The sequence below is a fragment of the Bifidobacterium sp. ESL1118 genome, from assembly GCF_058505595.1.
Map to the genome: position 1 here is coordinate 575,204 of NZ_CP196371.1, position 115,343 is coordinate 690,546.

A 115,343-nucleotide genomic window follows, 5' to 3' on the forward strand; every position below is an offset into this window, starting at 1 on the left:
ATGGTCCTAACTGCTAGTCTGGTCGTATGAGCATTACTGTCACGACTTCGAATCTCAACGGGATACGTGCTGCCAAGCGCAAAGGTCTTTTGGATTGGGCAGCTGAAAAGACTCCTGACATCTGGTGTATGCAGGAAGTTCGCGCCCCCCAGGAAGAGATTGACCCTATTTTTCTTCAAATCGGCGAATGCTATGAGAGTTCAGGCAAACTCACACAGGCGCAGGACCTGGAGAAAACCGATGAGGTCTGCCGTATCAAAGGACGGGCCGGTGTTGGTTTGGTCTCTGCGTTATCTGTGGAAGGCAGACGTTACGGGCTCCTTGACTTGGGTGATGATGTGGACTCCGGTCGGTGGATTGAGAACGATATCACAGCGCCGAATGGCACGAAACTGACGGTGGCGAGTGTCTACGTGCATGCAGGCAACACAGATGACCCCAACAAAATGGCGCAGAAGTACCGATTCCTCGATGAGATGCTGGTGCGCATGGCCCAGCTGAACGAAGAGGCGGCGAGTGAGGGCGGGCGTCAGACATTGCTGTGCGGCGACATGAACATTGCCCATACCCCACTTGACATCAAGAACGCCAAGGCCAATGAAACGCATTCGGGCTTCCTGCCACAGGAACGTGCATATGTGGACCGATGGCTGGCAGAAGGCAAGGATGGCTTGGGGTATGTGGATGTGCTACGAACATTGGCAGGAGATGTGCAAGGGCCTTACACCTGGTGGAGTCAGCGTGGCCGAGCTTTTGACAACAACGTTGGTTGGAGAATAGATTATCAGCTTGCGACACCTGAGTTGGCGTCGAAGGCAACCGGTTTTGAAATCGATCGTGCGCCAAGTTACGACACACGTTGGTCGGATCATGCCCCGCTGAGTGTGGTCTACGACATCTGAGATGGTGTCGGGTTTTTCGATTGCTGCACATGTTGAGATTGTGCGTCCATGAACGATGCAGATTGAGCTCTGTCAAATAGCCTCTCAGTGCTAAGCTTGGCTGAGCAAAAGTCGTTTTTGTGACGATTGGTTTTACGGTGACAAGACACTGTGACGAAACGAGGGACAATGGGATTGTTTGGCTTCGGTAAGAACAAGCATCGTGATTCGACGGTGGTTGACGATGATGAAACCGATGAGGACGTCAGGGACAACGTCGAAGAGCCGACTGGTGATGCCAACAGAAATGACGATGATACCGACGTTGCCAATGATGTCGAAGATGACGAAGATGACGACGACGAGCCCTTGTATCCAGAGGAACCCACCGAAGAATATGAAGGCCGCGGTGAAGAATGGGGCCCTTGGGACATCAGTGAGGAGAATGCGCCTGACTATAGTGAGTATCTCGATCTGGGCGCCTACTATCTTCCATTCCTACAAGGTATAGAGCTACGTATCAAGGCCAATCGTGCCAGTCAGGAAGTACTCGGCTGCACCATCACCTACGGTGCTTCGAGTCTTGAGATTGAGGCGTTGGCCGCACCGAAGACGATTGGGCTATGGGACGAGGTGCGTGCCGACTTATTGGACTCCAACAAGAAGGCCACTGAGAATCCCGGCATCTTCGGCACAGAGGTGTCGCTTCCCGTAACGATCAAGGGGGGCAAGAAATTCATCACACGTATCGTTGGTGTCGACGGTCCGCGTTGGATGCTGCGTGGCATCTTCTCCGGTCCGTCTGCCAGCAAGCCCAATAGCCCAGAGACCAAGGCGTTGAATCAGTTCTTTGCCGACATTGTGGTGGATCGAGGCCAGGAGCCCCTTGCTCCGCGCGATCTTGTGCCAATGCACGCCCCTGTCACCCCTGGAGAGCGTCGTAAGGCCGAAGAAGATGCTGAAACGAATGGCAACGAGATTCCAAAGCGCATCGACGGACCGTTCACGCATGGTCAGGAGGTCAACGTGCAAACTACAATCTCGCGCGGCCCCATGTTCTCCGAGGTCCGTTAGTTTTATGAATAATGTACCCAGTATGGCGTGTTTAATGATCTGACGCGTGCATATTGGCCGGAAAATGTAGAGAATTCGTCTGGAACGTGCCCACTTCCGTTAAGATGACGCATAGGTGGGTACATGACGGTCGAAATACGAGCTGTGTCGGAGGTTGGTGTCATGACAGACGATTCGGATACTACCCCGAAATCTGGTGATGCTTCAACGCCGAAGACTGGTTCGTCCAACGGGCGGCGTACCGGTATTGCTGCGCTCGCAGATGCAGGCAATGGTGCTGATTTCTCCGTTATCGATGCCATAGGCGGCCCGCGTGGCGTGGTGGAGTCTATGTTGCCGGGCTTTGTATTTGTGGTGCTCTTTGTGGTCACGAGTGACCTTAAGCTCACTGTCATTGTATCGGCAGTGTTTGCGTTGCTTCAGGTTGTGGTGAGGCTGTTGCAACGTCAGTCCGTGCTGGGTGCCTTAAGCGGTCTCATCGCCGTGGCCATCTGCCTGGTTTGGGCTTGGAAAAGCAACGAAGCACGGAATTACTACTCATTCGGCTTCATCACCAACATCATCTATGCCGCGCTGCTGCTGATTTCGCTCGGCTTGCGTGTGCCTGGAGTGGGCCTGCTGGTTGAGTTCATCAGGTCATTACCCACGTCCCGGCTGCGTGACTGGCTTGCCGATTGGCGAGGAGACAAGAAGCTATATACCGCCTATCGTAATGTGACTTGGCTCTGGGTGGCGTTGTTCCTCTTGCGTTTGACGGTGCAGGTGCCGCTGTATTACACGAACCATGTCACTGCCTTGGGTACGGCCCGGCTGCTCATGGGCATTCCGTTCTGGGCCCTTGCCATTTGGATTTCCTACCTTGCCATTGCCACACCGTTGTGCCACCATCCCAAGTTTGTTTCAGACATTGATGAGGACGGTAGCGATTGCGGTACGGATTCAGGCGTTGATGGCGGTGCCGAGGCCTATTCCAACATGGCCGGCGGCGAAGGTGACGACAAATGTGTGGCAAAAGCTGACGGTGGCGTTCGCTAAACTGGAAGCCATTGTTGCAATGCCGGTTATGCCGGTGAGAAAGGCATGGCTGTTTGAAGGCCGAGTGAAGATGAACCAGGTGAGCGTTGCGTTGCGGTGGCCTTCGGCATCGCAGATATGTGACGACGTGTCAGGCACAGTATGAATGGGAGCGGTATGCAGGCGGAAGTGACGATTGAGCGGTATGCGGATCAGGGGCGTTGCGTGGCCCATATCGATGGGCGCGTGGTGTTCGTGCGGTTCGCATTGCCAGGCGAGCGTGTGATGGTTGAGCTGGACGAACCACATGAACGTGAAGATAGATTTTGGACCGGGGAGGTCATAGAGGTTCTTGAGGCCAGCGAAGACCGTGTGCAACCGGCTTGGCCGCTTGCCGGCCCGTTGAGCGTAGGCGGCGGGGTCGGTGGCGCCGATTTGGTGCATGTTTCGCTGCCCGGTCAGATACGTTGGAAATCTGCGGTCATCACCGATCAGATGCACCGTATGGGTCATCTCGACATTCCTGAGGTAAAGGTGGTTCGTCTCAATGAGGATGAAGAGGAGCAAGGCCTGCACTGGCGCACTCGCATTGAGCTAGTGGCCGATGAGAACGGTCATGTTTCGATGCGTCGTCGCGGCTCGCACAAACGAGTTCGACTGACCACCATGCCCCTTGCCTCACGTGCCCTCTTGGCGGTCGCCGCGGAACATAACCTCTGGGACTTCCAATACGAGCCGGGCACACAGATTCGTGTGGCTGTTCCTGAGCCTCGTGATGTGCACACGTCAAGGCTCACTGCCAAGGCGTTGGTCGATGAGGTGGGTGGCAATTATGCCATTGAGGTCGATGGGCATGTGCGCAGCGGTGAGAAACGGCTCAAGGAAGCCGTGGATGTGGATGGTAAACGCTATCCATTCACGGTCGATGCTTCCGGTTTTTGGCAGGTGCACCGTTCGGCGCCGGCCACGCTGGTCAAATACGTGCTGCGTGAGGTCAGCGAGGCGCTTTCCGGCGTACAATCCGCCACCATTTGGGACTTGTTTTGTGGCTCGGGTCTGTTCACATTGTCGTTGGCACAGACGTTCTCGCATGCCAATGTCTTCGGCATTGAGGGAAGCCATACTGCAGTGCGCAGTGCGGAGCGCAATCTGCATGTGGCCAAGGCCGACAATGCACAGGTGGTACAGGGTGATGTGGCACATGCTTTACGTAACGTGCCTTCTCGAGTATCCAAACCAGACGTGGTATTGCTTGACCCTCCTCGTGCCGGCGCCAAGTCGGCAGTCTGCCATCAGATTGCGGATGCCGGTGCCCATACGATTGTCTATGTTGCTTGTGACCCCACGAGTCTTGCTCGAGACACTGCCACGTTGGTCTCGTTAGGTTACTTGCTTAAGGATGTCCAGGCGTTCGACATCTATCCCATGACGCATCACGTGGAAACGGTGGCTACGTTTGTGAAGAACCCGAGGTAGGAGAATGAATAGGCCCGCGGTTCGTTCTCACATTGTGGCGTTGTTGGTGGCAATCTGTTGTTGTGCGGCGTTGCTGTTGGTCGGTGGGTGCACGCCGAAGAACGCTGCAGTTGGGAACACGCGCACGACGCAGACGAATGTGACCCATGATGGAGTCGATCTTGCAGACATCACCGTCGGGGTGCTGAGTGCGGGTGATGCTTCTTTGGATCGGCGGGTTCTTGCCAGCTGTCAGAATGCTGGGCTCAAAGCGGTGTATGCGTCAAAGGCATCCGAGGAAAGTGTGGCCCAAAGCGCTGTAACCAATATGACTGGATTGACACAACGTGTGGTCAGTATTGTCGTAATTCCAGGTCTTGACGCTGCATTTGATTCAGGCCAATCAGCAGACGCCAAATCTTGGGCGACTTCGCTTGAAACGGCCCGCGCCGCTGGCACGCCTGTGGCGTTGGTCAATCCTGCCAGCCAGCTTCCCGGGCAGACGCTATTCGCGGCCTCCCTGCAAATCGTCAGTACTCCAACAGGGAACAGCAGATCACTGTCAGCGGCGTTGTCGCTGATCATCAACGACAATCCGCACCCGAGCGCCATGAACGTCGTGTTGGATTCAGGGGATGGCAAACCATAGACGATGTCTTTGGCTGCCTTGCCCCACAGCGTGGCTCTGCGAGGTTTCGGTTGCACTGTATGTCATTACGTCGGAGGCATTGACTGGGCGAATGTTGGAACGAGCGTACATTAGAATGTTCTGTATTGTGGTTCAGCGGGTATGTTTTATGGGTATGTAAAAGGGGATTGGTATGAGCGAACAGGTGCAACCTGTTAACAGATTGTCGACTGACCGGGCGGATTGCATGCAAACGAATGTGCCCACCTTTCCGATGGTTGGCGAGAGCGGGCTCACAGCAGCCGAAGTGATGGAGCAGCAAAGTGCGGGGCATACGAATGCCGTGAAAACCGAGACTTCGCGCTCGCTCTGGCAAATCGTGCGTGAGAATGTGTTCACGTTGTTCAATGCTATTATTTTAGGTGCCATGGTGCTTGTGCTCTTTGCCGGTGAATGGAAGGATGCGGTGTTCGGCCTGGTCATCATCATCAATACCGGCATCGGCATTTTCACTGAAGTCAAAGCCAAGCACACCCTCGATAAGCTTTCGATTCTGGTCAAGTCTGAATCGGTGGTGCGCCGAGAAGGCAAGAATGAGGAAATCGATCATGATCAGATCGTCCTTGGGGATTTGCTTTGGGTGCGTTCCGGTGAGCAGGTACCAGCTGACGGCGAGGTGATTCATACATGGGGCCTGGAGTTGGATGAGTCCATGCTCACGGGGGAGTCTCGAACTGTTCGCAAAAAAGAGGGGCAAAGCGTCTATTCCGGATCCACCGCGGTTTCGGGCATGGCATTGGTGCGTGTCACAGCGGTCGGCGAGCAGGGGTATGCCGCCAAGCTCACAGCGGAAGCCAAGGTGTATAAAAAAACGGTTTCGGACTTGAACCAGGGCATCAACACCATTTTGAAGGTGATGACGGTACTGGTCATTCCATTATGCATATTATTGGTCTTTTCCCAAATGAGAGTGGCCGGCGGTTGGAATCAGGCAATCGCCACAGGCGCTTGGCGCGATGCCACGGTCTCTTCGGTCTCCGGTGTGGTCGGCATGATTCCGGAGGGATTGGTGTTGCTGACTTCGCTGAACTTCGCCGTCGCAGCCATGCGGTTGGCTCGGCACAACACACTCGTTCAGGAGATGGAGTCGGTGGAGACCTTGGCTCGTGTGGACTCGCTGAATCTCGATAAAACCGGCACCATCACCGATGGCGGCATCGTCTTCGACCGCTTGGAGCTGCTTGGTGGGCCGGCGCAAATCTCCCAGTCAGCGATTGGCAAATCGACGCAGGGTGCGCAAGGGGCGAGTAGTCACACTGCTGTCAGCGAGCAGGATGCGGCCCAGGCGCTTTTCGACTTGGCGAATGAGGAGAATCCCAACGCAACAGGCAAAGCTGTGCTTACAGCACTCGGCGAGCAGGGGTACGCCGCTGGTGGTGTTTGGCAACGGATTCCGTTCTCGTCGGCACGCAAATGGAGCGCCATTGTGATGGACAATGCATCAGCGCGAACACAACCTTCAGATTTGCCTGCTTCTGTGGTTTGGTACATGGGCGCCCCAGAGGTCATTCTTTCCGCACTTTCAGAAGGGAGTGGCTCTGAGGGGAGTGAAACAGCTTCTAACACGGCGGCTGCGGCTGCAGCTGGCATTCCCACCGTATGTCGTTCCCGTGTCGATGCGGCACTTGCTCAAGCCAATGCATACGCCGAGCAAGGCTACCGTGTACTGTTGCTGGCTAAGGTTTGTGGGGTGCGGCCAGAGGGTTTTGCTGACAATCCGGTGTTGTCTGCCGATGCAGAGCCTGTTGCCTTGGTGCTATGTTCGGAGCACATTCGTGACGATGCTCAAAAGACGCTGGCTTGGTTCCGTGAGCAAGATGTTCGTTGCCGTATTATTTCAGGCGACAATCCCGCCACGGTAGGTGCCATAGCAGCCAAGGTCAAGCTCACCGGCGATCGAGAACCGGTGGCGATGGACGCACGAAAGCTTCCGAGTGATATTGCTCAGTTGGCTACAGTGCTTGAGAACGTGGATGTGCTTGGCCGTGTGCTGCCCGAACAGAAGAAGGCCATCGTTCAGGCCCTGCATCTAGGCAATCATGTGGTTGCCATGACCGGTGACGGTGTGAATGATGCGCTGGCGCTCAAAGAGGCGGACCTCGGCATAGCGATGGGCAATGCGGCTCCCGCCGCGAAGGCCGTGGCCCAAGTGGTGCTGGTGGACTCCAAGTTCTCTCATCTGCCCGATGTCGTAGCCCGGGGCAGACAGGTCATGGCCAATATGGAACGTGTGGCGAGCCTCTTCCTTGTCAAGACGGTCTACTCAGCGTTGATTTCGCTCGGCGTGGTCCTTTCATTCGTGCCATATCCGTATTTGCCGCGCCACATTACGTATATCGGCGCACTCACCATCGGCATTCCTGCCTTCATCCTTGCGCTCGCTCCGAATACTCGTCGGTACAAGCCCGGCTTCCTGGGTAGGGTGGTTCGCTTCGCACTGCCGGGTGGCATCTCCATCGCGAGTTCTGTGTTGTTGACTGTGTGGATTTTGCCTTCTGCATTCGGATTGAATCTTAAGCAGCCAGATCAGCTGTTGATGTTGCGTCAGCTTTGCGCCACGGTGATTTTTGCCTTGGGTGTGCTTGTACTGGCACGTGTGGCTCGGCCACTCAATTCCTGGAGAGGCATCTTAGTGGTCGTTTTCGCCGTGGCTGGGGTCATCGGTATGTGCATTCCATTCGTTGCCAGGTTCTTCGCTCTTTCCCTACCGAAGACCACCCAAGAATGGATTGTGCTCGCTTTGGTGCTGGCTTGTGCCGCGGTCATTTATATCACGGTCCTTGGCATCGAGCGATTGATTGTCCATATGAGAAAATCACCGCGTGCTGCCAAGTAGTGGCATCAGATAGCGGATTATAAACAACGCAAACAGCCCCCGCATCCAAACGTAGAGAATGCGAATGGATGCGGGGGCTGTATTGTTTCTGTTGTCTGTGTTTCAGTTGTCGTTACTGCCGAACAGCTGAAGCAGATACAGGAACATGTTCACGAAGTCCAAGTACAGGTTGAAGGCGCTGATGATTGAAATCTTGTCCATCAGAGCCACGTCGCCGGTTGACTGCACTTGGGCGAACATCCGCCGGGTCTGTTGGGCGTCGTACATGGTCAGCCCCGCGAAAATAGCCAAACCGATTCCGGCCGTAATCATGAGCACGGTGTTGCTCGGAGCCACAAACATGAGGATGATTTCACCGACAATGAGCACGAGCAGCGCGGCCAGCAGTATTGGACCGGCCTTGAGCATGTCCTTTTTGGTGGTCAGAGAAAGCATCGTGAGCACGAAGAAAAGTCCGACGCTCATCAACAGCGCCACGCCGATGGTCATGGGGCTGTATGCATAGAAGATGGACCCGAGTGTGAATCCGGTCAGCGCCGCGTATCCGTAGAACAGCGCACGGGCGGTGCCGCTGCTGATCTTCATCAGCCGTGCGCTCATGTAGATGGCAATACCGATTTGTATGACCGCGAGCACAATCCAGCCGATGGTTCCTGTAGCCATGGTGAAGGCTGCGTAAAGACCGGTCACGTCGCCTATAAGTGCCACCGCTGCAGTCAGCAGCAGGCCTAATGTCATCTCGCCGTAGGCCTTGGTGATGGAGGTGTTGCGCGCCTTCTCATAGGAATATCGGACCTGCCCGTTCACGGTCGTGGTGGGGCCGCCTTGGCTGTACTGCGGCCCCCCGAATTGTTGTTGACCGTAACTTTGCTGGTAGTATGGGCCTTGGCCCTGGGCATACTGCCCTTGCCGAGGTTGCGCGTAGGGCTCACCGAATTGCTGTGGTTCGGGGCTCTGCTGACCGTCATACGGCGTGTTCCCGTTCTGTGGCTCATTGTTGTAAGTCATGCTATGCTCCTTGGTTGTGCCGAGCGCCGTCTTACGCCATATTGTTCATGTGGCAAGTTGCTGGCCCTCAAGCGTTACTATGGAAACAGTGTAGCGGGAGATTCTGAGAAATGTCAGAGAACTTGCTTAAAGCATGGTGCTTCCAGACATCAACGATAGGTAAAAGAGGGCAATATGACTTCAGCGGTGCCTCAGATCAAGTTGAATAACGGCATTGAGATTCCCCAGCTTGGGCTCGGTGTGTTTCAAACGCCCGACGGTGAGGTCACGGCGAATGCCGTGGACGTGGCGCTACGCTGCGGCTATAGACACATTGATACGGCCAAAGTCTATGACAATGAGCCCTCGGTCGGTGAGGGCATAAGGCGTTCCGGTGTGCCTCGGCACGACATTTTCGTCACCACCAAGCTTTGGAACGACGACATTCGTGCCGGCAGGGCGAAAGAAGCGTTCTACGAAAGCCTTGACCGCTTGGGAACCGACTATGTTGATCTCTACCTCATCCACTGGCCCGCGCAGGGTTGGCAGAAGGCTTGGGAGGATATGAGCGAGCTCTACGCCGAGCGCAGGGTCCGTGCCATCGGAGTCTCCAATTTCCAGCAGCATCATCTTGACGAGCTGGCGAAGATTGATGGGCTGGAAACGCCAGCGGCAGATCAAATTGAGTCTTCGCCCCAGTTTGCCAACCAGAAGCTTGTCGACGATGTGCATTCCCGAGGTATCGTTGCGGAGGCGTGGAGTCCGTTGGGCGGCACGGGCGGCTCGTTGCTGGCGAACCCTGTGCTCGGAGTCATCGCCCGTGAAGTCGGCAAGTCACCGGCGCAGGTGGTCATCCGTTGGCACATCCAGCGTGGTGTGGTCGTCATCCCCAAATCGACTCACGCCGAGCGCATCCGTCAGAACTTCGATGTCTTCGACTTCGAGCTCACCGATGAGCAGATGCGGTGTGTTTCAGCGCTTGAAACAGGCGTGCGAGTCGGTTCCGACCCCGATAACTTCGATTTCTAGAGCAATGTTGCGAAGAATCGGCATGGATTTGTGCGAAGGCGAATTGCGATCGAGGCGAGATCCGTCAACGTGAGGTGGATGTCCTTTCTTTGCCATTCTTGGGAAGCGGCACATCGCCCTCACGCGGTGCCCCGTTGATATCGCGGTGGATGTTCTGCATCTGGGTTTCGATGTTTTGCAGGCTTCTTGCGCAATCGAGCAGGGTTTGGGAGTGTTCCGCAAACCTGTCGTCCGGTAGGTCGGTTTTGTAGCGCAGGGCATGCTCAAGGCTAGCCCAGTAATCCATGGCGATGGTTCTAAATTGCACCTCCACGGGTGTGTAATGCTCCCCGTTGGAAAGGAACACGGGTACGGCGTAGATGACGTGCAGGCTGCGATAGCCATTCTGCTTCGGGTTCTTGATATAGTCCTTGATGCGAAGAACCTGGATGTCCGACTGACTTGAAAGATAGTTGGCCACGGAGTAGACGTCATCGCGATAGTTGCAGATGACGCGAATGCCGGCGATGTCGAAGAGGTTGTCCTTGATGGACTGGAGGCTCATCTCCAAACCGCGGCGCTTAAGCTTGCCGATGATGGAATCAACCGACTTGAGCCTGCGCTCCATATGGTGGATGGGGTCGTGTGCAAAGTGCACGTCGAACTCCGAGTCCAAAATCTCGAGTTTGGTGCTGATTTCGTACATCGCGCCCTCATAGACCTGCATCATGTCGATGAAATCGCCGATTTGCGATGGCTCGAAGGTGGACGATGGCTTGTTTTCCAGAGCTACTTTGCTGAGGCGGCTTTCGATTTCAGAAGTATTGATGTGTTCATGTCTGTCAAGTATCACGATGTCCAAGCATAGCTCAGTGGTACGTCAGCGGCAATGGAGTGGGTGTAACGAAGCAGAGCGACGCCCTCTGTGCAATCGGTTCGATAAACGAATCGGTAGCTGCGGGCAAGGGTCTGCGTGTTCAACGGCATAGCTCTACGAACGGTGCTGGGCTCTTCGATAGAACCCCGGGCATCGCGGTTTCTTGCGCGTCAGCTACCATGCGGGTATGAAGCAAAATGGAGTGGAAACGTCCGAAACGTCGAGAGCATCCGCAAGGTCGACCTCGCCTGTGGTGCCGGATTCGTCGAGCTGCGCCAACACGCCGGTTGTGGTATCTATTGTGGGGCCCACGGCTTCAGGCAAAACAGGTCTGGGAATCGCCTTGGCCCAGCTTTTTGTGGCATCTGGCGATAATGCTGAAATCGTGAATGCGGATGCCTACCAAATGTACCGTGGCATGAATATCGGCACTGCGAAGGCCACGCCAGAAGAGCGGGAGGCTGTCGCGCACCATCTCATCGACATCATCGACCCTGATGAGTCAATGACTGCGGCTAGGTTCCAGACTCTGGCGCGAAGAGCAATCGTACAGTTGAAGCACCAAGGCATACGGCCGATTTTGGTGGGTGGATCGGGTCTCTATGCCCGGGCGGCCATCGACGATATTTCGTTTCCTGGCACCGATGCCACCATCCGCGCCGAACTTGAGAGGCGTTGTCGACAAGAAGGTGCCGGAGCCCTCTTTGATGAGCTGAAACGCAAGGATCCCAAGGCTGCCGTCCACATGGATCCTCGTAATTCCAGACGCACCATCCGTGCTCTGGAAGTCATCGAGCTCACGGGTCGCCCATATTCTGCCACGTTGCCCCGGTATCGGTACATCATGCCTGCTGTGCAAATAGGTTTGGACTTGCCTCGTGAGGAACTTGACCGGCGCATTGACGAACGTACCAAATCCATGCGTGAACAAGGTTTTGTGGATGAGGTTCGTCGCCTGCGTCCGTGTCTTGGGGCCACTGCCTCCCGGGCGCTCGGCTATAGCCAGATCTGTAGTGCTCTCGACGGCGAGATGACACAGGACGAGGCGTTTGCGGACATTGCGCAGAAAACCAAACGTTTGGCGCGCAAACAGATGGGCTGGTTCGGTAGGGACCCACGTATCCATTGGCTTGACGCATTGGCTCCCGACTTGTTGCGTCAAGCGGCGAACATCGTTGCTCGTGCAGACGCAGGTGAGTTCCGTCACTCGGATGCCGTGACTGATGCCAATGGCGCCCACACTGTCCACCATCTGGGTAGCATCTCCGACTGACTGGTTATGTCGGTTTCGTCTCGCTGAATTTCCTCGGTCGGTCGAAACGGACGATTATATTGCTGTTTTCGTCTGTTTTAGTCGATTCGTTTTCTTTAATCGGCCTAAAGAGGCATGTCAGCGTTTTCGAGATGCTGATTCCGCTCCGGTCACGTTGCGCAGACTGGGCCATGCAGTAGAATTACCTGCAGTATGGCACGTAAAGCATCTTCAAAACCTAGGAATTCCGCAGGCTCCCGGACAAGGGGTAGCGCTCCTGACGGCGAACATACGACGATTATGCCATCGGCTGAACCGTGGTGGAAACGGGCTCTGCTTGCTGTTCCTCGTGGCTTGGGCAACTTGGTGCGCACATTGTTCGGTGTGGGGGACTATGACCCAGATTCCCGTAATGACGGCTGGTGCTTTATTCTGCTCATATTCGCTGTGCTGTTCTGTGCTTCGGAATGGTTCCGCGTCAGCGGTTTTCTCGGGCAGTGGCTCCATGCACTTGCCTCCAGCCTGCTCGGCGTGATGAGTCTGGTGCTCCCGGCGCTCCTGGTGGTCCTCATGGTGCAACTCTTCCGAAACTCCGGCAAAGGTTCGGGTAACTCCCGTGCGGTCGGCGGTTGGCTCTTATTGCTGTGGTCTATATGCTCCATTATCGACATCGCGGTGGCATCCTCGGAGCACGGATTCAATCTCGCCACGCTTCAGGCTGCAGGAGGCCTGGTGGGGTTCATAGTTGGCTCCCCTTTGGCGTGGGGGCTTTCCAAGACGTTTGCCATTGTCATTTTCGTGGTTGTGGCGCTGTTCGCGGTGTTTCTTCTCATCGCGAGTCTGCACATTCAGGATGTGGTCGATTGGTTCAACGAGAAGTTCAGTAAAAAAACAGGTAATGCTCCCGAAGCCACCCAGTCCGCCAATGCCGAGGACGATCAATTCCCCACAGAGGTCAACATTGGCGATGCCACATTGAATTTTGCCCCCGGCGTTCCCTCTCACAATGAATCCGATGGCGTTGATTCGACCACGGTCATGCCTGCCGCTGATGGTACGCAGATTCTGGAGTCTGCGGATTCGGCTGTGGGCGGGCAGACGGCAGATGATGCGGGTAAACCCAAGCAGGGCTTGTTCAAACGATTGTTTGGGCATCTCTGGAAAGCCAAGGTTGATGACGAAGACGCCTCACTTGACCGATACGCCGGGGATGAGCCGTTCGACAAAGCCGCTAACATGGCTAGTCCCAATACCTTACCTTCCGATGTACAGGGGGTCGCGGATCTTCAGGGGAGCTCCGTGCTTGGTTCACCATTGTCTAGTGGACAGATGCTCGTTGATCCTGTCACCGGAGCTATCAGTCAGGATGCTGTCGGTCAGGGTACCGTCAATACAGGTGCAGTCATAGGTACGCCGGAAGCACCCGCTGGCGTTCAGAGCCTTCCAGAATCCTCCGACGCCGGCGTTCGGACGCAAGGTGTCTCGACGAATGGTGCAGGTGCAAACACTGCTGCCCCTTCAATCGACCCTTGGTCGTCAATCGATCATGATGGTTCGCTTGATGCAGCTGCGCTCGCCAGTGCGGCAGCAATGTCTGCAAAATCCGGCTCCACTGGTTCCGTCAGCTCCGGTGGTGCGGGGGGTAGTGAAGACACACAAGAAGAGGGTGAATATCATCTTCCTTCGTTGGATCTGCTCGTCCGTGGAAAGCCTCACGCCGCCCGCACCCAGGCCAACGACAATGTCATACGCTCTCTGACTTCCACATTCGCGCAGTTCCATGTGGATGCCAAGGTGGTCGGTTTCCTACGCGGTCCGTCCGTCACCCAGTACGAGGTGGAGCTAGGCCCTGGTGTCAAGGTGGAGAAGATCACCAATCTCCAGCGCAACATCGCCTACGCCGTGGCCAGCTCCGACGTGCGCATCCTCTCGCCGATTCCCGGCAAGTCCGCCATCGGCATCGAGATTCCGAACGTGGATCGTGAGATTGTCCACCTAGGTGACGTGCTACGAAGCGACAAGGCGCAGAACGATTCGAACCCTATGCTCGCCGGCGTGGGCAAGGACGTGGAGGGTCACTTCGTCACCGCCGACCTCACCAAGATGCCGCATCTTCTGGTTGCAGGCGCCACCGGTTCCGGCAAGTCCAGCTTCATCAATTCCATGCTGGTCTCCATCATCATGCGTGCCACCCCCGAGCAGGTGCGCCTGATCATGGTCGATCCCAAGCGTGTGGAACTTTCGGCCTACGCCGGCATTCCGCATTTGCTCACTCCCATCATCACCGATCCGAAGAAGGCCGCGCAGGCCTTGGAATGGGTGGTCAAAGAGATGGATGCCCGTTACGATGACCTGCAATACTTCGGCTTCCGCCACATCAAGGATTTCAACAAGGCCGTGCGCGCCGGCAAGGTGCACGCGCCCGCGGGGAGCAAACGCAAGGTGGCACCGTATCCCTACATCCTCGTGGTAGTCGACGAGATGGCCGACCTCATGATGCTGGCCAAGAACGACGTGGAAAGCTCCATCCAGCGCATCACCCAGCTGGCTCGCGCCGCAGGCGTGCACTTGGTGCTGGCCACCCAGCGTCCTTCGGTGGATGTCATCACCGGCCTCATCAAGGCCAACATTCCCTCGCGCCTGGCTTTTGCCACGTCCTCGGCCACGGATTCCCGCGTCATCCTCGACACCACCGGCGCCGAGACGCTCATCGGCCAGGGCGACGCGCTCTTCCTGCCGATGGGCTCTGCCAAACCGGTGCGTGTGCAGGGCTCCTGGGTGGGCGAGTCGGAGATTCGCAAGGCGGTGGAGTTCGCCCGCAGTCAGCGCAAGCCAAAGTACCGTGAGGACATCGAGGAGATGGCCAAGAAGGCGGATGAGCAGGAGGCCCATCCCGAGGAGGAGATCGGCGACGATATGGACACGCTGCTCCAGGCAGCCGAGCTCGTCATCACCTCACAATTCGGCTCCACGTCCATGCTTCAGCGCAAGCTGCGCATCGGCTTCGCCAAGGCGGGTCGCATGATGGATCTGCTCGAATCACGTGGCGTGGTGGGCCCATCGGAGGGTTCCAAAGCCCGTGAGGTGTTGGTCAAGCCCGATGAGCTGCAGGAAACGCTAGATTTCATCCAAGGCAAGACGAGTTCACTGCCATCGAATGGTCATGAAGCCTAGATTATGGATTACCCAGCGAGATTGCCGTATTCGGTATCGGTTTCCGGAATCAAGTGGGTCGATGATTGTTTCCTGATCGTTATTTTTGTACCAATCGGTTGGGCAGGTATTGCAGTTGCGATACAGTGTAGCGTATGAAACAACGAGATGAACATCATTCCTTGTTGGAGGGTTGGAACAGCCCCCCGAATTTGGTGACATACACACGTATTCTCTTGGTCCTGATTTTTATAGGCCTCGACATCTCTGCGGGATCGTGGGGATGCAAGAATGTGTGGATGCGTTTCGCAGCTGCCGTGTTGTTCATCGTTGCCGCTTCCACAGACAAACTCGATGGTTGGATGGCTCGTAAATACAACCAGGTTACTGAGCTTGGAAAGCTTATGGACCCGATAGCCGACAAGCTGCTCATCTGTTCCACGCTTGTGGTGGCATCCGCGTTGCATGAGCTGAGTTGGTGGGTTACCGCACTGTTTTTGATTCGCGAGATTGGCATTACAATCATGCGTTTCTTCATCATCGACAATGGCGGCAAGGTAATTGCTGCGTCCAAGGCAGGTAAATACAAGACGTTTACCCAATGCGTTGGCTTGGGAATGCTGCTTATGCCGCTTTGGGCCATATCTGCAGATTCCAGGATTCCAGGTGTGCTGCCAAATTTGGGTGTTGGAATGCCGTTGTGGTTGTCCATCTACTATTGGGCCACGTATGCTGTTATCGCTCTTGCGTTGATACTGTGCCTGTATTCCGGATATATCTATGTCACCAGTGCGATGGGTTTCAACAACGAGAAGAAACAGTAGGCTGGCAGAGACTCCCAATGTGGTTTTGCTGTTGACCTAGGGGAAGGCGGAAGCGTATGGGTTATGCGAATATTCTGGAAAGTCAGCAATCCCGAGATGAATTGGCCGCGTCTATTCTTCAGTGGGCCGCTGAGCGTGATCTTAAAATCGCTCTTTCTGAGTCTCTTACCGGTGGACTGCTGTCGGATGCATTCGTGCGTATTCCCGGCGCTTCCAATGTTTTTCTAGGATCGGCCGTCACATATGATATTCATGCCAAATCCTCTGTTCTGAACGTGGATTCCGATTTGCTCGAGCTTGAAGGTGCTGTGCATTCTCAGGTTGCCAGGCAGATGGCTGAGGGCGCTGCCTTGCTGTATAATCAGCCGAGTTACCATGGCCGTATTATGGGGCTCTCCACTACAGGCGTGGCAGGCCCGGGGCCCAGTGAGGGCAAACCCGCTGGTCTGGTTTATGTAGGTGTTGCCTTGCCTGAGCATGTATTCGTAGGCAGTGCCATGGAGCGTTTCACGCCGTTGAATCAGCGGTATTCCAATGCGGCTTGTGGTGCTCCCGATGCAAACTCCGATTCGAGTCTTGCTGAGGGTTCTGCCTTGGAAGGGGCGAATGATTACCGGTGGGGCAGTGAGGCGTTTGAATTCCGATTCTCCGGTTCACGAGACGCTGTGCGCGGATTGACGGTTCAGTCGGTTTTACGAACAGTGATGAGTCTCACACACTCTCTGACGGAATAATTCTGGCTTTCAGCTATTGATATAAATGAGTGCACAAGCAAATAGGGATGTGGGGTGAATAGGTATGGAACATACAATGACACGTACGCGTGAACACACTGAAGAGGAGATTCGTCAGCAGGCAGGTATGGGTTTGGTTGCCGGGATGACTCGGCAAAGCCCGGCGAGGACTTCCGAATTAACGCCTGCGCAGCGCAAGGCTGTGATGTTTGCACAGCAGCAGGTGATTAAGGCCCGTGAGGCAAAGAGGGCAAAAGACAAGCGCCAGGCTGCGCTCAACAAGATGTGGGAGCAGGAGGATGTCGAGCAGCCAAGACAGCGCGCCGTCGCTTCGGTTCGTAAAGGGGAAACAGAGGAGACGCACACTGTTTCGTTGCGTGGAGCCATAGGACATGTGCTACGCGACTTGCGTACAAACAGTCATAAGACATTGCGTGAAGTCAGTGAAAAGGCCGGTGTTTCTCTGGGTTACCTTTCTGAAGTGGAACGTGGGCAGAAGGAGGCTAGCTCCGAATTGCTGGCTTCCATTTCGGAATCACTTGGTTTGAGCACCTCTCAGATGCTCCGTATGGTTGCGGACTATCTTGATTCCGTGGCCGCGTGACATGGTTTTGATCAGGATGCTCAAGACGAGGCCGTCGATGGATTTCCATCGGTGGCCTTTCCTTGTGTGTGAAGGCTTCATATTGCAGATGTTGATATTGTGGCGCAGACAAACGAGTGTGCCGCAATTCCATCATTGAGGCTGCATCGATTGATGCTTCTGCGGCGCAGCAAAGAGCCTGCGCCACGATTCCATCGCCTGTCTTGGTCTAGATGAAGGTTCTGTGGCGCAACAGAGGTACGTGGAATGATGATGGCGGGAGATTCGCGGGGTGTCGATGACTGAACGGGAATTCTGGGAACTTTTGGACGAGGTGCTTGGACGTACCTATGGCCGCAGTGTGGCTCGTGATCTAGCAATGCCAAGGCTTGCAAACATGTGTGTGGTGGATGCGCTCGATGCCGGCGAGGAGCCGCGCGTGGTGTGGAACGTGCTCTGTGATCAGTTGCAGATTCCCGATTCCAAGCGCTGGGGAAAGAATCACGTTGCGCCGCCTATGCCTGCAAAGTAGTGGATTCTTCCAGTTTTATGATTTTGCATGACCTGCGTCTGGTTCTATATCGCTGACTTTTGTCGAGGTTTTTAGGATGACCGAACGTTTTAAAATGCTTCGACATGTTCGTTATCTCGGCACGCCGTGCATTCGAACAAATGTTCGTATTAGGTCTTATGATGATATATATTGTAACGGTATGGGAATGTTTGGCTTGGCTATAGACTTAGCGTTCCTCAGGCGTGTTGGAACGGCGAGCGTTCGACCACATCATCTCGCCAGAGTTACGCCGTATGGTTGTGGGCCAGTACCGTGGAGACATAGGTGATTTCGGATTTAAGGAGAACGTATGGCACAGTCAAAGACCACTAAGGGGCCGGTGCAGAACCTGAAAACCAATAATGAGACGCCAGGCACCATTGACCCGCGGCGCCAGGCCGCTCTTGATACTGCACTTAAGCAGGTGGAGAAGAACTTTGGCAAGGGATCAGCCATGAGGCTTGGAGACAAGCCGGCGCAAGATGTTGAGGTCATACCCACAGGTTCCTTGGCACTTGATCTTGCACTGGGTATTGGCGGCCTGCCACGTGGCAGAATCGTTGAGATTTTCGGTCCGGAGTCTTCCGGTAAGACAACATTGGCCCTGCATGCTGTTGCAGAAGCTCAGAAGGCTGGCGGGGTAGCTGCCTACATTGATGCCGAGCATGCGCTTGATCCTGTATATGCCAAGCATCTTGGTGTCGATACGGATTCCCTAATCATCTCCCAGCCCGACAATGGTGAGCAGGCATTGGAAATTGCGGATATGTTGGTGCGCTCTGGCGCACTCGACATTATCGTCATCGATTCGGTGGCGGCGCTGGTGCCGAAGGCCGAAATTGAAGGCGAGATGGGAGATAGCCATGTCGGTCTGCAGGCCAGGCTGATGAGTCAGGCGCTGCGCAAAATGACCGGTGCCCTTGCCCAGTCTGGCACCACCGCCATTTTCATCAACCAGCTGCGTGAGAAGATTGGTGTGTTCTTTGGTAGCCCCGAGACCACAACAGGAGGCAAGGCCCTCAAATTCTATGCCTCGGTGCGTCTTGATATTCGTAAGATTCAGACCATCAAGAATGGTGACGAAGCTGTGGGCAATCGCACGAAGGTCAAGGTTGTGAAGAACAAGATGGCCCCGCCCTTCAAGTTTGCCGAGTTCGACATCCTGTACGGAGAGGGCATATCCAAGGAGGGGTCCATTCTCGATATGGCGCTGCAATGTGATGTGGTCAAGAAGTCGGGTTCATGGTTCACTTATGAGGGTGATCAGTTGGGTCAAGGGCGCGAGAATGTTCGCGCGTTTCTTAAAGATAACCCTGCCATCAGTGAGGAGATTGAACATAAGGTCAAGGTCAAATTTGGTGTGGAACCAGATGACAGCGAGCCTACTGAAAGTGAGGAAGGCGAAGCCGACGGGCAAGTGGCTGCTTCGAAATCTTCGGCAGACGATGCTGGTGCTGACGCCAATCAGTCATGATTGATGCCAAGGCGTTTCTGCAACGGCGATCGTCACGTGGGGATGATGGTTTGGGAGTGCAGCTGGAGCATCGGGAATCCCTCGGGAACTCCGATGCTGCGACTGAGTCCAACCGAGAATTTAGTGGCGATTCAGCGCATGATATCGCTAACGCATTGCAGGGAACTGTGGATTCTATTGAGTCGGGTGCCGCTGGATCTGCTGCTCAATCGAGACAACTCGAGCATCTTGACGATGGGCGAAATCGTTCGCATTCCGTCAGGCCGGATGATGTCGATGCGCATGTGCATTCCAAACAACACCATCGTTCACACAGGTTGGCACCGACGCATGCGGTGCCCGTTTCCAGTCCGTATACGAGTGGGTTCGGCGGGAGTCTGAGCGATGAGGATGTCGGATGGACCTCTGTGTCAGGTGGAAACGGCAAAGGACAGCATAGAGGCGGTCGTACTTGGGGTAGAGGCGGCGCTGGTCGCAGAAGACGGAGGCATCGTTCTGGCGGTCCTGTGTTGCGAGTGCCCGATGACCCTGATGATTTCGATGCATGCCGTGAAGCAGCACTGAGTTTGCTGGATGCAGCGGCAAAATCATCCTTGGGGCTGAGAAAACGGTTGATTGCCAAAGGGTACGGTGAGGCGGTATCCATGAAAGTCGCAGATCGACTGGTTGAACTGCATCTGATTGACGACGAGGCATACGCACAATCGTTGATCCGTTCTTGTCTATCGCGTCAGCTTGGAGCTCGTGGCACACTTCAGGAGATGCATCGTAAGGATGCTGATGAGAGCATTTCCAAAGACCTCCTGCGGCAAGCCGAAGAACAGGGCCTGTTCGAGGATGCGGCTTGGGAACTAGGGCGTAAGGTGGCATCCAAGACGCAAGGACTTGACCCGGAGGTGCGTAGACGCCGTTTCTGGAGTGCTGGTGGAAGGAAAGGCCACAGTCCGGAAACTTTGCGAGCGGTGGCGCATGAGTTGTTTGACATGTCTTCGTGATTGGCTCGAATGGAACGCTAATTCATCCTTCTGGAGGATTTTCTGATTTTCATATTGCCGCTACTGTTGTGTATTGCATTTTCCTACAAGGTATTTTATGGATGCAGAAAGCGATGATTCGAATATGACCGAAGGAACCACTTCTTCATTACCATTAACTTCTTCTGTTCAAACTGTGGCGGCAACCTCCAATGCTTCCGTAGTTGTGCCGAATGCACCAAACTCAGCATCAAATATGCAGGCTTCGAAGAACCAACCGGAGGAACACAGCCTCATTCCGGGTTTCGGTCTAAGCACATTTGCCATCAAAATGATCGGCATCGTGCTCATGGTTGTGGACCATGTGCATCAGATGTTCAATCCGTTTGGCGCGCCGGCGTGGCTCGATTGGTTTGGCAGGCCAGTTGCTACATTGTTCTTCTTCGTCAGTGTCGTCGGTTTTTCCCATACCCACAGCAAACGCACATATACTTGGCGGCTTTACGTCTGCATGGTGCTGATGTCGTTGCTTATGGACGGCCTGCAGCGCGTTGTGCCTATGGACAAAGTACAGTTGACTAACAACATCTTCCGCGACCTGTTCATCGGTGCCGTGTTTATGGCTGCAGTGGATCAGTTCCAGGCCAGTGCCCACAGCGAGAGGGCCAAACATATTGGGTTGGGTGTGCTGCTGTTTGTCCTGCCATTTGTGCTTTCCCTGATTCCCGCTGTGTTGAGTGGCCAAGTCGTTTCCGGCGCGGTTCCTGGTTGGGTGCTTTCAGTCGTCTTGGCTTTTACGCCTGGTATTCTTTATGCGGAGAACACGTTGATGGTGTTGCTGATTCCCGTCATGTATGTCTTGCGAAACAACCGTTGGTTGCAATGCGCAGCAATTGCAGTGTGTGCGGTTATTTATGCGGTCATGGGCATGACGCAGTGGATTATGATATTCGCCATTATCCCGATTCTTCTCTATAACGGGAAGAAGGGCCATGGGGATAAGTACTTCTTCTACATCTTCTACCCGGCTCACATCGTTGTTCTCTACCTCATCGCCGCTGCCTTGTAGGCTTGGGCTGTCGCAGGATTGTCTGGAAATCGGTTTCGTCGCTGGCAGTATACCTAAATACCTAAGTAGCATATTGTATTGTGGAACTATCGTTGAACATTGAGAAACGGAGTGATTGTGGCAGGAAGCAGCAATACAGTCAACAGCACTGATATATCGGTGAAGGTGGACGGTCCGACCGGACTGCGTACGGCCTACAGTGGGTTTGTCCTGCCAGCCACGGGTTTTGGGACTTACATGCTGGGTGGCAACGATGGTGTAGATACCGTCATTTCGGCCATGAATGTGGGGTATCGGCTGATTGACAGCGCCTACAACTATGAGAATGAAGGAATTGTGGGCAAGGCTGTGCGTACCTCCGGCGTGCCGCGTGAAGAGGCAATCGTCACGTCAAAGCTGCCCGGTCGTCATCAGGGCTATGCCCAGGCTCGTGTGGCCATTGAGGAGAGTGTGGCCCGTATGGGACTGGATTACATCGACCTCTATCTCATTCATTGGCCAAACCCGTCGCAGGGCCAGTATGTGGAGGCTTGGCAGGCATTGGTCGATGCACGCAAGGACGGAATGGTGCATCATATCGGCGTATCCAACTTCCTACCAGGGCACATCGAACGCATCTGGCGCGCCACTGGCGTGATGCCGGAGGTCAATCAGATTGAGCGCCATCCGTATTACCAGCGTAAGAAACAGATGGAGTATGACAATGCCCACGGCATCATCACCGAGGCTTGGAGTCCGCTGGGCAGAGCGGGAGAGATGCTCAAAGACCCCACCATCACTGCAATAGCAGGCAAGTATGGTGTGAGCCCGGTGGAGGTGATTCTACGCTGGCATGAGCAGACTGGCGATGTGGCCATCCCGAAGTCCTCCAATAAAACGCGGCAGGAAGCCAATCTCAATGTCGATTCGTTTGCCCTTGACAGTGATGACGTGCGCAGCCTCGCTGCCCTCGACAATCCGCAGGGTAGTGTGTGGGGGTTCGATTCCCGTTTCCACGAAGAGGCGTGAGTCTTTACCGGGTCAAAGCCGTCCAAGTGACCTTGTCACCTTGCCGTAGGGCGGGTAGGCTAGCCTCAGCGTATCGGGGTGTTCGGGTTTCCATGTTATCGGCCTGATATGGCTGAAGCACAGGAAACCTGCCTTACCATGGTAAGCTCCCATGCCCGAGGCTCCGATGCCTCCAAAAGGCAGACGGCTGGAAAGCAGATGTCCGAGCGGAAGGTTGAAGCCGAGCGTCCCAGACTGTGTCCGCTGTTCAAACAGTTGGCGTACTTTGCGGTTTCGGCTGAACACATACAATGCCAGTGGGCGAGGTCTGCTATTGATGAAATTGATGGCGGCTGCGACGTTGGGCACGGTCACTATCGGTAGTATCGGGCCAAAGATCTCCTCTTGCATCACCGGCGAATCTGGGTCGGGGTTCATAATGACGGTCGGGGGTATGTAGAGTTTGGACCTATCACACCCTTGCGCCTGCCTTGGCGTTGTTATTTGGTATTGAGCATCCGCTTGTTCGGTTTGTGTTGTTTGTTCGGTTTGTGCGCCGCCGCCATCTTCCAGCAAATTGGTGAGTCTGTCGAATTGACGTTCGTTGATGATGCGCCCGTAGCTTGATGATTTCTCTGGATTGTCGCCGAAGAACCGCCGAGTCTCCTCATGGACAAGCTCGCCAAGCCGATCGGCCACACTCGGTGTGGCGAGCACGTAGTCCGGTGCCACGCAGGTCTGCCCGGCGTTGCTGAATCTGCCCCATGCGATGCGTCCTGCGGCCACCTTGAGGTCGGCGCTTGAGTCCACAAACACCGGGGACTTGCCGCCTAGCTCGAGTGTTACGGGTGTCAGATGCTCCGCCGCCGCCCTCATGACGATTTTTCCGACCCGTTCGCCGCCTGTATAAAAGATGTGGTCAAAATGCTGCTCCAACAGGTTGGTGGTTTCATCCGCTCCGCCTTCAATCACGTAGACAGCACGGTTGTCGAGGTATTTGCCGATGAGCGTATGTAATAGCCCGCTTGTGTGAGGCGAGAGTTCCGAAGGTTTCAGGCACACGCAGCAGCCGGCTGCTATGGCATCGACCATGGGTTCCAGGCTCAGCAGGATCGGGTAGTTCCAAGGTGAGATAATCAGCGTCACACCCACAGGCTGTGCTACAGTCCAGCTTGTAGACGGTTGCATGAGCAGCGGCATTATCTTCGGCTTGAATGCAGCCCACTGCCTGATGCGAGGCAGCACGAATTTGATTTCGTCGAGTACCAGCTTGATTTCCATGAGTGATGTTTCGGCGGCCGGTTTACCTAAGTCAAGCCGGACGGCCTGTTCTATCTCGCCGCGCTGTTCTTCCAACATACGTCTCATCCGTTGCAGTTGTTGCTTTCTCCAAGCCAAGGGTAACGTATGACCGTTTGAAAAGGTGTCGTTTAGCGATGCTGCTACGCATTCCTTCTTTTCGTTGTTGGAATTATTCATAGCCGCAACATTACTCTGATTTGCCTGTTTAAATTTGAATTTGATAATTCCCGTATGCGAGAAGGGTGTGAGACGAGATAGGTATATAAGCTTCGTCGTATACTAATAATGTTTTATACAATTATATGTTGTGTGTTTTGCTTCAGATAAGCATATGTCGGAAGGTCTGGTAGTGTGATGGCAGATGCAACAGGGAACGGCGGGCAGCCGAATGGGATTCAGGATACCGAGCCGACACAGGAATTTAGTCGCATGGTTGATTCAGGCCCGAGTGTGAATAACGGCAACGCTATGAATCAGAATTACGATGCTTCTGATGCGCCTAGGCGACGCATGATTGTCTCTAAGTGGGTCGCCGTGGCGGCCTGTGTGCTGCTGTTGCTGTGGTATGCACTCGATATGACGGGCCTCACCATGGGCGGCAAGAAGATCGTGGTTTCGGCGTTCGCCTCGGTGGGTGGTGAGCCGATCGACGGCCTGTTCATGCTGGTCTACCTGGCGGTGTTGGTGTTCTTCATCGTCAATAGTCGTGTGGGCTCGTGGTTCCTTGGTGTCTACTTGCTGTGTTGGGTGTTTATACAGTGGCGTCTGTATTTCGCACCGGTGTCCAGGATTCGGGGGTATAACAGCTTCTTCTCCGGCACCTATCGCATTGCCGATGCCTCGAACTATTACATGGTCAAGGACTTCTACCACATAGTGCTGGATCTGTTGATTGCGCTCGCGCTGGTCTGCCTCCTCATATATTGTGCCTCCGGTCGCAGAATCGAAGCCAGGCGCTGGGCTGAGGAGAAGCGCATCAAAGAAGAGCAGGAAGCCTACGAGGAATGGGCTCAGGAGCACTCCAATTACAATGCGAGCAACAGGGCGGCTGGTCGGCCGAACAATGTATACGTCTCCGGTCCTGGCATGGGCGTTCCTTCTTCCCGCTGAGGCCCTGGCTGAAAGCTTATCGATACCGCGTGGTTTGTCCGGCTTCGCGGTATAATTATTATATGTATGTGCCAATGGCATGTCTTATGTAATAGACGTGGGCATTGGGATATCCCGGAACTCAGTGAAAGTGCTGCAGTAATGCGGTAGCGGAGGGCGAAGGGCCATCGGGCCGGTGGACTGGGCTGCTTTACCGATTCGTCGGAGGGGCTGCACGGTTGCGGCTTCACCAATTAAGGATTCAAATCAACGAATCGGAGAAATAGGTTGCCTACAATAGAACAACTGGTCCGCAAAGGACGTAAGACCAAGGTCAAGAAGTCGAAGACCCTGGCAATGAAGGGAAGCCCGCTGCGTCGTGGCGTGTGCACCCGTGTTTATACCACCACCCCGAAGAAGCCGAATTCGGCTCTGCGTAAGGTCGCTCGTGTGCGCCTGAGCTCGGGCATCGAAGTCACCGCCTACATCCCTGGCGAAGGTCACAACCTGCAGGAGCACTCCATTGTGCTCGTGCGTGGTGGCCGTGTCAAGGATCTGCCTGGTGTGCGTTACCACATCGTGCGCGGTGCGCTCGATACCCAGGGTGTCAAGGATCGTAAGCAGGGTCGTTCCCTGTACGGAGCAAAGAAGGCCAAGTAAGCATGTCACGTAAAGGACCATCCAAAAAACGTCAGTTGCTTCCCGATCCGATCTACGGTTCACTCGTCGTCACGCAGCTGATCAACAAGATTCTACTCGATGGCAAGAAGTCCATCGCAGAAGGCATCGTCTACTCCGCCCTTGACATCGTCAAGGAGAAGACGGATCAGGAGCCGGTGAGCGTGTTGAAGCGCGCCCTGGACAACATTCGCCCGAGCCTTGAGGTGCGTAGCCGTCGAGTCGGCGGCGCCACCTATCAGGTGCCGGTCGAGGTCAAGCCGAACCGTGCGAATGCGCTGAGCCTTCGCTGGCTCACGGACTTCTCCCGCAAGCGTCGTGAGAAAACCATGGCCGAGAGGCTCGCCAATGAGATTCTCGATGCCTCCAACGGCCTTGGCGCTTCCGTCAAGCGTCGTGAGGATACCCACAAGATGGCTGAGGCCAACAAGGCCTTCGCCCATTACCGCTGGTAATCGCAAGTATCGTATACAAGGGAAGCGTAAGGAACATTTATGGCACTTGATGTGCTCAGCGACCTCAACGAGGTCCGTAACATCGGTATCATGGCTCACATTGATGCCGGCAAGACAACGGTGACGGAGCGAATTCTCTACTACACCGGCAAGAACTACAAGATCGGCGAGACCCACGACGGCGCCTCCACCATGGACTTCATGGCTCAGGAGCAGGAGCGCGGTATCACCATTCAGTCCGCGGCAACCACTTGCTTCTGGAACCGCCAGACCCATGACCCGGAGCAGAAGTTCCAGGTCAACATCATCGACACCCCCGGCCACGTGGACTTCACGGCCGAGGTGGAGCGTTCGCTGCGCGTGCTCGATGGCGCAGTCGCGGTCTTTGATGGCAAGGAAGGCGTGGAGCCTCAGTCCGAGACAGTGTGGCGCCAAGCCGACAAGTACGGCGTGCCCCGCATCTGCTTCATCAACAAGATGGATAAGCTTGGCGCAGACTTCTACTACTCCGTCGATACCATCAAGAAGAAGCTCGGAGCCACTCCGTTGGTCGTGCAGTTGCCCATCGGCGCTGAGAACGACTTCCTCGGTGTGGTCGATTTGATTCGTATGAAAGCCTACGTCTGGAAGGACGTCTCCGGTGACCTTGGTGCCCACTACGACACCGTCGACATCCCTGACGACTTGAAGGACAAGGCTGTTGAATACCGTGCCACGCTCGTCGATCAGGCGGCTGAGGCCAACGACGATCTCACGGAGAAGTACCTCGAGTCCGGCGAATTGACTGACGATGAAATTCGCGCTGGCATCCGTCAGCTCACCATCGAGCGCAGGGCCTACCCGGTGCTCTGTGGCTCGGCGTTCAAGGACAAGGGCATTCAGCCCATGCTCGATGCCGTGGTGGATTACCTTCCGAGCCCCGAGGACGTGCCGGCCATCGTCGGTTTTGACCCCGCTGACGAGTCCAAGGAAATCGATCGTAAGCCTGTGATGAGCGATCCGTTCGCCGCGCTGGTCTTCAAGATCTCCACCCACCCGTTCTATGGCAAGCTCGTGTTCGTGCGTGTCTACTCCGGTTCGGTTAAGCCCGGCGACACGGTGCTCGACTCCACCAAGGACAAGAAGGAACGCATCGGTAAGATCTTCCAGATGCATGCCGACAAGGAGAACCCGGTTGACGCTGCAGAGGCCGGCAACATCTACACGCTCGTCGGTTTGAAGAACGTATCCACCGGCGACACGCTCTGCGATGAGAAAGCCCCGATCTCCTTGGAGTCCATGACGTTCCCGGATCCTGTGATCCAGGTGGCCGTGGAGCCCAAGACCAAGGCCGACCAGGAGAAGATGAGCCTGGCGCTTGCCAAGCTCGCCGACGAGGACCCGACCTTCCAGGTCACCACAGACCAGGAGAGCGGCCAGACGCTGATTGCCGGCATGGGCGAGCTTCAGCTCGACATCATCGTCGACCGTATGCGCCGCGAGTTCAAGGTGGAGTGCAACGTGGGCAACCCGCAGGTGGCCTACCGCGAGACCATTCGCAAGCCCGTCATGAACCAGGAATACACCCACAAGAAGCAGACGGGTGGTTCCGGCCAGTTCGCGAAGGTGCTCATGAACTTTGAGCCCCTCAACACCGAAGAGGGCGAGAACTACGAGTTCGAGAACGAGGTCACCGGCGGTCACATCGGCAAGGAATTCATTCCTTCGATCGATCAAGGTGTGCAGGAGGCCATGGAGTCGGGCATTTTGGCCGGCTTCCCTGTCGTGGGCGTCAAGGCCACCGTCACCGATGGTCAGACACACGATGTGGATTCTTCCGAGCTTGCGTTCAAGATTGCCGGTTCGATGTGCTTCAAGACCGCTGCCCCCAAGGCCAATCCGGTCATTCTGGAGCCCATCATGGCCGTCGAAATCCACACTCCTGAGGAGTATATGGGCGACGTCATGGGAGACATCAACTCCAGACGTGGCAACATCCAGGAGATGCGCGACGCCGCAGGTGTCAAAGTCATCGACGCCAAGGTACCGTTGAGCGAGATGTTCGGCTATATCGGCGAGCTGCGCAGCAAGACGCAGGGCCGTGGCTCCTTCTCCATGCAGATGGATTCATACGCCGAGGTGCCCAAGAGCATTTCGGACGATATCATCAAGGCTCAGCGCGGCGAATAACAACGTAGCCATGCGTGTGCCGTGTCCCCAGTCTACGCTAGACTTTTCTAGCGCTGACTGGGTTCGGGCACTGTGTGGCGAGTAACCCAGAAACCCAGTAAACTGGTGCCAACCAGGCTGAAAGCAGAGGTTGGCCCGAAACGTCCAGGAGGACAACAAATGGCAAAGGAAAAGTACGAGCGGACTAAGCCGCACGTTAACATCGGCACCATCGGCCACGTCGATCACGGTAAGACAACCCTGACCGCGGCCATCTCCAAGGTGCTGCACGAAGAGTATCCCGATCTCAACCCGGAGTATGACTTCGATCAGATCGACGCCGCACCTGAAGAGAAGCAGCGCGGCATCACCATCAACATCGCCCACATCGAGTATCAGACCGCAAAGCGTCACTATGCTCACGTGGACTGCCCCGGCCACGCCGACTTCGTGAAGAACATGATCACCGGTGCAGCTCAGATGGATGGTGCAATCCTCGTGGTTGCCGCCACCGATGGCCCAATGGCCCAGACCCGTGAGCACGTTCTGCTCGCCCGTCAGGTAGGCGTGCCGAAGATTCTCGTCGCGCTCAACAAGTGCGATATGGTCGACGATGAAGAGCTCATCGAGCTCGTCGAAGAGGAAGTCCGCGACTTGCTCGAGGAGAACGGTTTCGACCGCGATTGCCCCGTCATCCGCACCTCCGCTTACGGCGCACTGCACGACGATGCCCCGGACCACGACAAGTGGGTCCAGACCATCAAGGACCTCATGGATGCCGTCGACGACTACATCCCGACCCCGGTTCACGACCTTGACAAGCCGTTCCTGATGCCTATCGAGGATGTCTTCACCATCTCCGGTCGTGGCACCGTGGTGACCGGCCGTGTCGAGCGTGGTAAGCTCCCGGTCAACACCAACGTTGAGATCGTCGGCATCCGTCCGACCCAGAGCACCACCGTCACTTCCATCGAGACCTTCCACAAGCAGATGGATGAGGCTCAGGCAGGTGACAACACCGGTCTGTTGCTCCGCGGCATCAACCGCGACGATGTGGAGCGTGGCCAGGTTCTGGCCAAGCCAGGCACTGTGACTCCTCACACCAAGTTCGAGGGCGAAGTCTACGTGCTGACCAAGGACGAGGGCGGCCGTCATTCGCCGTTCTTCTCAAACTATCGTCCGCAGTTCTACTTCCGCACCACCGACGTCACCGGCGTCATCACGTTGCCGGAAGGCGTCGAGATGGTTCAGCCCGGAGATCATGCCACCTTCACCGTTGAGCTTATTCAGCCCATCGCCATGGAGCAGGGCCTCACCTTCGCAGTTCGCGAAGGCGGCCACACCGTCGGTTCAGGCCGTGTCACCAAGATCATCGAATAGTTAGCGCTATTCGCTAAAACGGTGATGCCGCTTAAGGCTAACTGTTGAGGGAGCCGATTCCTTGTGGAGTCGGCTCCCTTTTTGTATACGGTTCTTCCTCTTGTGCTACCTATTGCGGCATATGGTGACGCTTTGGTAGTGCGTGAGGCTTCTCTATGCTTCATGGCATAATAGACAAGGCTTTTATCGGACATCGCTGCAGATTGCAGTATTTTCAAAGACATATAAGGGTGAGTAAATTTGGCACAAACTACTAATGATATTAAGAACGGTTCCGTATTGAACTTGGATGGCCAACTGTGGCAGGTCACCAAATTCCAGCATGTCAAGCCTGGCAAGGGGCCGGCTTTCGTGCGTACCACCATCAAGAACGTGCTTACCGGCAAGATTGTCGATAAGACGTTCAACGCCGGCATGAAGATGGAGTTCGAGACGGTCGACAACCGTAACCTCCAATATTCCTATGAGGATGGGGAAAGCTACGTGTTCATGGATATGACCACGTATGATCAGATCAACATTCCAAAGGATCTGGTCGGAGATCAAGCCAAGTACTTGCTTGAGGGCACCGATTGCATCGTTAGCTTCCATGATGGCACCCCGCTGAGTGTGGAGCTGCCAGCGTCCGTCATTCTCAAAGTAACTTCCACTGAGCCTGGGGTGCAGGGGAATCGAGCCAATGCTGGCACTAAGCCTGCCACTGTGGAGACCGGAGCCGAGATTCAGGTGCCACTCTTCGTGGGTGAAGGCGAGAGAGTCAAAGTCGACACCCGTGATGGATCCTACCTTGGCCGTGAAAATAACTGATATTTGCAGACGAAACTGTGCAGCTGCGCTCAAACCGGGAGTTTGCAGATTAGCTGTGCAGACAAAATGAGGCTGTGTTCGAGGTTCTCAGCAATCTGAGAACCTCTTGGTTTCTTGACATCCTGATACGTTTCCATGGGGAAGTTGACTGGATGAGTGGAACTGTTGAAATCGGCAATTCGGTGAGAGGTATGTAACACCGAAAATGTCGAAACAATGATTGGGTTAGAGGATTGATATGGCACGTTCTACTGCACGGAAACGGGCGTTAAACACCTTATATGAGGCTGATGAAAAAAGTCAGGACATTCCCTCATTGCTTGAGGAACGCATTGCCCAGCCTGGCGCTCAGACACCGTTGCCAGAGTACTCGATTGTCTTGGTCCGCGGTGTGGCCGATCACGAGGAAGACATCGACAGCGTTCTTGGCAAGTACTCCACTAAATGGACCATCCGCCGAATGGCTGTGGTGGATCGCAACATTCTGCGTATTGCCGCGTGGGAGATTCTCTTCAACGACGAAGTCCCAGACAAAGTGGCAATAGACGAGGCTTTAGGCCTGGCCAAGGCACTGAGCGACGATGAGTCCCCGTCGTTCATCCATGGTCTGTTGAGCGCCATCTGCAGCAACAAGGAAGCTGCTCTGGCTCAAATCAAAGAAGCTGAGGAGGAACGCAAGGAGCAGGCTCGGCGGGAGGCTGCTCTGCATGCCCCCACAGCGCCAGGGTTTCTTACTTCCGGCGGCATCTCAGGCCACGGTGACGGTGTGCCGATGCAGTGGGATGAGTCCGCCGAGGGCATCGAATCGACTGAGTCGAATATTTCCCATGAGTCGGGTACCGGTAGCGCGCCTAAGACAGTCGATGAAGCTCAGACTGCCAATGGGCCCCAGACGGTCGATCCTACAGGATTGATTGAGCCTACCGCAACTGCTGAACCCAAGGAACCTGTAGATACACAGACTGTTGAATCAACCGTTGAATCCACTGATGAGGCAACTGTTGAATCCACTCAGTCCGAGGGATCCGGATCGACTGAGCGTAAAGCCGTCGAGCATGAAGCCGTCGAACATGCAGAGGCAAATGAAACTGTGGCGACCGCCGAAGGCTCAGGTGCAGATACTTCCGCTTCCCCTGGAACTGACTGATTTCTTTTCGTGGTTTCATATCGCCGCTGTATGCCAATTCGCGTTTGAAGGCGCAGCAGAAAGACCGTGCCCGTTTACTTACCAATTTCGAGTTTTCCGTGCTATTCGACTTTGAGGCATCGTTATGTTGGTTTTGGGGATTCGCCCTCATCCAGCCATGCCGCTATACTTTCGTAGAATATCCGCTGCAAAAAGGGGTACAGGTGAATCTCAATGACACCAAAGCCAATGCAGTCGGTAGCCATTTCCAAAATACAGTGAATCCAGCCGTTCTTGTGCTTGAGGACGGGGAAGTGTATGAGGGCGATGCCTACGGCGCATTGGGGCAAACAACAGGAGAAATCGTTTTTACAACAGGTATGACGGGGTATCAGGAAACGCTGACCGACCCCAGTTATGACCGTCAGATTGTTGTTCAGACGTTTCCACACATCGGCAATACCGGTGTCAACGACGAGGACGATGAATCGCAGAAAATATGGGTGTCGGGCTACGTGGTCCGCGAACCCAGTCCCTGTGTCAGCTCTTGGCGGACCAGACGTCCGTTGGAACAACGATTAATAGATCAGGGAATCGTCGGTATTTCAGGAATCGATACACGTCGTCTCGTACGGCATTTGCGAACAGCAGGTGCCATGCGGGCCGGCGTTTTTTCTGGTTCGGCACTGCTGAACAGCGGCCAAAACGCGGTTGCGCAAGAGTTACAGTCTCAACCTCAGTCTGGTCAGCGCAAGGTGGTATCGGAGCTGCTTCAAATCGTGCGAAGTGCTGCGACGATGACAGGTTCCCACTTGACCGGTGAGGTGAGCACTGACGAAACCTACACCGTAGAGCCTTGCGGTGCGTGGGAGGGCCAAGAGCCTCGTTGCACGGTTGCAGCACTCGACCTTGGCCTCAAATCCATGACACCTCATCGTCTTGCCGAGCGAGGCTGCCGCGTGCATGTGTTGCCGCTGAACACCACTTTGGCTCAGATCAAGGAATTGAACCCCACCGGCGTATTCTTCTCGAACGGGCCTGGCGATCCCGCCACCGCCGATGATGAAGTGAGGTTGCTGCGGCAGGTGCTTGATGCCGGTTATCCGTTCTTTGGCATCTGCCTGGGCAATCAGCTGCTTGGCCGTGCCCTCGGTTTCAAAACGTATAAGCTCAAATTCGGGCACCGTGGTGTGAACCAACCGGTCAAGGATCTCACCACCGGCAAAGTGGAGATCACGGCCCATAACCATGGCTTCGCGGTCGATGCACCGATAGGCCATCCTGTGGCGACTCCGTTTGACAACGGCCGTTATGGACGAGCGCGAGTCTCGCATGTGGATTTGAACGACAACGTGGTTGAGGGTCTCGAATGCCTGGATGTCCCCGCATTTTCAGTGCAGTATCATCCGGAAGCCGCCGCAGGACCACACGATGCCTCTTATCTGTTCGATAGGTTCATTGATTTGATGGAGTTGGGACATAACCCGCTACCAAAAGCGACACATAATGTCGTAGGAGGTAGCGCCACCGACAGACCGCTACCAAAAACGACGTTGAGTGTCGCAAAAGGTAACGGAAACGATGACGACGATGATAGCGAGGAGGAACGCTGATGCCAAAACGTAACGATATCCATTCGGTCATGGTCATCGGCTCTGGCCCCATTGTCATCGGTCAAGCAGCCGAGTTCGACTATTCGGGTACCCAAGCGTGCCGCGTGCTCAAAGAAGAGGGCATTCGCGTCATTCTGGTCAACTCCAACCCGGCCACCATCATGACCGATCCGGAAATGGCTGACGCAACCTATATCGAGCCGATCGACACCGGCATCTTGGAGCGCATCATCGACAAAGAGCGTCCGGACGCGCTGCTGCCCACGTTGGGCGGCCAGACCGCCCTCAACGCCGCAGAGGCGCTGGGGGCTGCTGGTGTGCTGGAAAAGTACCATGTGGAACTCATCGGCGCCTCGCTGGAGGCCATCGACCGTGGTGAGGACCGTGAGCAGTTCAAGAAGGTTGTCGAGGCAGCCGGCGCGGAATCCGCACGATCCGATGTGGCCCACACGCTCGATGAGGTCGACGCCATCGTGGAGAAACTCGGCTACCCTGTGGTGGTTCGCCCGAGCTTCACCATGGGTGGCCTGGGCTCCGGCATCGCGCGCAACAAGGAGGACCTGCACCGTATCGCCGGCGCGGGCATCCACTATTCGCCCACGAACGAAGTGCTTGTGGAAGAGGGCATCGAAGGCTGGAAGGAATTCGAGCTTGAGCTCATGCGTGACCGCAAGGACAACGTGGTGGTGGTTTGCCCGATCGAAAACGTGGACCCTGTAGGCGTGCACACCGGCGACTCCATCACTGTGGCCCCCACATTCACGCTCACCGACCGCGAGTACCAGCGCATGAGGGACATCGCCATCGCCATCATCCGTGGCGTGGGCGTCGACACGGGCGGGTGCAACATCCAGTTTGCCGTGAACCCGAGGAACGGCCGCATCATCGTCATCGAGATGAATCCGCGCGTCTCCAGGTCTTCGGCGCTCGCATCCAAGGCCACCGGATTCCCCATCGCCAAGATAGCCACGAAACTCGCGTTGGGCTATACACTCGACGAGATCAGCAACGACATCACCAGCTCCACGCCTGCCAGCTTCGAGCCCACCATCGACTACGTGGTGGCGAAGGTGCCTCGTTTCACCTTCGAAAAGTTCCCCGAGGCCGACCCGACGCTGACCACTTCCATGAAGTCGGTGGGCGAGGCCATGGCCTTGGGAGGCAACTTCCAGGAGGCACTTGGCAAGGCCATGCGCTCCATCGACAAACGGCATATGGGCTTTAGTTGGGAAGGGCTCAAGCCCGATGCCAATGAAGTTGCCCAGTTGCTGCAGACCATGCGCACGCCTACGGAGAACCGTTACCTTGAAATCGAACGGGCCGTTTGGGGTGGTGCCACAGTGGACCAACTCTACGATGCCACGAAAATCGACCCATGGTTCCTCACCCAGTTCGAGTTGATCAACAGAACTGCCATGGAAGTTCGGTATACCGAGACGCTTTCTAAGCATCTTCTGCGTAAGGCCAAGCGTGCCGGACTGTCGGACTTGCAGATCGCCCACTTGCGTTACTTGGGCGACGGAGGCGAGAAGACCATACGCCAGCTTCGCCAGAGCTACGACCTGCGGCCCGTCTACAAGACGGTCGACACCTGCGCCGCCGAATTCGACGCGGTCACCCCGTATTACTACTCGTGCTACGCCGACGAAAGCGAGCTCAAGCCGCGCGAGCGCGAGGCGGTGATCATTCTCGGATCGGGCCCCAACCGCATCGGTCAGGGCATCGAGTTCGACTACACCTGCGTGCACGCCGTCCAGGAGCTGGGCAAGGATTACGACACCATCATGGTCAACTGCAATCCGGAGACCGTCTCCACTGACTACGACATGTCCGATAGGCTCTACTTCGAGCCACTCACTTTTGAAGACGTGATGGAGATCTATGAGGCGGAGAAGAAGTCAGGACCGGTCAAGGGCATCATCGTGCAGCTCGGTGGTCAGACCCCGCTTTCACTTGCCGCACGCCTCAAGGCTGCTGGAGTGCCGATTTTGGGCACGAGCCCAGAGTCTATCGACTTGGCTGAGAACCGCGAGCTTTTCGGTGAGGTACTGCGTCGTGAGCACTTGAATGCCCCACGTTATGGCACGGCCTTGAGCTACAAAGAGGCACAGGCCGCCGCCCACGAGATCGGCTACCCGGTGCTCGTGCGGCCCAGCTATGTGCTTGGCGGGCGTGGCATGGAAATCGTCTATGACGATGCGCAGCTGGAGAAGTATGTGGACCGCGCGCTCGCCGCCGCCCAGTCCGATACGGTGGTCTCTGGCCGCCTGCCTTCTCCGTTGCTCATCGACAAGTTCCTGCAGGACGCCATCGAGATTGATGTGGATGCACTGTACGACGGCAAGGAGCTGTACGTTGGTGGCATCATGGAGCACGTGGAGGAAGCCGGTGTGCATTCCGGCGATGCCGCCTGCACCCTGCCGCCGAGCACACTTTCTGATAGCCAGATTGACCGGTTGCGCAGGGCCACATTGTCTATCGCCGAAGGATGCGGTGTGCGGGGTGTGCTCAACGTGCAGTTTGCCTTCATGGCCGACACCCTCTACGTCATCGAGGCCAATCCGCGCGCTTCGCGAACCATCCCCTTCGCGTCCAAGGCCACCGGTGTGGCTCTTGCCAAGGCCGCAGCCCGCATCATGGTGGGGGAGTCCGTGGCCGACCAGCGCCGGCGTGGTCTGCTATTGCCGATGGGTGACGGCGGAGTGATGCACCCTGGTCAGCAGGTGGCGGTCAAGGAGTCCGTCCTTCCGTTCAAACGATTCAGAACAGAGGCAGGACGTTCAGTCGATACCTTGCTCGGCCCTGAAATGCATTCCACCGGTGAGGTGATGGGCTTTGACCGTGACTTCCCACATGCATTCGCCAAGAGCCAGCTTGCCGCTTATCAAGGCGGCTTGCCGGTCAAGGGCAATGTGTTCCTTTCTGTAGCCGACGCCGATAAGCGACAGCTTCCGTTGATTGCCGTTCGCCTGCAGGAGCTGGGCTTCACGTTGTGCTGCACGGAAGGCACGGCTTCGGTGCTGCGGCGCTATGGTATTGAATCACGTGTGGTGAGTAAGATTTCCACCACGGCGCAGGAGGAAGAATCGTTGCATGAACGCTTCGGCGAGGATGCGTTGGGCAAGAATCCGCTTCAGTTGATAGATTCGGGGCAAGTTGACCTAGTCCTGAACACACCAAGCAACCGCGATTCACGTTCGGATGGGTACGTGATTCGATCGGCGGCCGTCGCAGCCGACGTTCCTCAGTTCACCACGGTCACCGAGTTTCTGGCGGTGATTCTTGCGATTGAAGCTGTGAAATCGGGAGATTATCAGGTAATGAGCATCCAGGAGCACGCCCGGCAACTCTTTGCGTCTGAAGGCGTGGAACAGTAGCCGATAGCCGATAGGCGATGCTGCTACCTACAGCGACAGCTGATGTCGTAGTAGGTATAGCAGCATCGGCTGGATGTACATGGCTGGCTACTTACAGCGACAATAGGCGTCATAAACGGTAACGTACCCATTCAGTTAGCAGATAGCGCTGATTAGACTGGTAGATATGAGTAAGAAACATCGCGATCGCAGTTGGGCACTTGCGCCTCCTGCGTTGTCTGAAGGAATCCACGTGGTCGATGATCATACGCATGTGGCCAGCGTCGTTCCGTTTGCCCGTGAGATGAACCGTCAGGCTCTCGAGCGTGAGCAGCCGTCAGTGCCGGTTTATACGGTCGACGAGATGCTCGACCAGGCGCAGGCGGTTGGTGTGGAAGGCATCATCGATGTGGGCTGTGAACTGCCGAGCCTCAAGACTGCGGTGCAGATGTCGATCGACCACCCCGGTGTTGTGCACGCTGGCTTGGCGATTCACCCCAACGAGGCTGTGCTGCATGGCCATCGTGGTGCGCCGGGTCCCGACGGGTTGCCTGTGAAGTATCAGCCGTGGCATGATGTAAGCTTTGAGGATGCGCTTGCCGAGGTCCGCGGGCTGGCTGTTGCATATCCCGAGCAGGTGGTGGCGATAGGCGAAACCGGAATGGATCTTTTCCGCACCGGCGAGGAGGCCAAGGAGATTCAGCGTGATGCGTTTCGTGCCCATATTGCGCTTGCCAAAGAGCTGAATCTGCCGATGCAGATTCACGACCGAGACGCGCACCGTGAGGTCATCGAGACACTGATTGCCGATGGCAGCCCAAGCCGGACCGTGTTCCACAGTTATTCAGGAGATCTTGAGATGGCGCAGTTGGCGCGTGAACAGGGTTGGTATCTCAGCTTTTCAGGTACTGCAAGTTTCAAAGGCAATGATGAGATTGCCAAGTCGGCGGCCGTGGTGGGGCTTGACCACATCATGGTGGAGACGGATGCTCCCTACCTTGCTCCGATGCCGTACCGCGGGCGTACAAACGCCCCGTACATGATTCCATATACACTCGTGGCGCTTGCAAATGCGTTGGATCTGCCGATTGCCTCGGTTGCCAAAGCCACACGGGAGACCACGCGGACCGTGTATGGCGTGTGAGTCGAGGATGAGGGTTGTGGAATATGAGTCTGCATCTGCATTCCATGTCAAGAGGTGGTGACGGAGTCGATGCGATTCGTTGGGTTGGGCTTTCTAACGACTTGTCGATTTTCCATACGAAAAACAAGGGAAGTGATGAATTGAGCTGGTTCAGAATGCCCATGGATGGTTCGTTTTGGCAAAATAGGGATATGGATATAGACTTATGCGTTGGTTTTGAAATCAGCCGGTGAGAGAGCTGAATCAAGTAGAAGAGCAGTGGTTACGCGGGGAAGGTCCCTGCGCTGGAGGGCAAAGCATGTCGCAGTCTCGTGCCGATGATGTTCCACAGTCAAAAAATAGTTCGCAGTCCGGGACCAACCCGGATACGAAGGGTGCTGTGCAAAAGAAGAATCAAACGAATGGCGGTTCACGCACAGACCAAGGTCGGAAAAAACAGGACAGTAGGAGCGAGGCGCGTGCCCAAGCTCGTAGCATCGGCATCTCGGGTCAGGCCGCAGGTACTTCGCAGTTGGCCAGGCTTGCCAAGCCGTCGAATGCACAGACCAAGGGCGCATCCGCGAGTGCAGGCGGCCATGGTGGTGCCAAAGCTCGGTCCAAGGCTGAGAAGTCTCAGCAGGCTGCCGTCACCGCCCAGGTGAAGAAGATCAAGCGTGCCCAGAAGGCGACGAAGGCGCAAGCTGACGCGCAGGCCGCAAAGGCGGAGAAGGCCGAGAAGGAGGCATTGCTCCGTGCCGATACCTTCACCAATGCACCTAGGGTCTCGGGAGCCACACTTACACAGGAAGAGCATGATGTTCTGGTCAAGCAGGAGAAGGAGGAGCGCGAGGAAGCGCAGAAACTGGCCAGCACCAAGGCTAGAGGCCCGTTAGGCCGTTGGTGGCACAAGCTGCAGGCCAGTCCCGACCGTGTGACGCTGGGCATGGCCATCGTGGCCCTTGGTGTGGTCTACGGCGACATCGGCACATCGCCTCTATACACTTCGCAGACCTTCCTTGCCGGTCAGGGTGGGCTAGGCAACATCAACCGTGAGGCGGTGCTCGGTCTGCTGAGTCTGGTCTTCTGGTCCATCACCCTCATTACCACCGTCAAGTACGTGTTCGTGGCTATGCGCATCGACAACAAGGGCGAGGGCGGCATTTTCGCGCTCTTCTCCCTCATCCGCCATCACGGCAAATGGCTGGCCATCCCGGCGATGGTGGGTGGCGCCGCCTTCCTGGCGGACTCCGTGCTTACCCCTGCGGTTTCCATATCCTCGGCTGTCGAGGGTCTCAAGACCATACCGATCTTCCAGCCGGTGTTCCACGATAATGCGAATCTGACGCTCATGATCACGGTGGTCATCATTCTCATCCTCTTTGCAGTGCAGAGTCGCGGCACTGAGTCCATCGGTAAGGTGTTCGGCTCCGTGGTGCTCGTGTGGTTCGCCTTCCTTGCGATTACTGGCATCATGAACCTCGATGGTGACTGGAGTGTGTTCGAGGCCATCAATCCGGTCTACGGCATCAGGTTCCTCTTCAGCGGCAACAACGTCGCAGGGCTTACCCTCATGGGTACGGTCTTCCTCTCCACCACCGGTGCGGAGGCGCTCTACTCGGATATGGGCCACGTGGGCCGCGGCAACATCTACGTCACCTGGCCCTTCATCTTTGTGGCTCTTGTCTTCAACTACTTCGGACAAGGCGCTTGGATGCTGCGCAACCAAGGCAACAAGGCGTTGATGGCTGTCCAGGATGGTGTCAATCCGTTCTTCCAGATGATGGGCCCGAACCTGCGCCCTGTGGCCGTGGTGCTTTCCGTGGCCGCAGGTGTCATCGCCTCCCAGGCGCTCATCACCGGTGCGTTCACCATGGTCTCCGAGGCCACCGGCCTCAACTGGATGCCACATCTTCAGGTGCGTTACCCTTCACGCACACGCGGTCAGCTCTACATTCCCACCGTCAATCTCGTGCTGTGCGTGGCCACGCTGTCCGTGCTCGCCATGTTCAAGGATTCCGAGCATATCTCCGCAGCATACGGTTTGGCCCTTACCATTACCATGATCACCACCACCGTGCTGCTCACCGTCTATATCTGGTACCATCATCACAGGTTCTTGGCGGTGCTCTTCTTTGTGGTGTTCATCTCCATCCAGACGCTCTTCTTCATCGCGTCCATGGCCAAGTTCCTGCATGGCGGCTGGTTCACCATGTGCCTGACCCTGCTGATTCTGCTCATCATGGTCACTTGGAACGATGGAACCAAGATCGAGCGGAGTCAGCGCCGGCATATGAAGCCACGCGATTTCATCCCGGTGCTTGCCAAGCTGCATGAGGACTTCCGCCAGCCCTATTTCGCCGACAACATCGTCTATCTCACCTCCGATTGGGACATGAAGCGGCTCGATACCGACATCTTCTTCTCGATCTTCGCCGATCATCCCAAGCGTGCGCGCGCCTGGTGGGCCGTCTCCGTGGTGACAACGGATGAGCCGTTCACCCGTGAGTACTCCGTGGAGGATTTCGGCACGGACTACATCTTCCGCGTCAAGATTCGTCTTGGTTTCAAGGTTTCACAATCCATTCCCGCCTACATCCATCAGGTGATGCATGACCTCTCTGCCACCGGCGAGCTGCCCCAGCAGAAGTCCGTGTATCCGAAGGTCGACGCCGACCCAGACATCGGCACTGTGCGTTATGTGCTGCTGCACAAGGCGCTGATGCCTGAGTCGAAGATCACCGCGCGCGAGGCGTTCTCGCTGAAGATGAAGTATTCCATTCGTCATCTTGCAGGCTCACCGGTCAAATGGTTTGGTTTGGCGCCTTACAATCCGACCATCGAGACCCAGCCGCTCTTCGTCTCCACCAAGCGGCCGCCGCGTCTGCAGCGCAAGGCACTGAAATCACGTGCCGAAAAGGTTAAAAAATAGATTCGCTGTGAGATTCCGTCGAGCTTCCATTTGTGCTGTTTTCTTGCAAATATCGGCACAAATGGAAGCTTTTCCTTAGCCAATTGGCATAAACGTCGGTTGTGGCGTGACGACGATGGTTCTGCCATACAATTGACGTATGACTGAAACCGAAAATACCGTTCCCTATGTTCCCACGCTCGCCCAAACCGACGAGCTCCATAAGTCGCTTGCACCTTCACAGGCGGCCTATGACCTCATTCATACACACTGTGTAATCATAGCCACCATTACTCGTCAGCTGGTGCGCCGTCAAAATGCATTGTTTGTGCGTCGTTGCACGTTACCGGCAGATGCGGCCGAGCTCAGGGGAACCGGCGATTGCCGAACCGATCCGACACAATCGGGGAGTGCCGCCTTGCCCGCACCGTCTGTGCCGCCCACGGACAGTGTGACCGGCGGTTTGGTGCCCCCGCGCCTACTGGATGAGAACCTTGCAGTGGTTGGGGCCATGTTGCACGATATCGGCACGTACCTGGTGCTGAGAAACGACGGCAGTGATGGCAAACCTGTGAGGTTTGACGGACCAAATTACATTCTGCACGGGTTGCGCGGTTATAACTGGCTTGTTGCTCAGGGAGTCGATGAGTCGATTGCTCAATTCGCCCGCAACCACACAGGAGTAGGCTTGACCCGAGCGCAGGTGGTGGCCCAGAAGCTGCCGCTGCCGCCAGATGACTATGTGCCGACGAATCTGGAGCAGGAGGTGGTGATGGTAGCCGACAAATACAACAGCAAATCGGTTCCACCTCGGTTCCTCACGGCGGAGGCGTATGCCCGCAAGGCCTCTCGGTATGGCCAAGCCAACAAGCAGGCATGGCAGTCTCTGGTGACGAAATACGGCAGACCCGATATCCCTGCGCTAGCTGCCCGTTTTCATATGAACTTGGAGCAGTAGAGCGCCGCGAATGAATGGTTGCGCGTAGTGCTATTCAATCATTGAACTGTATCGTTTCGTCGGCGGCTGCGATGTCGGAATCGTCGTCGGTAAGCATGATGACGCAGCGCTTGGGATCCTTGGTGTGAGCGATTTGTGCCAGCAGATTGACAGCCGTCTTGCGCTCGTCATCGTCTTCCAGACCGCCTGCGGGATTGTCGGCAATGATAACGCTGGCATCGCAGGAGATGGCCCGTGCGATGGCTACACGGCGCCGATTCAGCTCGCTCACTTTTCGTAGCGGTATGCCTGTCACCGCCTGGTCAAACCCCACTGTTTTCAGCAGACTATGGGCAATTTCAGGTATCGGCTGGAGGAATGTACGACCACTAGACTTCATGGTGCGTTCCACATTGTCCAAAGCATCCAATGCGTCCCAAACACTATAACGCTGAGTGATGAGGCCAATTCGATGCCCACGAATTTCGTTGATGTCCAATTCGAGTAGTCCGGAACTCCTGAGCATCACCTGCCCGCTGTCGGGGCGTACAAAGCCCCCTGCCGCTTGCAGGAATGCGCGCCTTTGCTCATCGTCCGCACCTGCGACGGCATAGAGATTGCCAGCCTCGAACGCCCACTGCAGGTTGTCTAGCACGGCGCGGCCACTGCTGCGATTGGTGAGTGTCACATGGTCGAGGCTCATGGCAGGGTAGGAACGCAGCAGGACCGAGGCCGCCTGGGTAAAGCTGTCTTCTTCAGCATCGTCCTCAATGTACGTATCTGACTCATCAACAGAGTCAACGCTTCCAACACTGTCGTCATCGGCAATGGATGTGGCGGAATCTGGTTCATCTGTGTCTTCGCCAACTTGGGGTGGATTCTTCCCTATAGTTTCGTCCGAATTTGGATATAGCTTGATGTTGGCGAAAGCGTCGAGGTTCTGCGCAATCTTGGAAGCAGTATGTTGGCTCCTGTCTTCCTCATCAGCGTGGGTGTCCGCGTTGTGGCCATTCGTCTGGGTTTGAGCCTCTGCTGTTTGCGTGCCCAGGGTTTGAACAGCCTCTTCGCCATCCTCCTGTGTTGTAAGGTCTGGCTCTCCGTCGTCGTTGTAGACCACTGAGAATGTGACATCCTCGATATCGTCGGTCTGTTGTGTGGGCTTGCTGTCCTTGTCGCTCATCGGTTGGCCTCCTCATCTGTACTTGTATCGGTGTGTTCGGTTGGGTCCCCGTTGGGAGTCTGGTCGCTTGAGGAGTCTTGAACCTTGTGTTCGTCGGTTGCGGTGGCCTGAGCCGATGACGCTCCCGTACGAGTATTGAATAATGAGGCCGTTCGTGCCATCAGAGCCCTCAGATATGCAAGTATCGCAAGTACGGCAATGGCTGCCAGAGTATACCACATCGGAATCCAACAATCGGGGACGAGCGGTATGACATGTCCTGCCGTCAGTGCCTTGCCCAGCGGTTTGATGGTGATGATGATTGCGGCGCCTCCTAGCACCAGGCCTACGAACGCCGGCAGGACGAGCTCGAACATCAGCTGCGTGCCAATGCGCAAGCGGCTATTGCCGATGATCGTATCCATGCCGATCTCGTCACGTCTACGGGTTAGGCCCCAAGCAGCCAACAGCGCCAGAAGCGTGCCCGCGGTGATGTAGACTATCTTCGTACCGTTGTGCAGATTGTCGGACAATGTTTTCAGCGGTGCTATCGATGCTTCGTACTTGGTCAGTGTCGGAGATTTCACCTCATATCCTTTGGGCAGGCCAATCTGCCGTATCGCCTTCTTGAACGAGGCGTAGTCGCTGACGCTTTGCAGTGTGAAACCAATATCGAACTCAGGCGTTGCCCAGCCTGTGGTCGTTCCGTTCAGGACGGTGTCTGTGGCAAGCTGAGGGAACATAGGCGTAGTGTAAATCACGTTGTTCCTGTTGTCTTTGGCCAGTTTGGTGTCTCCTGCGGTTCCTTCCAATGGATCCGATGTATATGTGTATATTCCCTTGACCTTCAACGAATAGGTGTTCTTGGGGTTGGTGGCGTCGCCGACTTTGATGGTGCTGCCCACCTTGAGGTTGTTCTTTGTCGCGACCGCCTGGGAGACCAGGGCGTCTTCCTTGCCGGGCTTGGTGAAGTTAAGATTCTTGCCCTGCGTTATCTTGAACGTTCCAGCGTGGTTGATGCTCATGCCATTGGCATCGTATAGGCCGACGAGTGTGAATTCTCCGCCTGTCTTATCGGGGCTCTGGTCTGCGGTGCCAGGTATTGCCTTGATTGAGCTTGTCTGACGAACAGGCAGTGACTCGGTGAGGACATATTGCGATTGAATCTGGAACTGTTGAAGTGCCGAGACATACATGGAATATTGGGAATACGATAGATAGCTCTTGGTGATGGCGGAGTTTGCCCTGTTGCGTTGCTCCAGTTTCGTGGCGCTGGGCCTGAGGACGGCTGTGGGTTTGAGCATCTGATAGGCTTCGCCCTGCTGCGCCTCAGCGCTCTCTGCAGTGAGCGCCTGGGTGAACACGGAGCAGAAAATCCCTGCGGCGGCTACCAGTACGATAAGCAATGTACGACATTTGTGCCGTTTCATCGTGGACCATGCACTTGTGAACACGAACATGCGTTCTCCTGTTTCCTTAGGTCTTACACCAGCCCAACTCGTGAGGGCATTGTCTGTCTTAGCCTTGACCAGTCTAGGCTGTGCCGTGGGCAATGGTTCCAGTCTATCCAGAAACCTGTGAAGCATCTGAACGTTGTGTGAACAATGTCGAGGTTTTGCCGAGCCGCTGCTGCTGACCTCTTCTTATGCGCAGTGAAAGTGTTCAATTATCGGATTTCATGAATCCAACGATCACCATGAGCTCTGATGCCGTTGGCAATGGATCTTCCTCCGATGAACACCAAACTGAATACCGCCCATAGCATGACCATGGAAACGGTGTTGCCCATATGCAGCGTGGTGTGCATCCAGTTCATGGCAAATCCCAGTGGCAGGTATACGGCTGTGACCACGAGGCAAGTGGCGGCCAGATACACGTAGTCGCCTGCTCCGATGAGAATGCCGTCGAGGGCCCACATCCAGCCTGAAAGCGGTAGTGCTAAGGCCACAACCACTATACCGACCCGAATGAGGTTCTGCACCTCTGGGCTTGGGCTGAACAGCGGGGCCGACAACAGACCAAAAGCAAGTAGCCCCAAGGCGATGAAAACGCCTCCCCAAAGCCCGGCGCGGGCGGCGATGGATGTCAGCGCCTTTGCCCGGCGCCTGTTGCCGGAGCCGATTTGGACCGCCACTAGTGCCTGACCTGAAATTCCGATGGCGTCGAGCATGTTGAGCACGAAGTTCCAGCAGGAATTGACGGCTTGATAGCCGGCGAGCACAGCGGTGCCCATGTGGGTGGCAATGACGACTGTGGCCACCAGGCAGATGCGTAGGGCAAGGGTGCGGATGAACAACGGCAAGCCATCGCTGGCTGTCGTCATGATGCCGGAAATGCGGGGCCGCAAACGTGCCCCGGATTCATGTGCCCATTTGAGTGCAGGCACAGTAAGGACAATGCCCATGAACCACTGGGCGATGAAAGTGGCGATGCCGGAACCGGTGATTCCCCAACGGAAACCGAATACAAAGAGAACGTCGAGACCGGTGTTGAGCGCAGCCCCGGCAACCGCGGCAACGAGTGTGATACGGACCTTTTCAAGACCGCGGAAGATGCCGTTGGCCGCGTAGACCAGCAGCATGCCGGGCAGTCCGAAGATCACCGCACGCAGATACATGGTGGCCTGGGTGAGCACTTCGCCACTCGCTCCCATGGCGCGGCATAATGGCGTGGCGAAAGCGAAGAGCGCCGCCGAAACCACCATTCCAATGATGAAGGCAAGCCATAGTCCGTCGACTCCCGACTCGAAGCCTTCTTTTTTGCGTCCCGCTCCCATCAGCTTGCCTACGGATGACGTAGTGCCGTAGGCCAGGAAGTTGCAGAGCCCTGCGGCGGTGAGAATCACGGTGCTGCCGATGGACAGGCCCGCCATCGCGGTTTCTCCGATGTGCCCCACCACAGCGGTGTCGATGAGGACGAAGAGCGGATCGGCTATGAGCTGGCCGAAGGTGGGGATGGCAAGCCTGGCGATTTGCCGGTTGATGCTGCGGCGTTCGGCGGGTGCGATGTCTGTTTCACCTGCCTCCTCTGTTTGTTCGGCTGCGTCAGGTGCAATGGGTGCATCTGACGCATTTGGTGCGTTGGCATCACCACGGGTGATGTTCGATTGCGTCGTTCTCTCTTCGGAACTCATGTCTTTAACCTAACAGGTGACGGGCCGCCGTGCCAAAGAGTGTTCACTACAGGCCACAGTGCATGGTTTGGCCATGCCATGATGTGAAGCTTGCTGTATTTCCCTCGCCGGGTCGAATACCACACATCTTCGCGTCAAGCAAGTCAAACGGATGGGCAGGAGTCACCATCCCCACACTATACACAGAGTTATCCTCATAGTGTGGATAACTTTTTCTTCTGTCCACAAACTTGTCCCCAGAATGTGGATAACTTATTTTTCTATCCACATGGCAACGCCCTCGTGTGTCGCAAATGGATCGGTCACTGTTCGCAGCAGAGTCACATTTTCGACGACACGTTGCGGCAGGATGTACGGCTATTCGACCAGAATCACCGATGATGCCGTTGTCCCGGCATTCCATGAGGCGCAGCTTTGGCCGGTGGAGCAAGTGCAGTGGGGCTGGACTATCACATCGAAAACACGCTTTCCCATCTCTCCGGAGACGAACGGCAGCCCTGTTGCTGGCCCGGCTTCTGGTGCGGCATCCGAGATTCGCGGTACTCGACGAGATTGACGCAGGCATTGATGCGCGGAGGTTGGGATCGGTGGAGCGTACCGTATGCGAGGCGCGTTCCAAGGGTTTGTGTATGTTGGCCACCACACCGGCGACTATCTGCTCAATCATGTGGACGAGGTCATCGTGATGCAAGGCAGCGCGGTCGTCTCTAGCGGCACCTGCGAACAGATGCGGTTTCGACTCGATGTTGCCGATGCCGGCGCGGCCCCTACATCTCGACCATAGTCCGGCGTTCCTGACGTCAAGGCTTGTGGTTTGGCGGGCAGCGGCGTTCACGGCTCTTCCGTTCCACTATGCCCTCCTTTATACTGGGGTTCATGGCAGAAGAACATGGATGGGGAAATTCGGGCGACAGGCGCGGCGGTGGCGGCGCGGCGGGCTCACCGACGGATCTGAGTGCCGACTCGACGCTCTTTGACCGCGTGCCTCCGCACGACGACGAAGCTGAGATGGCGGTGCTGGGCGGCATGCTGATGAGCAAGGACGCCATTGGCGAGGTCTCGCAAACGCTCGATGTGTCCGACTTCTATCAGCCGAAACACCAGACAATCTACGAAGCCATCATCACGCTGTTCTCCGCCTCGCAGCCGGTGGACGCGGTGCTCGTGGCAAATGCACTCCTGAAAGATGAAAATCTTGAGAAAGTGGGCGGAGTGGACTATCTACATAGCCTTGTCGCCTCTGTGCCCACCGCCGCCAATGCCACCTATTATGCCGAAATCGTGCATCAGCGTGCCATTTTACGCAATGTCATCGCCGCTGGAACGAAAATCGCCCAGCTTGGCTACTCCGCCGAGGGCTCGCAGGCCGAGGACGTGGTGAACCTGGCCCAAAGCGAGGTCTATGAAATGAGTGTGGGGAAGGTGCGCCAGGACTATGCCCCCATCGGCACGGTGGTGCAGGACACCCTTGAGCAGATGGACAAGATGCAGAACGGAGACATGGAGCGTGGCGTGCCCACAGGTTTCAGGGATATCGACAAGTCCACACAGGGCCTTCAACCCGGTCAGATGATTGTGGTGGCCGGCAGGCCGGCCATGGGCAAGTCCACGCTCGGTGTCGATTTCGCACGCTCGGCGGCACTGCACCATAATATGACCTCGATTATCTTCTCGTTGGAGATGAGCAAGACGGAACTGGCCCAGCGCATCATCTCCGCCGAAACCAACATTCCCCTCACCGCCTTAAGTCATGCAGACGAGGACATCACGCCGGACCGGTGGAACACGCTCAACAGTTTCTGGACCAAGATGCGTGATAAGCCGCTCTACATCGACGACAGTCCGAACATGAGTCTCATGGAGATTCGTGCCAAATGCAGGCGCCTGAAGCAGACCAACGACCTGAAGCTGGTGGTCATCGACTACCTGCAGCTCATGAGTTCGGGCAGACAGGAGGAGAGCCGTCAGCAAGAGGTCTCGGGCTTCTCGCGAGCCTTGAAGTTGCTGGCCAAGGAGCTTGAGGTGCCGGTGGTGGCTCTTTCCCAGCTGAACCGCGGCCCTGAGATGCGCAACGACAAGAAGCCGATGCTCTCCGACCTGCGTGAGTCCGGCTCCATAGAGCAGGACGCCGACGTGGTCTTCCTCGTGCACAGGCCGGATGCCTACGACAAAGAGGACAGGCCCGGAGAGGCCGACATCATCATGGCCAAGCACCGTAACGGACCAACCGATACGTTCACGCTTGGTTTTCTCGGGGCCACGTCCAAATTCAAGGACATGCCCCAGGCTCCTCAGCAGGTGGTGTGATATGGCTTGGAATTCTTTTGCGACACCGGCATTGGGCAAGGCAGTGCGCGCAGCCTCGCGCCTCATGCACCACGGCGGCAGCGCGCTGCCGGGCAAGGTAATTGAAAGCTTCGACCCAGGTTTCCTCTCCCGCACGCTCGGCGGCCTCAAGTATGGGGTCGTCCTGGTCTCGGGGACGAATGGCAAGACCACCACCACGCGCATGGTGGCATCCATGCTAGGCGACCTGGGGCTTAAGGTCTTTACCAATCCCACAGGCTCCAACTTCACCCGTGGCGTTGTCTCTGCGCTGCTCACCCGGGTGGATTGGCGCGGCAGGCTCGATGCCGACATCGCTGTCTTGGAACTTGACGAGGCGTATGCGGTCAAATTCGTGGAGCAGATGCCGCCACGATACGCTCTGCTGCTCAATGTGATGCGCGATCAGCTTGACCGCTTCGGCGAGATCGACAACACGGCGCGGCTTTTGGGCCGTGTGGCCGCAGCCACTGACGGCACCGTGGTGCTCAACCGTGAGGACAGGCGCATAGCCGCGCTTGCCTCTCAGGTACCGGACGGAACGAAGGTTCGCTATTTCGGGCTTTCCGAAGCTTTGCGGCCACGGTTCCCCTCAGACGATGAGATGCATGAGTACGAGTTAGGCGTAGCAGGCAGCAAACAACATGTCCATGCTGGGCGGCATTGCGCCACTGATTCAGTGAATGCCACGAATACCGTAGGCGCAGTGGATTCGTTGAATAGTAACCCAGGTTCAGACGGAGCGTCTGCGGCGCATGACTTAGGAATTGGAATCAGCGTTTCCCAAGTGGTCCAGGGCCAGGTTAGCGCCGCCCAAGCCAACGAACAGGCGCGCAGGCACGCCGATGTGGTGCTTGAGAGCGTCGGTGATCGCAGCGTGCAGCTGCGTATGGATGACGCGTTGTTCCAGACCGAAGTGAGGTTTGAGGGGCTGTATAACCTCTACAACGCCGCGGCGGCCCTCGCCGTTACTCGGGCGGTGATGGCGGATGTGAATGCCACAAATGTGGGCAGGAGTGAGCCTCGGGCTGAGGACGAACGGCTTATCCATGCACTTTCCCACGTCACCCCGGCGTTCGGCAGGGGGGAGACCATCGAGGTCAATGGGGCTCCGGTGGAGTTGCTGCTGGTGAAGAACCCTATGGGGTTCCGTATGTCGCTTTCAAGCTTCCCGCCTCATGGTTGCCCCACCATGATTGCCATCAACGACGAATATGCCGACGGGCGGGATATGAGTTGGCTTTGGGACGTGGATTTTGAATCGCTGCGTTCGGAAGGCGTGGCTGTGGTCTCGGGCGTGCGTGCATGGGACATGGCATTGAGGTTGGAATACGATCAGGTGTCGGTCGGGAAAACCGATACGGACATCAGCTCGGCGTTGCATGAGTTTGTGCAATCGAATCCCGGCAAGCCAAAGCATATCTATTGCACATATACTGCTATGCTTGCCATTCGTGCAGAGCTCGGGAAAATCGCCGATGTCCCGGATGCAGGGGTGGGTCGATGAATACTGGCGTATCTTGGAATGCCGCGTATATGGCCATTGGCACTGTTGAAAGGGAACTGGCATGACTTCAACCAAATCTGACCGACCTATCGATGTGGTTTCGCTCTACCCAAACGATATGAACATCTATGGCGACTGGGGCAACGTCCTCACGATACAACGCAGGCTTTCCCTCTACGGCTATGCCCCTAGGCTCCACGCCTACAATCAGGGTGACCGGTGGCCGGAGCAGGTTGACATGATTCTCGGTGGCGGAGGGCAGGACACCGGGCAGAAGAAGATTTCCGACGACCTGTTCACGCGGGCCGATATTCTGCGCTCGTTGGCTGCAGATGGCGTGCCGATGCTCATGATCTGTGGCCTGTATCAGCTGTTTGGCGAATATTTCGACACTGTGGACGGCACACGTTTGCCCGGCATCGACATCATGGGGGTTTACACCGAGGGCCAGGCACACCGTATGATCGGCAACCTGACGGAAACCAGCAAACAGTTCGGCACGATTGTGGGCTATGAGAACCATTCGGGCCAGACATTCCTGCGAGAGGGTGTTGAGCCGTTGGGCACAGTGGAGCATGAGGGTACCGGCAACAATGGTGTGGACCACACGGAGGGTGCCCGCGTGGGCAATGTCATTGGCACCTACATGCATGGTTCACTGCTGCCCAAGAATCCGAAGATTTCGGATGCTCTGATTCGTGAGGCTGCCGAGCACCGTTATGGAAAGTTTGCGCCCACCTCCGATGCCGACCAGCAGGCTGAGCTGAAGCGGATTGACGGGTTGGCTTCTAAAGCCGCAAGCATTGCGATGCAACGGCCGAGATAGGCTCTGTGTCTAGAGCGACGAATATCGGAATACGTCGCCGGAACCTTGTGGCAAATACAAACATGGCAGGGGTGGGAAAACACCGAACCGCGAAAGCGCCTGTCGGCGCGAACGCCGCTCGAAGCGGCAAAAAATGAAGCCCGGGGCTTAAGCACGGTTCGGTGCAGATTTCAAGTATACCCGACGTGCCGTTCGCCACGCGCCAGATATGTGCCTAGCTGAAAATGAAATACACCGATTGTGCCAACACAGTCGTCCTACCTACTGAGACGAAAGGTGTCGTAATTGGTTAGGAGGAAATAAAAAGAGCAGAGGCAGGAAGGTGAGGAATTATGAGAGAAAGTGGCACACAGTGTGATTGGGCTGATGTCACGGTTATTTCAAACGGCCGATGTGCCAGATAATCTTCTGCATCTGACATCCAGTGAGCTCTAGATTATTCTAGGCGGCCGCGGCGCCAAAGTCGTGCTCCCTCGTGGAAGTCGTGGGAGGTGACGGACAGGTTGGACGCGGTGGAGCGCAGATTCGTTGCCGATTGTCTGAGCAATTCATTCTGCGATTTGTCCTCATCAGAGATCGCTCGAGGTTTATTGGCCTGTTGCAATAGTGTCTTGGCACGTTGCTTCATACCACGTACAATGACATCGGTGAAGGCGGCGGCCCGTTCGAGCGCCACAGCGAAATCTCCGGTGAAAGCGCCGGAAAGGATCGAATCCGCCGTGCGTGATATGTCACCGCTGTCAGGCGCGCTGTCCACGCCCACAATCGCCGAGGAAGATGTGGCAACCGGCTCGCCGATTCGCCATAAATATGAGATTTCGTCATTGTTGTTTCGCATCCACGACCTCAGCAGGTAGAGCCGCCAAAGAATGCCCGGCAACGAATCAGGCTCGCTATGGCTCCAAAGTTCGGCTATGACATCCACTCCCTCGGTATCTACCAAGGTGATGACGCGTTGCACCACTTTCTGGTCGAGCGTGTGATGCACCCTGTTGAGCAGAGCGGCCGCCGATGCGTGGCTCATCTCATTGACTTCCTCGGGATCGAGCCCGCCCGCCACATGTTCGGTGAGGGTAGGATCAAGCTGTGAGGGGCGCGAAGGGCGGGATGATCCTGTGCGGGCTGGCACGAATCCAGGGCGAGCAGAGACCACCGAACCCGATCCGGACGATTGCGCGCCGAAGCCATAACCGGATGCTGAGTCCGCCGAAGTGATGGTACGGATGTGTCTGGTTTGCACTCCTGAACACGTACGGTTCCAGCCGTAATTGTGGGAGTCGAAATCCAAAAAATCAGTAAACAAGTGGTGCCATTCTCTGTATGTCTATAATTTTAGGGCCCTGAGGGCCTTGTACCATGAACAATGCTACGGCGTTTGCAGTTGGCATATATGGCGTTTTCGCAATGAGCTGTTTGGACAGCATGGGAGAGGTGCATAGGTCCCGCAGATGGGCGAACACTCCACCGATGACCGGCCGGTGCGTGCATACCAGTGTACAGGCTGTCTGCGAAGAAGGTGTTTGAACGCAAGGGTCTGCGGCAGGATCGTTACCGGTTGGTGGCGCTGTTTTAAGACGTTGTGCGCGATCTGTGGTGTTCGTGGCGTCTGTGGTTTGTGCATTGTTGGAGCTGCCTTGCATACTCATGAGCATGGAGTCGATCTCGCCTCGTACCTGTCTCCAAGTCTCTTCAGGACGTTCGGCGAAAGCATCTTCGGTGAGTTCTTGGGCACCGATCACCGGTAATGCAGTGTGCCAGGCATACGATTCAATGGTCTGTGTGCAACGCAACCACGGTGACGATATGAGCCGAGTCGGGTTGTAGCAGGCAAGCTCCCGAATCAATGCAAAGCTGGCTGCGGCTCCCTTTGGCGTGATGGGTCGTTCGGCGTCGGTGCCGCTCCAGCGTTTGCGTGGCTCCGCCTTTCCGTGACGCACGATAATGAGTGTATGTGCCCCCAGCGCACCCTCCTTGACACGGGAGACAAATTGGTCGAGAATGCCACGGTCTAGGGAATGGGAAAGCAGTTTGCGTGCCTTGGAAACAGAGGCCCACCTCACCTCGTCGATTTCGCCGGTTGATGCGTGTTTGATGGGCCCCAAAGTGGAAGACCTGCGAGCTGCTTCCTGATCGTTGATTGGTGTTGCCATCCAATAGGTCACATGTTTTACCATTCCCGAGTTCGAGCGTTTGCTCCGTTTGGATTTCTGGCCCTCTTGTTCAAGGCTGTATTCTTCTTCGCCCAATACCGGGCCAAGGCTTATAGGCACCCCACATTCCTCTTCAATCTCTCGTACAGCGGCATGATGGGCGGATTCATTGGTTTCCAGCTTGCCTTTTGGCCAACTCCAATCGTCGTATTTCGGGCGATGGACCAGACACACCTCCAAACCTCGAAACGCATCGTAATCGGCATATTGCTCAGGAGCCAACTTGGATTTCTTCTGTTTGTGTTTGGACACCTTGCTGTTTGATGAGCTTCGAGAGGAGTCATTCTGTCTATTTGAGGCAGGTGAAGTCGTCACTGATTGAGGTAAGACGGTGTCTCCGCTCGTCAAATTGCTCCACCTATACGGAATGCCGCCCGCGGCCTCCACGATATGCTCTGGTTTTCCATTCATTCGAAGCCCACTTTGTTTTGGCCTATTCTCTACTTGGACAAGGGGTGATGGGTGCGCTATCCGTGTTGGTGCATCTTGATGAGAACTTCTTGGCAATCGGCCAATGGCTTGCCGTTCTCGTCATGGTTATGCCGCTTATATGTGCCGTCTGGTTGCATATGCCACGATGAGGTGGTGTCGGCCATCTGCAGGTCGATGTAGTCAATGAGCGTTTGGACCTGGTCCTCATCGCTGATACGAACCAACGCCTCAACCCGTCGGTCGAGATTACGATGCATGAGGTCCGCCGAACCAATCCAGACCTCAGAACCTGCAATCGGTCCTTCGCCAATCTGCGGTCCAACTGAATTGGCAAAGGCATAGATACGACTGTGCTCCAGGAAACGACCGAGGATTGAGCGCACTCGGATGTTTTCGCTTAAGCCCGGAACTCCTGGCTTAAGGGCACAAATGCCTCGTACCACAAGATCGATCTTTACCCCGGCTTGGCTGGCTCTATAGAGGGCATCGATGGTCTTCTCGTCCACGATGGAGTTGACCTTGATCTTGATCCAGGCCTCGTGACCGTCCAGTGCGGCCTTCTCCTCGCGTTCGATGCGCTTGATGAGGCCGGAACGAGCTGTGCGTGGTGCCACTAGGAGGCGGCGAAAGCTGGACTTTGGCGCATAGCCTGAGAGCTGGTTGAACAGACGGCCGACATCTTGGCCTACCACGGGATCGCAGGTCAAAAGACCCAGGTCGGTGTAGATGCGCGCTGTCTTGGGGTTATAGTTACCGGTGCCGACGTGGCAGTAACGGCGAAGACCGTCGGCTTCCTGGCGGACCACCAGAGAGAGTTTGCAGTGTGTCTTAAGGCCCACAATGCCGTAGACCACATGCACTCCGGCCCGCTCGAGCTTACGAGCCCATGCGATGTTGGCATCTTCGTCGAACCGGGCCTTGATCTCGACCAGGGCGAGCACCTGTTTGCCGGCATGGGCCGCATCGACCAGTGCATCGATGATGGGCGAGTTGCTGGAAGTGCGGTAGAGCGTCTGCTTGATGGCCAAGACCTTCGGATCCGCAGCGGCCTGGGCAAGAAACGCCTGCACAGAAGTGGAGAACGAATCGTAGGGGTGGTGCAAGAGGATGTCATGTTCGCGGATGGCGGCGAAGATGTCTTGAGCGCGGCTGGACTCCACGGTGGCGATGCGTCGGTTGGTGATGGGGATGAATGGCTTGTTCTTGAGGTCAGGTCGGTCGATGCCCTGCAATTCGTAGAGCACGGTGGCATCCAACGGCGCGGGAAGCCGATAGACCTCGTCCTCGCTCACGCGCAGGCGACTTGCCAGAAGCTGGGAGAGCATCGGACTGGTTGCGTCGGAAAGTTCCAGACGGATTGGCGGTCCGAACCGGCGGCGCAGCAGTTCCTTCTCCATGGCGTTGAGGAGGTTTTCGGCATCGTCCTCCTCAACGTCGATGTCCTCATTGCGGGTCACCCGGAAACTGCGAGCCTCCTTGATGATCATGCCCGGGAAGAGCGATTCCAGGTGAGAGATGATGAGGTTCTCCATGGTGATGAAGCCGAAGCGTTCCTCGCGGCTCTCCTCGTCCGTGAGGTCGTCCACGGGTACCAGTCGGTTCATGTTGTCGGGAATCTTCACACGGGCGAAATGGGTCTTTCCGCTGGCAGGGTTTTCCACAAGGACGGCAAGGTTCAGGGAGCCCCCTGATATATAAGGGAAGGGGTGTGCCGGATCGACGGCCAGAGGTGTGAGCACGGGGAACACTTGCTGGCGGTAATAGCGGGAGAGGCGTTCCTGTTCGGCGCTGGTGAGTTTGTCCCAGCTCAAGAGCACGATATGCTCTTTGGCCAGCTCGGGCAGCAGATGATTGATTATCTGGTCGGCGTGCTCAGCTTGCAGCGAGTGCGCGGTCTCCTCAATGGTGCGCAGCTGTTGACGTGGGCTCAGCCCTGCGGGAGAGTTCACGGCGATGCCGGAATCGATGCGGCGTTTCAGGCCGGCTACACGAACCATGAAGTACTCATCGAGGTTCGAGGCGAAGATGGCGGCGAAGTTCGCGCGTTCCAGTAGTGGCTGCTCCGGGTCTTCCGCAAGCTCAAGGACACGTTTGTTGAATTTGAGCCAGCTCAGCTCACGGTCAAAATAGCGGTCTTCTGACAGAGGCTCCTCGCCTTGAAGGGTCTCGCGCCTGTCTGCCTTGTCGGTCTCGGCGATATGCTCTGCTATCTGCTTACGCAATATTGCCTTTGAAGGTGCATCAAATATCTGTGCCATGCTCCTATTTTAGTCGAAGGTAGGGAGCTTTACATGGTAATTGGTCGGTTTCCGGCTCCGTCGTCTGGACGAGCACCGTGTATGTGTCATATAGAAAGGTTGGGTAGAGACAAGCGCACGATTCCTACCATTTGCGCACATTTGCGCACTTTGGTTTGCTTGTTGAACCATCAACGAGGATAATCGTAAGTACAAGGAAAACTTAATAGTGCGGAAGCCCACAAGAAGACAAAGGTAATCACTACCTTAACGTTGCATAGCAGAGAACTTACTTATGACAACGATGGTGTTGTGCATCATTCCGCAGTTGAGTTTGCTTTGGAGGACCCGCCTCGGCGGGTCCTTTTCATTGCAGGCAAGTGTGTTTGAGGACCGACGACGTTCGTTCTCAGGATGTCTCGGCGATGGAGTCCAAGTCCTCATTGTCGTTCAGTTTTCTTGCGCTCCAGCGTGCCTGAGGGTCAGGGGTACTCATAACCGCATCCACCACGATGACCGTTACATTGTCTCTTCCACCTGCCTCAAGTGCCGCGGATACCAAGGCGTCTACCGTGGCTTGCGCAGTGGAATGCTCCTGTGAGATCATGCCGATCTGCGTATCGTCCACCTCTGAATACAGTCCATCGGAGCAGATGATGAATCTGCCGGAGGGATCCACTGCGAAATAATCGGGATGAATACCGCCAGGAGCCCCCACAGCCTGGGTGATGACGTTGCGGGGAATGGTGGCGTTGGCCACTTCGGGTGTCATGATTCCCGAATCAATGGCCTCTTGTCGTTGCGAATGATCTTTTGTGATGCGCAACATGGAGTTTGCCTTTGTCAAGCCGCGCTCGTTGAAATCGAGATGGTAGGTGCGTGAATCTCCTACATTGACTACATACCATGGCCGTGAATCGTTGATTTGTGTGGATGTGGCCGGGCAGGGCAGTACTAGGCCCGTCACAGTTGTGCCTGAGATGCCACCGAGATTGTTGCCCAAAGTCTCCACTTTGTGTTGTGCCAGGTCAAGAGCGTTCTCAATATCGCCGCGAGAACGAACCGGCAGCGATTCGAGGGTCTTCAAGGATGCTGCAGTGATGGAGCTCGCCTGCTCGCCGCCCACGCCGCCTCCCATGCCGTCGCATACCAAATACAATCCATCCGCATTCAAGGCGAAATCCTGGTTGGTGCGGCGCACCTTGCCCACATCGCTGCCCATGGCTATATGTATCTGCAAGTCATTCATGACTGTTTCGACCCTTTCGTGTTAGGCGTTGAGCCGTCGTCCAGCATTCGATTATAGACGTATGTGCTCATGTATGTTTTCCAGGCTGAAGTGTGCGCTTCAGAGCATGTGCTGGAATATGGATTGTCAAGTTTTGGCAGACACGGTCATTCGTCCGCCTTTCTGAGCTTGGCGCGTTTGTGGCGAGGCAACACGCCTTTGAGCGAAAGTTTGGTGCGGATGCGCCGCCATCCATGTTGGTTGCTCACCATGAGTTCGCGCAATCGGTCCGCAGTCTTCCAGTATGTTTCGGCGGCATGATCGTCAACACTTTGACCTGAATACGCAGCCCAATCCGCCTCGCGGCCGGCTTGCGCCACCTGCGAGTCATCAAGTCCCAGCGACCGGGCGATTGTTTCTGCCTGCTCGAGTCTGGTGCCTCCTTCTTCAAGGTTGGCACCACTCTGCGTGGCTGCCATGGTGATTGCTCTCCATCCAGATGAGATGCGATGCCTCGGAGAGCCTGTTCGGCGCAACGATGCGATTTGTGCGGCTTTGAGTGCCAGAATAATCAGGCGGATCAGAGCCAGGGCCCAAACCGGACTGCCGTACACCATTACGGTTCGTGCCACGGTAAGCACCTGACCCAGCGTGGAATTGCCGTTGCCTTTGTTGGCGTCGTCACCGTTGGCACCGGAATGTTCTCGGGCCTGCATTTTGTCGTATAACGGATCGACGAGAGGCACCGGGGGTTGACGGACCAGATTCTTGGGGTTGGGCGGCGTCGGATCCTGGTCTTTGTCTGGTGTCTTTGTCTCACGAGGGGTGGGGTAGAACGCCGTCCAACCCCAATTCTTGAGATCGATTTCCACCCAGGCCTCGATGTCGTTTCCAGTGAAGGAAACCTTGGTGTTCCCTTGCGATGACGGTCCGCCTTGGGTGCGTGACTTTGAAGTCCGCCCGTCCTTGTCTTTGGGAATGAAGCCAAGCACCACACGTGATGGCAATCCCAGTTCCCTGGCCATCAGCGCCATGGCGGAGGCGTACTGCTCGCTGTCGCCCACCATGGTCTCACCCAACAACGATTCTATGCGGTAGCTTCCATGCCCCGGCAATGACGGATAATCACCGGTCAAACCGTGTGAGAACCATCCAAGTCGCTGCAGCGAGTCCGAAAGCTTTTGGGCCGTTTGCCCTCCTGTGGTCTGTTCACCGGCCAAAGCCGGGGCCAGTTTACTCGCCGCATCAGGCGCGTCGCGGGCTTTGGGCTGCGTGGTGGTCTGTATCGGCGATTTGGCGATCTGTGCTGCAGTGGGTTCGGCCTTGAGGTCGCCGGTTTCAATGTAGCGTTGCCCCGCGTGTAGACCGGTGGAATAGATGCCGGTGTCGGTAGAGGAGTTGAAATAGAACTCGTCAGGGCTGCTGCCGTGTGTAAAGGAGACCCCGTCCGCAGATCCGGCAAGAGGCAGCCACTGCTCGCCCAGGCCCTGATGCACCTCAAATGTAGCAGTGAATCTCTGTGCCGTACCGTTTCCTCCAGCCGGTCCCCGCGCCTGATCAGCATGCCGCCCGATTCGGGACCCCACACGTCGATAATCCGAGGAATCCGCCGCACTTTTGGAATCGGAAAGGTTCCATACATTCCCGTCGAACCGGTCCATGGCTGCAAGGCGCACCGGTGTGCCGGCGGGCAAGCCGGTGACCGTGAGCAGTTTATCCTTTTTATGGTACCTCACATACGACCGCATACCGCTTAACGGACTGGAAAACTGGTGCAGGTTGAGTGGAGGGTCGTAGCTTCCGCGCAGGGTGAAGCGGTCGGCGGGAATCAGGAACGATGAGCCAAGAGCAACACCCGCTGCAAGAGCAAGGACAACGACCGAACTCATAAGCCGTTGCATTTCGAGATGGCCTAGGCGAATGGACATCCACACCACAAGCAGCAAGGCGATGGCGACGCCGCGCACTGCAGTGAACAACCCCTCAGATGTGCCGAGCAATGCACTTACCGCCATATTGGCGAACACAGGTAACGGGCTGAGGCATATCGACAGGCGTGAGACGCCGATTGACATGACGCTCGCCAGGAAACCCAGCCAAAGATTCGTCGTCCATAAGGCCATGAGACCTCCACCCGATGATCCCAGAGGAGGGTTGACGGATATGACATATTTGAACGATCCAAAGGTGTCTATGAAACCTTGTACCAGAGTCTGTGTGCTCGGCACAATCCCCGCCAGCGTGGTGCTGTTCAGTGCCAATATTGGTCCGATGACGAATTGGGCCAGTATCAGAAGGGCCAGTTGGACCCAGATGCTTGCACTCGAAGAGCGAGCGGCTAAGGCGATGATTCCACCTAAACCGACGGAGCCGACTGCCGTAAGCCCCCAAAGGGCCCATGAGCCATAGACGTTTTCCATATTGAGCGAGGCAATGAGACTGAGCAGGGCGAAAAGCAGCAACGTGGCAACGCTGCCATGGTTTAATCCAGGCTGAACCTTGATTGCTGGTGTGTGGGAGTGTTGTGACCTAGGTATGTCGATCGGCGAGCGTGTGACGGCTGCCCAAGCTTCGCCGTTGCCCTTCATGAGAGTGCCTCCATGATCAATTGAAGACTGTTCAGATCTCCCAGGCGAGCCAAGGTGAAGTCATCGTATTGGCGTATGGATCGATTCGCACCTGGGCTCGTCTGAAGAATGATGTTGGTGGCGGCGTGGGGAAGGGGAGCGGCGATGCGACGCAACGAATCCTCGTCCACAATGGAGCCGACGACGAGGAAATAGAACGATGAGGCAGGACTGCCGACAAGCGTGTCCACCGCAATGTTGCGTTTGCTAGATGTGCTTGGGCTGATGCCGCTGCACCAATCCAGAAGCGCAGAGGCATCGGTCGGTGTTGTGCGCGAAGAACCGGCGCTGGCTGCAAGCGGTCTGTGTTGATCAAGGCATTGGACCCCAACCGAAGCTATGACGCAGACGGCAAGCTCGAATTCCTCGGCGCTCGCGTAATCCGTGGCATTGACGCTGAGGCTCAATGCAGTGTCTGTGCGTTTGGTGGCTTCATATTGGCGCATCATCAGGTGGCCGGTTTTTGCGGTGCTCAGCCAATGGATGTTGCGGATATCATCTCCTGGCTGATATTCGCGCATACCGTAAAAGTCGAGGTCGTCATCCACGATCTGCCCGCTGGGGGTGCCTTCCAGGTCACGGACTATGCCGGAATGCCAAGGGGCCAAGCGCACTGTTTTCGGGTGGATGTACAGCTTGGAATCGCCGGCAATGGAGCGTTCATGACGGATCAGGCCCAAGGGGTCTCCTTTATGGACGCTTAGCGGGCCAACGCCCAGCACCGCACGTTGGACGGTGCAGAGATTGATGTTCACATCGTTGCTGCCGTGGGGGGATAGTGAGGGGATGTGGAATTCCTCGTTGATATCCCCCAGTTGCAGGGTGCCCCAAGCCGAGGAACATCGAACCTGGCCAGGGTTGGTGACGGTGATGTTCACGCTGACCGAGTCTCCCACGGTCACACGCTCGGCTGAAAGGTCGAGTTGTGCCTGCAGCCTCGTATTTCCCAATGCCATCACCAGTCCGGAAAGAATCAGCATAAGTGCCATGGCAGCGACTACAAGGAGCTCATACCATTGAAGTTTTGCAAACAACACCAGGCAGAGCGTCCCGAATGCAAGCGCCAGCCAACCGAACGGTGTGATGAACGCCGTCAATTTGCGATGGACGGTGGTGAGGATCTTGCGTGCGCGGATGGTTGCGTGTTTTAGCCGTGTCATGGGGATCGTCAATCCTCTATGCTGGGCGCAGGTACGGTCTGAAGGATCTGTCGCACAATCTGCTCACTGGTTTCCCCGCGGAACGTGGTCTCTGTGTTGAGGACGATGCGGTGCGCAAGCACCGGGACGGCGAGCTCTTTAATGTCGTCAGGCACAACGTAGCCGCGTCCGCTGGATGCTGCCCAAACCCTTGCGCATCTCGTGAGTGCCAAGGCACCCCTCATTGAGGAACCTGCCTTGAGTTTTTCGCTGTTGCGCGTGGCCTCCACCAGACGCTCGATGTATTCCAGAATACGTTCGTCCACATGCACTGCGCTTGGTATGGAGCGCAATTCCTTGATGTCGTCTCCGGAAAGGACAGGGGAAATGGTTCGTGCCCGATCGGTCACATCCACCTGTTTGAGAATTTCGATGCTGGTCTGGCGATCGGGTGCGCCTATCGAGGTCTTGATGAGGAATCTGTCCATCTGTGCCTCCGGTAGTGTGTATGTTCCCAATTGCTCAAGTGGGTTCTGGGTGGCGATGACGATGAACGGCTGAGGCATGTCGTATGTGACACCGTCAACCGTCACTTTCTGTTCCTCCATGACCTCCAGCAGGGCCGATTGGGTTTTGGGGGAGGCCCGGTTGATTTCATCCGCCAGGACAATGGAGGCGAAAATGGGTCCGGGGCGGAATTTGAACTCACCGCTTTTCTGGTCATAGAAGGTTACGCCCACCACGTCGGAAGGCAGGAGGTCCGGAGTGAACTGGATGCGCTTGAACGAGGCGTCGATCGAACTGGCCAGCGCCCGGGCCAGCTGCGTCTTGCCTGTTCCCGGGTCGTCTTCCAGAAGGATGTGGCCTCCCGCCAACAAGGCTGTGATGCAGAGTTTGATGGGTAATGGTTTGCCCACCACCACTGCTCCTATATTGTCGCCCAGTGTTGCAAACGTCTGCTGGAACGTCAGAAAATCCGGATCAGCGGGAGGGATGATGCCAAAATCAGGGGAAGATGATGCGTCGGGCAGGGGTGCCTGATACGTTGTGGCATTGGTTCGGGTCGGCGCAAGGTTCTGCCCGGCATCAGTTTGTGTACGGTTCTGTGATGGTTGGGGACGATGCCCGGCGACGCGAAATGCAGCGTATTCGGGTCCGTCTGGGTGTGGGGATTTTGTGTTCGGCGTCTTCCTGCGGCGATCAGTGTTCTGTCTGCCCTGCCCTGCCCTTCGCATTGCTGTGGTCTGGTAGATGGTTTCGTCTGATAGCGGGTTACCCCGCGACGGTGATCCTATCTGCGCCGATGCGGCATGTGGCTCTTCGGCTGCATCGTTGTTATACCGCGGGTTATCGGCTTGCCTGTCGGATTGCCGTACATGCGAAGATGTTTGTGAATGGTTTGGTTGTAGTGTTTCATCACTGTCGGTCGGTTGAGGCATTGCCTGCTGGATCATTGAGAGCAGCGTTTCGTCATCAACCGTGTCGTTGATGCGATTGTGGCCTGGTACTTGGTTTTGTGCATTCATTGGTTTCTCTTCTCTGCGATCTGGAACATTGCCCTTTCGATGCCGCCCCGGCCGCTTGATGTATGTGTAGTGTTTGATTTGGCTGTGTGCAGACCGCTGAAATTGCCTACGGCGTCTTGCTGGAGTGATCTGATTTGTGGCGACCGAGGTCTGATGCCGCTCACGTCTCCTCGTGCGCTGTTCTTGAGGGCGTTGTCTCCGTCCACGTCGAGCTTCCAAGTGTATTTGCCGGTCATGTCGGAATACTGCGAGATGTCTATGACATTGCCCGGTACAGGCCAGGCGTTGACGTGCTCCTTTCCTCTTGGGTCCGTGATGGTCAGTGTTATGGAGCCTTTGCCCCAGTCCTGTACGCTTCCGGCCACGATGAGCTCGTCGGGTCGTGAACCCCAATGCACGTCGATGTTGTTGATTTGCGCTTTTACCTTGTACACCAATGAGGATGCATCATAATGCTGTGGGTCTGAGTTGGTGTCGTTCAGCCGTTGGGCCACAGTGACTGTGCCGCAGCTTGCCCAAGGAGCAATGTCGTAGGAGTATGAGGGTGTGCCGTTGGTGTCTCTCCCATTGACGATGAATGTGTCGTATTCGCCTCTGCCGGCCCATGTGGCTGTGCAGGTCTTGCCGGATAGTCCTACGTGCAGATTCTGCACGCTTGGTATGGCGTAGGTTGGGGTGGCCGTCGATGTTGCAGTCGCATCCTGTGCTCCGGACTTTTGGGGCGTCAGTGTTACTTTGATGGTTTGGGGTCGGTTGTATTGATTTCGTCTGATGGAGGCATCGGGGGAGACGCCTCCTCCCTCACACGAGATTGCCCCTTGGAATGCCCCGCTGACGCGTATGGACGAGCAGCCTGCATTGCGCAGGTTGCCAGGGGTGGCACTGATATGCATGGTCCTGCCGTCGGCATTGGGTACGAAGCTGACTTGAGTGGGGTCTGGGTTGCCCCAAGGTGTCTCATTGCCCCCAAAGTCGGAGGATGTCGCTGTGGCTCCGTCTCCGACCCAATTGGTGCCGTACACGCTGGCCGTATAGCTTCCCGTGATGTCGTTGTCGTTTAAGGCGAATGTCGCTTGGGTGCCTTCCACGTTCTGCCTTTTGCCGTTCATGGTGACGGTGTAGCGTTCGGGCTTGCTTCCTGTGTAATTTGGCTCCTTCCAACGCACGGTGACGCTGTGATAGCCTCCATTGAGTTTGATTCCTTGGGGGGCGCTGGGCAGCGTATCGGGCTTGGCGCTCACCGTCGCCGAATTCTTGGACCATCCGGCTTCGTTCTTCGCCTTTACGGTGAAGTTGTAGGTTGTGCCGTTGGTAAGGCCTGTGATGTTGCAACTGGTCACGGCCCCGCAGGATTTGCTGCCGCCACCCCATTCGACCAGGTAATCGGTGATGGGACTTCCGTTTGCAGATCCGGCGGTCCAGGATAGATTCACCGCGGAGTCGTCAGGTCTGCCTGCAACAGGAGAGAGGAGCGGGGGATCGGGCTTGTCGATAACTGAAACGGTGATGGTGCCGCTCACCTGACGCTCGCGGGATTTGGTGGCATCTTGGACGTTTACCACCACGGTATTGGAGGAGGCCCCTATGCCCGCAGCCGCTTTGATCGTCACGTTGCCTCCCGAACCGCAGCTCACGTTAAGCTTGGCGCTATCGTCCGCCTTGCATTCGGTGACAGAAAGCGGCTTACCGGGGAATGGGTTGTACGCATTGGAAAGAACGCCCACGCTCTGGGAGTCCCCGGCCTTCAGACGTACATGGATCGGCTGGAGTTGGGCCAGCGGTCGTGTCGATTGCACAACCTGCGCCGTGATGCCTGCGGAAACGACTCCGTTGGTGTACTTGATGGAGATGGGGATGCTGACGATTTGACCAACAGGTGAATCTTCGGATGCCCGTATTGTCAGCTTTCCTCCGGAGCCCAGATGTGATGTGACTGGTCCTGAGATTTCGCCTCCGGTATAGCTGTATCGCATTTCATCCGCGTCCAAGCCGCTTGGCGCGTGGGTCAGTGCCGTCAGATCGATGGTTTTTGTCTCTTCGCCCGCCACCACTTGCACGGTTGAAGAGGAGAATGTCGGTGGCGGCACATTGCGTCCGATGACTGTAATCGGGAGCGTAAGCGTGGAAGAGTTGATGATTTTGGCCTGCGCAGTGCCGTTGTTGCCGAGTTTGCGGTTGTCGGCGGCTTTTTCCTGCACTCCATCGGCCACGGTGAAGGTGATTGATGCAGGGCCTGCGTAGTTCTTTGCGGCAGTGAACTTCAAGGTGTGGTCGTTGACGAAGAACTCCGAATTCGCATTCTTCGTGGCACTGATGGAATTCCTGTCGATATGCGGCGTCTTTCCGGCACCGACTCGCACATAGTCCGCAATGTTGATGACAACCGATTGTTTTGCATTGACTTTGATCGGCGGGGCCTTCGGCCTCAGCGACGGCGGGAAGACCCCGTATGCGGGCACCTGCACAAAGGCTGTGGAAGTGACGTGGTAGGTCGTGTTCGTCACTGTGTAGGGTGCGCTGCGCGCCTCACCCGTAAGGTCCACGCTCAACGTCGTCGAACCCTTGCCGCCTTTGAGGCGGGCATGGTTTTTGGCGGAGGGATGTACATCTATGCTCAGTTCATCCTCAGTGCCCGAAGGGTTCGCAATCCACTGTGAAAGGTCGACATCCACCGATTTCTTGTCGATGGTTGCGGAGGATGGCACGCGGTAGTCATAGGCAACAGGCGGGTTGATGGGTGCCTTTGGGTCGCAGTTGACGGTCAGTGTGGCGGTATCGGAGAGCCCGGCCTTATCGTGCACCGTGTAGATGATGTACGATGTTCCTGCTGTCGCCGGTGTGGTGAAGCTGATGGCGTTGTCTTCCACCCGTGCGTCGCCGATGCCCTGAGTCTCGAGGTTCTTGGAAAGCCGCAGGTCGGTGTTGTCTCCCGAGATGTCGTTGAGCGTCACCGGAACGGTCGCCTTTTTATCGGGGCGCAGCCAGACTTGGTCGTCCCGGGCGTAGACGCCGGAGTTGGTGGAGCTGTTGAAGACGCCGACACGGATCTGAGCCTGGGAGCGTTGTCCTGTCCAGTCTTCCACGGCATAGGAGAATGTGTCGGTTCCTGAGGAATCGTTATAGGCTTCGTAAACGATGTAGTTCGCCCCCACCTCGTCGATACGTCCGAGTTTTGGAGCGGTATTGCCCAAACCGAGCAGGGTGTCGTCGTCGCCGTCCGAGTCGATGCCCGTCATGGTGATGGGTATGCGGACCTTTTGCCCAGCCGCCACTTGGGCTTGGGCGTCACGGGGCTTGGGAGCCGCCTTGGCTTCGGCGTTCTTGGTGTGCACGGTGATGGCAATGACTGCCGAGGCGGCATTGCCCAGATTGTCATGGACGGTGTACGTGACATTGTAAACGCCTGGCTCTTCGGAAGCTTGGTACCGTACCGTATCTCCTGAGACGAACACCACTCCTTTGAACGTACTCTTGTCATACTGCAGGTCATTGCTGAGTTTTATCGTCGTTCCGTCGCTGTGGGACACATGATCGGGGATTTCCAAAGAAATAATGCCACCTGTTCTGACGTCGGCGGTGATATTTGCCGCCTTCGGTGTTGAGTTCGAATCGGTGAGCGTTGGCGGCTGAAGCACGATGGTGCCTTTTGACGAGCCTGAGGCATTCGTTACGGTGTAGCTCACATTCACCGGTTTGGTGGGAATCTGCCGGGCGGTCATGTATACGCGGTTGTGGGCCACAAGCCCTGTTTTGATGCCCAAGATTGGATCGGCGTGCACGGAGGTGATGGCCAACACGCCTCCAAGCGGATCCACATCGTTGCTCAACGGCTCCACGATGGCGGTCCGGTCTGCTCCAAGCAATGCCACGTCGTTGGCCGCAATGGGTATTGCGTTCTCATCGGTGGCGGCCAACACCGTCACTCTGACGAGTCCCTGCGCGTCGATCGCTCCTTGGCTTATGGTGTAGGGCACTGTGTATGCACCGGGGTTGTCTGAAGAGAACGTAAATGAAAGATTCGATGCGTTGGCCGAGGTCTTAGTACCTGTAGGTGAGTCGACGCCGGTCAATGATGGAGGCTGAATGCTGGTGCCGTGCACATATGGTTTCAGATTCACCGTGGTGGATGTGCCAGGTCTGCAGGTGGCGCTGACGGCATCGATGAGGGCAGGGATGGTGTTCGCCGGCCTGATGGAAAAATAGATGGTTCCATTGCCTGTGGCTTGGCCATCTGAAACTGTGACTTGTACGGCCATGCGCCCACTGGCCAGCGAGCCGGAGTTGAAAACGAGCTGGCCGTCGGCACGTGTCGAGAGTGCCACCTGGTTGCTGTTCTTGCTTGTGGCTGAAGTGAGGGTGATCGGATCGCCTTCCGGGTCGCAGAAGCCGCCAAGCACGTTGATGGTCAGTGCGGCACCTTGTTCCACATCGTATTGAGGTGGGGTGTCAGATTGGTACGGTGCTGTGTTTTTCGCACTGCCGTCTATGCTCAATGTCACGGTGGCCTGTGACGTTTGTCCTCGTCCGTCGTTGATCTCATATGTGAACGCGGTTTTTCCGGGCTTGGCGCCAGAGGCGTCAAGTTGGAGATATCTGCCGGAATATATAGGTGAGACGCTGATCCCGGACCCTTGCACGGGTCCCACGTTCGAGATGGTGATGACGGCGCAGTCCGTTTGCTCGTCGTTACGCAGCACGTCCAGAATCTGCTGGGCTCCCACTCTGGTCCCAATAGTGTCATCCTGTGCTTTGATTTCACCCGATTGAGCTGAGCAGCTGGGTTTGAACTGGGTCTGGTTGTTCGCCGACTTGTCGTCATTGTGGTTGGGACGGATCGTTTTGGCCTGCAGCGTCTTCCACTGAATCCTGATGGCTTTCGGGGAAGTGTTGGGATTCCACACAGTCCCATTGATCACATCGTTCAGCACCACCTGTCGATGATTGGCACGAAAGACCAGCTGGGAGAGGGGGGAGACGGATTGCAGCGAGGTGAACGGTGTCTTGTTCTTATGAGAATTGTCAAGACGGCCTATGTCCGCTCTGTTATCGTCGCTGTCCCTGTTCTGTGCCCCGTTGGCCGAGCACAGTCGTACACAGTTGTTTGCCGATTGGCTCCATGCTCCATAGATGCAGCCGCCGCTGGAAACCGGTGTTGCCGGACCGCCCTTGGCACCGGTCAGGAAGGAGCCGGCTTTGCCGTCATGGTTGAACTCCACGGTGAAGATTCCATTGGTTGACGCAGCGGCAGCCCATCCCTGCTGCTGATCGTCCACGGATGCCTCCTGCAGCGTCAGTGTGTTTTGCGCCTGGGTGGTGGCTCTGCCTGACTGCCATATCAAGGTCTGTCCAGATGAGATGACAGGAACCCCTCCCACCACGGTGAAGCTATCTGCGCGTTGTTGTTTGCCGTCGGTCAGGGATTTCATGCTTTGCGGCGTGGAATGGGGCTTATCCATTTTCAGCACCATGCCGTCGCTTGGTCGGTAGCCGTATATGGTGCCTTTGGCGGTCACGGATATTTTTCCCCCTGCGCCCAATTGCATTTGCGCAGAAGCGGTCGTCGGATGTATCGAATCGATGTCTGAGGCTTGCCCAGCCCACACATTGCCTGTGGAAGTATTGATAAAGGCCGCTGTGGGGCCGCCGACAACAGTGGTGGTGGAGTTTTTCACCTCACCCGATCCGTGCGAACCCAAAGTGGATGCAAGAATGTTCTGGGCATGGTTGCCGTCTATGAGCACAGTGTTTTCATCACTCTGCGCTACGTCGAATCTAGGGGTCCTTGCCGTCACGCTTCCGTTTGCTTCATTGAGCCTGACGTTGAATCGTGCCGCTTTCTGGTCCTTCAGCGAAGTGACCCACACTGTGCCGTCGTCGAGCGAAACGTGGGCTCTGGTCAGGGTTGTCACGATGATGGCGCCGGCGATGATGGCCAAGATGGCGATGAGCACCGCCAAAGGCATGAACCGGTTGCGCCAAGGTTTCGCATGTGGGCCGACTCGGACCCCCATGGTGTCTGTTTGATTAGGGTTCTCATCGTTGTGGTGCTCGGCGGATACCTCGTGTCGGTGCCTTGGCCATATGCTCATATCTGTTTTCATCCCCCTTCGTGCGTGTTGTTTTCATGGTAGGTCACCGGTCGCGTGGTGGCGGCGGAGAACTGTATACTTGAAATTTCTGTTGGGTTCCGGGGTCTATCGGCATCGGTATTGGGAAGGACGGCGAAAGCGAATATCGCAGTGACGGCCGCGATTGCCCCTGCCACGGCACAGATGCTCGCTACGATTTTTCCGTATGTCCGGTGTGGTGATTCCTTGTGTTGTTTTCGTGTATTCCCGCTGTTGCGAGGCTGCACGCCTACTGTGGTGTTCGAGCCGGGGCGGGGTATCGCAGATGTCATCGAAGCCTTTGAAGGAAATCGGTTTTCGTCGACCGCGATGAAAGGGGTGGTGTCTGCATGGCAATCCACCTGCACCTGTTGCAAGGCCCTGCCGAATTCCAACGCCGAGGCATAGCGGTCGGCTGGATTCTTGTTCATGGCCTTCCTCAGCGTCTCTTCCAGGGCGGCCGGCACATTGGGGTTGTCGATGGGTGTAAGTTCGTGGCTCATGATGAAGGCGATTAGCTCCTTGCTGTCGCGGGGCCGATATCCATACTCAAAGGGAGAGCGACCAGTGAGCAGTGCGAACAGCGTGGCGGCAAGGGAGTATATGTCGGAGCGTTCGTCACTCCACTTCGTCTTGCTGAATGCCTCAGGAGGCGCCCATGGAACCGAAAAGCCCGTGTCGGTGGCGTTTTCGTAAGCCAGAGTCGATATGCCGAAGTCGCATAGCAGTGGCTCGTCGTTTGCCCCTATCAATATGTTGGCCGGTTTGATGTCATGATGCACCACGCCAAGTTTGTGGGCTGTGTATAGTGCGCCGGAAAGCTTGACCCCCAAGTCCAGAACCTGCCGCGGCTCCAAGGTCTTGGTGTGCATCACGGTCTTATAGGAGCCTCCGGGAGCGTATTGCAAGATCAGATAGCCTTGGCCTGCATCGGTGACCCCCGCGCCATGGACCGAGAGGATGTAGGGGTGGAATGAGAGGGACCGCAAGATGGCTGCCTCGCGGACAAAGGCATTGCGCCCCGCCGCGTCGAGGTTTGATGTGCCGACTTTCACGGCTACAGGCCTGGACGGATTGTGCTGCTGATAGAGGTAGACATCCGCAGTGCTGCCGCTGCCCAACGGTCGTATGAAGGTGTATCCGGGCATGAGGGGTTGTTTCATTGCTGCTACGGACGGTTCCTGCAAATTCCCTCCTGACGGTACCTCATGCATGATGCCATATCGTGCGGTTGCGTGGCATTTGTTCCTCAGCGTTCGTGCCAAGAATTTTACAGCAAACCATACCCCCCCCCGCAATGGCGTATGCCTTAAGGGGTTTGTTTTGTGCTCGGCTGGTCCTCAGCCGGCTTGGATGTCGATTCGATGCGCGTGGAGCCCTGTACGCATAATGGCTTTGTGTGCATGGTGGAAATTAGACTGAAACCATGAATGACAGCAATATAGGGATGCACAATATCCAGGCCAGGAGGGTGGGCGAGCACGCTGCTGACCAGTCTGTGCTGGGCCGGCCTGTCTCCTTGGTTGTTGGGGCACCCGGCAGTGGAAAGACCGAGTTCGCGCTGAGCACTCTGCTCACTTGTCTTGAACGGTCTGAAAAGAGTGCGGAGGGTTTTGGCACAAGAGGCTATGGCTCGGCTGTCATGAGTGTCTCGAACAGAAAGATCGCCGACGAGCTTTCGGACAAGGTGATTTGCGCTCGCGGTGTTTCCGATACGGCTCGGCCTGTAACCACCCTTTCTGCAGTGGCGTTCCGGCTGCTGACAGCCTCACGTGCGGGGAGGCACGAGACTGTGCCGAAACTGCTCAATGGAGCCGAGCAGGACGCGATGTTGCGCGCTGTGGTGGCGGTGCACGTAGGCCATGCCGAGTCGGGGGAACTCTGCGGAACGTGCGAGTTGCTGAGGCGGTATTTCGCCGCCGATAGCTGGGCCCACACGGTCTACAACGGCGATGGTGGGGCAGCGCTGCAGTCTGCCGGTGTATCGCGGGGTGCCGGCACCAGCGAGGCGTTGTTTGCCAGAGGGGTGAACGATGCATTCATCAAACAGCTGCGGGACATGCTCGCTCGCATGGACGAGCTGGGCGTGCGGGAAGACCGCGAAGACGAGGTGCTGGACAGGTTGGGTGAGGCCCGCAGCCACAGCCTGCGCACGGAGCGACTCGACATTCAATGGCGTCTGGCGTTCGCGTTGCGACACGAATACAAGGCTGAGATAGGTCGGCAATATCCCGATGAGTTTCGCCTCGATTCCTCGAACCTGCTGGTGGAAGGCGCTTCGGTGGCGCAGAATCTCCACAAATCTACGTTGCCGGAGCTTGTGGTGGTCGACGATTTTCAGGATTTGACCCTTGCCGGGCTTAGATTTCTTGAGGCGCTCGCCGCTCAGGGTGTGCGTCTTACTTTGGTGGGCAACGCGGATGAGGCGGTGCAGACCTTCCGTGGTTCATACCCGGAATATCTCATGAAGCAGGCGGTCGATGGGCCGCTCAAAGCCATGCCCGTGAGGTTGGAGGAGCTCCAGGGGCGGAAAACGATGACACAGGGGGTGCCCAATCAGAGGGTGTCGCAATACCTTGATGTGCTTGCTTCGCGGGTTTCGCTTTCCATATCGAGCCCCGAGGCCCGCGACACACCACTGGCCTTGCGTCCTGGGAAGCTGCCCAGGCTCAAGGGGAGCCTGCCGATTGAACGGCTTGGGGCATATGCCGATTCCGGCAGTGGGGCTGCAGCCGCCGCTGAAAGCACTATGAAATCTGAACGCGATGGAGGGGTCGCAAACACTGGAGCCGTCGAACATCCAGAAACCTCCAGCAGGGGTGAAACCGCGCAATCCGACAATCACACAAACAAAGATGACAGTGTGCGAACCGCACTCTACCGCAGCCCAAGCGAGGAGATCGACGACGTGGTCTGGCAGATCAAACGCCGCCATTTGGAGGGTGGAAGCGGCAGTGATTGGAACAGCATGGCCGTCATCGCCCATGACAACTCCACAGTGCGAAGCTTTGGCGAGCGGTTGCGCCGAGACGGTGTGCCGGTGCGGTATTCGGCAGTGACTCGGCCTCTCAAAGACGAGCCGAGTGTGCAGGGGCTGTTTGCGCTGATCGAACTTGCCGCACTGCACAATGACGGCATGATGCCTTTTGCCGCACATAGTGAAGTGGGCATGGCGAGGTTTGTGCGCTCGCGTGTGGCCCAGCTGTTGGAAAGTCCATTGTTTGCCGCTGAAGCAGGTGCCAGTCAAGCGGCTGCTCCTGCACGCCTGGCACCGGTTGATGCGGCCATGCGTGCCTTGGAATCGTTGTCGCAAGTGATTCAGGAGGATGGGGAATCCAAGTCGGCATCCGATGAGGGTACTGTGCTCAAGCAGCTACAGGAGGCATGGAACGCCTTCGATGGCCTCATTGCACAGGAGCGTTCTGTCGGTGGCTCCGAGATCGAGGTGGACGAAAGTCTTGTGGAAGGCGGTGGCGGCGGGAACCGCCTTGCGTTCGGAGTTGATGCGATGTACCTGATGCTGGCTTTCGGAGACGATGCCATTGAGGGTGAGTCCTGCAGCAGGCTCACGCTTGAGGCTGTAAAGGCGGTTGGCACGGGCAATGCCCATGTGGCGGCATTCGGGCGGATGTGGCGTGTGGTCTCCGATGTGGCGAAGCGTCTTCGTGACCTGCCGGCGAATGAGCCCCAGTATGCGTTGTGGGAGGCTTGGGACGCCTGCCATGTGGCCTCTCGCTGGCAGAGGCAGGCCTTGGGCAACGACAGTGTGAGCCGCGAAGCCAATGACAGGCTCGATGCTGTGATGCAGCTCTTCGGTTTTGCTGCCGGCAGTGGTGCTTCCCAGAGTGTTCCCGATTTCATCTCATCGGTGCGTTCCATGCGTATCGAGGCCGATTCCTTGGCGAAGGTTGCGCCTATCGACCAGGCTGTCACTCTCGCCACTCCTGCCGGTGCAGCCGGACGGCACTGGGATGAGGCTTGGGTGGTCCAGGTGCAGCAGGGTGTCTGGCCCAATCTGGCCGAGCGCAACACCATGCTTGGCAGTGAGGATCTGGCGGACATTGTCTTGCGGGGCAAGCTGAGCGACGATGCCGAGCGTGAGAGCACGGGCAGCGATCCTCATTTGCTCAGTGTGCTGGCTTCCGAACAGAAAAGCTTCCTTGTGGCGCTCACTCGTGCTCAGGCAACGGTGCACTTGAGTGCCGTGCTCAGTGACGATGCCTCTCCCTCGGACTTTCTGTACACCTACGTGCCTGAACGCTACGACAGGGTGCGTGATGGTGAGCCGGAGGCCAGGCGGTATTCGGTTTCCGAGGGGGCGCGACGCTACGCCGGACTCGATGCCGACCCGCGTGGATTGGTGAGTGCGGCACGGGTCGAGCTCATGCGTGGGGCCGCGCGTGGCACAGGCGAGGGGGCGGCCATCGATGCCGACCCGAACGGCGATGATGATGTTGACGATGCGGCCGCCACCTTGGCCCTGCTTTCGCAGTATGGGGTGCCGCAGGCCGATCCAGGGCAGTGGGCGTATCTTGACGGGTATACTGATACGCAGTCATTTGGTGTTGCTGAGGCCGATACAGTCTTGATGGACGATGCGGCAGACGTAGGTTCCCGTTGCGCTTCCTATTCTGATTCTGCCGTCCGTATCTCGCAGGACGATACTGCTCAAGATGTAGTGGCGCTTTCGCCGTCCCAAGTGGATAGCATCTGGGGGTGTCCGGTGTGCTGGATGCTCAGTGAGAAGTTCTCCGGACCTTCCCCTTCCAGCTCGGCCACCAGCTTCGGTACGTTGATTCATAAAGTGGCGCAATTGGCGAGTGAGGCGGGCCTTGACCACCCTGATTTCATGGAAGGCAGCAGCGTTGATGATCGAATCGTGGCCATCACCGGCGAAATGATGGGGATGTACAAGGAGCGACGTGCCGACCCGAATTCCATCATCGACCCCAAAGAGCGCTATAAGGCCATCGTCAAAGATCAGGATGCCGAGGCCACGCTTGGCCACATTGCCTCGTATTTCGTCAATTCTAATGAACCGGATTACTTAGGTGGCAAAAGCAGATCCGGGGTGCTCAAACAGGAGGACATCCCCATCGGTACGCTCCACCATGCTGACTGCGAACGCGACTTCACCGCCAAGGTGTCGTTGGACGAGATTCTTGAGACATACAACGCCATCCCTGGTGTGACCGGCATTTCCCGCAGCGAGCTCGTCGGCATCATGGGGTGCCTTGTGGGAGGTTGGCCTGAGGGGATGAGTGAGACCATGGCTGTGAGAATCCACGGTACCATCGACCGACTGGAATGGCGTACGGTGGACACTGCGCAGGCTGAAGAAGATAAGAGCGGAGCCACGCGATCAGATGGCACTGATGCCACGGGGAACCTCAACGTGCGTATCATCGACTATAAGACCGGTCACAAGCATAACAGCTTGTCCATGTTCAACGATTTGCAGTTGGTGTGCTACCAACTGGGTCTCGCATTTCCGCTGGGGCATGATGGAACATCCCTTCCGCGTATGCTCACGCCAAGCAAGGCCATGCTTTTCGACACCGAGGAACGTTCGTCACCGGCGTACAGCTGGACCCCAGAATCGTTGTTCCAGCCCCCGCTGTTTGTCTCCGGTCACCTGAACAATACGGCCTTTTTGGCGCGTAATCACAAGCCCACACCCCAGTCGCTCTACGACATTCCCGATTTGCTTGAGGAGCCACCGAGTGGGGTGGGGCAAGCCGCTTGGAGCGGCTTCGTGGGGCTGCGCGGCACCCAGGCGGTGTGGGCGCTGACTATGATCTCGCGCGTCTTCTATGCTGCGGCGGCTTCGCGTTCGCAAAGGATCGTTGCGCGCCGACAGCCCAATCACTATTGCACACCGTTGATGGAGATGGTATGCCCGGCGTGCGCAGGTGAGGTCGACACGGTGTTTGAGACGAGGAAGGCTTGAAACATGGCAGATACGTCAGATATGGTGCGCGTGACGCAGAAAGATCCAGCTGGTGACGGCGGGAGGCGTGTTGCTTCCATGGCGGCCACCACTATGCAGCCGCCCACGCCGACCTCGGAGCAGGCGCGGGTGATCGATGCCCCACAAGATGAGGACATGCTGGTGGTGGCCGGTGCCGGTTCAGGCAAGACCTTCACCATGACTGAGCGCATCATCGGGCTCATAGCCCACGGTGTGCCCTCTGAGAAGATCCTTGGCCTCACGTTCACCCGAAAGGCGGCCTCCGAATTGCTCGGCAGGGTCTCGGCTGCCGTGGCGGGGAGAAACGGCACCGACAGGAGCACGCGGTCGGGTGCCAGCTTGTTTTTGAAGCCTGAGGTGCTTACCTACGATGCCTTTTTCCAGTCCATCGTTCGCCGCTATGGTCTGCTGGTCGGCTTCGACCAGAACACCCAGCCCCTAAGCGAGGCGGGCGTGTGGCAATTGGCCGTTGCTGTGGTGGACGAGCATATGAACGAGATTGACCCTCAGGATTTCGGCGGTTTTGAGACCATTGTGAAGGATGTGCTCGCTCTTTCGGACAACATCGGCTCCTCGATGATCGGCAAGGACTGCACCAACGTCGGGGAAGCCATCAGGCGCATTCGGGATTTCGATTCCGCGCTGATGGAGATCATGAATCTGGCGGTCAATACCGTCGTAAACGACGATCTGGGCGGTGAAAGCCTGCCAGATGAGGACCCTGGCGAACCCAAGAAGCCCAGACGGTTGAAGAAGGACACGGACGAGAGCTACGCTGCAAAATGCAGCGAGTACGAGCGTCAGCAGTCTGTGCATTTGGCGTTCGTGTACTTGGACCGACGTGATGTGGCTCGAAAGCGTGATGTGCTTCTCGGCTTGGTGCAGGCGTACAGCGAGCGCAAGAAGCAGCTCAATATGGCTGAATTCAGTGATTTCACTGTGGCCGCCTACGAGTTGGTGGCAAGGTTCCCGTCCATCGGCAGGAAGATTCGACGGCAATATACGCATGTGCTGTTGGACGAATATCAGGACACCTCCACCACACAGGCCCAACTGATGGCCGCTTTGTTCCATCCGGCGGGCAACATGGGTGCTGGCAGTGCCGATGCTGATTCTGCGGATGAAGGGCGGGCAACGGGCAGGTACGCAAACGTCGAAGACCGTTCGGCAGTCAACGCCGTTGGCGACCCGTTCCAGTCCATCTATGCCTGGCGTGGGGCCAGCCCGGGGGCGTTCCGCCTTTTCATCCATGATTTTGGCATGCCTGAGCAGTACCGGCCGTATCCGCTGTCCGTCACCCGACGCAACTCCCGGGTAGTGCTTGAGGCTGCGAACAACCTCACGGAACCGCTGCGGCTGAGGCCCGAGCATGAGAGCCGGTCGACCATTCACGAAGTGGACGTGGCCCCACTCAAACCCATGGACAATGCCCCCGAAGGCACACTCGGCGTGCTTGGCTTCGACACATTGGGCCAAGAGATTGATGCGGTGGCCAGGTTCGCGCGTGCGGCCATCGACCGATACACACCTGGCGACCCGACACAGCAAGATAAGCGGCCGCATGTGGCCGTGCTGTTCCGGTCCAAGTCCAATATGGCCCAATTCGCCGAAGGCCTCGAAAATTCAGGTCTTTCCACTGTTTGTGTGGGGTATTCCGCCGTGTTGGACCGTGCCGACGTACGTGACGTGCTCGCTATGTTGCATGTCGTTGCCGACCACACCGATTCTGCCTCGTTGATGCGCCTGTTGGCCACCCCGAGGTATGCCGTGGGTGCCGGCGATTTGGATGCGTTGGCCGCTCTGACGAGGTCGCGCAATGACGAGGGCCGGTTGCGCGCGTTGACGGCTGCCGGGCTCGTCGATGCAAACATGACCTGCGCTGAGCGTTCCCAGGCACTCAAAGACCATCGCGATGCCGTGCCCAATCTGGTCTATCTGGCCGATGTGCTCAACGAACCTGAATTGGAGGATTTGCTGGCAAGGAGTCACCGATTCAGCAAGGTGGGTGCGGCCGCGATTGTCCGTGCCGGCCGGGCGCTTCGTTCGGTGCAGGCCAACCATTCCCTTGCCATGCAGGTCCATGCCGCAGTAGAGGCCCTCGGGCTTGACATCGACACCGTGGTGGCGCAGGCTGTGCAGAGCCCTGACAAGCCCGTGAACCCTGCGCTGGCGCATTCCGCATTCGAGGCGCTTTCCTCGCTTGTGGACACGTATTCCAGTGAGATTGCGCAAGACAGCTCGCCTACGCTCCGTGGATTCGTGGGATGGGTGGATTCCCTTAAGGACGTTCCCGACGATTCGCAGACCATGGCGAGCGACCCGGTGGATGTGGCGCTCATGACCATCCATCAGGCCAAGGGTCTGGAATGGGATGCTGTGGCTGTGGTGGGGTTGAGAAGCGCCGGCTTCCCGAGCAGCCAAGGCGACAATCTACGCATCACATTGGAACAGCCTGGCAGCTTCGTCGACGGGCGTTGGGTGCCGCCGCAGTACAGCGAGACAGCCAGAACCTGGCTCGAAGATCCCACCGCGGTGCCGTCTCAGATCAGGGCGGATGCCGGTTTGCTGGCAGAACATGCAAGAAACCTGGCAGAACACGGGGAAGCCGAAGACATCGTAGAAGAGACCCCGGATCTGCAGGAAGTCAAAGAGGAAGACCATGGGGGTAAAGGCGATCAACCTACACTGGGGCAGGAGTATGGTCATCGGCTTCATGCCGACGAACGGCGGCTCATGTATGTGGCCCTGACCCGTGCGCGCCACGATGCGTTGCTTACATATAGTGCAGTCAACGATGCCACGAGGTACCGTCTCGACCCCGACGATACGCGCAAAGGCAGCAAGGCATCGAACTTTTGGCAGGAGGCGCTTGACTCCATGTCTCTCAGAGAGGATGTGCTGGATGTGACAACACAGATGCGGCTATCAAAGTCTGGTGGCGATGGGAGCGGGGGCATTGATGGCGCCGATGCTGGCGACAAAAGTCCAGCCGAGAGAGCTACGGGTCAAACGCAGGTATCCGGGCGGACGCTGACAGAGCTTCAGGTTCCCTTCTCACGGGGCATATTCGTCGGTGAGGCGGCGAGAGAATACTGCCGGAAGGTGGTGGTCGAGGCTTGGAATGAGCCGTTGGAGGATCAGGCCGCGCAGACACAGCTGCCATGGCCTGTAGGGCTCAGCGAACCCATCGCTGCCAAGCTGCGCTGGTCCGCCGACCGGGTACGTGCCTATGGTCAGGTCCTTCGGACGGGAGCGGGTGGTGCCGATGCTCAACGCATCGTTCATCAGGATGCTAGCCATGAGGCCGATATTGGGGGTCCAGGCGAAGAAGACTCTCTGTTGGTGCGGGCCCAGACGTTGGTTGCAGACCCTGACCTCATGCCGTGGAATGGAGCTGGGCGGGAAGTTCGGGCAGAGATGCAGAATCAGACGAATAAGGCCGATGTGCATCGAAGGTCAGGTAGTCGCGATTCGTTGGATGCCGATGTGCGTCGGCGTGGGGAGCGGTTGTTGGAGCATCGTCGGCAGAACGTCACCGATCTGCAGGCCCGGTCGGGGCATCTTGACGACAATCAGGCCATCCGGTATTGGCGTGGGCTCGTGCGCCCCATCCCCAGCGTTTCCTCACCTGCGGCGCAGGCAGGCACGCGGTTCCATGCCTGGGCCGAGCGTTTCGTGAATGCATATGACGGTGCGGATGCCGGCAATGCACAGGATGGTGCGGATGCAATGTCAGATTTCACAGAGGAGAGTCGGGAGGCCATGGTTGCAGAGCTCGAAGCCGCCGAGACTCGGCCTCAAGCCGGTGAAGGCAAGGATGAGGGTCGTATTCGCCAGTGGGAGAGACGGTTGGTCGGCTCGCGATGGGCAAGGCGATGCCCGTTTGCAGCCGAGCGGCAGATTGTGGTTTCGGTGCCCCAGCTAGGCGGCCAGATTATCAACGGCAAGCTCGATGCTGTGTTCTATGGAGGGTTGGGCGACATCGCAGGTGGAAAGGCTCGGCAAACAGATGATGCCCATGATCGCATCCATGCCGGTGTCGATGATGGCCAAGGGGCGTCGCCGCAACGTCAACGCTACACCATTGTGGATTGGAAGACGGGCCGTAAGCCGGTTCAGCCTGAAGATGTTGCGCATAAGCTCGCTCAGCTCGACATGTATCGTCTGTTGTTCTCGGTGAGCGAGAGTGTGCCTTTGGCACAAATCGACGCTACACTATATTACCTAAGTGAACCCGATGAATCCGACCGTGAAATACATGCCGAGGCCAAAACGCAGGAGCAGATTCTGGCTCAGCTGAAGGCTGGTGTGGTAGAGGGTTCTGATAACGATTAGTTGATGGAGCCGTTTCTGCTTTGACTTCAACGGAAGGCTCCGCATTCGCAATAGGTAGGTAGGGCAACTTGAAAAGCTGCCCAGAGAAGAATGGTAGTTGTTGATATGGTAGCTGTGGGGCAAGGCAATGGCAATGCAGGTTTAGGGGCGGTCTACGCTCCGATGGTTTGGAGCGATGTTGACGATGTCATCGCGCAATTCGATGCCACGTGGGGTATAGGTGGCAAGTCGCCGCAGGATTCCAAGATATCTCGGCTGTGTTCCGCATATTTTGTGTACCATTATCTCGCTCCTTCCACGCATGCCGAAGTGGTGCGTCTGGGGGGCGGGTTTCTGGGTGTTCTCTTGACTCGTGTGCCGGGTCGATTCCCGCTGTTCGCCAAAGCTCAAACGGCGTTGCACGAAAGTGCTCAACGACTTGCTGAAACGCGGCAGGGGCAGAAGCTGCTTGCCGAGGTGAGGCGCGGCTTTGCACTTGAGCGGCAGATGGAATCCGAAAGCGGGGTGGACCGCACCTGCCAGGCCGAGTTGGAGCTTTTCGTTGTCTCAGGGGCGGCGCATGGACACGGAGTGGGCGGTGGACTGTGGAATCGTACGTTGGGATACTTGACCGACTCTGGTGTCAGCCGCTTCTATCTACACACCGACTCCACCTGTGATGTCGGTTTCTATGACGCACACGGCATGGAATGTGTGGCCAAACGCCATTTTGATGCCTCGCAATCCCAGTCAGGCGGCCAAGACGAAGCCTTAAACGCATCGGGCCCGTTGGGTGAGGAAATGTTCGTTTATGCAGGAGATCCACGAAAGGTGAGTCAGGTCAGGTATAAGGCGGTGTCACGTGAGTAGGGGGCAAATCACCAAGAACGACAATGTCAAGCGTTCCGGTGGACGGTTTTCGATTTATTCGCGGCTATTCACGTTTCCCGGCGCCAAGTCATTCTGCATATCGGGAGCTGTGGCGCGTCTGCCGATTTCCATGATCAGCCTCGGCATCGTGCTGGCGCTCAACCATATCTACGACAACTGGACCATCGCCGGCACCATGAGCGCCGTCTACATTCTCGCCGTTGCCGCGGTCACGCCGTTCTATGCCCGTCTGTTCGACCGATTCGGACAAGGTAAGGTGGGTTGGCCGTGTCTGACCCTTTCCGTGGTGATGATGTTGGCCTTCGCCTTCGCTGCGCTCTACAAAGTGCCGATTCCAGCCTTGTTCGTGCTTGCGGTGCTGATGGGCTTGACCCAATTCGCCTTCGGTGCCTTGGTCCGTACCCGCTGGGCCTATACGCTTCGAGGTGAGAAAAGCCCTGACCTGCTCAATGCGGCGTATGCCATGGAGGCCGGCATCGACGAGATGGTCTTTATTCTGGGTCCAATCCTGGCTGCGTTCCTTGCCACATCCGTCAACCCCGTCTCTCAGTTGTTCGTGCCGGCCGCGGCCTGTGCTGTGGGAGGGGCCGTGTTCTTCTCGCTCAAGAACACCCAACCCCCGGTCGTCGAGACTGTGGAGGTCCAGGCATCGCGGAAACTAGACACAGCAGCCGCAATTGGTTCCGGAAATGTCGGTGGACGTGCAAATGGTTCGGAGCCGATGCGTTTTGAGCAACTTCACAGTGGGGTGTCCAAGCCCAAAAGCGCGTTGCTCTATGCGGGGGTGGTTCCTCTGCTTGTGGTGTTCGTGGTGTTCAACATGAGCTTCAATGAGTTCGATGTATCCGTCACCGCCATGATGAAGGCCATCGGTCGCGAGCAGTTCCTGGGGCTCCAGCTGGCCATGTTCGCCGTAGGATCGTGCATCGGCGCGTTCGCGTTCGGCTCTGCCAGGCTGAAAGGCTCCCATTGGAAGCATTTGGTGATTTTCCTTTCGCTGCTCACCTTAGGCTATGTGTGCTGTCGTCTGGCAATGGATAGCCTGCCGCTTCTGGCGCTGTTTTCCGTGGTCTCCGGCCTATGCGTCTCTCCATGTTTCGCCACGGGCAATCTTATCGTCAAGGACATCGTTCCCGATTCGTCATTGACCGAAGGTCTTTCCTGGGTGAGCACGGCTGGCTCGGTCGGCGGTTCGTTCGGTTCCACCCTTGCCGGTTTCGTGCTCGATGCATCCAGCCCGCACGTCGGCCTGCTGTTGCCTATTCTCACCACATTCTTGGCAGTGCCCTTGGCCTTGTTCGGTTGGTGGCTGGCCCGTAGACATCGCTGATCTGCCATATGTGTCAGAGGGCTGTGGCGGTGTCGTAGGGGCGCACGCTACAATGTGAGCAGTAACGAAAGGCGGGAAGCATGAATAACGTTCGGGTTTCGGTTATAGGCGCCAAGGGGCGCATGGGTTCCAGCGTGGTCGCCGCCGTTGGGCAAGACGCCGGTATGGATTTGGCGCTTGGCCTTGATGGGCATGATGACATTCGTGCGGTCAGTCCGGACAATACCGATGTGGCTGTTGAGTTCACCGTGCCGAGTGCCACAGTAGGGAACGTGCTGAACCTTGTTGCTCAAGGTGTCAACGTGGTGGTGGGCACCACCGGCTGGACCGACGAGAAGTATGACCAGGTGAGTCGGGCCCTTTCCAAGGCGCCGAATCCAGACAGGCAGTCCGTGTTCATCGCTCCCAACTTCGCCATCTCCGCAGTGCTTGCGGATGTGTTTGCGGCCAAGGCCGCACCCTATTTCACTTCCGCTGAGGTCATCGAGCTTCACCACCCCGACAAGGTCGATGCTCCCTCCGGCACAGCCATCCACACCGCCAGAGCCATTGCGCATTCCCGAGCCAAGGCGGGTTGCGCCCCTATGCCAGACGGCACCCAGGGAGAAGAGGTGTCTCGTGGGCAGGTGATTGACGGTGTCCATGTGCACGCCGTGCGGCTCCAAGGGCTCAATGCGCATGAGGAGGTGTTGCTAGGCAACACCGGCGAGCAGCTCGTCATCCGTGCCGACAGCTTCGAGCGTTCCTCCTTCATGCCTGGCGTCCTCTTGGCTGTGACCAAGGTTGCATCCGGCGCCTACCCCGGGCTCACTGTGGGTCTCGATGCCTTTCTCGATCTATAGGTGGAAGGTCTTCTACCGGGAGGCTATGGCCGTTGCTGGATGAGCTCTCTGAATGTCGGTTTCGGTTCGAGCGTCGTGCTTGTGAAGTAAACTCAAAATATGACTGAATCATCACGACATCTTCTTGGACCCGCGCCATTTGGCCGGGTCATACCGGCTATGGTCACTCCGATGAAGAGCGATGGTTCCGTGGATTTTGAGATGACCGCCGACTTGGCGAGGCATTTGGTGCACAGTGGTGCCGACGGACTGTTGGTCAACGGCACCACAGGCGAATCTCCGGTGACGCACATGGATGAGAAAGTTGAAATCGTCCGTGTGGTCAAAGAGGCCGTCGATGTCCCTGTGATTTCCGGGGCGGGCTCAAATGACACCGCGCACACAGTCCGTATGGTCGAACAGATCCAAGAGGCCGGTGCAGATGCGGTGCTCGTGGTGGCGCCTTATTATTCCCGGCCTTCCCAAGAGGGCGTCTTCCAGCATTATCGTGCGGTCGACGAGTCTGCGGAAAAGCCGATTATCGTGTACGATGTTCCAGGGCGTACGGGGTTGCATATCACACTTGACACCTATGTGAGATTGGCCGGTCTCGACCATGTCAAGGCCGTCAAGGACGCCACTGGAGATTTGTCGGGGGCCATACGCAAGCGTGGAGAGACCGGTCTTACTTGGTATTCAGGAGACGATGCGCTCTATCTGCCGTTCCTTGCCATTGGTGCCGTAGGAATCATTTCGGTTATAGCCCATGTCGCTGCAGAACCTATGAGCCAATTGGCATTGGCGTTTGATGCCGGTGATATGGACAAGGCGCGTGAATTGGCACTTCGTTTGGTTCCTCTGGTCGAATCCATCAATGGCACTGGTTTCCAAGGCGTCATGGCCAAGGCCGCGCTTCATGAGCGTGGTTGGCTTGATGAGACCTATATGCGCTTGCCGAATGTAGGTCCAGGGGTTGCTGAATTCGCTCGGGCAAAAGAGGGAATGCAGGCTTCGGGCCTTCTCTAGAACCGTGTTCAGGTCATTTATATGGTTGTAATTACGTCTGCTCAATCTGCAGACACAAACAGAAGAAAATAATGGTAACAACAGAAAAAAAATCAATTTCCTCGCATAGGCGTGGAAGTAAGTCAACAAAAAGTATCGATTCTTCCGAATCTGACAGAGGTTTGGGGGTTTCCGCATTGGGCGAGGAGCAGACCGGTTCCAACAATGCCGGCACTGCAACAGATGTAAAATCGACTCGTTCACGTGCGAATAAGGTCAGGGGCTCGCGTCGTTCTTCGGGTAAGTCGGATCAGCCCAGTGATTTGGAGCTTTCACAATTGGTGGAGACACAGCTTGTAGAACCAGATGATTCGGCTTCCCGATCGAAGGCCGCCAAGAGGTCCGCCCGTTCGTCCTCTGATTCAGGCGTGTCTCGTAAGTCGTCTTCCTCAAGGAATCGTGGTGGTGAGGGTCGTTCCCGCGAACGTTCGGGGCGCTCCGCTGCTGGTTCTCGTTCCGGTTCTCGACAGGGCGGTAAGGGTCGTGGTGCCTCGCGTGGCGGCCGCAGCATGACTCCGGCCATCCGTGACCCCAAGAGCACCACTCCTCAAGGTGAGCGTCTCATCGCACCGCCGAAGTACCGCAAGGGCTCCATGCGTGTGATTCCGCTCGGTGGTCTGGGCGAGATCGGCCGCAACATGAACGTCATCGAGTACAACGGGCATCTGCTGCTCGTCGACTGCGGTGTGCTCTTCCCTGACGAATCCCAGCCGGGCGTTGATCTCATCCTACCTGATTTCAGCTACATCAAGGACAGGCTCGACGACATTGAGGCACTTGTGCTCACCCACGGTCATGAAGACCATATCGGTGGCGTGCCTTATCTGCTGAATCTTCGTCCTGACATTCCGCTGATCGGCTCCAAGCTCACGCTCGGCTTTGTGAAGGCCAAGTGCGAGGAGCATCACCAGAACCCGCGTTGCGTTGAGGTCGACGGGCGAGACAAGCTCAAGGTAGGCCCGTTCAACCTCGAGTTCATCGCCGTCACCCACTCCATCCCCGACGCGCTCGCCGTGTGCATCAAGACCCCGGCCGGCACCATCATCGACACCGGTGACTTCAAGCTTGACCAGCTGCCCATCGATCACCGCATCACCGATCTCGTGGAGTTCGGCAAGCTTGGTGAGCAGGGCGTCGACATGGTCATGGTCGACTCCACCAACGCCGAGGTTCCCGGCTTCGTCAAGCCCGAGACCACCATCGGCCCCGAACTGGAGCGCGCCTTCGGCGAGGCCAAACGGAAGATCATCGTCGCATCCTTCTCCAGCCACGTGCACCGCGTTCAGCAGGTGGTCGATGCTGCAAAGAAGGTGGGCCGCAAGGTCGTCTTCGTGGGACGTTCCATGGTGCGCAACATGTCCATTGCCGCCGATCTTGGCTTCCTGCACCTGCCCGAGGGCATCATCGTCGACCTGAAGAAGGCCAAGGACCTGCCCGACGATAAGATCGTCTACATGTGCACCGGCTCGCAGGGTGAGCCGATGGCCGCCCTTGGCCGCATCGCCGACGGCAACCACCGCGACATCACCATCAACGAGTTCGACACGGTGGTGCTGGCAAGCTCTCTCATCCCCGGCAACGAGAATGAGGTCTACGGAGTGATCAACAAGCTGGTGCAGAAGGGTGCGCGCGTCATCAACCGCGACAACGCCGCCATCCATGTCTCCGGCCACTCCAACGAGGGCGAGCTCACCTACTTCTACAACATCCTCAAGCCCAAGTGCGTCATGCCCATCCACGGCGAGAACCGCCATTTGGTGGCCAATGGCCTCGTGGCCGTCAAGACGGGTGTGGACCCGAACAACGTGGTCCTTGCCGAGGACGGCGACGTGGTCGATCTCTACCACGGCCAGGCTGCTGTGGTTGGCTCCGTGCCGTGCGGCTATGTGTATGTTGATGGAGATACCGTTGGCCAGCTCACAGATGATGAGTTGCAGAAGCGACTGATACTCGGTAAAGAGGGCTTTGTCTCCTGCTTTGCCGTGGTGGACACCGAGAACGCGAATGTGGTCACCGGCCCGAAGATCTATCTCAACGCCATGGCCGAGGACGAGGGTGAGTTCAAGAAGGTGCGCAACCAGATTATTGAACAGCTCGAGGATGCCATGATGCATGGCACGCATGACACTCACGCATTGCAGCAGATCATGCGCCACACCATCGGGGAATGGGTGGCACGTCAGCTGCACCGCAAGCCGATGATCGTGCCGGTGGTTGCCGACATCGCCCACGATGTCGTCGATCCCACTCCAACGCACTGAGCGTAGGAGTTAAATCCACTCGGTAGGGAGATTGTTTGTTTGCTGCGTGGAAGAATGAATCAGGAATGGCGGAATTCCGCCATTCCTGATTTTGTTTTTTTATGATCGATTACGGGAATCTCCTTGCCGAATAAAAAGCGTGATGAACTTCAGTGTTCTGTGTTGACGTAGACCTTGTGACTGCGGGGGAATTCGCGCTTGAACGCCTGTTTGATGGCATGCTTGCACTCATTGAGTGATTTCGAGGTGTCGAAGGCGACGGCGCAGTCTTCGTAGCCCTGCTCCTTGAGCGTCACCAAACCGGGCGTCTTGCTGTCCTTGGCAAGGCTCACCGACCGGTCTTTCTTAGCCGTCAACAGTGTGATTGAAGTGTACTGCGACCGGGGGGCTGCGGCGTTCTCCATCATGCTGATGGCCTGTTTGACTGCGATCATCCTCATTTTCCGACCTCTTTCAGCGCTCGTTCCAGCTCGTGGGTGAATTCGTCCTTTTGCAGTGTGGATGTGATGAATAGCACGTCCGCCTTCTTTCCATCCATGGTGAAGGCGAGGCGCACCGACCCGTCGAGCCTCAGATTGACCCTGCATTCATAGACAATGTGCCCGTTCACACGCGATGACGCGGCGCGCTTGCATTTGGCCATGCCGGTGGCTGCCTGCGCCTCAAGAGCCTGATCGACCAGCTGGCGTACGTTCTGTTCGGTGCCTTTGTGCTTCTTGAAGAACTGCTTGCATCCGGCCTTCTCGTACGTCGTTTCCATGCCTTGGCCCCCTGGGTCATATGATAGGCAGACCGACCAACCGAGCAATTAAAAGACCAGATACACTGTTGCGTTAGCATAAGGGTCTGTTCAGGGAAAGTTATCCTTTGATGCCTTTGTCTAAAAATGTAAAGTTTGGCCTGCTGGCCTTGAGAAACAAGGAAACAAGAGTATCGGTGGATAATTCTGATACTGCCGAATGCCAATGCGTGGATTGGGCCGATTGATGATAATGCTCGACTGATGCTGCAGCTGTTGCTAGAGTAGATGAGTTATAAATCATCTGTGGGGAGTGGAACTGTGAAGGTAACGAAATTGATGCCTGATGTGACAGGTCTGGTGGATTGGCCGCTACTGAGCTTGGCTAAGCATACGGTGGTGACGGTGGGCACGTTCGACGGCATGCATAAGGGTCATCAGGCTGTGGTGAGGCGCGTTGCCGAATTGGCGAAGAAGACCGGCTCGCTTTCGGTGGTGGTGATGTTCGACACGCGTCCTTCGCTGGTCCATTCCTATGCTGCTGCGCACGACGGTGAAGAGCCACCGGAGGGCTTCGTGGATTCTGATTTGCTCACCGGTGTCGATGAACGTTTGCGTGTGCTCGGTTCCATGGGAATAGACCATGTGCTGATGGTGCATTACACGCTCGCCTTCGCAGCCAAGTCTTATCGCTTCTTTTTGGGGCAGCTCGTGGGCAAGCTTGGCATGCGTACGTTGGTACTTGGATTGGACGCCACCATGGGTGCGGGCCGCTCTGGCGGGGTCAAGGAGATTGATGCTCTGGCGCAGGCCACACGCCTCTTCGAACTCGATGTGGTCAGTGATTTGGGGCCGGGACAGGTTCGCGTGCCTCGGGTCATTACCCCCGAGCCGCCCGCCGAGAATCATTTGGGGGAGCCTGCCGATCCCCGCGCCGGTTTGGGCAAGACCTCCATGCGTGCTTGGAGCAAGGCGCATGATGCACATGAGACACGCGTCTGGAGCTCGTCGAACGTTCGGTACTTGCTCTCCCAAGGCTGTGTGCAGGCGGCGAACGATGTGCTCGGCCGTGCGCACGCAGTCGAAGGCGTGGTGGTGCATGGCGAGCAGATGGGACGCTCGTTGGGCTTCCCGACCGCCAACCTGGCGGCCGACAGCGAAGGCTATGTGCCGGTGGATGGCGTGTATGCGGGCTGGCTCATCGATCTTGGTACGGCCGAAGAGCAGCAGGAAAGCGGTTTTGACGAAGCAGGGAACGAGTATCCGGATGATGGCGCAAACAGTGATGTATCTGCCGGCAAGACTCCTGATATGACTGATGTGGGAGAGGACGAGGATGTGGCTCACGCGGAGAGGACGAATGCAACCGCGAAGACTAAGGCAGTGCAGGGCAGGCCCGTACAAATCGATTTCTCCCACGATGAGGCCCGTATGGCCTCTGGGTCGCAGTATCGTTGGCAGGCGGCAATCTCGATAGGGACCAAACCCACGTATCGTGGTGAATTGGGCAAGGTGGCGCGGGTCATCGAGCCCTATGCCATCACCGATGACTGGCTGAATCTCTACGGCCACCGAGTGCGCGTCGAGTTCACGGGGTTTTTACGTGCCCAGGTGGCGTTCAGTGGCTCGGACGAACTCAAACAGGCCATGCAGGACTACGTAGATCAGACTCTTGAGGTCAATTCGCGGCAGGAAGGCAGAAACTAGTCTTTGATTTCGTTTGGTAGGGAGATTACATCGAAAAATCAGGGACGGCGGAATTCAAATCGTTGGAATTTTGCCATCCCTGATGTTATATTGCACACGATATTGTAGATTTCTCCCTACCGAACGAATCGGAATGTCATTTGCCCACTTTGAGAATTTCCAACGATTGCGATTAAGGTGCTTTTACACAATAAAACTGTCACAGCCCGCGGAAATGGCTGAAGAACTCGCGAGTCTGCGAGTTCTGTGAGTCGTGCATCACAGCCTTTGGCGTCCCGTTCTCGGTGATGATGCCTCCCTGCAGCAGAATCACGCGGTCGGCGGCGTCCTCGGCGAACTGCATCTCATGCGTCGCCATGAGAATGGTGGTGCCTTGTTCCTTGAGCTCGCGCACCATGGCCAGCACCTCGCCCACCAGCATCGGGTCGAGCGCGGAGGTGATTTCGTCCAGCAGCAGGAGCTCCGGCTCGCTCATCAGCGCTCTGGCGATGGCCACGCGCTGCTGCTGGCCGCCGGAGAGCTGGTCAGGGTAGGTGCGTGCCTTGCTCTCCATGCCGATGCGTTTGAGCAGCCCCATGGCCTTCTCATTGGCTTCTTCTTTGGGCATGTGGTGCACCTTGACCGCCCCGAGTGTCACGTTCTTCAGGACACTCATATGCGGGAAGAGATTGAACTGCTGAAACACCACACCGATGCGTGACCGGCTCTGGTCGGCGTTGATCTGTGGGTCGGTGATATCCGTGCCATTAAGCCATATCTGCCCGTCGTCCACTCGCTCCAGCAGGTTGATGCAGCGCATGAGTGTGGATTTGCCTGAGCCGGACGGCCCAAGCAGGGCCACCACTTCGTGCGGATGGATGTCGAAGGAGATGTCACGCAGCACGCTATTGTCCCCGAATGATTTCGCAATGCTGCTTACACGGAGCACAGGCCGGTCTGAACCTTCCGTGCCGTTGTTACGGGGGCGACTGTGAGTAGCAGTTGCATGAGGTCTGAGCTCTGTGTTGTTCTTGTGCATGTTTCGTTCCGTTTCATGCGCCATGGCCATGGACTTATTGGACGAGGTATTGCCTGTCCACCGCGGACTTTGGCGCGTTGTCTTGTTTTGCACCTCGCTGGCCTGCGCATTCTCGTTCATGGTGCTCATACCGTGCCGCCGCTTTGTTCGCGGCGGCGAAGCTTGGCCGCATACCAGTCATTGAGGAAGATGAACGGTATGCTCAGTGCTATGAAGAGCAAGCTGGCCACCACATACGGGGTGTAGTTGAAATATTTTGAGGATGCGATCTGCGCCGCACGTACCGCATCCACCACCCCGAGGGTGGAGATGAGGCCCACATCCTTCTGCATGGAGATGAAATCGTTCATCAGTGCCGGTGCCACGCTGCGTAGAGCCTGCGGAATGACCACTAGTCGTATGGTCTGTCCATTGGTCAGTCCGAGTGACCTTGCAGAGGCGCGTTGAGATGGGTTCACATCTTGGAACCCGGCCCGAAGCACCTCTCCGATATAGGCGGAATACGACATCACTACTGCCACCGTGCCGAGAATCACCGGTGGGATGCGGCCGAAAATCTCAAGCCCTGGAATGCCAAAACCAATCAGGTACAGCACCACGATCATTGGGATGCCGCGCATTACGGTGGTATAGATCACCATCAGCGCCCGCAGCGGGAAGAGCACGGCTGATTTGCTGGTTCGTAGCACGGCGATGAGCGTGCCGAAAACAGCCACTCCAATCACAGCGACAATCAGCACTTCGACATTGACCCACAGACCATTCAAGATGCTGGGGAAGGACTGCATGAAGTATTTACCTGAGAAGAACGACTGTTTCACTCGTGGCCAACCGGGCGAGAAATGAAGGCCCATCACGATGAGCGCAATGAGCACCAACGTACTGACTATGCTGGTGGCCACTGACTTTTCGCTTTGCCGCTGTCTATAGGCTCGCCTGCCAAGCTCCACGCTGCTGCGTTGCGATGGTTCGTTTTTCATAGGATTCGATTTCTGTGTGCCGGTATTAACATATGCAAACATACTCGATACGCCGAACTACTGGGCCCTGCGCAATAATGAGCAGTTGCGTGCAAAAGGCCTGTGGTGCTTCTGCACAAAAAAGCGTGGCGAATGCACTTGATTGGCTGTGCCTTCGCCACGCTTCGCTGCTCAATGAATCGATATCGGTCGGTTCGGATTCGGTATTGGGTTACTTGAGCATCGGAATATCGGTGGTGTATTCCTTGAGCCAGGTGCTCTGCAGCTTATCGAGTGTGCCGTCTTTCTTCATGGCATTAATCGCCTTTGTGACCGCCGGCGTGAGCTTGGAGCCCTTGGGCAGCACGGCACCGGTGCCTTCAGGATCGTCCGAGCCTGGAATCTGGCCGACCACAACGGAGTTCTTCACCTGATTGGCCTTGACAACGTCAACCGCGGTTGGGGTGTCAAGGACGATGGCATCGATCTGATTGGCGTCGAGCGCCTGGGCCAGGGCGGCGTTGTCGTTGAAGATCTTGATGTCCTGCTTGATCTTGGATTGTGCGAAGTCGAGCGAAGTGGATCCGACCATGGCGCCCACGGTGGCTGCCTTGAACGCCTTGACGGTCTTGGCCTTGGCGTACTTGGAATCCTTGCGCACCACGATGGACTGCTTGACGTTGTAGTAGCTCGGGGAGAAGTCCACGGCCTGCTTGCGGTCCTCGGTGATGGTGTACTGCTGGATGTTCATGTCCCAGTTCTTGGCACCGGGTGCGGTGGCTTCGTCGAACGTGGTGCGTACCCACTTCACATCCGACTTCTCGAAACCGAGGCGACCGGCCAGGGAGTACGCCAGTGCAGCCTCGTACCCCTTGCCGCTTTCGGGCTTGTCGTTCAGCACCCACGGAGCATAGGCCGGTTCTCCCGTGGCGACGGTGAGTTTGCCGGGGGTCACGGTGAGTTTCTTGACATCCGTTGAGCTGCTCTGCCCGCTGTTTCCGGTATTCGAAGACTGGCCGCTGTTGCTTGACCCACAGCCGGCACCCAGCATGAGCACGGCGGCGCTCAGTGCCACCGCCACAGCTTTGAAACAATGATTATGCAATACACTCATGGAACGCTCCCTATGGTTGATTTCTCTCCTGGATTCCGACGCCTGGGCTGCTTGACTACCTTGATGGCTCTTGCATGGCAATGCCGGATCTCTTAAGGTGTCGGTGAGGTGTGGAACGCATCCATACTAATCGTAGTGCACTACCGAATCAGCTATTTGTGCCGAAAACTCGAGTTCAGTAGCGGAAGGTGGCATCGAAATTTTCGATATCACGTTATTGCGTCGCCGCCGCGTGGTTCCGCAAATGCGCATGCAAATTTGCGTTTGGCCCTATTTGTTTCTGATGGAGCAATTGCTTACAAGTCAATCAGCGAGATAAGCACTAGGGGTCCCTTGTATATGGAAATTGACGGTGTTGCCGTGTCACTCCAGGGTGAACCCGTTGAAGGTGAAGCCAGGGCTTACTACGCACGAGACGACAGCATCGTCTTTGCCGGGGACGGTGCGCTGCCAGCAGCCTTCGGGGATGATGAATTGGCCGATGGGTTTCTGATCGTTCTCGGTGCCTTCGTCGGCAAATCCTGAGCCGAGCAGCACGGTCTTGCGTTTGGTGGGGTCGTCCTCAGGTGACTCCCCGGTGCCACCCAACTCCAAGGTGACGGTGGCAGGGCCGTGCCACAGCCATATCTCGTCGGCATCCACTTTGTGCCATGCGCTGGCGTCGCCTTGTGCCAGCAGGAAGTAGATGAGCGTGGATAAGGGTCGGTCTACCTCTCCTGATTCCGTTTTCCGCGTGGCCTTGGCACTGGCCCACGTTTGCCGGTACCATCCGCCTTCGGGATGAGGCTTGAGCCCTAGCTGCTTAACCACGCTCCTGGCATAGTCGCTCATGTTCTCCAATGCGATGGCGTCACTCATCACAATAGCTCCTTGAATCATGGTCTGCCGCTCGGTGCCCCAGTTGTTTGGTGGTGACACGTGCTAAATGCCGCAGAGTCGGTCTGTATAACGATGAAACGGTGCCTGCTTTTTCTGGCAGACTAACTCAGTAGTGTGTCTAGCGCATCTCGCAGTGAGGATACCTCGACGATGTCGAGACCTGCAATCGGCTTCGGTTTCCTAGCATGGGCGCGGGTGGCGGGCACCACCGCACGGGTGAAGCCCAGACGTGCGGCTTCGTTCAAGCGGTGTGCCAGCTGGGGGATGGGACGTATCTGCCCGGTCAGCGAGATCTCGCCGATGGCACAGGTGGTGCGCGCGATAGGCCTTGATTTGGCCGCACTGGCCAGCGCGGCCGCTATGGCGAGGTCGCACGCGGGTTCCTTGGCCAGGCCTCCGGCAATGGTGGAGACGTAGAGATCGTTGGCGAGCAGGTTCACCCGCCCGTGTCGGTAGAGCACCGCCGCCAGCATGGCAAGCCGGTTCTGGTCGATGCCGTTGGTGTTGCGTCGTGGTGTGGGCAACACGGATTTGGTGACGAGACCTTGCACCTCGATTGGCAGGCTGCGGTGGCCGTCAAGGGTGAAAGTGATGCAGGTGCCTTCCACCGGTGCGTCGTCGGGGGAGAGGAACAGACCGGACGGGTCGGTGACCTCCTCGATGCCCTCGCCGCTCATGTCGAAGCAACCCACCTCGTCGGTGGGTCCGAAGCGGTTTTTGGCCGCGTGCAGCATGCGCAGCGCCGTCTGGCTGTCACCTTCGAACTGGCAGACCACGTCCACCAGATGCTCCAGGGTGCGAGGGCCTGCGATCGAGCCATCCTTGGTGACGTGGCCCACAAGCATGACCGGAATATCGAGGGTCTTGGCGGTGTCGATCAAGGCGCTCGCCACCTCGCGCACCTGAGTGGAGCCGCCGGAGATGCCGTCGACGTCTTGGGAGACGATGGTCTGCGCCGAATCCACAATGGTCAGGCTGGGCTTGTGCTGTTCAATCAAGGCCAAAGCCGTGGCGAGGTCGGTGGTGGTGGCCATCAGCAGGTTGGGTTCGACGGCGTTGATGCGTGAGGCACGCATGCGCACCTGTGCCTGAGATTCCTCACCGGAGATGTACAGCACGGGGCGTTTGGGTTTCTCTCGTGCCACATTTCCAGCAGTCTCCAATAGCAATGTGGACTTGCCGATGCCTGGTTCTCCGGCAACCAGCACTACGGATCCAGGCACCACGCCGCCGCCGAGCACGCGGTCGAATTCGCTGAAGCCGGTGGGGATGCGCGCCACGGAGTCGGTGCTGATGTCGGTGATGGGCAGCGCTGCAGCCGCACCTGCCATCGGTGCCACGCCGGGCTGGGTGCGCGAGGTGCGTCCGGCCGCAGCGGTGCGTTTGGTAGCTGCGGGACGTGCTTCGTGAAATTCCTCCACGGTGCCCCACTGCCCGCATTCAGGGCAACGGCCGTACCATTTCACGCCGTTCCATCCGCATTCTGAGCATACGTATTGTGTTGTGCTTTTCGCCATACCTCGACGCTAGCCAATCGGTGCGACCGAATCTGTGCTACTTCTACAGATAATGCCATTATTCGTCATTATCCGTAGGGATTTGTGCGAATCTCGCTAAACTCCGACATGTTGTGCCGTATTCTGGCACTATTTGTTGCGTCGCAAATGAATGCCTGCATATTATGCCTTTGCATGGCACTTATTGCGGTGATGCAGATGAGTGCCTGCAGATAATGCCGTATTCTGGCATTATCTGCAGTTTCTGGGTTGTCTGATGGCATGTTATGCCGTGTTTTGGCACTATCTGTAGGCGTTACGCATAGTCTGCGGTAAATAGTGCCGTCAATGGCAATGGCGGACCCTTAATATATCGTCGTATCGCATATAAGCAATCAATTTGACTTCGAGTACTTTAAGTCTTTAGGGTTGATGGTGTTCTGGTAATCCAGCCAGTGTATTCGGCGGTATTCCGGCCCAAGCCACCGATTGTTGCAAACAAAGGAAGTCGTTATGACCGCAATCAATGAATCCAACAACCCAAGCCCGTTTGAACTCGGCAAACCCAATGATGCGTATGCACAATACTTTACTGGACAGAGCTATTTAGCTCCGCTCGGTGGGGACGACAAGGTCGGGGTGAGCAACGTCACTTTTGAGCCTGGTTGCATTAACCACTGGCATGTGCATCATGGTGCCGCGCAGATTTTGCTTGCCGTGGGCGGTGTGGGGTATTATCAGATTGAAGGTGAACCCATCAAGAAGCTTGAGCCTGGCGATGTGGCGGTGATTCCCGCTGAGGCCAAGCATTGGCATGGTGCTAGCCCGAATCATGCTTTCGCCCATATCGCCGTCATGGCTGCAGGCACCCCCACTGATTGGTTGGAGCCTGTGGATGAGACAGAATACGCCAAGCTGGACTGACGTCGTGCCTGGGGCAGTCATGCACTGCGTTCATTGGGTGTCGTAGTCCAACCGAAGTGTGCAAGAAGACCAGGTTGGTTGGGTTGTGAAGGCTTGATACACCAAGTGGTTGAATGCACTGGCTGGCAGGGCATATTCGTGTTGCAGTGTTGTTGGTTTCGTATCGCCGTTTTCCTATAGAGTCAGGAGTACTTGACAATGGTTGCAATGTCATTCAATGAACAGACGCAATTCCCCACGGCGTCGATGGTCCACAGTGAGGAAACGGTTACGCCACGTTATGCCACGGATCAGGAGGCCTCTGGTTTGACGGACCGGAGTGATGTTGCTGGATCATGGACCAAACGTTGGCATTCCATTCGTGAGGCGTCACTGTACTGTGGGCTCTCCGAAAGCACATTGCGGTATTATGAGCAAATTGGCATTATCACAGGTATTCGTCGCGACCCTGTTTCAGGACATCGCATTTATGACGATGCCGATTTGGAGGACCTCACCACCATTTCCTGTCTTTCCGCAACGGGCATGCCTCTTGCCGATATGCGTAAGTACATGGCGAATCGGTCGGAAGGCAAGGTCGGCGCCGAGGGCGAGATGGAATTGCTGCGGCGTCAGCAGGAACGTCTTGATGAGGAACGTCGGTTTCTTGAAGACCGTAGCGAGTACGTGGGCATGAAGATTGAATATTGGAATGCCGTGGCTGAAGGCAGAGATGAAGAGGCGCGTGAACTCGGAGCCAGGGCTGGCAAGAAGGCCCAGAAGATAGGTCGTGGCTCGTCCAAGCGTCAACATGCTGTGAAATAATACGGCGTATGTCTACAATCCAGAACAATAACCACCCTTCTTCTGGGAGTTCGTCGTCTTCTCGCAAAAGTCTTTTTACAGTCTTTGCGGCAGCGGCAATAGTTGTCGTTCTGGCTCTGATTTCGGCATTTGGCTGGCCAGGCTGGGCTTTTAGTAAGAGTGATGGATCGAGTAGATCCCAGCAGTCTCAGTCAGCTAAGTCCGCTCCGACCACCCCGTCGATCAAGGCTCAGCAACTTCCTGGAAACGCTTCGGCATTGTTGAAGGCCATGCCCGACAGCGTATTGAATTTTGCACGCACCAAGGCCGGTTCCAGTAGTCAGTGGAAGGATTCGAAGCCGTTGGAAGAGTACACCCTGACGTATTCAACTGGTTCGGCTAAGGCCGGCGTAACGCTCATTGTGGCTCAATGGTCGTCACATGAGGCTGCCGTCGGGCAGTACGATACGTTGCGTAAGGGGCTTGACGGCACTGATTTGGCCCAAGGGGACATAAAGGTATCCGGCAGTACTACGGGTAGCTATATCGTCAAGGGGGTCTCGAAATCAAGCGCATCCGGTAAAGGCAAGACGTCGTCGGCCACGGCTCTCTGGTCCAATGACACTGTGGTGTTCGAGGCCACTGGCGCAAAGGATTCGGTGCTTCGGTTCTATCAGAAGTTCCCGCTATAGGGAGTGTCGGCGAAGCAAAGTCGGCTTGAGCGTGTATTATTGGGCAAGTTGCAAACTTTCAGTCTAGGAATGGAGGCTTCAGATGGGATCGATCATCAAGAAGCGCCGCAAGCGGATGAGCAAAAAGAAGCACCGCAAAATGCTGCGTAAGACTCGTCATCAGCGCAAGTAGTGGGCTGTAGACGGCATTTGCGTATGCTGTGATTTATTTCAAGGCTTGGAACCGTATCGTTCCAAGCCTTTTGTCGTATTTGCTTTCTTGCCGACAGCGCAATCATCGGTACGTGTTGGCACTCTGAGGGTGAGAGTGCTAATCTTGCAATCAGCACTTGAAGTTTGTCTGTGTCACTTGGCAGCTGACGGCCGAATGGTAGTCAGACTTCGGTGGGTCAATGAACATGTAGCCATAAGTGGAGGAACGAATGGCAAAGATGATTGCATATGACGAGGAAGCTCGTCAAGGAATGCTGGCTGGTCTCGATGAGCTGGCCAATACTGTTAAGGTGACTCTTGGCCCCAAGGGCCGTAATGTGGTGCTCGATAAGTCCTATGGCGCACCCACCATCACGAATGATGGCGTTTCCATCGCCAAGGAAATCGATCTTGAAGACCCCTACGCCCGCATCGGTGCCGAGCTTGTCAAGGAGGTCGCCAAGAAGACCGATGACGTTGCCGGTGACGGCACCACTACCGCCACTGTTCTTGCGCAGGCTCTTGTACACGAAGGTCTTAAGAACGTGGTTGCCGGTGGCAATCCAATTGCCTTGCGGCGTGGTATCGAAAAGGCCGCGGATGCCATCGTCAAGGAGTTGATGAGCGTCGCAACCGATGTCGAGACCAAGGAACAGATTGCCGCCACGGCGACCATCTCTGCTGGCGACCCTGAGATCGGTGACAAGATCGCCGAGGCTCTCGACAAGGTCGGCCAGGACGGCGTTGTCACTGTTGAGGACAACAACCGTTTCGGTCTGGATCTTGAGTTCACCGAGGGTATGCGCTTCGACAAGGGCTATATTTCCCCGTATTTCGTCACCAACAACGATGAACAGACTGCCGTACTCGACGACCCGTACATCCTGCTCACAGGTGGCAAGGTTTCCAGCCAAGAAGACATCGTCCACATCGCGGAGCTCGTCATGAAGTCCGGCAAGCCGCTGCTCATCATCGCGGAGGATGTCGATGGTGAGGCTCTGCCCACCTTGATTTTGAACAAGATTCGTGGCACGTTCAACTCCTGCGCCGTCAAGGCCCCAGGATTCGGCGATCGCCGTAAGGCCATGTTGCAGGACATCGCGGTGCTGACCGGCGCTCAGGTCGTCTCCGATGATTTGGGCCTGAAACTCAACTCCATTGACCAGTCCGTTTTGGGTCACGCCTCCAAGGTCATCGTCTCCAAGGATGAGACCACCATCGTCTCCGGTGGTGGTTCCAAGGACGAGGTGGCTGCCCGCGTCTCCCAGATTCGTGCCGAGATCGACAATACGGATTCTGACTATGATCGCGAAAAGCTTCAGGAGCGTCTGGCGAAGCTGGCTGGCGGTGTGGCTGTGATCAAGGTCGGTGCTGCCACCGAGGTTGAGGCCAAGGAACGCAAGCATCGCATTGAGGATGCCGTGCGCAATGCCAAGGCCGCTGTGGAAGAAGGGCTGCTGCCTGGTGGCGGTGTGGCTCTTGTTCAGGCTGCCAAGAAGGCTGAAGAGACTGCAGCGATCAAGGATCTGACCGATGAAGAGGCCACCGGCGCCGCGATTGTCTTCCGTGCCGTTGAGGCTCCGATTAAGCAGATTGCCGAGAACTCCGGTGAGTCCGGTGATGTGGTCCTTAATAAGGTTCGTTCTCTGCCTGCCGGCCAAGGCTTTAATGCCGCAACTAACACATATGAGGATTTGCTGGCTGCAGGTGTTGCAGATCCGCTCAAGGTGACCCGTTCGGCGCTGCAGAATGCCGCTTCGATTGCTGGCCTGTTCCTCACAACCGAAGCTGTTGTAGCCAATAAGCCTGAGCCGCCGGCACCTGCCGCCGCTCAGGGCCAGGGCGCTGACATGGGCTACTGATTCCAACCCAAAGCACAGATACTTGATGGATTGATATCCATTTGGTGTCATATGGATGCCTGCTGACCGTTTTATAACAACGAGCAGAAGGCATCCATATTTTTATCTGCTCTGCCACTGACGCCGGGGCTATGGTTTTGTCCGTTTAATCTGACTGGAAAGTCGCGAGTCTGTTCAAACGGACGTTTGAGAGCCGATAGATGTCCTTTTTGTCGGACTTGACTACATAATGCGGATTGTGATGTCCGTTTCACTTATATCGACACCGCTGGGCGGTAGACTATGGTTACAGCTTTGTTGTCGTATGTAAAGGATTGTGATGATGGCCGTGAGTGGTGGCATGTTCATGGTGTGTGGTCGGCGCATTTCGCGTTGTTTCTCGCCTCTTTTGACGTTTCTTCTCTCTGTTGCTATGGTATTTTGCCCTGTTTTTGCCGTTGGCGCCATTCCCGCTTGGGGCGCCCAGTCGGAAAGCGGTACCGATGCCGTCAAGGGAGCCGTGACGGACACCCAGAACCTGCTCGGTGGCCAGTCGGCGAAAATCAATGACGAAATCCTCTCTACACACCAGCAGACAGGGGTGTATGTCCGTCTCCTGTATCTTGCGAACTTCAGCGGGACCAAGAACCCAGATAAATGGGTGTCCACTGTGCTGGAATCGACAAAGCCGCGGCCCAATACCGTCATGCTGGCTGTGGCGTCGAATGACGGCAGGCTGGTGGTGGCCGTCTCCAATAATTCTGATCAATGGCTCAAAAAGCAGAAGAACGTGGATGATCTTTCCCAAGCCTCCCTGGAGCCGCTGCAGCATTCGGATACACCGGATTGGCCCGGATCGGCTATAGCGTTCATGGAGAAGATCAAGGCCATCGAGCATCAGCGTGAGGTCACACGCAGAACAATCGTGATTGCGGTTGTCGTTGTATCGCTTATTGCTGCATGCGTGGCGGCTGCCGCGGTGTTTGTCTGGTATAGCCATAAGCACAGTCACGCGCGTCATAGACGTTCACATCATTCCCGCTGATTGCAGGTTGCATGTCCTTGCATGCGCATTATTCATTTGACAACCAGAGAACATTCAGGGAATGTACAGTAATCGGTGCCATGATAATAGCATGACAAAACCAATAGAAGCATCGATTGTAGTGGTGGATGATGAGCCTTCGATTCGCGATTTGCTCGTGGCTTCATTGCATTTTTCCGGTTTTGAAGTGGCCACGGCTGCTTCAGGGTCCGAGGCCATCGAAGTCATCGAACGGGTGCAGCCAGATCTCATCATCCTCGATGTCATGCTGCCTGACATCGACGGTTTCACGGTGACTCGTCGCATTCGTCAGGAGGGCATCGACGCGCCTGTGCTCTTCCTCACGGCGCGAGACGACACTCAGGACAAGGTTATGGGTCTGACCGTTGGCGGTGACGACTATGTCACTAAGCCATTTAGTTTGGAGGAGGTCGTGGCTCGTATTCGGGCTATTCTGCGACGTACCCATGAGCAGGTGGAAGACGATCCCATCATCAGCGTGGGCGACCTCGAAATCAATGAGGATTCGCACGATGTCACGCGAGCCGGGCAGCCGATTGATTTGAGCCCAACGGAATATAAGTTGCTGCGTTACCTCATGGATAACGAGGGGCGCGTGCTTTCGAAGGCCCAGATCCTCGACCATGTCTGGCAATATGACTGGGGCGGTGACGCGGCCATTGTGGAGTCCTACATATCCTATCTGCGCAAAAAGGTCGATGGTGTGGAGACGAAAGGCCCAGACGGCAAAATGCACAAGGTGGCCCCGCTTATCGAGACCAAACGTGGCATCGGCTACATGATCCGTGAACCTAAAAAGGCATAGGTGCTCATGACCGAGTCGAAACCGGGTTTGGATTCACAAGAGGCGCCAATGCCCGATACCGTTGAGGCGGGGTTGGATTCTGCTTGCGATGGCGCTTCCGGCGAACATCCCGTCTCTGCTGGAGGCAAGGGTTCCAACGCTGATACTGAAACGGCTCACACAGACGATCAGGGGTCTGGATTCTCGTCCGGGCTGTTGCATCGCATTCTGCTGCGACGTATCGACAGTATACCATTGATTACAAAATTAGTGGCTTGTATGCTTGTCCTGCTTGCAGTGGGCACATTCGGCATCTCGTTTGCCATCCGTCAGCTCGTCGGCAATTATCTGCTTGAAAAAGCCGATTCGCAGCTGCGTGACCAGGCTCCGTTGATCTACAACAACGCAAGGTGGCTTGAGGAGCAGCAGAACATCCAAAATGGTTCGGGCGTTCCCAATGATTACTTCATGCAGTACCGTGATGCACACAACAGGATTGTCTATACGCCTCTCGTCGTCACACTCAAAGGAGGGGTTGTCTCCGAACCGGTTCTTCCTGCAAATGGCACTATGAACGGTGTGGAGCTAGGCCAGCCGTTTACCACAACCTCCAAGCTTATCAATGCACCGTCAGGGGCTGATTCGGCCATGTTGGAACGGGCTCAGGCTCCTTGGCGAGTGTTGGCTTTGGCTCGCCAAGACAGGGATGAAAACGGTAAGCTCACGATCACGCAGGTGGTGTATATCGGCATTTCGCTGAGCGACCAGATTGATGTTGTCCGGACTCTGACAAGGGACGCCATATATGTCAGTATTGCGATTATCCTCATAGGCGCTGTGCTGGGCACCCTGTTGGTGCGCCGCACACTGGAACCGCTGAAACGCATTGAAAAGACAGCCGCTAAAATCGCAGCCGGCGATCTAAGCCAGCGTGTTCCCACGGCTCCCAAGAACACCGAGGTCGGCTCGCTGGCGGCATCGCTCAATGCCATGTTGGCACGCATCGAATCAAGCTTCCGCGAGCAGCAGGAGACCACGGAGAAGATGAAGCAGTTCGTCTCCGATGCCAGCCATGAGCTCCGTACCCCTCTGGCCGCCATTCAGGGTTATGCAGAGCTGTATACGATGCAGCGTGAGCTTCCAGGAGCCCTTGAGCGTGCCGACGATTCAATCGGCCATATCAAGGCATCCAGCTCTCGGATGACCGTGCTCGTGGAGGATCTGCTTTCACTCGCCAGGCTGGACGAGGGTCGTGGCATTGACATCACTCAGTCAGTGAGGTTGGATAAGCTGTTTCAGGATTCCGTGGACGATTTGCATGCACTCGATCCGGAGCGCAGCATCACCAAGTGTTCGTTAAGGCTCACGCCAGCCTATGACTTGAAAGCCGCCGGTCTATCGTTCGTCCCTGGGGCGTTTCCGAAGATCGAACTCAATGGCGATGGGTCCCGTTTGCGTCAGGTCTTCACGAATATCGTCGGCAACATCCATCGGTACACTCCCTCGGATTCGCCTGTGGATGTCGCTTTGGGCACATTCAGTTCCACAATCGGCCCAGAGGCCATTCAACACATGCCTCCCACCGTTGTCTCCTTCGAACAACTCTTGCAGTCCGCCAAGGTCAGCGGAACCGATTCGCAGGGCACGAACTATGTCGTTGCGGCCATTGCAGACCATGGACCAGGAGTGCCTGAAAATAAACAGTCTCAGATTTTCGAACGGTTCTACACCGCTGATCCCTCAAGAGCAAGGCTGAAAGGTGGAACGGGGCTGGGCATGTCGATTGTGCTGTCTGTGGTCAGGGCGCATCATGGCTTTATCTGCGCCACCACCACACCGTCAGGCGGGCTCACGCTCTCCATCATCCTGCCCATCGGTCCTGCAGTTTGCGACCAACCCTCTTCAGACAAGGAATCCGGTGACTCCGCCAATGTGCAGAGGAAAGCCCGGGTTTCAAGGGCGTCGAAGTCATCAAAGGCGCATAGGTCGGTTATGAGGACAAGGCCTTCAAAAAATCACGACAAGAATCGTGACGCATCAGACAGTGGCAGTGGCGAACTCGAACTGTACCAGACCGGAGGCCACGATCCTCACGATGTGAGGCAGAGGCCTGATAGGCACGATTAGGTTTCATTCCCAGCGGTGCGCCTCACGGCATCAGTGGCGGTCAATGGGTTGTTGGGGATGCTCAATCCTAGGTCAGGCTGCAGTGCGGCATCGCAACGATGTTTCCCTAAAAGGTTGAGAATCGGTCAAACAGCGTGGCAGCTTTCAGTGGATTGGATCAAGGAATCGTGTGAAATCCTTGGCCGTAGGCTAGAATGGTATAGGGGCATGAAGCAAGGCCGAGTGGACTCGGCATGTAAATGCGAAGCAAGCAAGGCAATCAAGACAAGAGGTGTGCGATGGCGAGCGGAAAAGTACGCTGGCTCGACCAAAAACGAGGCTACGGGTTCATTACGAGCGATGACGGGGACGACGTGTTCCTTCCTGTATCTGCATTGCCCAATGGAGTCTCCACGTTGCGTAAGGGAACGAGGGTCGAATTTTCCATCGTCGACGGTCGCAAGGGCCCCCAGGCCATGGATGTGACCTTGGTGGGTCCAACACCATCCATTATCAAGGCCACACGCCCTTCCACCGATGATATGACCGCCATCGTGGAGGACTTGATCAAGCTTCTGGACAGTGCCGGCAATTCGCTGCGCAGGCATCGCTATCCTTCACTTGCCGAATCACATAAGCTCGCGAAGCTGTTGCGGGCAGTCGCCGACGATTTTGATGTACAGGAATGAGTAATGAATAACGAACCCGAGAAATTGGAGCCTAAGATCGAAGTCCGAGACGATACGCAAGATGACGGCAAGGCTGCCTTGAGCCGGCGCATCCTCGATGAGGGGGAGAGCCTGGCCCATACCGTGGCACTAAATTGTGCAGACGAAGAGCAGCAGGTCGGTGACTTCGTTCAATCGTACAGTTTGGCAGACGGAGTCACGGATTTTCGGTTCGCCTGCCATATTCGTGGCTATGAAGGATGGCAATGGGCCGTTACGCTGTATCGTGACCAGGAGCGTGAACAGTGGACGGTCAACGATTCTGTGTTGGTTGCCACCGATGAATCCCTACTTGCGCCACAATGGGTGCCATGGAAAGACAGAATCACAGCAGATGACCTTTCTGTCACCGACTCGATCGGGACCGATTCGGATGACCCCCGTATTGAGGACGGCTATCGCCATGATGACGATGGTCTTCACAGCTTTGGAAAGAAAGTCGCGGATTCAGGAGAGGCCACGTCACATACGACGAGCCAGGCTGATACCCAGGACGCTGATCGGGCAGAGGAGGCCGGCGGGGCAAGCGACAATGTTGACGAGGCCGCGAGCGATGATGCCTACGAGGCAGATAGCACTGATGGCATTGGCGAGGCAGATGCCCATGCCCAGGGTGCAGCGAATGCTGAAGATACAGAAGAAGCCGTTGAAACGCTGTTGCTTTCGCGAAGGCATATCATGAGCCCTCTAGGTCGTTCGCAAACAGCAAAGCGTTGGTATCAGGGGCAGCATGGACCCAAGTCGCTTTCCACGAAGACCGCCGACGGAAACCTATGCTCCACGTGTGGGTTCTATGTGCCTCTGGTGGGTGAGCTTGGCAACATGTTCGGTGTCTGTGCCAATAAGTGGAGCCCGGATGACGGGCGAGCCGTATCGGTGGATCACGGGTGCGGCGAGCATTCCGAGATCGGTCAGCCGGAGCCATCGCATCTTTGGGTTCAGACGGAGCCTGCGTACGACGATGTCCATATCGATGTCGTTGAGAAGAAGCGCAAGAACCATCATGCTCAGGTTGAGCTGCTTGAGCAGATTACCGAGGACGCTGCATCTCAATGAGAGATCTGAAGGCAAAAGTATCCTCAAGTCCTTTAAACGTTGCGTTCTCAGCGCAATTGAGGCCTTAACGGAAATAATCGTACACTCGCATCGGTAGAGTGAAATATATTGACAACAGCGGAAGGACAAGTATGTTCGAACGGTTTACCGACCGCGCCCGGCGCGTGATTGTGCTGGCGCAGGAAGAAGCCAAAGCACTTCAGCATAACTACATTGGCACTGAGCATTTGCTGCTTGGTCTCATCAAGGAAGGCGAAGGTGTGGCGGCCAAGGTGTTGGCGGCCAAAGGCGTCACCCTTGAGGGCACTCGCAAGCAGGTGGAGGAGATGATTGGCAAGGGCAATGCCAAGCCCGACGGCCATATTCCGTTTACTCCACATGCCCGCCAAGTATTGGAGCTCAGCTTGCGTGAGGCGTTGCAGCTTGGACATAGCTACATCGGCACCGAGCACATCCTGCTTGGCTTGATTCGCGAAGGCGAAGGTGTCGGCACACAGGTGCTTATCAAGATGGATGTCGATCTAGGCGAGCTTCGCAGCGCGACCATCGATGCCATTCGTGGAAACACAGCCAGTGACGCCAACGGAGGCAAACCTGATCTTGCCAACGCGGGTGGCGTGCAGGATAAGGCGCATAAGAGCGGATCGGCCATTCTTGATCAGTTCGGTCGCAATCTTACGGCTGAAGCCGCGGAGGGCAAGCTTGACCCGGTGATTGGGCGTACCAACGAGATCAACCGCGTTATGGTCGTTCTTTCGCGTCGTACAAAGAACAATCCGGTGCTCATCGGCGAACCGGGAGTCGGAAAGACAGCAGTGGTCGAAGGCCTGGCTCAGAAGATTCACGCTGGAGATGTGCCCGAGACTCTGAAAAACAAGCAGGTCTACTCACTTGACCTTGCCTCCATGGTGGCCGGTTCGCGCTACCGTGGCGACTTCGAGGAACGGCTCAAGAAGGTCTTGAAAGAGATCAAGACCCGTGGCGACATCGTGCTCTTCATCGATGAGATTCATAACATCGTGGGTGCCGGCAGTGCCGATGGCGCGCTTGGGGCTTCCGATATCTTGAAGCCCATGTTGGCCCGTGGTGAGCTCCAGACCATCGGTGCCACCACCACCGACGAGTATCGCAAGTACATCGAGAAGGATGCAGCTCTTGAGCGCAGGTTCCAACCTATCCAAGTCAACGAGCCTTCCATTGCGGACACTATCGAGATTCTGAAAGGTCTGCGTGGGCGCTATGAGCATCACCACCACGTCACCATCACCGATGGGGCGTTGCAGGCTGCCGCTGAGCTTTCCTCGCGTTACATTCAGGACCGTAACCTTCCTGACAAGGCCATCGATCTGATTGACGAGGCCGGTGCAAGGCTCCGCATCAAGCGGCTCACCGCGCCGCCGGAGCTCAAGGAGCTTGACTTGAAGATTTCCAAGATCTCCGATGAGAAGGACAAGGCCATCAAGGACCAGGACTTCGAGAAGGCTGCCGAGCTACGAGATAGTCAGGAGAAGCTTGAATCCGAGCGTAAGGGGAAGGAGAAGACCTGGCGCGAGGGCGGCAGCGATGTCAAGATGGTCGTTGACGAGGACCAGATCGCCGAAGTGGTCTCCAGCACCACAGGCATCCCGGTCTTCAAGCTCACCCAGGCAGAGTCCAAGAAGCTTCTTGGTATGGAGGACGCGCTGCACAAGCGCATCATCGGTCAGGACGAAGCGGTTTCCGCGCTGTCTCGTTCGATTCGCCGTACCCGCGTCGGCTTGAAGGATCCGAAGAGGCCCGCAGGTTCGTTCATCTTCGCCGGACCTACTGGTGTAGGCAAGACGGAGCTGGCCAAGGCTTTGGCCGAGTTCCTCTTCGACGATGAGGACGCGCTGATTCGCGTCGATATGTCGGAGTTCTCCGAGAAGTACGCGGCCTCGCGTCTCTTCGGTGCGCCTCCGGGGTATGTCGGCTATGAAGAGGGCGGCGAGCTCACCGAGAAGGTGCGTCGCAAGCCATTCTCCGTGGTCTTGTTCGATGAGATTGAGAAGGCCCACCCTGACATCTTCAACACGCTGTTGCAGGTGCTGGACGATGGCCACTTGACCGATGGTCAAGGTCGCAAGGTGGACTTCAAGAACACCATCATCATTCTGACTACCAACTTGGGTACGAAGGACATCGCCAAGGCCGCCAACACCGGTTTCAGCACCGCCTCGGGCGGGGAGTCCTCCTATGAGCGTATGAAGGGGCAGGTCACCAGCGAGCTGAAGCAGCAGTTCCGCCCTGAATTCCTCAACCGTTTGGACGACATCATCGTATTCCGCCAGCTCACCGAGCCGCAGGTGCGCCAGATCGTCGACCTAGACCTCACAGCTCTCAACAACCGTCTCTTTGAGCGCCACATGAGTCTTGAGCTAACCGATAGGGCTAAGGATCTGCTGGCGCAGAAGGGCTTCGACCCACTCCTTGGGGCCCGTCCTCTTCGCCGCGTCATCACACGCGATATCGAGGATGCCGTCTCGGAGCAGATTCTCATGGGTAAGCTTCAGGATGGCGAGAAGGTCATGGTCGACGCCGAAGGCGAAGGCATCCTTGGTGAGTTTACATTCACCGGTGTCAAGCAGTTCGACGAGTCTGCGCACAAGAACGGCGATGCCGGCGATGAAGGGACTCAAGGTTCCGATGGCAACGGCAACGATGGCACAGACGGTGGCAACGGTGGAGATGGCCCGTCTGATGGCGGAAAGCCAGATTCCGGTGGTGTCTCCGCTGACCTGCCTGATGAGCCTGATCAGCCTTCACTCGAAGTTCCACAGCTGGTGCAAACTTCACCAGGTGTATCTTCTGAGGCTGCACCTTCAGAAGATTCAGGTTCTCTACCGTCATCTCATTCAGAAGGAATCTGAAGTATCTGTAGAGTCTGAAATCAAGTCCCTCCAATCGTAACGGTTGGAGGGACTTTTGGTTGGTAGTGGCATGTATTGCAGGCGTTGTCGTTCTTCTCATATATATGCCGTTTTGCGTTGTCGATCAGTGTCGAGCTTGTTTTCTCGGGATGCAGCGGCGTAACCAATGACAAAGGTGGGTATGGGAAATACAGACACTACAGACACTACAGGGAATACAGGAATGCCGCGAATGCTATGAAATTACAAGGGGGTGTTGTGTTCGGTTATGCCAGGCCGAACACAACACCCCCTTGGCAGCTAATCACTCATTACCTGCCTACTTCACAGCGTTGAGCCACTGCTCCTTCGTCGCCTTCTCTGCCTCAAGCTTGGCCTTCTTGCCGGCATCGGTTTCAGCTGCTATCTGCTTGTCAAGTTCTTCGAGCTGTGCATTGAGTTGTGTCTCAAAACTGGAGACACGGGCATCGGCTTCGGGGTCACTCTTCTTCCAAGCGGCTTCCTCCACGTTCTTGATGGCCTTGTCGACGGCGTCCAGACCGCTTTCGATGCGATGCATGTCTTCACGAGGCACGTACCCTATTTGGTCCCATTCGTCCTGAATGGAGGCCAGAGCCTGCCGTGCCTGCTTGGCGGTCTTTTCGTCGGCGACTGGAAGCAGTGCCTCGGCCTTCTTGAGCAGCTCCTCTTTCTTGGCGAGGTTCTCCTTTTCGGAGGAATTCATCTGGTCGCGGTCGGCCTGACGGGCATTGAAGAATGTATCGGCGGCCTCACGGAAGCGTGCCCACAACGCATCGTCCTCACGCCTGCCAATACGCCCGGCGGCTTTCCAGCGGTCCATCAATTCATTGAAGGCATGCGAAGTGGCGCCCCAATCCGTGGAATCCTTGAGCTCGTTGGCCTCCTTGATGATGGCCTCCTTCTCCCTCCTCGTCTGGTCTCGTGCGGCGTCACGGGCCTGGGCCCACTTGCGTCGGTCTTGGTTGAATGTGGACCGGGCTGCGGAGAACCGCTTCCATAGGGCGTCCGCCGTGGGCTTGTCGATGCGAATGGAGTTGCGCTGATGGGTCTGCCATTCATTGAACAACGCGGTGAATTTATCTGCAGTGGAGCGCCAGTTGGTGTTCTCATCAAAGGAGGCAACCAGCTTTTCGGCCTTTTCCACGATGGCGGTGCGTTCGGCGATGGCCTTGGCAAGTGCAGCCTTGCGGGCCGCGGCAAGTTCCTCCTTCTTGGCTGCGGCAGTTGTCTTGAGTTCTTCGTATTGAGCCTTGAGCGCCGCCAAATCTCCCACGACTTCGGGGCTGGTGTTTTCCTTGCCGAGCGATTTGAGTGATTCGTCGATTTCATGAGGCTTGATGGTGGAAGTCTTGAGCCTTGTGGCGAAGAGGTCGAACTTCGCCTTGAGATCGAGATATCGCTTGGCATACAAGCTCAAGGCTTCGTCTTTGCTTGCACCTGGGAACTGGCCCACTTGGCGTTCGCCTTCTCCATCCTTGACGAACACTGTGCCGTTGTCGTCCACTCGTCCGAACGCCTCGGCAGCCTGTACGTCCTCCTCGGAATATGTGACAGCTGGTGCGGCCACGGGGTGCTTCATTGGTTTCTTTGCCAGAGCAGCGGGTGAGGGAATGTGGGGCTTTGGCGGCTTCGGGGCTGGTGGCTGGGTGTTTGCCTTAGGCGTTGCGGCGGCTCCAGGCTGGGCTGCAGGTGTATTGGTGGGCTCAGTAGCTGGCGCAATAGGTGGCTTGGCCTGTGCAGGAGCCGACTGTGCGGGAGCCGTTGGTGCTTGCTCTGCCGGTGCGGGTTCAGTAGCGTTCTGCGCAGCGGGTTGAGACTGTGCTTGCGTCGTTTCGGATGTGTTTTCGGATTCGGTGACTTGTTCGTCGGCCATGGCCAGCTCCTTTGGGCTCGAGATAGGGCAGAGTGGGAAAATGGAATGAATGACTTCTATTTCGCCCGCTTCTCTTATTATAAGGGATTATGGCTAAAGGTGCATCTATATCAGGTTTTCCGGAGTGGCTCCCTGAAGAGCGGGTGGTCGAGCAGCGCGTCATCGACACGGTTCGCAGGGTTTTTGAGCTCAACGGGTTCATTGGAATCGAGACCAGGGCAGTGGAGGAGGGCTCCAGCTTGCTCAAGAAAGGCGAGACCAGCAAGGAGATTTATCTGCTCTCGCGTCTGCAGGAAGTCGGACACGAATCCGATACTCCTCTGGAGCAGCGGCTCGGGCTGCATTTCGACCTCACCGTGCCGCTGAGCCGGTATGTAGTCGAGAATTCGGGCAAGCTGGCGTTCCCGTTCAAGCGTTGGCAGATCCAAAAGGTCTGGCGTGGCGAAAGGCCGCAGGAAGGTCGGTTCCGTGAGTTTGTGCAGGCCGACATCGATGTGGTAGGCGATGGGGAATTGCCGCCGCACTACGAAGTGGAACTGCCTCTGGTGATGGTGAGCGCTTTGGAGGAGCTGCGGGCCTTTGGGCTTCCCAAAGCCACTGTCCATGCCAACAACCGCAAGCTTTCCGAAGGTTTTTACCGCGGACTCGAGTTGACTGATATCGAGGGTGTACTGCGCGAAATCGATAAGCTCGACAAAATCGGCAGAGACGAAGTGGTCAAGTTGCTGGTCAGTGAGTGCGGCGCCAGTGAGATTCAGGCGAAAGCGTGCCTGGAGCTGGCGGAACTGACGGCCAAAGACGGCAATGAACTGCTGAAGAAATTCGATGAACTCTGCGCAGCCCACGGCATTGAGCAAGGCAGCGATGCCTATGTGCTTGCCCGTGAGGGACTCGACACGCTTGCCATGATCGTCGATGAAGCTGCGGCAATCCGCCCGGGTTCTGTCATCGCCGACCTCAAGATTGCCCGTGGCCTCGACTATTACACAGGTTCCGTATACGAGACGTTTCTCGATGGCGCCGCTTCGCTCGGCTCCATCTGCTCCGGCGGCCGGTATGACAACCTTGCTTCCCAAGGCAACAGGAAATACCCGGGAGTGGGTCTTTCGATTGGCCTTTCCCGCCTGGTCTCGTACATGCTGCACACCGCTGGAGCCCATGCCACGCGTGTTTCGCCGGCATCGGTGATGGTGGCTGTGTGGAATGAGGACGACAGGCTCAAGTCCAACCGCATCGCCTCCGCGCTTCGCGCCCGTGGCATCGCCGCGGACGTGGCGCCTAAGGCGGCCAAACTTGGCAAGCAGATTCACTATGCCGACAGGCTCGGCATTCCGTACGTTTGGTTCCCACAGGACGCTTCTGCTGATGGGGCAGGCGAGGGACCCGCTGGTGATTCGGTCAAGAACATCGTGACCGGTGAGCAGGTCGCCGCGGATGCAGCCACGTGGGTTCCCGCCGAGGAATACGCCTATCAGGGTGTAGATCTGGGGGAGTGAACCCAAATTCGATTGCAATATGGGCCATGTCGTGCAAGTCGCGTCGTGGCCCCAACTGTATTCGTTCCGTGCTGTAACTGTAGGTCTGAAATGTGTGCAAATCGTACGTCTAATGCACCCACGTGGTGTTGACTCATCGCAGGCAGGGTACGTTCCGGTCGCTTTTGACTGAATTTGCGACTGGAGTGTACCGGCTTGGTGGATTTGCCGCTGCCGGTGGGTACGTTTCAGACTCTGCATACAACGGCTTTGGCACGTCGCGGTGACTCGGTAATCTGGAACGGTAAATCGTTGGTTTGGAACCGTCACAGGGTTCCATGAGGGTGTCTGCGGATGTGCTATGTCTGCAGCGTTGAAGTAAGGAATAGAGGGAGCATGGGCCAGACGGCTTATAGAACGCATCATGCAGCAGAGGTTGGCGAAGACCTCATTGGGCAAAAAGTAACGTTGGCCGGTTGGGTGGACCGCAGGCGCGACCACGGCGGTGTGGCGTTCATCGATCTGCGCGACAGCACTGGTCTGGTGCAGATCGTCATCTATGACGAGGAGATCGCCCGTCCGCTGCGTAGCGAATTCGTCATCCAGGTGGTCGGCGAGGTCCGTGAGCGTCCGGAAGGTAACGAGAACGAGCACCTCGGCACCGGCAAGGTGGAGGTTGTGGTCGAGACCTTGAAGGTGCTTGCCAAATCCGATGCGCTGCCGTTCCAGGTCTCTACCGCTCTTGAAAACGAGGCGGAGAACAAGTTGCCCGGCGAGGACGTACGCTTGAAGTACCGTTACCTCGACCTGCGCCGTCCCCAGATGCAGAAGAATCTCAAGCTCAGGAGCGACATGACCCGCGCGGCTCGTCATGCGCTTGAGGATATGGACTTCACCGAGGTGGAGACCCCGACGTTCATCAAGTCCACACCCGAGGGTGCCCGCGACTTCGTGGTGCCGGCCCGCCTGGTGCCCGGTTCCTGGTACGCACTGCCGCAATCTCCTCAGCTCTTGAAACAGCTGTTGATGGTCGGCGGCGTCGAGCGCTATTACCAGTTGGCTCGCTGCTACCGTGACGAGGACTTCCGTGCCGACCGTCAGCCCGAGTTCACCCAGCTCGACATGGAGATGAGCTACGTGGGCCAGGAGGATGTGATGGCCATGGCCGAGAAGGTCATCGCCGCCATCTGGAAGACCCAGGGCTACGAGGTCAAGCTGCCGATCGATCGCATCACCTGGCAGGATGCTATGGATAAGTATGGCTCAGACAAGCCGGACCTACGCTTCGGCAACCCGATCGTCGAGCTCACCGATTACTTCAAGGACACCCCGTTCCGCGTCTTCCAGGCGCCGTACGTTGGCGCTGTGGTCTTCCCGAACGGTGCGGACACGCCTCGCCGTCAGTTCGACGCCTGGCAGGAGTGGGCGCGTCAGCGCGGGGCCAAGGGCTTGGCCTACGTGCAGTTCAGCACCGATGGCGTCCTGAAGGGGCCTGTGGCCAAGAACCTTTCCGACGCTGAGCGCGACGGATTGAAGGAAGCTGTTGGCGCCAAGGACGGCGACGCGGTGTTCTTCGCCGCAGGCGCCCGCGAATCCTCGCAGCTGCTGCTTGGTGCCGCACGTGTCGAGATCGCTCGCAGGGCCGGCCTTCTGAAGCCCGACGAGTTCGCCTTCACCTGGGTGGTCGACTTCCCGCTGTTCAAGCGCACCGATGATCCGGATGATGACGATGTGGCCGTAGGCCACTCCAAGTGGACCTCCATGCATCACCCGTTCACCATGCCGTCGGCGGATTGGATCGACAAGTTCGACAAGGATCCTGAGCACGCTATGAGCGACTCGTACGACATTGTCTGCAACGGCGAGGAGATGGGCGGCGGTTCGGTGCGTATCCATCGCACCGACATCCAGGACCGTGTGCTCAACGTGCTCGGCATCGGCAAGGAGGAGGCCGAGGAGAAGTTCGGCTTCCTGCTCGAAGCGTTCAAGTACGGCGCACCGCCCCACGCGGGCATCGCCCTGGGTTGGGACCGCACGGTCTCGATTCTGGCGGGTGCCAGCTCCATCCGCGACGTCATCGCCTTCCCGAAGGCCGGTGGCGGCCGCGACCCGCTCACCGGCGCCCCCGCCCCGATCTCCGACGCCCAGCGTGCCGAGACCGGCGTGGACTACGATCCTGACGAAGAAGAGTAAAAGCTTCTCAATCCGTTGAGCCTAAACATCATTGCCCCTACCTATTCGTATGAAATTGTACGGAAAGGTGGGGCAATTCGTTTGAAGGTACTGTTTGCTGCCGATTCGTGCGAAATCTCCACGAATTGGCAGGACGCTTTATTTCTGATGCCTTCTGCGATGTCGGGTGTCGCTGTTGGCGGGAAGATTTGTTACGTGGAGTCGGCGCTCAGCGAACAGCCGTAACATTGACACGTTAAAATGCTGATATGTCGGATTTAAATGAGGCAACGCCGAAGAATGGCGAAGCGGCACCACAAGATGGCGCCAAGATCCAAGGCAGTGCGCCACTGGTGGAACTGCGTCACGTAGATAAGCACTTTGGTAAATTGCACGTGCTTAAGGACATCAACCTTGAAGTAGACCAGGGCGAGGTGCTCGTGGTGGTGGGGCCCTCCGGCTCAGGCAAATCCACCATGTGCCGCACCATCAACAGGCTTGAGACCATCGACTCCGGTCAGATTCTCATCAATGGCCATGAGCTGCCCCAGGAAGGCAAGGAGCTGGCGATGCTGCGCGCCGAAGTGGGCATGGTGTTTCAGCAGTTCAATCTCTTCGCCAACAAGAGCATCATCGACAACGTGATGCTCGCGCCGGTGAAGGTGCGCCATATGGACAAGAAGGAAGCCTACGACTTCGCCATGGAGCTGCTCGCGCGCGTCGGTGTGGAGAGCCAGGCGAACAAGATGCCATCCCAGCTTTCCGGCGGCCAGCAGCAGCGTGTGGCCATCGCTCGGGCGCTTGCCATGAAACCGAAGGTCATGCTCTTCGATGAGCCCACCAGTGCGCTCGACCCGGAGATGGTCAATGAGGTACTTGATGTGATGACCAATTTGGCCAAGGAAGGCATGACCATGATCTGTGTGACCCATGAGATGGGCTTTGCGCGCCGCGTGGCCGACCGTGTGGTGTTCATGGCCGACGGGAAGATTCTCGAACACGGCACGCCCGACGAGTTCTTCGATCATCCGCAGACCGACCGTGCCAAGGACTTCCTCTCGAAGATCCTCACACACTGAGAGAGGGTGGAGATATGAGAGGATTCAAATACAGCGTTGCTGAGGGCTTCAGAACCGTGATGCAGACATGGAAGCGCATCTATAAGCGTGTACTGGCGGTATTGTGCGCCATGGCGTGTGTGTTCGCGGTCTCTGCCTGCGGGTCCAGTGACGAGGCGGGCAAGATTCGCATTGGCATCAAATTCGACCAGCCGGGGCTGGGCTTCAAAAAGTCGGGAACCTATGTGGGTTTCGATGTGGATGTGGCGAGGTATGTGGCGCGTAGGCTTGGCTACTCCGAAGACCAGATCGTCTGGAAGGAGGCGCCGAGCAAGCAGCGTGAGGCCATGCTGCAGAACGGCGATGTGGACATGATCTTCGCCTCGTACTCCATCAACGCGTCACGACGCAAGGCTGTGGATTTTGCCGGCCCGTACTTTGTGGCAGGGCAGGACCTTATGGTCCGCAAAGGCGATAAAACCATCACCGGCCCCAATGATCTGGATGGCAAGCGGCTGTGCTCCGTGACGGGGTCGACGTCAGCTGAGACCATCAAGGAACGGTACTCTTCCAAGGTGCAGCTCATGGAGCAACCGGGGTATGCCGAATGCGCCACGGCGCTGTTCTCCGGCATTGTGGACGCGGTGACCACCGACGACATCATTCTCGCAGGTCTGGCGGCGAACGCCCGAGGCAAGCTGGAACTCGTCGGCAAACCGTTCACCCAGGAATACTACGGGGTGGGCATCAAGAAAGGCAATACCAAGTTGGAAGACAGGGTCGACTCGGCCATCAAGGCCATGATTGCCGATGGGACTTGGCAGCGCGCCATCAAAGACAATACCCATGGGGTGAAGTACAAGCCAAACCCGAAGTACAACCCGCCGGTGCCCGATCGGGGCAAAGTCCCAGGAAAGGAGGAGTGAGGAATGAACCAGTTCCTGCAATTGTTCAGTGAGTACGACGTTCCGGGGGCGTTCCTGGTCAACATCGAGCTGACCGCCTGGTCCGCCTTGTTCTCCCTGCTGCTTGGAGTGGTGCTGCTGATGATGCGCATCAGCCCGATCTCCTCGCTGCGTGGCTTGGCGAAGGTATATGTGGAGTTCTTCAAGAACATGCCCCTGACCATCATCATGGTATTCATGGTGCTCGGAGCCTTCGCCCAGTTGAAGCTCAGCTTCTCCGATACGTTCGCCACCAACTTCTTCTGGCTGGCGGTGATGGGTCTTTCGCTCTATACGGCGGCGTTCGTCTGCGAGTCGCTGCGCAGCGGCATCAACACGGTGCCGCTTGGACAGGCCGAGGCCGGCAGGGCGCTGGGGCTGAGTTTCATGCAGTCCGCCACGCAGGTCATCCTGCCGCAGGCATTCCGCGGGTCGGTGGCGCCGCTGGGCAACACGTTCATCGCGTTGCTCAAGAACTCCACCGTTGCCGCGGCCGCTTCGGTGGCCACCGAGACATCGTCGCTGATGAGCACGATGATCGAATACCATGCCAACTCGATTGTGGCCATCTTCGCCATCTTCGCCTTCGGCTACATCATCCTCATCATCCCCATCGGCATCCTCACCACGGTGCTCTCGAACAAGCTTGCGGTCAGGAGGTAGGCGCATGGATACGGATTCGAAACAGACCTCGCTGCTCTTTGACGCCCCCGGTCCGAAGGGAAGGCGCAAGATTCGCATCGTCAACATCATCGGCGCTGTGGTCATCGCCGTGCTTGTGGTGCTGATGCTCATGCGTCTGCACAACCCACCGGACGGCGAGAACCAGTTGGACTGGTCCCTGTGGAAACCGGCGCTTGACGGCGAGGCGTGGACGGACTTCTACCTGCCTGGGCTATGGATGACCATCAAGGCCGCCGTGGTCGCGGTCATCGGTTCGGTGGTGTTTGGCCTGATCTTCGGTATCGGGCGCTTGCTTCCCAACCCAATCATCAAGGGCGTCTCCGCAGTCATCGTGGAATTCTGCCGCGCCGTGCCGGTGCTCATCATGATGGTCTTCTTCTGGCGTTTCTTCGCATTCGCCGGGTTTCAGAGCGCCTCATATTGGGCCGTCACGCTTGGACTGATCCTCTACAATGGTTCGGTGGTGGCCGAGCTGGTGCGGTCGGGTGTGGGCAACCTTCCCGGAGGCCAGCGCGAGGCGTCGCTTGCGCTTGGGCTCACCCGCACGCAGTCGCTCATGACCGTCGAGGTGCCGCAGGCCATCTACGCCATGCTTCCCGCTGCGGTCACCCAGCTGGTGGTGGTGCTGAAGGATACGGCGCTCGGCTCCATCATCATGTACACCGACCTGCTGCAGGAGTCGAGGCGTCTGGGGTCCATGTACTTCAACATCCTGCAGACGCTCATTGTGGCGGCAGTGGTCTACTTCATCGTCTGCTGGCTGCTATCCCGCCTGGCCGAGTGGCTGCCGGCCAAGATGCAGGAGCGTACCGCGGCCTTCGCCGAACCTGATCCTGTGGCGCCCATCGCCATCCTTGACCCCTCGAACGTCAACCAGATGGCTGTGGCGCGTGAAGAGGGCGAGAACCGCTATGGCGGTGCTCCCCGGCGTTACCACGTGCGTCACCGTGGCTCGAACGCCACTGCGCGTGGATGGCGTCAGGACCGCTACCGTCAGGGCTACGACAACACGCAGCCGGATTCGGAGATCGACCCCAGACAATTCGAGATTCCTGACTTCGAATTGCCCGACTTCATACGGCCCATCGTTGGTTCGCCCCATAGGTCTGATCATGGTGGTCGCAGTGACGGTAAACTGGAATCATGACAGATGAGGTGAAAACGCGGGCTTTAGGGGACTTGGCACCGGCTTGGGGCGATTATGGTTCCGACCGCGACAAGAACGAGCGCGGTTCACGGCGAATCGATGCTGATGAGATCTATGATCGGTTCTTCGGCTGGGTGGAGGAGTCCAAGGGGATTGAGCCTTGGCCGCACCAGGAGGAGGCTGTGCTTGACCTGCTTTCAGGCGACCATGTCATTTTGAGCACGCCAACTGGTTCAGGCAAATCATTGGTGGCGCTTGGCATGCATTTCGCCGCGCTCTGCACTGGCCGGCGATCGTATTACACCGCTCCTATCAAGGCGCTTGTCTCAGAGAAGTTCTTCGATTTGGTCGAGGCGTTCGGACGAGACAACGTGGGCATGGTGACGGGGGACACGAGCATCAACCCTGACGCACCCATTGTCTGTTGTACTGCGGAGATACTGGCGAATCAGGCTCTGCGTGAAGGCAAGGACGCCGACATCGGCTGCGTGGCGATGGACGAGTTCCATTACTATGGCGACCCCGAGCGCGGCTGGGCATGGC

The 115,343-nt window shown here is 56.7% G+C and carries 80 protein-coding genes and 3 pseudogenes (1 of these 83 cut by a window edge); 60 read left to right on the forward strand and 23 right to left on the reverse strand.

Annotated features, from left to right (window positions below):
* The first annotated feature begins 26 nt into the window (after positions 1–26).
* The 6 genes from ACSYSS_RS02280 (at position 27) to ACSYSS_RS02305 (ending at position 7,948) form a co-directional block, all read left to right on the forward strand.
* Positions 27–902: an exodeoxyribonuclease III gene (locus ACSYSS_RS02280; protein WP_491703883.1), complete on the forward strand. Its 876-nt coding sequence runs from the start codon at positions 27–29 to the stop codon at positions 900–902.
* Between the two features lie 168 nt (positions 903–1,070).
* Positions 1,071–1,955, forward strand: a complete 885-nt coding sequence (locus tag ACSYSS_RS02285) for a DUF3710 domain-containing protein (RefSeq protein ID WP_491703884.1) — start codon at positions 1,071–1,073, stop codon at positions 1,953–1,955.
* A gap of 162 nt (positions 1,956–2,117) precedes the next feature.
* Complete coding sequence (locus ACSYSS_RS02290) at positions 2,118–2,990, forward strand: DUF3159 domain-containing protein (protein WP_491703885.1); 873 nt, start codon at positions 2,118–2,120, stop codon at positions 2,988–2,990.
* Positions 2,991–3,146: 156 nt separating this feature from the next.
* Positions 3,147–4,445, forward strand: a complete 1,299-nt coding sequence (locus tag ACSYSS_RS02295) for a class I SAM-dependent RNA methyltransferase (RefSeq protein ID WP_491704181.1) — start codon at positions 3,147–3,149, stop codon at positions 4,443–4,445.
* A 4-nt stretch (positions 4,446–4,449) separates the two neighbouring features.
* Complete coding sequence (locus ACSYSS_RS02300; RefSeq protein ID WP_491703886.1) at positions 4,450–5,073, forward strand: hypothetical protein; 624 nt, start codon at positions 4,450–4,452, stop codon at positions 5,071–5,073.
* Between the two features lie 226 nt (positions 5,074–5,299).
* Positions 5,300–7,948, forward strand: coding sequence for an HAD-IC family P-type ATPase (locus tag ACSYSS_RS02305; protein WP_491704182.1), 2,649 nt, complete (start codon positions 5,300–5,302; stop codon positions 7,946–7,948).
* 102 nt (positions 7,949–8,050) lie between these two features.
* Here the strand turns inward: ACSYSS_RS02305 and ACSYSS_RS02310 are convergent, their stop codons facing one another.
* Positions 8,051–8,956 (reverse strand): Bax inhibitor-1/YccA family protein, encoded by a 906-nt coding sequence (locus ACSYSS_RS02310; protein ID WP_491703887.1) that lies wholly within the window; start codon positions 8,954–8,956, stop codon positions 8,051–8,053.
* 174 nt (positions 8,957–9,130) lie between these two features.
* On the opposite strand from ACSYSS_RS02310, the gene ACSYSS_RS02315 reads away from it, so the two are divergent.
* Positions 9,131–9,964: an aldo/keto reductase gene (locus tag ACSYSS_RS02315; protein ID WP_491703888.1), complete on the forward strand. Its 834-nt coding sequence runs from the start codon at positions 9,131–9,133 to the stop codon at positions 9,962–9,964.
* Positions 9,965–10,028: 64 nt separating this feature from the next.
* Here the strand turns inward: ACSYSS_RS02315 and ACSYSS_RS02320 are convergent, their stop codons facing one another.
* Positions 10,029–10,796, reverse strand: coding sequence for a GTP pyrophosphokinase (locus tag ACSYSS_RS02320; RefSeq protein WP_491703889.1), 768 nt, complete (start codon positions 10,794–10,796; stop codon positions 10,029–10,031).
* Between the two features lie 211 nt (positions 10,797–11,007).
* Between ACSYSS_RS02320 and miaA the strand changes: the two genes are divergently transcribed.
* The 10 genes from miaA to ACSYSS_RS02370 all read left to right on the forward strand — a co-directional run bounded on the left by miaA (position 11,008) and on the right by ACSYSS_RS02370 (position 22,444).
* Positions 11,008–12,093: a tRNA (adenosine(37)-N6)-dimethylallyltransferase MiaA gene (gene miaA, locus ACSYSS_RS02325; protein WP_491703890.1), complete on the forward strand. Its 1,086-nt coding sequence runs from the start codon at positions 11,008–11,010 to the stop codon at positions 12,091–12,093.
* A 192-nt stretch (positions 12,094–12,285) separates the two neighbouring features.
* The gene (locus tag ACSYSS_RS02330) at positions 12,286–15,246 is read left to right on the forward strand and encodes an FtsK/SpoIIIE family DNA translocase (RefSeq protein ID WP_491703891.1); all 2,961 of its coding nucleotides are present in this window, start codon (positions 12,286–12,288) and stop codon (positions 15,244–15,246) included.
* Between the two features lie 134 nt (positions 15,247–15,380).
* Positions 15,381–16,049, forward strand: a complete 669-nt coding sequence (gene pgsA / locus ACSYSS_RS02335; RefSeq protein WP_491703892.1) for a CDP-diacylglycerol--glycerol-3-phosphate 3-phosphatidyltransferase — start codon at positions 15,381–15,383, stop codon at positions 16,047–16,049.
* 56 nt (positions 16,050–16,105) lie between these two features.
* Positions 16,106–16,783 carry a CinA family protein gene (locus ACSYSS_RS02340; RefSeq protein WP_491703893.1) on the forward strand — a complete coding sequence of 226 codons (678 nt, stop codon included), beginning with the start codon at positions 16,106–16,108 and terminating at the stop codon, positions 16,781–16,783.
* 127 nt (positions 16,784–16,910) lie between these two features.
* Positions 16,911–17,387 carry a helix-turn-helix domain-containing protein gene (locus tag ACSYSS_RS02345; protein ID WP_491704183.1) on the forward strand — a complete coding sequence of 159 codons (477 nt, stop codon included), beginning with the start codon at positions 16,911–16,913 and terminating at the stop codon, positions 17,385–17,387.
* Between the two features lie 277 nt (positions 17,388–17,664).
* Positions 17,665–17,898 (forward strand): DUF3046 domain-containing protein, encoded by a 234-nt coding sequence (locus tag ACSYSS_RS02350; protein WP_491703894.1) that lies wholly within the window; start codon positions 17,665–17,667, stop codon positions 17,896–17,898.
* Positions 17,899–18,229: 331 nt separating this feature from the next.
* The gene (recA, locus tag ACSYSS_RS02355; RefSeq protein WP_491703895.1) at positions 18,230–19,393 is read left to right on the forward strand and encodes a recombinase RecA; all 1,164 of its coding nucleotides are present in this window, start codon (positions 18,230–18,232) and stop codon (positions 19,391–19,393) included.
* Positions 19,390–20,388, forward strand: coding sequence for a regulatory protein RecX (locus tag ACSYSS_RS02360; RefSeq protein ID WP_491703896.1), 999 nt, complete (start codon positions 19,390–19,392; stop codon positions 20,386–20,388). Before recA ends, ACSYSS_RS02360 begins: the two co-directional genes overlap by 4 nt.
* A 235-nt stretch (positions 20,389–20,623) precedes the next feature.
* The gene (locus ACSYSS_RS02365; protein WP_491703897.1) at positions 20,624–21,436 is read left to right on the forward strand and encodes a TraX family protein; all 813 of its coding nucleotides are present in this window, start codon (positions 20,624–20,626) and stop codon (positions 21,434–21,436) included.
* A 117-nt stretch (positions 21,437–21,553) separates the two neighbouring features.
* Positions 21,554–22,444, forward strand: a complete 891-nt coding sequence (locus tag ACSYSS_RS02370) for an aldo/keto reductase (protein ID WP_491703898.1) — start codon at positions 21,554–21,556, stop codon at positions 22,442–22,444.
* Positions 22,445–22,456: 12 nt separating this feature from the next.
* Here the strand turns inward: ACSYSS_RS02370 and ACSYSS_RS02375 are convergent, their stop codons facing one another.
* Positions 22,457–23,902 carry an aldehyde dehydrogenase family protein gene (locus ACSYSS_RS02375; protein ID WP_491703899.1) on the reverse strand — a complete coding sequence of 482 codons (1,446 nt, stop codon included), beginning with the start codon at positions 23,900–23,902 and terminating at the stop codon, positions 22,457–22,459.
* A 177-nt stretch (positions 23,903–24,079) separates the two neighbouring features.
* On the opposite strand from ACSYSS_RS02375, the gene ACSYSS_RS02380 reads away from it, so the two are divergent.
* The 12 genes and pseudogenes from ACSYSS_RS02380 to ACSYSS_RS02435 all read left to right on the forward strand — a co-directional run bounded on the left by ACSYSS_RS02380 (position 24,080) and on the right by ACSYSS_RS02435 (position 41,366).
* The gene (locus tag ACSYSS_RS02380; protein ID WP_491703900.1) at positions 24,080–24,835 is read left to right on the forward strand and encodes a hypothetical protein; all 756 of its coding nucleotides are present in this window, start codon (positions 24,080–24,082) and stop codon (positions 24,833–24,835) included.
* 267 nt (positions 24,836–25,102) lie between these two features.
* Positions 25,103–25,474 carry a 30S ribosomal protein S12 gene (gene rpsL / locus ACSYSS_RS02385; protein ID WP_491703901.1) on the forward strand — a complete coding sequence of 124 codons (372 nt, stop codon included), beginning with the start codon at positions 25,103–25,105 and terminating at the stop codon, positions 25,472–25,474.
* Positions 25,475–25,476: 2 nt separating this feature from the next.
* The gene (rpsG, locus tag ACSYSS_RS02390; RefSeq protein WP_044087154.1) at positions 25,477–25,947 is read left to right on the forward strand and encodes a 30S ribosomal protein S7; all 471 of its coding nucleotides are present in this window, start codon (positions 25,477–25,479) and stop codon (positions 25,945–25,947) included.
* 39 nt (positions 25,948–25,986) lie between these two features.
* Positions 25,987–28,116, forward strand: coding sequence for an elongation factor G (gene fusA / locus ACSYSS_RS02395; protein ID WP_491703902.1), 2,130 nt, complete (start codon positions 25,987–25,989; stop codon positions 28,114–28,116).
* Positions 28,117–28,275: 159 nt separating this feature from the next.
* The gene (gene tuf, locus ACSYSS_RS02400) at positions 28,276–29,475 is read left to right on the forward strand and encodes an elongation factor Tu (protein ID WP_491703903.1); all 1,200 of its coding nucleotides are present in this window, start codon (positions 28,276–28,278) and stop codon (positions 29,473–29,475) included.
* 240 nt (positions 29,476–29,715) lie between these two features.
* Entirely contained in the window at positions 29,716–30,282 is a 567-nt protein-coding gene (efp, locus tag ACSYSS_RS02405) for an elongation factor P (RefSeq protein WP_491703904.1), read from the forward strand.
* 238 nt (positions 30,283–30,520) lie between these two features.
* Positions 30,521–30,970 (forward strand): annotated as a pseudogene (nusB, locus tag ACSYSS_RS02410) (transcription antitermination factor NusB); the annotation flags it as partial.
* A 716-nt stretch (positions 30,971–31,686) separates the two neighbouring features.
* A pseudogene (gene carA, locus ACSYSS_RS02415) lies at positions 31,687–32,880 on the forward strand (glutamine-hydrolyzing carbamoyl-phosphate synthase small subunit); the annotation flags it as partial.
* Positions 32,881–33,020: 140 nt separating this feature from the next.
* Entirely contained in the window at positions 33,021–36,398 is a 3,378-nt protein-coding gene (gene carB / locus ACSYSS_RS02420) for a carbamoyl-phosphate synthase large subunit (protein WP_491703905.1), read from the forward strand.
* A 166-nt stretch (positions 36,399–36,564) separates the two neighbouring features.
* Positions 36,565–37,521: a TatD family hydrolase gene (locus ACSYSS_RS02425; protein WP_491703906.1), complete on the forward strand. Its 957-nt coding sequence runs from the start codon at positions 36,565–36,567 to the stop codon at positions 37,519–37,521.
* Positions 37,522–37,819: 298 nt separating this feature from the next.
* A pseudogene (locus tag ACSYSS_RS02430) lies at positions 37,820–40,390 on the forward strand (KUP/HAK/KT family potassium transporter); the annotation flags it as partial.
* 178 nt (positions 40,391–40,568) lie between these two features.
* A complete protein-coding gene (locus ACSYSS_RS02435) occupies positions 40,569–41,366 on the forward strand; it encodes an HD domain-containing protein (RefSeq protein ID WP_491703907.1) in 798 nt (265 codons plus the stop codon).
* 34 nt (positions 41,367–41,400) lie between these two features.
* On the opposite strand, the gene ACSYSS_RS02440 is transcribed toward ACSYSS_RS02435, so the two are convergent.
* The 3 genes from ACSYSS_RS02440 to ACSYSS_RS02450 all read right to left on the reverse strand — a co-directional run bounded on the left by ACSYSS_RS02440 (position 41,401) and on the right by ACSYSS_RS02450 (position 45,637).
* The gene (locus tag ACSYSS_RS02440) at positions 41,401–42,525 is read right to left on the reverse strand and encodes an ATP-binding cassette domain-containing protein (protein WP_491703908.1); all 1,125 of its coding nucleotides are present in this window, start codon (positions 42,523–42,525) and stop codon (positions 41,401–41,403) included.
* Complete coding sequence (locus ACSYSS_RS02445) at positions 42,522–43,964, reverse strand: FtsX-like permease family protein (RefSeq protein ID WP_491703909.1); 1,443 nt, start codon at positions 43,962–43,964, stop codon at positions 42,522–42,524. The genes ACSYSS_RS02440 and ACSYSS_RS02445 overlap by 4 nt, the downstream gene beginning before the upstream one ends.
* A 206-nt stretch (positions 43,965–44,170) precedes the next feature.
* Positions 44,171–45,637, reverse strand: coding sequence for an MATE family efflux transporter (locus tag ACSYSS_RS02450; protein ID WP_491703910.1), 1,467 nt, complete (start codon positions 45,635–45,637; stop codon positions 44,171–44,173).
* A 349-nt stretch (positions 45,638–45,986) separates the two neighbouring features.
* Here ACSYSS_RS02450 and ACSYSS_RS02455 point away from each other — a divergent pair, with 349 nt between their 5' ends.
* The 5 genes from ACSYSS_RS02455 (at position 45,987) to ACSYSS_RS02475 (ending at position 50,295) form a co-directional block, all read left to right on the forward strand.
* A complete protein-coding gene (locus ACSYSS_RS02455; RefSeq protein ID WP_491703911.1) occupies positions 45,987–46,193 on the forward strand; it encodes a hypothetical protein in 207 nt (68 codons plus the stop codon).
* Between the two features lie 45 nt (positions 46,194–46,238).
* Positions 46,239–46,421 (forward strand): hypothetical protein, encoded by a 183-nt coding sequence (locus ACSYSS_RS02460; RefSeq protein WP_491703912.1) that lies wholly within the window; start codon positions 46,239–46,241, stop codon positions 46,419–46,421.
* Positions 46,422–46,513: 92 nt separating this feature from the next.
* A complete protein-coding gene (gene dnaB / locus ACSYSS_RS02465) occupies positions 46,514–47,944 on the forward strand; it encodes a replicative DNA helicase (protein ID WP_491703913.1) in 1,431 nt (476 codons plus the stop codon).
* A gap of 1 nt (position 47,945) precedes the next feature.
* Positions 47,946–49,469, forward strand: coding sequence for a Mur ligase family protein (locus ACSYSS_RS02470; protein ID WP_491703914.1), 1,524 nt, complete (start codon positions 47,946–47,948; stop codon positions 49,467–49,469).
* A 61-nt stretch (positions 49,470–49,530) separates the two neighbouring features.
* Positions 49,531–50,295, forward strand: a complete 765-nt coding sequence (locus tag ACSYSS_RS02475) for a type 1 glutamine amidotransferase (protein ID WP_491703915.1) — start codon at positions 49,531–49,533, stop codon at positions 50,293–50,295.
* A 436-nt stretch (positions 50,296–50,731) separates the two neighbouring features.
* On the opposite strand, the gene ACSYSS_RS02480 is transcribed toward ACSYSS_RS02475, so the two are convergent.
* The 9 genes from ACSYSS_RS02480 to ACSYSS_RS02520 form a co-directional block, all read right to left on the reverse strand.
* Entirely contained in the window at positions 50,732–51,448 is a 717-nt protein-coding gene (locus tag ACSYSS_RS02480) for a hypothetical protein (protein WP_491704184.1), read from the reverse strand.
* Positions 51,449–51,587: 139 nt separating this feature from the next.
* Entirely contained in the window at positions 51,588–52,916 is a 1,329-nt protein-coding gene (locus ACSYSS_RS02485; RefSeq protein WP_491703916.1) for an NUDIX hydrolase, read from the reverse strand.
* Positions 52,917–52,972: 56 nt separating this feature from the next.
* On the reverse strand, positions 52,973–55,195 hold the full coding sequence (locus ACSYSS_RS02490) for an RNA degradosome polyphosphate kinase (protein WP_491703917.1): 2,223 nt from the start codon (positions 55,193–55,195) through the stop codon (positions 52,973–52,975).
* A gap of 388 nt (positions 55,196–55,583) precedes the next feature.
* Positions 55,584–56,396, reverse strand: coding sequence for a PP2C family protein-serine/threonine phosphatase (locus tag ACSYSS_RS02495; RefSeq protein ID WP_491703918.1), 813 nt, complete (start codon positions 56,394–56,396; stop codon positions 55,584–55,586).
* 173 nt (positions 56,397–56,569) lie between these two features.
* Positions 56,570–58,990 carry a transglutaminase TgpA family protein gene (locus ACSYSS_RS02500; RefSeq protein ID WP_491703919.1) on the reverse strand — a complete coding sequence of 807 codons (2,421 nt, stop codon included), beginning with the start codon at positions 58,988–58,990 and terminating at the stop codon, positions 56,570–56,572.
* Positions 58,987–60,189: a DUF58 domain-containing protein gene (locus ACSYSS_RS02505; protein WP_491703920.1), complete on the reverse strand. Its 1,203-nt coding sequence runs from the start codon at positions 60,187–60,189 to the stop codon at positions 58,987–58,989. The genes ACSYSS_RS02500 and ACSYSS_RS02505 overlap by 4 nt, the downstream gene beginning before the upstream one ends.
* 8 nt (positions 60,190–60,197) lie before the next feature.
* Positions 60,198–61,607: an AAA family ATPase gene (locus ACSYSS_RS02510; RefSeq protein WP_491704185.1), complete on the reverse strand. Its 1,410-nt coding sequence runs from the start codon at positions 61,605–61,607 to the stop codon at positions 60,198–60,200.
* Between the two features lie 83 nt (positions 61,608–61,690).
* A complete protein-coding gene (locus ACSYSS_RS02515; RefSeq protein ID WP_491704186.1) occupies positions 61,691–67,705 on the reverse strand; it encodes an Ig-like domain-containing protein in 6,015 nt (2,004 codons plus the stop codon).
* 86 nt (positions 67,706–67,791) lie between these two features.
* Positions 67,792–68,964 (reverse strand): serine/threonine-protein kinase, encoded by a 1,173-nt coding sequence (locus ACSYSS_RS02520; protein ID WP_491703921.1) that lies wholly within the window; start codon positions 68,962–68,964, stop codon positions 67,792–67,794.
* Between the two features lie 263 nt (positions 68,965–69,227).
* Between ACSYSS_RS02520 and ACSYSS_RS02525 the strand changes: the two genes are divergently transcribed.
* The 7 genes from ACSYSS_RS02525 (at position 69,228) to ACSYSS_RS02555 (ending at position 84,454) form a co-directional block, all read left to right on the forward strand.
* A complete protein-coding gene (locus ACSYSS_RS02525; protein WP_491703922.1) occupies positions 69,228–73,751 on the forward strand; it encodes an AAA family ATPase in 4,524 nt (1,507 codons plus the stop codon).
* 93 nt (positions 73,752–73,844) lie between these two features.
* Positions 73,845–78,107: an ATP-dependent DNA helicase gene (locus tag ACSYSS_RS02530; protein ID WP_491704187.1), complete on the forward strand. Its 4,263-nt coding sequence runs from the start codon at positions 73,845–73,847 to the stop codon at positions 78,105–78,107.
* 90 nt (positions 78,108–78,197) lie between these two features.
* Positions 78,198–78,956 carry a GNAT family N-acetyltransferase gene (locus ACSYSS_RS02535; RefSeq protein ID WP_491703923.1) on the forward strand — a complete coding sequence of 253 codons (759 nt, stop codon included), beginning with the start codon at positions 78,198–78,200 and terminating at the stop codon, positions 78,954–78,956.
* A 130-nt stretch (positions 78,957–79,086) separates the two neighbouring features.
* Positions 79,087–80,307 carry an MFS transporter gene (locus ACSYSS_RS02540; protein WP_491704188.1) on the forward strand — a complete coding sequence of 407 codons (1,221 nt, stop codon included), beginning with the start codon at positions 79,087–79,089 and terminating at the stop codon, positions 80,305–80,307.
* Between the two features lie 80 nt (positions 80,308–80,387).
* The gene (gene dapB, locus ACSYSS_RS02545; protein ID WP_491703924.1) at positions 80,388–81,149 is read left to right on the forward strand and encodes a 4-hydroxy-tetrahydrodipicolinate reductase; all 762 of its coding nucleotides are present in this window, start codon (positions 80,388–80,390) and stop codon (positions 81,147–81,149) included.
* 99 nt (positions 81,150–81,248) lie between these two features.
* Entirely contained in the window at positions 81,249–82,154 is a 906-nt protein-coding gene (gene dapA, locus ACSYSS_RS02550) for a 4-hydroxy-tetrahydrodipicolinate synthase (RefSeq protein WP_491703925.1), read from the forward strand.
* 71 nt (positions 82,155–82,225) lie between these two features.
* Positions 82,226–84,454 (forward strand): ribonuclease J, encoded by a 2,229-nt coding sequence (locus tag ACSYSS_RS02555; protein WP_491703926.1) that lies wholly within the window; start codon positions 82,226–82,228, stop codon positions 84,452–84,454.
* A 149-nt stretch (positions 84,455–84,603) separates the two neighbouring features.
* Here the strand turns inward: ACSYSS_RS02555 and ACSYSS_RS02560 are convergent, their stop codons facing one another.
* Both ACSYSS_RS02560 and ACSYSS_RS02565 read right to left on the reverse strand, forming a co-directional pair.
* Complete coding sequence (locus ACSYSS_RS02560) at positions 84,604–84,894, reverse strand: hypothetical protein (protein WP_491703927.1); 291 nt, start codon at positions 84,892–84,894, stop codon at positions 84,604–84,606.
* On the reverse strand, positions 84,891–85,214 hold the full coding sequence (locus ACSYSS_RS02565) for a hypothetical protein (RefSeq protein WP_491703928.1): 324 nt from the start codon (positions 85,212–85,214) through the stop codon (positions 84,891–84,893). The genes ACSYSS_RS02560 and ACSYSS_RS02565 overlap by 4 nt, the downstream gene beginning before the upstream one ends.
* Positions 85,215–85,514: 300 nt before the next feature.
* On the opposite strand from ACSYSS_RS02565, the gene ACSYSS_RS02570 reads away from it, so the two are divergent.
* Positions 85,515–86,900 carry a riboflavin kinase gene (locus tag ACSYSS_RS02570; RefSeq protein WP_491703929.1) on the forward strand — a complete coding sequence of 462 codons (1,386 nt, stop codon included), beginning with the start codon at positions 85,515–85,517 and terminating at the stop codon, positions 86,898–86,900.
* A 199-nt stretch (positions 86,901–87,099) separates the two neighbouring features.
* On the opposite strand, the gene ACSYSS_RS02575 is transcribed toward ACSYSS_RS02570, so the two are convergent.
* The 5 genes from ACSYSS_RS02575 to radA all read right to left on the reverse strand — a co-directional run bounded on the left by ACSYSS_RS02575 (position 87,100) and on the right by radA (position 92,387).
* On the reverse strand, positions 87,100–87,918 hold the full coding sequence (locus ACSYSS_RS02575) for an amino acid ABC transporter ATP-binding protein (protein ID WP_491704189.1): 819 nt from the start codon (positions 87,916–87,918) through the stop codon (positions 87,100–87,102).
* A gap of 125 nt (positions 87,919–88,043) precedes the next feature.
* Positions 88,044–88,898: an amino acid ABC transporter permease gene (locus tag ACSYSS_RS02580; protein ID WP_491703930.1), complete on the reverse strand. Its 855-nt coding sequence runs from the start codon at positions 88,896–88,898 to the stop codon at positions 88,044–88,046.
* A 211-nt stretch (positions 88,899–89,109) separates the two neighbouring features.
* Positions 89,110–89,991: an ABC transporter substrate-binding protein gene (locus tag ACSYSS_RS02585; protein ID WP_491703931.1), complete on the reverse strand. Its 882-nt coding sequence runs from the start codon at positions 89,989–89,991 to the stop codon at positions 89,110–89,112.
* Positions 89,992–90,354: 363 nt separating this feature from the next.
* The gene (locus ACSYSS_RS02590) at positions 90,355–90,849 is read right to left on the reverse strand and encodes a cupin domain-containing protein (RefSeq protein WP_491703932.1); all 495 of its coding nucleotides are present in this window, start codon (positions 90,847–90,849) and stop codon (positions 90,355–90,357) included.
* 122 nt (positions 90,850–90,971) lie between these two features.
* Positions 90,972–92,387 (reverse strand): DNA repair protein RadA, encoded by a 1,416-nt coding sequence (gene radA, locus ACSYSS_RS02595; RefSeq protein WP_491703933.1) that lies wholly within the window; start codon positions 92,385–92,387, stop codon positions 90,972–90,974.
* 492 nt (positions 92,388–92,879) lie between these two features.
* On the opposite strand from radA, the gene ACSYSS_RS02600 reads away from it, so the two are divergent.
* The 11 genes from ACSYSS_RS02600 to ACSYSS_RS02650 all read left to right on the forward strand — a co-directional run bounded on the left by ACSYSS_RS02600 (position 92,880) and on the right by ACSYSS_RS02650 (position 105,426).
* A complete protein-coding gene (locus tag ACSYSS_RS02600) occupies positions 92,880–93,290 on the forward strand; it encodes a cupin domain-containing protein (RefSeq protein ID WP_491703934.1) in 411 nt (136 codons plus the stop codon).
* 207 nt (positions 93,291–93,497) lie between these two features.
* A complete protein-coding gene (locus ACSYSS_RS02605; RefSeq protein ID WP_491703935.1) occupies positions 93,498–94,094 on the forward strand; it encodes a MerR family transcriptional regulator in 597 nt (198 codons plus the stop codon).
* 8 nt (positions 94,095–94,102) lie between these two features.
* On the forward strand, positions 94,103–94,765 hold the full coding sequence (locus ACSYSS_RS02610) for a hypothetical protein (protein WP_491703936.1): 663 nt from the start codon (positions 94,103–94,105) through the stop codon (positions 94,763–94,765).
* An 82-nt stretch (positions 94,766–94,847) separates the two neighbouring features.
* Positions 94,848–94,937 (forward strand): 30S ribosomal protein bS22, encoded by a 90-nt coding sequence (locus tag ACSYSS_RS02615; protein ID WP_081867263.1) that lies wholly within the window; start codon positions 94,848–94,850, stop codon positions 94,935–94,937.
* 250 nt (positions 94,938–95,187) lie between these two features.
* Positions 95,188–96,819 (forward strand): chaperonin GroEL, encoded by a 1,632-nt coding sequence (gene groL / locus ACSYSS_RS02620; RefSeq protein WP_491703937.1) that lies wholly within the window; start codon positions 95,188–95,190, stop codon positions 96,817–96,819.
* A 319-nt stretch (positions 96,820–97,138) separates the two neighbouring features.
* Positions 97,139–97,843: a hypothetical protein gene (locus ACSYSS_RS02625; RefSeq protein WP_491703938.1), complete on the forward strand. Its 705-nt coding sequence runs from the start codon at positions 97,139–97,141 to the stop codon at positions 97,841–97,843.
* Between the two features lie 91 nt (positions 97,844–97,934).
* The gene (locus ACSYSS_RS02630) at positions 97,935–98,669 is read left to right on the forward strand and encodes a response regulator transcription factor (RefSeq protein ID WP_491703939.1); all 735 of its coding nucleotides are present in this window, start codon (positions 97,935–97,937) and stop codon (positions 98,667–98,669) included.
* Positions 98,670–98,717: 48 nt separating this feature from the next.
* On the forward strand, positions 98,718–100,775 hold the full coding sequence (locus ACSYSS_RS02635; protein ID WP_491704190.1) for a sensor histidine kinase: 2,058 nt from the start codon (positions 98,718–98,720) through the stop codon (positions 100,773–100,775).
* Positions 100,776–101,053: 278 nt separating this feature from the next.
* Positions 101,054–101,443 carry a cold-shock protein gene (locus ACSYSS_RS02640; RefSeq protein WP_491703940.1) on the forward strand — a complete coding sequence of 130 codons (390 nt, stop codon included), beginning with the start codon at positions 101,054–101,056 and terminating at the stop codon, positions 101,441–101,443.
* 3 nt (positions 101,444–101,446) lie between these two features.
* On the forward strand, positions 101,447–102,538 hold the full coding sequence (locus tag ACSYSS_RS02645; protein ID WP_491703941.1) for a DUF3027 domain-containing protein: 1,092 nt from the start codon (positions 101,447–101,449) through the stop codon (positions 102,536–102,538).
* 131 nt (positions 102,539–102,669) lie between these two features.
* Positions 102,670–105,426 (forward strand): ATP-dependent Clp protease ATP-binding subunit, encoded by a 2,757-nt coding sequence (locus ACSYSS_RS02650; RefSeq protein WP_491703942.1) that lies wholly within the window; start codon positions 102,670–102,672, stop codon positions 105,424–105,426.
* A 319-nt stretch (positions 105,427–105,745) separates the two neighbouring features.
* Here ACSYSS_RS02650 and ACSYSS_RS02655 read toward each other — a convergent pair whose 3' ends face one another.
* Complete coding sequence (locus ACSYSS_RS02655; protein ID WP_491703943.1) at positions 105,746–107,320, reverse strand: DUF349 domain-containing protein; 1,575 nt, start codon at positions 107,318–107,320, stop codon at positions 105,746–105,748.
* A gap of 89 nt (positions 107,321–107,409) precedes the next feature.
* Between ACSYSS_RS02655 and hisS the strand changes: the two genes are divergently transcribed.
* From hisS to ACSYSS_RS02690, 7 genes are all read left to right on the forward strand, one after another.
* Entirely contained in the window at positions 107,410–108,816 is a 1,407-nt protein-coding gene (hisS, locus tag ACSYSS_RS02660; RefSeq protein WP_491703944.1) for a histidine--tRNA ligase, read from the forward strand.
* A 375-nt stretch (positions 108,817–109,191) separates the two neighbouring features.
* Positions 109,192–110,988 carry an aspartate--tRNA ligase gene (aspS, locus tag ACSYSS_RS02665; protein ID WP_491703945.1) on the forward strand — a complete coding sequence of 599 codons (1,797 nt, stop codon included), beginning with the start codon at positions 109,192–109,194 and terminating at the stop codon, positions 110,986–110,988.
* 248 nt (positions 110,989–111,236) lie between these two features.
* The gene (locus tag ACSYSS_RS02670; protein WP_491703946.1) at positions 111,237–112,046 is read left to right on the forward strand and encodes an amino acid ABC transporter ATP-binding protein; all 810 of its coding nucleotides are present in this window, start codon (positions 111,237–111,239) and stop codon (positions 112,044–112,046) included.
* Between the two features lie 59 nt (positions 112,047–112,105).
* Positions 112,106–112,951, forward strand: a complete 846-nt coding sequence (locus tag ACSYSS_RS02675) for a glutamate ABC transporter substrate-binding protein (RefSeq protein ID WP_491704191.1) — start codon at positions 112,106–112,108, stop codon at positions 112,949–112,951.
* Between the two features lie 3 nt (positions 112,952–112,954).
* The gene (locus tag ACSYSS_RS02680; protein ID WP_491703947.1) at positions 112,955–113,632 is read left to right on the forward strand and encodes an ABC transporter permease subunit; all 678 of its coding nucleotides are present in this window, start codon (positions 112,955–112,957) and stop codon (positions 113,630–113,632) included.
* 4 nt (positions 113,633–113,636) lie between these two features.
* Positions 113,637–114,800 (forward strand): amino acid ABC transporter permease, encoded by a 1,164-nt coding sequence (locus tag ACSYSS_RS02685; RefSeq protein WP_491703948.1) that lies wholly within the window; start codon positions 113,637–113,639, stop codon positions 114,798–114,800.
* Positions 114,797–115,343: the beginning of a DEAD/DEAH box helicase gene (locus tag ACSYSS_RS02690; RefSeq protein WP_491703949.1), read on the forward strand. 2,051 nt of this gene lie beyond the right edge of the window; 547 of the gene's 2,598 nt are visible here — the first part of the coding sequence; it begins with the start codon at positions 114,797–114,799; its stop codon lies beyond the right edge, outside the window. The genes ACSYSS_RS02685 and ACSYSS_RS02690 overlap by 4 nt, the downstream gene beginning before the upstream one ends.

Bases quoted from the DNA above. Each gene is read 5' to 3' on its own strand.
- tuf (WP_491703903.1), top strand. From the start codon at position 28,276: ATGGCAAAGGAAAAGTACGAGCGGACTAAGCCGCACGTTAACATCGGC.
- ACSYSS_RS02295 (WP_491704181.1), top strand. From the start codon at position 3,147: ATGCAGGCGGAAGTGACGATTGAGCGGTATGCGGATCAGGGGCGTTGC.
- hisS (WP_491703944.1), top strand. From the start codon at position 107,410: ATGGCTAAAGGTGCATCTATATCAGGTTTTCCGGAGTGGCTCCCTGAA.
- ACSYSS_RS02460 (WP_491703912.1), top strand. From the start codon at position 46,239: ATGCGAGGCGCGTTCCAAGGGTTTGTGTATGTTGGCCACCACACCGGC.
- ACSYSS_RS02330 (WP_491703891.1), top strand. From the start codon at position 12,286: ATGGCACGTAAAGCATCTTCAAAACCTAGGAATTCCGCAGGCTCCCGG.
- ACSYSS_RS02495 (WP_491703918.1), bottom strand. From the start codon at position 56,396: ATGGGCAGCGATGTGGGCAAGGTGCGCCGCACCAACCAGGATTTCGCC.
- ACSYSS_RS02520 (WP_491703921.1), bottom strand. From the start codon at position 68,964: ATGAAACAACCCCTCATGCCCGGATACACCTTCATACGACCGTTGGGC.
- ACSYSS_RS02340 (WP_491703893.1), top strand. From the start codon at position 16,106: ATGGGTTATGCGAATATTCTGGAAAGTCAGCAATCCCGAGATGAATTG.
- dapA (WP_491703925.1), top strand. From the start codon at position 81,249: ATGACTGAATCATCACGACATCTTCTTGGACCCGCGCCATTTGGCCGG.
- ACSYSS_RS02475 (WP_491703915.1), top strand. From the start codon at position 49,531: ATGACTTCAACCAAATCTGACCGACCTATCGATGTGGTTTCGCTCTAC.
- ACSYSS_RS02360 (WP_491703896.1), top strand. From the start codon at position 19,390: ATGATTGATGCCAAGGCGTTTCTGCAACGGCGATCGTCACGTGGGGAT.
- ACSYSS_RS02540 (WP_491704188.1), top strand. From the start codon at position 79,087: ATGATCAGCCTCGGCATCGTGCTGGCGCTCAACCATATCTACGACAAC.
- ACSYSS_RS02590 (WP_491703932.1), bottom strand. From the start codon at position 90,849: ATGAGTGACGCCATCGCATTGGAGAACATGAGCGACTATGCCAGGAGC.
- ACSYSS_RS02450 (WP_491703910.1), bottom strand. From the start codon at position 45,637: ATGAGTTCCGAAGAGAGAACGACGCAATCGAACATCACCCGTGGTGAT.
- ACSYSS_RS02645 (WP_491703941.1), top strand. From the start codon at position 101,447: ATGAATAACGAACCCGAGAAATTGGAGCCTAAGATCGAAGTCCGAGAC.
- ACSYSS_RS02425 (WP_491703906.1), top strand. From the start codon at position 36,565: ATGAGTAAGAAACATCGCGATCGCAGTTGGGCACTTGCGCCTCCTGCG.
- ACSYSS_RS02440 (WP_491703908.1), bottom strand. From the start codon at position 42,525: ATGAGCGACAAGGACAGCAAGCCCACACAACAGACCGACGATATCGAG.
- ACSYSS_RS02365 (WP_491703897.1), top strand. From the start codon at position 20,624: ATGCAGGCTTCGAAGAACCAACCGGAGGAACACAGCCTCATTCCGGGT.
- ACSYSS_RS02525 (WP_491703922.1), top strand. From the start codon at position 69,228: ATGAATGACAGCAATATAGGGATGCACAATATCCAGGCCAGGAGGGTG.
- ACSYSS_RS02640 (WP_491703940.1), top strand. From the start codon at position 101,054: ATGGCGAGCGGAAAAGTACGCTGGCTCGACCAAAAACGAGGCTACGGG.
- ACSYSS_RS02675 (WP_491704191.1), top strand. From the start codon at position 112,106: ATGCAGACATGGAAGCGCATCTATAAGCGTGTACTGGCGGTATTGTGC.
- dnaB (WP_491703913.1), top strand. From the start codon at position 46,514: ATGGCAGAAGAACATGGATGGGGAAATTCGGGCGACAGGCGCGGCGGT.
- ACSYSS_RS02350 (WP_491703894.1), top strand. From the start codon at position 17,665: ATGACTGAACGGGAATTCTGGGAACTTTTGGACGAGGTGCTTGGACGT.
- groL (WP_491703937.1), top strand. From the start codon at position 95,188: ATGGCAAAGATGATTGCATATGACGAGGAAGCTCGTCAAGGAATGCTG.
- ACSYSS_RS02585 (WP_491703931.1), bottom strand. From the start codon at position 89,991: ATGAGTGTATTGCATAATCATTGTTTCAAAGCTGTGGCGGTGGCACTG.
- recA (WP_491703895.1), top strand. From the start codon at position 18,230: ATGGCACAGTCAAAGACCACTAAGGGGCCGGTGCAGAACCTGAAAACC.
- ACSYSS_RS02485 (WP_491703916.1), bottom strand. From the start codon at position 52,916: ATGAATGGAAAACCAGAGCATATCGTGGAGGCCGCGGGCGGCATTCCG.
- ACSYSS_RS02455 (WP_491703911.1), top strand. From the start codon at position 45,987: ATGTACGGCTATTCGACCAGAATCACCGATGATGCCGTTGTCCCGGCA.
- miaA (WP_491703890.1), top strand. From the start codon at position 11,008: ATGAAGCAAAATGGAGTGGAAACGTCCGAAACGTCGAGAGCATCCGCA.
- ACSYSS_RS02670 (WP_491703946.1), top strand. From the start codon at position 111,237: ATGTCGGATTTAAATGAGGCAACGCCGAAGAATGGCGAAGCGGCACCA.
- ACSYSS_RS02435 (WP_491703907.1), top strand. From the start codon at position 40,569: ATGACTGAAACCGAAAATACCGTTCCCTATGTTCCCACGCTCGCCCAA.
- ACSYSS_RS02535 (WP_491703923.1), top strand. From the start codon at position 78,198: ATGGTAGTTGTTGATATGGTAGCTGTGGGGCAAGGCAATGGCAATGCA.
- ACSYSS_RS02560 (WP_491703927.1), bottom strand. From the start codon at position 84,894: ATGAGGATGATCGCAGTCAAACAGGCCATCAGCATGATGGAGAACGCC.
- dapB (WP_491703924.1), top strand. From the start codon at position 80,388: ATGAATAACGTTCGGGTTTCGGTTATAGGCGCCAAGGGGCGCATGGGT.
- ACSYSS_RS02635 (WP_491704190.1), top strand. From the start codon at position 98,718: ATGCCCGATACCGTTGAGGCGGGGTTGGATTCTGCTTGCGATGGCGCT.
- fusA (WP_491703902.1), top strand. From the start codon at position 25,987: ATGGCACTTGATGTGCTCAGCGACCTCAACGAGGTCCGTAACATCGGT.
- ACSYSS_RS02580 (WP_491703930.1), bottom strand. From the start codon at position 88,898: ATGAAAAACGAACCATCGCAACGCAGCAGCGTGGAGCTTGGCAGGCGA.
- aspS (WP_491703945.1), top strand. From the start codon at position 109,192: ATGGGCCAGACGGCTTATAGAACGCATCATGCAGCAGAGGTTGGCGAA.
- ACSYSS_RS02310 (WP_491703887.1), bottom strand. From the start codon at position 8,956: ATGACTTACAACAATGAGCCACAGAACGGGAACACGCCGTATGACGGT.
- ACSYSS_RS02555 (WP_491703926.1), top strand. From the start codon at position 82,226: ATGGTAACAACAGAAAAAAAATCAATTTCCTCGCATAGGCGTGGAAGT.
- radA (WP_491703933.1), bottom strand. From the start codon at position 92,387: ATGGCGAAAAGCACAACACAATACGTATGCTCAGAATGCGGATGGAAC.
- ACSYSS_RS02685 (WP_491703948.1), top strand. From the start codon at position 113,637: ATGGATACGGATTCGAAACAGACCTCGCTGCTCTTTGACGCCCCCGGT.
- pgsA (WP_491703892.1), top strand. From the start codon at position 15,381: ATGAAACAACGAGATGAACATCATTCCTTGTTGGAGGGTTGGAACAGC.
- ACSYSS_RS02445 (WP_491703909.1), bottom strand. From the start codon at position 43,964: ATGTTCGTGTTCACAAGTGCATGGTCCACGATGAAACGGCACAAATGT.
- ACSYSS_RS02300 (WP_491703886.1), top strand. From the start codon at position 4,450: ATGAATAGGCCCGCGGTTCGTTCTCACATTGTGGCGTTGTTGGTGGCA.
- ACSYSS_RS02470 (WP_491703914.1), top strand. From the start codon at position 47,946: ATGGCTTGGAATTCTTTTGCGACACCGGCATTGGGCAAGGCAGTGCGC.
- rpsG (WP_044087154.1), top strand. From the start codon at position 25,477: ATGTCACGTAAAGGACCATCCAAAAAACGTCAGTTGCTTCCCGATCCG.
- ACSYSS_RS02315 (WP_491703888.1), top strand. From the start codon at position 9,131: ATGACTTCAGCGGTGCCTCAGATCAAGTTGAATAACGGCATTGAGATT.
- ACSYSS_RS02515 (WP_491704186.1), bottom strand. From the start codon at position 67,705: ATGGGGGTCCGAGTCGGCCCACATGCGAAACCTTGGCGCAACCGGTTC.
- ACSYSS_RS02610 (WP_491703936.1), top strand. From the start codon at position 94,103: ATGTCTACAATCCAGAACAATAACCACCCTTCTTCTGGGAGTTCGTCG.
- ACSYSS_RS02280 (WP_491703883.1), top strand. From the start codon at position 27: ATGAGCATTACTGTCACGACTTCGAATCTCAACGGGATACGTGCTGCC.
- ACSYSS_RS02305 (WP_491704182.1), top strand. From the start codon at position 5,300: ATGCAAACGAATGTGCCCACCTTTCCGATGGTTGGCGAGAGCGGGCTC.
- ACSYSS_RS02490 (WP_491703917.1), bottom strand. From the start codon at position 55,195: ATGGCACAGATATTTGATGCACCTTCAAAGGCAATATTGCGTAAGCAG.
- ACSYSS_RS02290 (WP_491703885.1), top strand. From the start codon at position 2,118: ATGACAGACGATTCGGATACTACCCCGAAATCTGGTGATGCTTCAACG.
- ACSYSS_RS02505 (WP_491703920.1), bottom strand. From the start codon at position 60,189: ATGACACGGCTAAAACACGCAACCATCCGCGCACGCAAGATCCTCACC.
- ACSYSS_RS02375 (WP_491703899.1), bottom strand. From the start codon at position 23,902: ATGAATAATTCCAACAACGAAAAGAAGGAATGCGTAGCAGCATCGCTA.
- ACSYSS_RS02500 (WP_491703919.1), bottom strand. From the start codon at position 58,990: ATGAAGGGCAACGGCGAAGCTTGGGCAGCCGTCACACGCTCGCCGATC.
- ACSYSS_RS02565 (WP_491703928.1), bottom strand. From the start codon at position 85,214: ATGGAAACGACGTACGAGAAGGCCGGATGCAAGCAGTTCTTCAAGAAG.
- ACSYSS_RS02680 (WP_491703947.1), top strand. From the start codon at position 112,955: ATGAACCAGTTCCTGCAATTGTTCAGTGAGTACGACGTTCCGGGGGCG.
- ACSYSS_RS02530 (WP_491704187.1), top strand. From the start codon at position 73,845: ATGCAGCCGCCCACGCCGACCTCGGAGCAGGCGCGGGTGATCGATGCC.
- ACSYSS_RS02345 (WP_491704183.1), top strand. From the start codon at position 16,911: ATGGGTTTGGTTGCCGGGATGACTCGGCAAAGCCCGGCGAGGACTTCC.
- ACSYSS_RS02600 (WP_491703934.1), top strand. From the start codon at position 92,880: ATGACCGCAATCAATGAATCCAACAACCCAAGCCCGTTTGAACTCGGC.
- ACSYSS_RS02655 (WP_491703943.1), bottom strand. From the start codon at position 107,320: ATGGCCGACGAACAAGTCACCGAATCCGAAAACACATCCGAAACGACG.
- ACSYSS_RS02575 (WP_491704189.1), bottom strand. From the start codon at position 87,918: ATGCACAAGAACAACACAGAGCTCAGACCTCATGCAACTGCTACTCAC.
- ACSYSS_RS02630 (WP_491703939.1), top strand. From the start codon at position 97,935: ATGACAAAACCAATAGAAGCATCGATTGTAGTGGTGGATGATGAGCCT.
- ACSYSS_RS02605 (WP_491703935.1), top strand. From the start codon at position 93,498: ATGTCATTCAATGAACAGACGCAATTCCCCACGGCGTCGATGGTCCAC.
- ACSYSS_RS02615 (WP_081867263.1), top strand. From the start codon at position 94,848: ATGGGATCGATCATCAAGAAGCGCCGCAAGCGGATGAGCAAAAAGAAG.
- carB (WP_491703905.1), top strand. From the start codon at position 33,021: ATGCCAAAACGTAACGATATCCATTCGGTCATGGTCATCGGCTCTGGC.
- ACSYSS_RS02625 (WP_491703938.1), top strand. From the start codon at position 97,139: ATGATGGCCGTGAGTGGTGGCATGTTCATGGTGTGTGGTCGGCGCATT.
- ACSYSS_RS02650 (WP_491703942.1), top strand. From the start codon at position 102,670: ATGTTCGAACGGTTTACCGACCGCGCCCGGCGCGTGATTGTGCTGGCG.
- ACSYSS_RS02285 (WP_491703884.1), top strand. From the start codon at position 1,071: ATGGGATTGTTTGGCTTCGGTAAGAACAAGCATCGTGATTCGACGGTG.
- ACSYSS_RS02510 (WP_491704185.1), bottom strand. From the start codon at position 61,607: ATGCCTCAACCGACCGACAGTGATGAAACACTACAACCAAACCATTCA.
- ACSYSS_RS02380 (WP_491703900.1), top strand. From the start codon at position 24,080: ATGGCAGATGCAACAGGGAACGGCGGGCAGCCGAATGGGATTCAGGAT.